112 protein-coding genes, 1 tRNA gene and 1 other RNA gene (2 of these 114 running past the window's edge) are annotated in these 115343 nt (G+C 39.3%); 99 read left to right on the top strand and 15 right to left on the bottom strand.

Annotation, left to right across the window (positions count from 1 at the left end):
- Positions 1–163, top strand: partial view of a single-stranded DNA-binding protein gene (gene ssb / locus LZP85_RS18375; protein WP_025908776.1) — the 3' portion only. The gene continues 182 nt to the left of window position 1, outside the view; only the last 163 of its 345 coding nucleotides appear in the window; the start codon falls outside the window, past its left edge; the stop codon is at positions 161–163.
- Positions 164–342: 179 nt separating this feature from the next.
- Here ssb and LZP85_RS18370 read toward each other — a convergent pair whose 3' ends face one another.
- The 3 genes from LZP85_RS18370 to LZP85_RS18360 form a co-directional block, all read right to left on the bottom strand.
- Positions 343–1410: a C40 family peptidase gene (locus LZP85_RS18370; RefSeq protein ID WP_119543777.1), complete on the bottom strand. Its 1068-nt coding sequence runs from the start codon at positions 1408–1410 to the stop codon at positions 343–345.
- A gap of 165 nt (positions 1411–1575) precedes the next feature.
- Positions 1576–4185, bottom strand: coding sequence for a DEAD/DEAH box helicase (locus LZP85_RS18365; protein ID WP_407681858.1), 2610 nt, complete (start codon positions 4183–4185; stop codon positions 1576–1578).
- Positions 4178–5740: a hypothetical protein gene (locus LZP85_RS18360; protein WP_234561854.1), complete on the bottom strand. Its 1563-nt coding sequence runs from the start codon at positions 5738–5740 to the stop codon at positions 4178–4180. Before LZP85_RS18360 ends, LZP85_RS18365 begins: the two co-directional genes overlap by 8 nt.
- A 118-nt stretch (positions 5741–5858) precedes the next feature.
- On the opposite strand from LZP85_RS18360, the gene galU reads away from it, so the two are divergent.
- The 3 genes from galU (at position 5859) to LZP85_RS18345 (ending at position 9055) form a co-directional block, all read left to right on the top strand.
- Positions 5859–6731, top strand: a complete 873-nt coding sequence (galU, locus tag LZP85_RS18355; protein WP_234561852.1) for a UTP--glucose-1-phosphate uridylyltransferase GalU — start codon at positions 5859–5861, stop codon at positions 6729–6731.
- 238 nt (positions 6732–6969) lie between these two features.
- Positions 6970–8253: a nucleotide sugar dehydrogenase gene (locus LZP85_RS18350; RefSeq protein ID WP_025908781.1), complete on the top strand. Its 1284-nt coding sequence runs from the start codon at positions 6970–6972 to the stop codon at positions 8251–8253.
- A gap of 94 nt (positions 8254–8347) precedes the next feature.
- Complete coding sequence (locus LZP85_RS18345) at positions 8348–9055, top strand: WecB/TagA/CpsF family glycosyltransferase (RefSeq protein WP_025908782.1); 708 nt, start codon at positions 8348–8350, stop codon at positions 9053–9055.
- 41 nt (positions 9056–9096) lie between these two features.
- On the opposite strand, the gene LZP85_RS18340 is transcribed toward LZP85_RS18345, so the two are convergent.
- Both LZP85_RS18340 and LZP85_RS18335 read right to left on the bottom strand, forming a co-directional pair.
- Positions 9097–10608, bottom strand: coding sequence for a flotillin lipid rafts scaffold protein FloT (locus LZP85_RS18340; RefSeq protein WP_242529567.1), 1512 nt, complete (start codon positions 10606–10608; stop codon positions 9097–9099).
- A gap of 17 nt (positions 10609–10625) precedes the next feature.
- The gene (locus LZP85_RS18335; RefSeq protein WP_234561850.1) at positions 10626–11171 is read right to left on the bottom strand and encodes an NfeD family membrane protein; all 546 of its coding nucleotides are present in this window, start codon (positions 11169–11171) and stop codon (positions 10626–10628) included.
- Positions 11172–11626: 455 nt separating this feature from the next.
- Here LZP85_RS18335 and LZP85_RS18330 point away from each other — a divergent pair, with 455 nt between their 5' ends.
- Positions 11627–12676 (top strand): glycosyltransferase family 4 protein, encoded by a 1050-nt coding sequence (locus LZP85_RS18330; protein ID WP_119543768.1) that lies wholly within the window; start codon positions 11627–11629, stop codon positions 12674–12676.
- Positions 12677–12709: 33 nt separating this feature from the next.
- Here the strand turns inward: LZP85_RS18330 and LZP85_RS18325 are convergent, their stop codons facing one another.
- The gene (locus LZP85_RS18325) at positions 12710–13702 is read right to left on the bottom strand and encodes an LCP family protein (RefSeq protein ID WP_206782901.1); all 993 of its coding nucleotides are present in this window, start codon (positions 13700–13702) and stop codon (positions 12710–12712) included.
- Between the two features lie 180 nt (positions 13703–13882).
- Positions 13883–14515 carry a YigZ family protein gene (locus tag LZP85_RS18320; protein ID WP_025908787.1) on the bottom strand — a complete coding sequence of 211 codons (633 nt, stop codon included), beginning with the start codon at positions 14513–14515 and terminating at the stop codon, positions 13883–13885.
- Positions 14516–15082: 567 nt separating this feature from the next.
- On the opposite strand from LZP85_RS18320, the gene LZP85_RS18315 reads away from it, so the two are divergent.
- The 22 genes from LZP85_RS18315 to LZP85_RS18210 all read left to right on the top strand — a co-directional run bounded on the left by LZP85_RS18315 (position 15083) and on the right by LZP85_RS18210 (position 32079).
- The gene (locus tag LZP85_RS18315) at positions 15083–16231 is read left to right on the top strand and encodes a sensor histidine kinase (RefSeq protein ID WP_061786282.1); all 1149 of its coding nucleotides are present in this window, start codon (positions 15083–15085) and stop codon (positions 16229–16231) included.
- Between the two features lie 69 nt (positions 16232–16300).
- Positions 16301–16984 carry a response regulator gene (locus LZP85_RS18310; RefSeq protein WP_025908789.1) on the top strand — a complete coding sequence of 228 codons (684 nt, stop codon included), beginning with the start codon at positions 16301–16303 and terminating at the stop codon, positions 16982–16984.
- Positions 16985–17115: 131 nt separating this feature from the next.
- A complete protein-coding gene (locus tag LZP85_RS18305) occupies positions 17116–19443 on the top strand; it encodes a hypothetical protein (protein ID WP_234561848.1) in 2328 nt (775 codons plus the stop codon).
- On the top strand, positions 19440–19745 hold the full coding sequence (locus LZP85_RS18300; protein ID WP_025909618.1) for an EscU/YscU/HrcU family type III secretion system export apparatus switch protein: 306 nt from the start codon (positions 19440–19442) through the stop codon (positions 19743–19745). The genes LZP85_RS18305 and LZP85_RS18300 overlap by 4 nt, the downstream gene beginning before the upstream one ends.
- 47 nt (positions 19746–19792) lie before the next feature.
- Positions 19793–20218 (top strand): flagellar export chaperone FliS, encoded by a 426-nt coding sequence (locus tag LZP85_RS18295; RefSeq protein ID WP_025909619.1) that lies wholly within the window; start codon positions 19793–19795, stop codon positions 20216–20218.
- Positions 20219–20234: 16 nt separating this feature from the next.
- A complete protein-coding gene (locus LZP85_RS18290) occupies positions 20235–21056 on the top strand; it encodes a flagellin N-terminal helical domain-containing protein (protein WP_025909620.1) in 822 nt (273 codons plus the stop codon).
- 81 nt (positions 21057–21137) lie between these two features.
- Positions 21138–21575, top strand: coding sequence for a YaaR family protein (locus tag LZP85_RS18285; RefSeq protein ID WP_061786279.1), 438 nt, complete (start codon positions 21138–21140; stop codon positions 21573–21575).
- A gap of 116 nt (positions 21576–21691) precedes the next feature.
- On the top strand, positions 21692–22537 hold the full coding sequence (locus tag LZP85_RS18280) for a DegV family protein (protein ID WP_062686858.1): 846 nt from the start codon (positions 21692–21694) through the stop codon (positions 22535–22537).
- Positions 22538–22622: 85 nt separating this feature from the next.
- Positions 22623–24110 (top strand): ATP-dependent helicase ComFA, encoded by a 1488-nt coding sequence (locus tag LZP85_RS18275; RefSeq protein WP_277627763.1) that lies wholly within the window; start codon positions 22623–22625, stop codon positions 24108–24110.
- Positions 24107–24802, top strand: a complete 696-nt coding sequence (locus LZP85_RS18270; protein WP_234561845.1) for a ComFC family protein — start codon at positions 24107–24109, stop codon at positions 24800–24802. Before LZP85_RS18275 ends, LZP85_RS18270 begins: the two co-directional genes overlap by 4 nt.
- A gap of 57 nt (positions 24803–24859) precedes the next feature.
- Positions 24860–25261 carry a TIGR03826 family flagellar region protein gene (locus LZP85_RS18265; RefSeq protein WP_234561843.1) on the top strand — a complete coding sequence of 134 codons (402 nt, stop codon included), beginning with the start codon at positions 24860–24862 and terminating at the stop codon, positions 25259–25261.
- Between the two features lie 212 nt (positions 25262–25473).
- Positions 25474–25731, top strand: a complete 258-nt coding sequence (gene flgM / locus LZP85_RS18260) for a flagellar biosynthesis anti-sigma factor FlgM (protein ID WP_025909626.1) — start codon at positions 25474–25476, stop codon at positions 25729–25731.
- Positions 25732–25746: 15 nt separating this feature from the next.
- Positions 25747–26187: a flagellar protein FlgN gene (locus tag LZP85_RS18255; RefSeq protein ID WP_025909627.1), complete on the top strand. Its 441-nt coding sequence runs from the start codon at positions 25747–25749 to the stop codon at positions 26185–26187.
- Positions 26188–26207: 20 nt separating this feature from the next.
- Positions 26208–27722, top strand: coding sequence for a flagellar hook-associated protein FlgK (flgK, locus tag LZP85_RS18250; RefSeq protein WP_206833363.1), 1515 nt, complete (start codon positions 26208–26210; stop codon positions 27720–27722).
- Positions 27723–27724: 2 nt separating this feature from the next.
- A complete protein-coding gene (gene flgL, locus LZP85_RS18245; protein WP_119542654.1) occupies positions 27725–28606 on the top strand; it encodes a flagellar hook-associated protein FlgL in 882 nt (293 codons plus the stop codon).
- Positions 28607–28650: 44 nt separating this feature from the next.
- Positions 28651–29067: a DUF6470 family protein gene (locus tag LZP85_RS18240; RefSeq protein ID WP_119542655.1), complete on the top strand. Its 417-nt coding sequence runs from the start codon at positions 28651–28653 to the stop codon at positions 29065–29067.
- A 3-nt stretch (positions 29068–29070) separates the two neighbouring features.
- Entirely contained in the window at positions 29071–29499 is a 429-nt protein-coding gene (gene fliW, locus LZP85_RS18235; protein WP_100346606.1) for a flagellar assembly protein FliW, read from the top strand.
- Between the two features lie 13 nt (positions 29500–29512).
- Positions 29513–29752: a carbon storage regulator CsrA gene (gene csrA / locus LZP85_RS18230; RefSeq protein WP_234561841.1), complete on the top strand. Its 240-nt coding sequence runs from the start codon at positions 29513–29515 to the stop codon at positions 29750–29752.
- 165 nt (positions 29753–29917) lie between these two features.
- The gene (locus LZP85_RS18225) at positions 29918–30649 is read left to right on the top strand and encodes a flagellin N-terminal helical domain-containing protein (RefSeq protein WP_277627762.1); all 732 of its coding nucleotides are present in this window, start codon (positions 29918–29920) and stop codon (positions 30647–30649) included.
- Between the two features lie 246 nt (positions 30650–30895).
- Positions 30896–31108 (top strand): flagellin, encoded by a 213-nt coding sequence (locus tag LZP85_RS20835; protein WP_326490222.1) that lies wholly within the window; start codon positions 30896–30898, stop codon positions 31106–31108.
- A 218-nt stretch (positions 31109–31326) separates the two neighbouring features.
- Positions 31327–31512: a hypothetical protein gene (locus tag LZP85_RS18215; RefSeq protein WP_234561839.1), complete on the top strand. Its 186-nt coding sequence runs from the start codon at positions 31327–31329 to the stop codon at positions 31510–31512.
- A 366-nt stretch (positions 31513–31878) separates the two neighbouring features.
- The gene (locus tag LZP85_RS18210; protein WP_167556098.1) at positions 31879–32079 is read left to right on the top strand and encodes a YjfB family protein; all 201 of its coding nucleotides are present in this window, start codon (positions 31879–31881) and stop codon (positions 32077–32079) included.
- A 439-nt stretch (positions 32080–32518) separates the two neighbouring features.
- On the opposite strand, the gene LZP85_RS18205 is transcribed toward LZP85_RS18210, so the two are convergent.
- The gene (locus tag LZP85_RS18205; protein WP_206782917.1) at positions 32519–32866 is read right to left on the bottom strand and encodes a hypothetical protein; all 348 of its coding nucleotides are present in this window, start codon (positions 32864–32866) and stop codon (positions 32519–32521) included.
- A gap of 284 nt (positions 32867–33150) precedes the next feature.
- Between LZP85_RS18205 and LZP85_RS18200 the strand changes: the two genes are divergently transcribed.
- The 21 genes from LZP85_RS18200 to putP all read left to right on the top strand — a co-directional run bounded on the left by LZP85_RS18200 (position 33151) and on the right by putP (position 56168).
- The gene (locus LZP85_RS18200) at positions 33151–33504 is read left to right on the top strand and encodes a flagellar protein FlaG (RefSeq protein WP_206782918.1); all 354 of its coding nucleotides are present in this window, start codon (positions 33151–33153) and stop codon (positions 33502–33504) included.
- Between the two features lie 14 nt (positions 33505–33518).
- Entirely contained in the window at positions 33519–35315 is a 1797-nt protein-coding gene (gene fliD, locus LZP85_RS18195; RefSeq protein WP_206782919.1) for a flagellar filament capping protein FliD, read from the top strand.
- 45 nt (positions 35316–35360) lie between these two features.
- Positions 35361–35759: a flagellar export chaperone FliS gene (gene fliS, locus LZP85_RS18190; RefSeq protein ID WP_025907032.1), complete on the top strand. Its 399-nt coding sequence runs from the start codon at positions 35361–35363 to the stop codon at positions 35757–35759.
- Positions 35756–36106 carry a flagellar protein FliT gene (locus LZP85_RS18185; protein WP_025907030.1) on the top strand — a complete coding sequence of 117 codons (351 nt, stop codon included), beginning with the start codon at positions 35756–35758 and terminating at the stop codon, positions 36104–36106. The genes fliS and LZP85_RS18185 overlap by 4 nt, the downstream gene beginning before the upstream one ends.
- 139 nt (positions 36107–36245) lie before the next feature.
- A protein-coding gene (locus tag LZP85_RS18180; protein ID WP_163071374.1) for an IS3 family transposase occupies positions 36246–37396 on the top strand; the annotation gives its coding sequence in 2 pieces (ribosomal slippage) (positions 36246–36519 and positions 36519–37396; 1152 coding nt in all).
- Between the two features lie 199 nt (positions 37397–37595).
- On the top strand, positions 37596–38153 hold the full coding sequence (hpf, locus tag LZP85_RS18175) for a ribosome hibernation-promoting factor, HPF/YfiA family (RefSeq protein WP_119542635.1): 558 nt from the start codon (positions 37596–37598) through the stop codon (positions 38151–38153).
- 232 nt (positions 38154–38385) lie between these two features.
- Entirely contained in the window at positions 38386–40902 is a 2517-nt protein-coding gene (gene secA, locus LZP85_RS18170) for a preprotein translocase subunit SecA (RefSeq protein WP_119542634.1), read from the top strand.
- Between the two features lie 131 nt (positions 40903–41033).
- Positions 41034–42132 (top strand): peptide chain release factor 2 gene (gene prfB / locus LZP85_RS18165; RefSeq protein WP_138116421.1). Its coding sequence is split into 2 segments (ribosomal slippage): positions 41034–41096 and positions 41098–42132, totalling 1098 coding nucleotides; the frame shifts between segments, so codons are not numbered across the junction.
- A 181-nt stretch (positions 42133–42313) separates the two neighbouring features.
- Positions 42314–43111: a YitT family protein gene (locus LZP85_RS18160; RefSeq protein WP_407681857.1), complete on the top strand. Its 798-nt coding sequence runs from the start codon at positions 42314–42316 to the stop codon at positions 43109–43111.
- A 68-nt stretch (positions 43112–43179) separates the two neighbouring features.
- Positions 43180–43488 carry a cytochrome c551 gene (gene cccB / locus LZP85_RS18155; protein ID WP_025907023.1) on the top strand — a complete coding sequence of 103 codons (309 nt, stop codon included), beginning with the start codon at positions 43180–43182 and terminating at the stop codon, positions 43486–43488.
- 303 nt (positions 43489–43791) lie between these two features.
- Positions 43792–44478 carry a cell division ATP-binding protein FtsE gene (ftsE, locus tag LZP85_RS18150; RefSeq protein WP_061786090.1) on the top strand — a complete coding sequence of 229 codons (687 nt, stop codon included), beginning with the start codon at positions 43792–43794 and terminating at the stop codon, positions 44476–44478.
- Positions 44468–45358 carry a permease-like cell division protein FtsX gene (gene ftsX, locus LZP85_RS18145; RefSeq protein ID WP_119542632.1) on the top strand — a complete coding sequence of 297 codons (891 nt, stop codon included), beginning with the start codon at positions 44468–44470 and terminating at the stop codon, positions 45356–45358. Before ftsE ends, ftsX begins: the two co-directional genes overlap by 11 nt.
- A 111-nt stretch (positions 45359–45469) precedes the next feature.
- Positions 45470–46795, top strand: a complete 1326-nt coding sequence (locus tag LZP85_RS18140) for a murein hydrolase activator EnvC family protein (protein WP_206782921.1) — start codon at positions 45470–45472, stop codon at positions 46793–46795.
- A gap of 173 nt (positions 46796–46968) precedes the next feature.
- The gene (locus LZP85_RS18135; protein ID WP_119542630.1) at positions 46969–48411 is read left to right on the top strand and encodes a S41 family peptidase; all 1443 of its coding nucleotides are present in this window, start codon (positions 46969–46971) and stop codon (positions 48409–48411) included.
- Between the two features lie 145 nt (positions 48412–48556).
- Complete coding sequence (locus LZP85_RS18130) at positions 48557–48874, top strand: winged helix-turn-helix transcriptional regulator (RefSeq protein ID WP_025907017.1); 318 nt, start codon at positions 48557–48559, stop codon at positions 48872–48874.
- 44 nt (positions 48875–48918) lie between these two features.
- Positions 48919–49554: an FMN-dependent NADH-azoreductase gene (locus LZP85_RS18125; protein WP_119542629.1), complete on the top strand. Its 636-nt coding sequence runs from the start codon at positions 48919–48921 to the stop codon at positions 49552–49554.
- Between the two features lie 153 nt (positions 49555–49707).
- Complete coding sequence (locus LZP85_RS18120; protein WP_061786086.1) at positions 49708–50343, top strand: FMN-dependent NADH-azoreductase; 636 nt, start codon at positions 49708–49710, stop codon at positions 50341–50343.
- Between the two features lie 268 nt (positions 50344–50611).
- A complete protein-coding gene (locus tag LZP85_RS18115; RefSeq protein ID WP_025907012.1) occupies positions 50612–51802 on the top strand; it encodes a PDZ domain-containing protein in 1191 nt (396 codons plus the stop codon).
- Between the two features lie 273 nt (positions 51803–52075).
- The gene (locus LZP85_RS18110; RefSeq protein WP_119542628.1) at positions 52076–52990 is read left to right on the top strand and encodes a proline dehydrogenase family protein; all 915 of its coding nucleotides are present in this window, start codon (positions 52076–52078) and stop codon (positions 52988–52990) included.
- A gap of 24 nt (positions 52991–53014) precedes the next feature.
- Positions 53015–54583, top strand: a complete 1569-nt coding sequence (gene pruA / locus LZP85_RS18105) for an L-glutamate gamma-semialdehyde dehydrogenase (RefSeq protein WP_076512312.1) — start codon at positions 53015–53017, stop codon at positions 54581–54583.
- Between the two features lie 121 nt (positions 54584–54704).
- On the top strand, positions 54705–56168 hold the full coding sequence (gene putP / locus LZP85_RS18100; protein WP_061786616.1) for a sodium/proline symporter PutP: 1464 nt from the start codon (positions 54705–54707) through the stop codon (positions 56166–56168).
- A gap of 329 nt (positions 56169–56497) precedes the next feature.
- Here putP and LZP85_RS18095 read toward each other — a convergent pair whose 3' ends face one another.
- Entirely contained in the window at positions 56498–58147 is a 1650-nt protein-coding gene (locus tag LZP85_RS18095) for a sigma-54 interaction domain-containing protein (protein WP_025907404.1), read from the bottom strand.
- Between the two features lie 290 nt (positions 58148–58437).
- On the opposite strand from LZP85_RS18095, the gene uvrB reads away from it, so the two are divergent.
- The 25 genes from uvrB to LZP85_RS17970 all read left to right on the top strand — a co-directional run bounded on the left by uvrB (position 58438) and on the right by LZP85_RS17970 (position 82458).
- A complete protein-coding gene (gene uvrB / locus LZP85_RS18090; RefSeq protein ID WP_078989104.1) occupies positions 58438–60417 on the top strand; it encodes an excinuclease ABC subunit UvrB in 1980 nt (659 codons plus the stop codon).
- 7 nt (positions 60418–60424) lie between these two features.
- Positions 60425–63304 (top strand): excinuclease ABC subunit UvrA, encoded by a 2880-nt coding sequence (gene uvrA / locus LZP85_RS18085; protein ID WP_234561837.1) that lies wholly within the window; start codon positions 60425–60427, stop codon positions 63302–63304.
- Positions 63305–63478: 174 nt separating this feature from the next.
- Positions 63479–64564: a DUF4097 family beta strand repeat-containing protein gene (locus tag LZP85_RS18080; RefSeq protein WP_025907409.1), complete on the top strand. Its 1086-nt coding sequence runs from the start codon at positions 63479–63481 to the stop codon at positions 64562–64564.
- 63 nt (positions 64565–64627) lie between these two features.
- On the top strand, positions 64628–64822 hold the full coding sequence (locus LZP85_RS18075) for a PspC domain-containing protein (RefSeq protein ID WP_025907411.1): 195 nt from the start codon (positions 64628–64630) through the stop codon (positions 64820–64822).
- Positions 64823–64827: 5 nt separating this feature from the next.
- Complete coding sequence (locus LZP85_RS18070; RefSeq protein WP_025907413.1) at positions 64828–65190, top strand: phage holin family protein; 363 nt, start codon at positions 64828–64830, stop codon at positions 65188–65190.
- A gap of 147 nt (positions 65191–65337) precedes the next feature.
- Positions 65338–66273, top strand: a complete 936-nt coding sequence (gene hprK, locus LZP85_RS18065) for an HPr(Ser) kinase/phosphatase (RefSeq protein WP_119542626.1) — start codon at positions 65338–65340, stop codon at positions 66271–66273.
- A 14-nt stretch (positions 66274–66287) separates the two neighbouring features.
- Positions 66288–67112, top strand: a complete 825-nt coding sequence (gene lgt, locus LZP85_RS18060) for a prolipoprotein diacylglyceryl transferase (protein WP_025907417.1) — start codon at positions 66288–66290, stop codon at positions 67110–67112.
- A gap of 4 nt (positions 67113–67116) precedes the next feature.
- Positions 67117–68061, top strand: coding sequence for a nucleoside recognition domain-containing protein (locus LZP85_RS18055; protein WP_025907418.1), 945 nt, complete (start codon positions 67117–67119; stop codon positions 68059–68061).
- Positions 68051–68698 (top strand): pyrophosphatase PpaX, encoded by a 648-nt coding sequence (ppaX, locus tag LZP85_RS18050; RefSeq protein ID WP_025907421.1) that lies wholly within the window; start codon positions 68051–68053, stop codon positions 68696–68698. Before LZP85_RS18055 ends, ppaX begins: the two co-directional genes overlap by 11 nt.
- Positions 68695–69228, top strand: a complete 534-nt coding sequence (locus LZP85_RS18045; protein WP_025907423.1) for an acyltransferase — start codon at positions 68695–68697, stop codon at positions 69226–69228. Before ppaX ends, LZP85_RS18045 begins: the two co-directional genes overlap by 4 nt.
- Before the next feature lie 195 nt (positions 69229–69423).
- Positions 69424–70605, top strand: coding sequence for an ATP phosphoribosyltransferase regulatory subunit (locus LZP85_RS18040; protein WP_025907424.1), 1182 nt, complete (start codon positions 69424–69426; stop codon positions 70603–70605).
- Positions 70605–71237 (top strand): ATP phosphoribosyltransferase, encoded by a 633-nt coding sequence (gene hisG, locus LZP85_RS18035; protein ID WP_119542624.1) that lies wholly within the window; start codon positions 70605–70607, stop codon positions 71235–71237. Before LZP85_RS18040 ends, hisG begins: the two co-directional genes overlap by 1 nt.
- Positions 71238–71251: 14 nt before the next feature.
- Complete coding sequence (gene hisD, locus LZP85_RS18030; protein ID WP_119542623.1) at positions 71252–72520, top strand: histidinol dehydrogenase; 1269 nt, start codon at positions 71252–71254, stop codon at positions 72518–72520.
- A gap of 17 nt (positions 72521–72537) precedes the next feature.
- On the top strand, positions 72538–73125 hold the full coding sequence (gene hisB / locus LZP85_RS18025) for an imidazoleglycerol-phosphate dehydratase HisB (protein WP_025907430.1): 588 nt from the start codon (positions 72538–72540) through the stop codon (positions 73123–73125).
- On the top strand, positions 73126–73755 hold the full coding sequence (gene hisH / locus LZP85_RS18020; protein WP_025907432.1) for an imidazole glycerol phosphate synthase subunit HisH: 630 nt from the start codon (positions 73126–73128) through the stop codon (positions 73753–73755).
- Positions 73756–73759: 4 nt separating this feature from the next.
- Entirely contained in the window at positions 73760–74494 is a 735-nt protein-coding gene (gene hisA / locus LZP85_RS18015) for a 1-(5-phosphoribosyl)-5-[(5-phosphoribosylamino)methylideneamino]imidazole-4-carboxamide isomerase (RefSeq protein ID WP_025907434.1), read from the top strand.
- Complete coding sequence (gene hisF / locus LZP85_RS18010; RefSeq protein ID WP_025907436.1) at positions 74491–75249, top strand: imidazole glycerol phosphate synthase subunit HisF; 759 nt, start codon at positions 74491–74493, stop codon at positions 75247–75249. The genes hisA and hisF overlap by 4 nt, the downstream gene beginning before the upstream one ends.
- Positions 75246–75875, top strand: coding sequence for a bifunctional phosphoribosyl-AMP cyclohydrolase/phosphoribosyl-ATP diphosphatase HisIE (hisIE, locus tag LZP85_RS18005; RefSeq protein ID WP_025907439.1), 630 nt, complete (start codon positions 75246–75248; stop codon positions 75873–75875). Before hisF ends, hisIE begins: the two co-directional genes overlap by 4 nt.
- Before the next feature lie 138 nt (positions 75876–76013).
- Positions 76014–77501 (top strand): tetratricopeptide repeat protein, encoded by a 1488-nt coding sequence (locus LZP85_RS18000; RefSeq protein WP_206782923.1) that lies wholly within the window; start codon positions 76014–76016, stop codon positions 77499–77501.
- Between the two features lie 88 nt (positions 77502–77589).
- Positions 77590–78540, top strand: coding sequence for a thioredoxin-disulfide reductase (gene trxB / locus LZP85_RS17995; RefSeq protein WP_119542621.1), 951 nt, complete (start codon positions 77590–77592; stop codon positions 78538–78540).
- 285 nt (positions 78541–78825) lie between these two features.
- Positions 78826–79284 (top strand): 8-oxo-dGTP diphosphatase, encoded by a 459-nt coding sequence (locus LZP85_RS17990; protein ID WP_025907442.1) that lies wholly within the window; start codon positions 78826–78828, stop codon positions 79282–79284.
- A gap of 53 nt (positions 79285–79337) precedes the next feature.
- The gene (gene rapZ, locus LZP85_RS17985) at positions 79338–80231 is read left to right on the top strand and encodes an RNase adapter RapZ (RefSeq protein WP_025907443.1); all 894 of its coding nucleotides are present in this window, start codon (positions 79338–79340) and stop codon (positions 80229–80231) included.
- Entirely contained in the window at positions 80228–81184 is a 957-nt protein-coding gene (locus tag LZP85_RS17980; RefSeq protein ID WP_119542620.1) for a gluconeogenesis factor YvcK family protein, read from the top strand. Before rapZ ends, LZP85_RS17980 begins: the two co-directional genes overlap by 4 nt.
- 48 nt (positions 81185–81232) lie before the next feature.
- Complete coding sequence (gene whiA / locus LZP85_RS17975) at positions 81233–82177, top strand: DNA-binding protein WhiA (protein WP_025907447.1); 945 nt, start codon at positions 81233–81235, stop codon at positions 82175–82177.
- Between the two features lie 23 nt (positions 82178–82200).
- Positions 82201–82458: an HPr family phosphocarrier protein gene (locus tag LZP85_RS17970; RefSeq protein ID WP_025907448.1), complete on the top strand. Its 258-nt coding sequence runs from the start codon at positions 82201–82203 to the stop codon at positions 82456–82458.
- A gap of 32 nt (positions 82459–82490) precedes the next feature.
- Here the strand turns inward: LZP85_RS17970 and clpP are convergent, their stop codons facing one another.
- On the bottom strand, positions 82491–83078 hold the full coding sequence (gene clpP, locus LZP85_RS17965) for an ATP-dependent Clp endopeptidase proteolytic subunit ClpP (protein ID WP_025907449.1): 588 nt from the start codon (positions 83076–83078) through the stop codon (positions 82491–82493).
- A gap of 238 nt (positions 83079–83316) precedes the next feature.
- Between clpP and LZP85_RS17960 the strand changes: the two genes are divergently transcribed.
- The 17 genes from LZP85_RS17960 to LZP85_RS17880 all read left to right on the top strand — a co-directional run bounded on the left by LZP85_RS17960 (position 83317) and on the right by LZP85_RS17880 (position 100269).
- Positions 83317–83388: transfer RNA gene (locus LZP85_RS17960), tRNA-Arg, on the top strand.
- 174 nt (positions 83389–83562) lie between these two features.
- On the top strand, positions 83563–84366 hold the full coding sequence (locus LZP85_RS17955; RefSeq protein WP_119542619.1) for a hypothetical protein: 804 nt from the start codon (positions 83563–83565) through the stop codon (positions 84364–84366).
- Between the two features lie 117 nt (positions 84367–84483).
- Positions 84484–85791: an RNA polymerase factor sigma-54 gene (gene rpoN, locus LZP85_RS17950; RefSeq protein ID WP_119542618.1), complete on the top strand. Its 1308-nt coding sequence runs from the start codon at positions 84484–84486 to the stop codon at positions 85789–85791.
- A gap of 25 nt (positions 85792–85816) precedes the next feature.
- Positions 85817–86065, top strand: a complete 249-nt coding sequence (locus LZP85_RS17945) for a glutaredoxin family protein (RefSeq protein ID WP_119542617.1) — start codon at positions 85817–85819, stop codon at positions 86063–86065.
- Positions 86066–86196: 131 nt separating this feature from the next.
- Entirely contained in the window at positions 86197–87225 is a 1029-nt protein-coding gene (locus tag LZP85_RS17940; protein WP_119542616.1) for a sugar-binding transcriptional regulator, read from the top strand.
- Between the two features lie 46 nt (positions 87226–87271).
- A complete protein-coding gene (gene gap, locus LZP85_RS17935) occupies positions 87272–88279 on the top strand; it encodes a type I glyceraldehyde-3-phosphate dehydrogenase (protein ID WP_025907458.1) in 1008 nt (335 codons plus the stop codon).
- Positions 88280–88585: 306 nt separating this feature from the next.
- The gene (locus tag LZP85_RS17930) at positions 88586–89770 is read left to right on the top strand and encodes a phosphoglycerate kinase (RefSeq protein WP_025907460.1); all 1185 of its coding nucleotides are present in this window, start codon (positions 88586–88588) and stop codon (positions 89768–89770) included.
- A gap of 187 nt (positions 89771–89957) precedes the next feature.
- The gene (tpiA, locus tag LZP85_RS17925) at positions 89958–90713 is read left to right on the top strand and encodes a triose-phosphate isomerase (RefSeq protein WP_234561835.1); all 756 of its coding nucleotides are present in this window, start codon (positions 89958–89960) and stop codon (positions 90711–90713) included.
- On the top strand, positions 90713–92245 hold the full coding sequence (gene gpmI, locus LZP85_RS17920; protein ID WP_119542615.1) for a 2,3-bisphosphoglycerate-independent phosphoglycerate mutase: 1533 nt from the start codon (positions 90713–90715) through the stop codon (positions 92243–92245). Before tpiA ends, gpmI begins: the two co-directional genes overlap by 1 nt.
- Positions 92246–92270: 25 nt before the next feature.
- Positions 92271–93566, top strand: a complete 1296-nt coding sequence (gene eno / locus LZP85_RS17915; protein WP_025907465.1) for a phosphopyruvate hydratase — start codon at positions 92271–92273, stop codon at positions 93564–93566.
- A 177-nt stretch (positions 93567–93743) separates the two neighbouring features.
- On the top strand, positions 93744–93977 hold the full coding sequence (gene secG, locus LZP85_RS17910) for a preprotein translocase subunit SecG (protein WP_025907467.1): 234 nt from the start codon (positions 93744–93746) through the stop codon (positions 93975–93977).
- 274 nt (positions 93978–94251) lie between these two features.
- Complete coding sequence (locus LZP85_RS17905; RefSeq protein WP_025907469.1) at positions 94252–94992, top strand: alpha/beta hydrolase; 741 nt, start codon at positions 94252–94254, stop codon at positions 94990–94992.
- Between the two features lie 115 nt (positions 94993–95107).
- A complete protein-coding gene (gene rnr / locus LZP85_RS17900; RefSeq protein ID WP_119542614.1) occupies positions 95108–97462 on the top strand; it encodes a ribonuclease R in 2355 nt (784 codons plus the stop codon).
- A 64-nt stretch (positions 97463–97526) separates the two neighbouring features.
- Entirely contained in the window at positions 97527–97994 is a 468-nt protein-coding gene (gene smpB, locus LZP85_RS17895; protein WP_076512327.1) for an SsrA-binding protein SmpB, read from the top strand.
- A gap of 137 nt (positions 97995–98131) precedes the next feature.
- Positions 98132–98493: a transfer-messenger RNA gene (gene ssrA, locus LZP85_RS17890) on the top strand.
- A 263-nt stretch (positions 98494–98756) separates the two neighbouring features.
- Entirely contained in the window at positions 98757–99587 is an 831-nt protein-coding gene (locus LZP85_RS17885) for an AraC family ligand binding domain-containing protein (RefSeq protein WP_206782926.1), read from the top strand.
- A gap of 49 nt (positions 99588–99636) precedes the next feature.
- Complete coding sequence (locus LZP85_RS17880; RefSeq protein ID WP_234561833.1) at positions 99637–100269, top strand: LysE family translocator; 633 nt, start codon at positions 99637–99639, stop codon at positions 100267–100269.
- Positions 100270–100358: 89 nt separating this feature from the next.
- Here the strand turns inward: LZP85_RS17880 and LZP85_RS17875 are convergent, their stop codons facing one another.
- On the bottom strand, positions 100359–103529 hold the full coding sequence (locus LZP85_RS17875; protein ID WP_234561831.1) for a bifunctional cytochrome P450/NADPH--P450 reductase: 3171 nt from the start codon (positions 103527–103529) through the stop codon (positions 100359–100361).
- A gap of 325 nt (positions 103530–103854) precedes the next feature.
- Here LZP85_RS17875 and LZP85_RS17870 point away from each other — a divergent pair, with 325 nt between their 5' ends.
- Entirely contained in the window at positions 103855–104574 is a 720-nt protein-coding gene (locus tag LZP85_RS17870) for a YebC/PmpR family DNA-binding transcriptional regulator (protein ID WP_035319819.1), read from the top strand.
- Between the two features lie 37 nt (positions 104575–104611).
- Here LZP85_RS17870 and LZP85_RS17865 read toward each other — a convergent pair whose 3' ends face one another.
- From LZP85_RS17865 to LZP85_RS17855, 3 genes are all read right to left on the bottom strand, one after another.
- Positions 104612–105814, bottom strand: coding sequence for an MFS transporter (locus tag LZP85_RS17865; RefSeq protein WP_119543965.1), 1203 nt, complete (start codon positions 105812–105814; stop codon positions 104612–104614).
- Between the two features lie 144 nt (positions 105815–105958).
- Complete coding sequence (locus LZP85_RS17860) at positions 105959–106138, bottom strand: YozQ family protein (protein WP_025907485.1); 180 nt, start codon at positions 106136–106138, stop codon at positions 105959–105961.
- Between the two features lie 108 nt (positions 106139–106246).
- Positions 106247–107221: an ABC transporter substrate-binding protein gene (locus LZP85_RS17855; protein ID WP_119543964.1), complete on the bottom strand. Its 975-nt coding sequence runs from the start codon at positions 107219–107221 to the stop codon at positions 106247–106249.
- 183 nt (positions 107222–107404) lie between these two features.
- Here LZP85_RS17855 and LZP85_RS17850 point away from each other — a divergent pair, with 183 nt between their 5' ends.
- The 6 genes from LZP85_RS17850 (at position 107405) to LZP85_RS17825 (ending at position 112561) form a co-directional block, all read left to right on the top strand.
- On the top strand, positions 107405–108406 hold the full coding sequence (locus tag LZP85_RS17850) for a FecCD family ABC transporter permease (RefSeq protein WP_234561829.1): 1002 nt from the start codon (positions 107405–107407) through the stop codon (positions 108404–108406).
- A complete protein-coding gene (locus LZP85_RS17845; protein ID WP_234561827.1) occupies positions 108403–109452 on the top strand; it encodes a FecCD family ABC transporter permease in 1050 nt (349 codons plus the stop codon). Before LZP85_RS17850 ends, LZP85_RS17845 begins: the two co-directional genes overlap by 4 nt.
- 32 nt (positions 109453–109484) lie before the next feature.
- Complete coding sequence (locus tag LZP85_RS17840; protein WP_119543962.1) at positions 109485–110309, top strand: ABC transporter ATP-binding protein; 825 nt, start codon at positions 109485–109487, stop codon at positions 110307–110309.
- On the top strand, positions 110302–111039 hold the full coding sequence (locus tag LZP85_RS17835) for an IucA/IucC family C-terminal-domain containing protein (RefSeq protein WP_119543968.1): 738 nt from the start codon (positions 110302–110304) through the stop codon (positions 111037–111039). The genes LZP85_RS17840 and LZP85_RS17835 overlap by 8 nt, the downstream gene beginning before the upstream one ends.
- Positions 111032–111280 carry a DUF2573 family protein gene (locus LZP85_RS17830; RefSeq protein ID WP_025909449.1) on the top strand — a complete coding sequence of 83 codons (249 nt, stop codon included), beginning with the start codon at positions 111032–111034 and terminating at the stop codon, positions 111278–111280. The genes LZP85_RS17835 and LZP85_RS17830 overlap by 8 nt, the downstream gene beginning before the upstream one ends.
- Positions 111281–111643: 363 nt before the next feature.
- A complete protein-coding gene (locus tag LZP85_RS17825; protein WP_076512330.1) occupies positions 111644–112561 on the top strand; it encodes a proline dehydrogenase family protein in 918 nt (305 codons plus the stop codon).
- A 51-nt stretch (positions 112562–112612) separates the two neighbouring features.
- Here LZP85_RS17825 and LZP85_RS17820 read toward each other — a convergent pair whose 3' ends face one another.
- Entirely contained in the window at positions 112613–112762 is a 150-nt protein-coding gene (locus LZP85_RS17820) for a YuzL family protein (RefSeq protein WP_076512331.1), read from the bottom strand.
- Positions 112763–112943: 181 nt separating this feature from the next.
- On the opposite strand from LZP85_RS17820, the gene LZP85_RS17815 reads away from it, so the two are divergent.
- Positions 112944–115328 carry a 3-hydroxyacyl-CoA dehydrogenase/enoyl-CoA hydratase family protein gene (locus LZP85_RS17815; protein ID WP_234561825.1) on the top strand — a complete coding sequence of 795 codons (2385 nt, stop codon included), beginning with the start codon at positions 112944–112946 and terminating at the stop codon, positions 115326–115328.
- Positions 115329–115340: 12 nt separating this feature from the next.
- Positions 115341–115343: the 5' end (the start) of an acetyl-CoA C-acetyltransferase gene (locus LZP85_RS17810; RefSeq protein ID WP_061785066.1), read on the top strand. 1176 nt of this gene lie beyond the right edge of the window; the window shows 3 of its 1179 coding nt (coding positions 1–3); it begins with the start codon at positions 115341–115343; the stop codon falls past the right edge of the window.

Genomic DNA, 115343 nt, shown 5'->3' with positions numbered 1-115343 from the left:
GACGAAATACTGCGATAAGGGATCGATTATAGGAGTCGTAGGACGTGTGCAAACGCGTACGTTTGAAAACAATTTGCAGCAGCGTGTTTATGTGACAGATATTATCGCAGAATACGTTCGGTTTTTAAGCGGTAAGCCTTCCTCACCTGAAAATCAGCCATGATGCTTTTCGGTAATATACGCTAAGAGTAATTGTTTCATCATCTCTTTTACCTTAGATCAGAAAAATTTACTTTCCTCTCTTTATTATAATCCCCACTTTACCATTGAACTCCCATCAATGGTTCTTTTTTGTGAAAAACCCCCTCTAGCTGCATATAACAGATAGAGGGGGTTTGACTTTTATTTTGAGAAACGCTTCGCTCCTAGATAACGCTTGCTCCAATAGCTATTATCTAAGCTCGAAATAGTTACTCCTGTTGAAGAACCAGCATGAATGAACTGGCGATTTCCTAAGTAAATTCCTAGATGTGAAGGTCCCGGCGCATATGTAGTAAAGAACACCAAATCTCCAGGCTGTGGCTGACTCACAGACTTTGAAGCATTCCAAAAGCCCATTGTTGTATAGCGAGGCATTGACACTTGTTGTTTCATTACATAGTAAATAAATCCACTGCAGTCAAAGCCAGATGGTGTTGTACCACCCCATTTATAAGGAACACCCATATATTTTTTCGCATCAGTAATCATTTTAGAAATGTTTAGCTGTCCATTAGTTGGCGTTGTAGTTGGAGGAGTTCCAGCATTTGGTGTAGATGGTGCTGCCCCAGATGTAGTTACTTTTAAGACCTGATTTACATAAATAATATCAGATTTTAAGTTATTTGCTGTTTTAAGAGCAGAGACGCTCATCTTAAACTGAGCTGCAATCTTAGAAAGCGTGTCACCTTGCTGAACTTTGTATGTACCATTTGTTGAAACCGTAGGTGTTTGTGGCTTCGTCACTTCCGGTTTAGGGTTGGAAGGTGTAGCTTGTCCACTCACCTTTAATTTTTGGTTGACATAAATAACGTTTGATGAAAGTGAGTTCAAACGTTTTAAATCTGAAACACTCATTTTAAATTTAGCTGCAATTTTATAAAGCGTATCACCACTTTGTACTGTGTAAGTAGAAGCAGTGTTTGGCGTAGCAGGTGTTGGCTTTGCTGTGTCAACAGGCTTCGCAGGCTCTGCTGGTTTTGATGCACTAGACGAAATCACGAGTGTTTGTCCTACATGAATAACATCTGATTTTAGGTTGTTTTGAGTCTTTAAGTTTTGTACACTTGTTTGATATTTAGTAGCTATCGACCACAAAGTATCCCCTGTCTTTACCTGAACAGAAGTAGAAGCAGCGTCAGCAGATGTGTGGAAGAGTGCAATTCCTCCTAATATTGTTCCTAGAGACAGGACGATTTGCTTTTTTTTCACCAATAAGTCCCCCTTAATATATGAATCTTTTAGACTATTTTCGACTTGCTTTTATCATAATCTAAAAAAAAAGAAGAAGTAAAGGGTATTTTGTCACACAAAACACCTTTTTTTCTTCTTCAAGCCTTGAATTTAATACGGAGATAGCTTTTTCTTTATTTCTTATTAATTGTATTGAAGCAATTCTTGGAGTTCTTGCTGTGACAATTCTGTGATCCACTTGTCGTTTTGAACCAACTGTTCACTTAGCGCGTATTTTTTCGTCATCATATCATCAATTTTTTCTTCAATTGTCCCTAAGGAAAGGAGCTTATGGATATGGACAAATTTTTGTTGGCCAATTCGATATACGCGATCCGTCGCTTGATTTTCGACTGCTGGGTTCCACCAACGGTCAAAGTGAATAACGTGATTTGCAGCCGTTAGGTTCAAACCAACTCCACCTGACCGTAATGATAGGATGAAAATGGAATGTTGACCAGATTGAAAGGATGCTACCATGTCGTCACGCTCTGCTTTTGATAAGCCACCGTGTAAGAATAATACGTCTTCTTTTAAAGCTCTTTTCAAGGTGCGTTTTAGCATGTTACCTGTTTCAAGGTATTGAGTAAATATTAAGCAGCTTTCGTTTTGTAGTTTAATTTGCTTCAGTAGCTCAACTGTCTTTTCAAGCTTAGGTGATCGAGTAATCGTTTGTTTATTAATGGGCTCTTTTAGCAACAAAGCAGGGTGGTTACAAAGTAGTTTGAGCTTTGTTAGAAGTTGAAGCACTTGACCGCTTCGCTCAATCCCTTTTTGTTCTTTAAGGCTGTTAAGAGTCGAATGAACAAGCTCTTCGTACAGCACTTTTTGTTCAGCTGTCAACTCAATATGCACTTTCTCTTCTTGTTTATCAGGTAGGTCTAAAGCAATTTTTTTATCTAATTTAGTACGCCTTAATAAAATGGGAGAAAGCAGTGCTTTTAGCTGCTCTGCTTTTTTTAGATTTTGTTCTTTTTCAATTGGAATAACAAATTCTTTCTTGAACCTGTCTAAGCTATCTAAATAACCAGGATTCAGGAAGTCAACAATAGACCACAGCTCTGTTAATCGATTTTCAATTGGTGTACCTGTCAGAGCGAATCGATGAGTTGTATTCAGTTTCTTAACTGCTTTTGCCTGTTTGGTATGAGGGTTTTTAATATGTTGAGCTTCGTCTAAACATATCGTATCCCACGCTCTCGTTTGAAAAAGCTCAGGTTCTTGAGCAACCAGTTGATAAGTTGTAATGATTAGATCATAAGCACTTGCTTCATCTGGGCTTGTTGTATTTTCTGCCGATAGTCGATTTCTACCATAGTGAGTATACACTTTTAGATAAGGTGCAAATTTATCGAGTTCTTTCTCCCAATTCCCAATCAGTGAGGTTGGACAAATAAGTAAAAATGGTTTTTGTGCAGAGCTTAGTTCATTTGCCTTTGTAAAATAACTAATTAATTGAATCGTCTTACCAAGCCCCATGTCGTCTGCTAGTAAGCCGCCTAGTCCTATTTTACGCAGGTGTAATAGCCAGTTTAATCCTACCTGCTGATACTGGCGCAGTCTTCCGTTAAATGCAGAAGAAAGCCTTATAGATGGAAGCGTGTGAGCTTGTTTTAATTGACTTACAATTGATTGAGAGTATGAATTTAAATGATATTCAATAGAAACGTTATTGCAATCACTATCAAATGAAAATGGCTGGTTTAGGTGAGCGCGTAATACTTGATATATACTAACGCCTCGCTGCTGCGCTTCTTTTAACAGTTTTTTCGCTTTCTTGATGAGCATACTGTCTACATGTATCCATTGCCCATCTAATTTTAGCAGCTGTTTTTTCTTTTTAATTAGCTCGTTTAGTTCTTTTTCCGTTAACGTATGTGAATCGATGGAAACAGACCATTTAAAGTTTGTTAGAGCTTCAATGCCAAATGCGGAAGTTTGATTATCTTCATGGACAGCTTGCACTTGAATTTGGCCTTTTTTAATTTCTTTCCACCAGCTAGGTAGCTGCATATGTACACCTTTTTGAAGTAATTCATTGCTTTCCTTGGTTAAAAAGTTCCATAGCTCTTCATCAGATAACGTAGGTAACTTTCCTGATAAAGCATTTCGTAAAGTAGGTGATAAGTGCTTAATTCGTTGAACCTCATATAAAATTGTTTTTCCATTTTTATATTCATGGATCATTTCATCTCGAATAAGAAAAGGGTCTTGATCGCTATCTGTCGGAATTGCTACTAGCTGAATTTCCCAAACAGACCCTTCAGATAATGGCTCTTCAAATCGTACGGATACGGTATAGTCACTTTGAGGATAAGGGATATTAGCTTCCTCGAGCAGCTGGTAAGTATGATTGAGAAAGAGAAATTCAAGCACGTTTTTTTCCCAAGTTGAATCGTTATTTTCTAATAAAGATTGTTTTAATGTATCGACTGTTAGTAGATTCTCTTTTAGCTTTAAAGCTTTATCAAGGTATTCCCGCGCTTCTTTTGAAAACGTTGGCTTTAATAAGTGTCCTTTGTCAATGGACAAAAAGAATGTGAAACCATCCCATGCTGACAATAAAATACCACTCTTGCTGTCCAGCTCAAAAGGAGATAGAGTTGTACCGTAATAAGAAGAAGAATGCCATAAAAACAATGAATTTTTCCATTTAGTTGGCTGTAGGAGCTTTTGGTTTCTGTCGGTGCAGTATACAAACAGCTTATCTTCGTATTCTTCAATATGGAGTGTTAGTTCAAATAAATCAAACATCAGCATGAAGCCCTCTTTCTTTTAGTAGCTTTTGAAATAAGGATAGTGATTTTGTTTCACCATGTAAATAGTGCATATAACGATGAAACAGCTCTTCTTTACTTGTTTTTATGTGAATTTCTTTTAGCTTTAGTAAATAATCGCATGCAAGTGCGTAGCTCGTTTTTTTACGTTCTAAAATAAAGTGACGAATAATTTGATGTAGGATTGGAATCGCATAATCTGCACGCTGTTGAATAACATATTCAGCTATTTCGCTTGCTTGTTCGGCGTCATCAAAGTCTAACAGTACTTGAAGCTCCATCCATTCTTTTAAATGCCCCTTGTTATGTAGGTACTGGCTATATTCAATAAAGCTATACGGTAGTAACAGCTGAAGGCACTTGATATAAGGGCCCTCCTCTTTAATGAGCAGTGCATATTGTTTAAACAGGTTAACTAAGATTGAAACCATGTTTCGACTTCCTTGATAAGTAGACGGAACGGTTCGTACGTATTCACCCATCATAGCTGAAAGGTAGTTTATCCATATTGATAAGCGCTTTGTATCTTTTTGAGAAAGAAGCTCCTTTATCCACGATATAAAGTAAGGAAGCTTTGCTAAATCATCTGGCTTTAGAGCAGAAATCGCTTCTTCATCTTTCTTTTTTAAAAATAATAAATAGCTGCGAGCGATTGCTGTATGAACAGAGGTAACAGATTCAAGAGCCCTTAATTCTTTTCCAATCCATTCTTCATCATTTAATACATTTGCCCATACCACTTCATATAACTTCATCAGCTCATATTGTAATGAGTCACTTTCATCTAATAATAAGCGAATAAACGGTAAGCTACTTTCAATAAGGGCCTTCGTAGTAGGAGGAATGGAACTTAGCACCTTGATTTTAGCTAATTCACTTACTTTATTGGTTAGCTTATAAAGGTGGACATATAAAAAGGATTCTTTCGTATTAGCTGAGAGCTGAATTTGCTTTAGCTCATTATTAAATTGTAAGATAGCATATAGACCGCCATATAAAAGAAAAAGATTTCGTAAGGTCGGTTCAGCTGGAGCTATTTTTGGTAATGATATAAAAAATTCATCGTATAGATTTTGAAAAATAGACAGGTTCTTGGTGGATTGTGCTTGCGAAAATTGCTCGTATGCTGTATCAAGTTGATCGATCCACGCTTTAAAAGAATAGTGGTTAGAAAGAGAAGAACGCTTTTTTTGCTGGATAAATAAGTTTTTTGCCTCTGCGCTTCTCCATTCTTCAAATAGCGTTGTTAGCGGCTCATATTGGGCATAGAGAAAGAAAACCAAAGCAAATTGATGTTGGCAAAAATCAGCGTCATTGCATGTACACGAGCTGTTGAGTAAGTTATTTTTATCAATTGTTGTGGTAAATCCATCTACGCGGTTAGAGATGGTCTCTGCGTCTTGCTTTAGGTCATCGATTGAAATCTGTCTATATAATTGGAGCCCATCAGCAGCTTTTGCTTTATAGATTGAATTGTTGTAGGGAAGAGTAGAAATAAAATTTGATTTTAATTTATAAATAAATTCGGTCATTTGACTCGTCCTTTCAAAATGGAAGCGATGTAGAATTTCGTGACAGTTATAATAAGGTTATTATAAAATACATTTATATGAATTGTAACAACCATGGATTTAATGGGAGGTAAATGAAATGACAGTACGTAAAGCAATCATACCAGCTGCGGGATTAGGAACACGATTTTTACCTGCAACGAAAGCGCAACCAAAAGAAATGTTACCGATTGTTGATAAGCCAACGATTCAATATATCATTGAAGAAGCAGTAGCTTCTGGTATTGAAGATATTTTAATTATTAGCGGTCGCGGCAAACGTGCAATTGAAGATCACTTTGATAAATCATATGAGCTAGAAGAAACGTTAGCGGCTAAAGAAAAATGGGATATGCTTAAAGAAATCCAAGAGATTTCAAGCCTAGCCAATATTCATTACATTCGCCAAAAGGAACCAAAGGGGTTAGGGCACGCGATTAACTGTGCAAGAAGCTTTATAGGTAATGAACCTTTTGCTGTTTTACTGGGTGATGATATTGTACAATCAGACAAGCCTTGCTTAAAGCAGCTTATGGATGTTTATGAAGAGCACCAGTGTACGGTAGTAGGTGTGCAGGAAGTGCCTCGTCAAGAAACGAATAAATATGGAATTATTGGGATTGAAGAGTCAATACAGGACGATGTATTTGAAGTGAATACGTTAGTAGAAAAGCCAAATCCGGCTGATGCACCTTCTACGTACGCAATTATGGGAAGATACATTTTAACACCTGAAATCTTTGATATTTTAAGTCAAGAAAAAATTGGTGCTGGCGGAGAAGTACAGTTGACAGATGCGATTTTACAACTAAACGAATCTCAACGTGTATTAGCTCACTATTTCCAAGGTAACCGCTATGATGTAGGAGATAAGTTTGGCTTTATTAAGGCTACAGTGGACTTTGGTTTACAAAGAGATGAGCTGAAAGAAAAACTAATGGACTACTTTCAAATAATTGTAAAAGATAAATAATTATAGTAGAAGAACTAGCGCACTGTAACTAGTGCGTTAGTTCTTTTGGTTTAGAAAAAAACTGAAAAAGATAAATCGTTTGTTCGGTGATGAACAAAACAAAACTGATGCATAATATAAATAAGAAGACAATTTGAATGGTGTTTTTATATAAAAGCTATCATGATGCAACAATTTTCGATATAATATCATGTAGGTTTCATTTATAAAGTATGTCATATAAAGGAGATTTTCTGTAATGGCAAAAAAATTATGTGTAGTTGGCTTAGGGTATATTGGTTTACCGACAGCCGTTATGTTTGCAAATCATGGTTTACAAGTTCACGGCGTTGACGTAAACGAGCATGCAGTCAACTTAATTAAAAATAAACAGCTTCATATAGAAGAGAATGGACTACAAGAGCGCTTAGAAGAAGCAGTCGATAAAGGTCTATTCACAGTTAGTACAACACCTGAAGAAGCGGATGTATTCATTATTGCAGTGCCTTCGCCAATTAATAATGATAAAACAGCTAATTTAAACTATGTAAGAGAAGCAACAAAGTCAATCGTTCCTTATGTTCGTAAAGGGAATCTTGTTATTTTAGAATCAACGGTTCCTCCTCGTACAGTGGAGGACGTGATGCTACCCGTTTTAAAAGAAACAGGACTAGCGTTTGGAACAGAATTATTCGTGTCTCATTCACCTGAGCGCGTTATTCCAGGTAAAGTATTTGAAGAACTGGTAAATAACGATCGTATTGTGGGTGGAATTAACGAAGAATCAAGTCGTTTAACAGTAGAATTATATAAAGTATTCGTAAAAGGAAATATTCACGTAACGGATGCTACAACGGCTGAAATGGTCAAGGTTATCGAAAACACGTACCGTGATGTGAACATTGCTTTCGCAAATGAGTTAGCTAAAATTAGTGAAAAGCTCGGTGTCAATGCTTGGGAAGCGATTAAGTTAGCGAACTATCATCCACGTGTAAATATCCATTTACCAGGGCCAGGTGTAGGAGGACACTGTATCGCAGTTGATCCATGGTTCTTAACAGAGCTACAGCCTGAGCTGGCGAAAATTATCTCTCTTTCTCGTCAAACAAATGATTCAATGCCAGAATACACGGCGCTAAAAGCAAAAAGTATTCTTGATGCAAAAGGCATTCAGCACGGTCGCGTTGCGGTATTAGGTCTAGCGTTTAAAGGAAACATTGATGATATGCGTGAAAGTCCATCAACGGATGTATTAGCACATTTAGATAAGCTAAATGTTGATTACACAGCGTTCGATCCACATATTAAAGAAAATAAAATTGAAAAGCAAACACAGGACTTAGAAGAAGCTGTAACTCATGCAGACTTAATCTTAATCCTAACAGACCACAACGAATTTAAAGAAATGCTTCCATCTGCAGTTGAAGACAAAATGCGTACCAAAGCTATCTTTGATACAAAAAATTGTATTCAACGTGATGCATGGAAAAAAGCAGGATTTGACGTTGTGTTATTAGGTGATTCTAAAGTTTCTACGATATAAGTATAATAAGGGTAATGATAATGAAAGACGGGCTGTAGCCTGTCTTTCATTACGAACGAACACAAAATTTTAGTATCTTTAAATAGGTGATTTGATGAAAGAAAATATCTTAGGTGTAGATGTATGTCACGACACGTATGATGAATTAGCAGCAAAGCTAATGGAAGATATTAATCAACGGAACACTTCGTTTATTGTAGCCATTAATCCAGAAAAAATTATGAAAGCTCAAGAAGACGAGGAGCTACGTACGTTGTTAAATAAAGCAACATACCAAATTCCAGACGGTATCGGTGTTATTTTGGCTTCTAAGCTTCGTAAAGGCAAAATACGCGAGCGTGTAACGGGAATTGATATGATGATGAAGCTTTGTGAAACAGCTACTGTAGAAGGGAAGCGAATCTTCTTGTATGGTGCCAAGCCAGGCATAGCCAGAGAGGCGAAAGTCAAGTTAGAAGAGAAGTTTCCTGGTATTCAAATTGTTGGCGTGCTTGATGGATATGAAAAAGACAAGCAGGTAATTGAAACAACTATTAATGAATCAAAAGCAGATATCGTTTTTGTTGCATTAGGAAGTCCAGCTCAAGAAAACTGGATTCTAGCGAACAAAGATCATCTATACCCTTCAGTGTACCAAGGAGTAGGAGGATCGTTTGATGTGATTTCTGGTCGTTTAAACCGTGCTCCAGAAGTTTTTCAACGATTTGGGTTAGAATGGTTGTATCGTTTAATAAAAGAGCCATGGCGTTTGAAAAGACAACTAGCACTACCAAAGTTCTTACTTAAAGCGCTAAAAGGATAACAAAAAGGAGAGCCCCCTGCAACGGGAGGCTCTCCTTTTTGTTACGCTTCTTTTTTATCTTTGATTTCTTCTGTTAACTGATCTAAGCTGTGACGAACGTTTCCTTTACCAGAAAAGTTTTCAATCAGTTCTTTAACATCTAAACCGGATGAAGCTTTTAATGATTCCTGTAAAGTAGACATTAGGTTGGTAGCATAGCCAGTTACTTTATTGGCGCCTCCACTTTCACCCGAGCTACCTGTATCGACAACTGTAATCTTATCAATATTAGATAAAGGTGCAGCAACTTGCTTCGCATATTCTGGAAGCATTTTGATAATCATATCCAAGATAGCTGCTTGACCGAACTGTTCAAATGCTTCTGCTACTTTTTGTTTTGCTTCCGCTTCTGCAAGACCTTTTAAGCGAATGATTTCAGCTTCTGATTCACCCTGAGCACGCTCAGCATCGGCTTTTGCAAGACCATCAACACGAACGCGTTCTGCTTCTGCTTTAGCCATTGTTTCAACACGATACTTATTTGCATCCGCTTCTGCAAGCTGTTTGGCTTTTTCAGCAGCAGCAGCCTGCTCAACTGCGTAGCGGTCCGCGTCGGCTTTCTTTTTAACTTCAGAATCGTATTGGCGTTCACGACGAAGAATTTCTTTTTCTTCTAATTCAATTTGTTTTTGACGCTCAATAATACGAATTTGCATTTCATGTTCTGTTACTTCTTGTTTTGCACGAGCTGTTTCTAAGTCGTATGCTTGGTCAGCACGAGCTTTTGCAATATCTTGTTCACGGCGGTATTCAGCCGTTTTTAATTGGTTCGCTTTTTCCGCTTCCGCAATTTCGGTATTTCTCTCTAGCTCAGCTTTTTGAGCATCCTTATGTGCTTCTGCGCGCTTGATTCTCGTTTCTTTTTCAGCCTCGGCAGTAGCGATGTCAGCATCACGTTTTACCTGAGCAATACGAGGCTTACCAAGCGACTCTAAGTATCCGTTTTTATCACGTACATCTTTGATTGTAAACGAGACGATAATAAGCCCCATTTTCGCTAAGTCTTGAGACGCAACGCGCTGTACTTCTTGTGAAAATTTCTCGCGGTTTTTATAAATTTCTTCTACAGTCATTGATCCCAAAATCGAGCGTAAATGTCCTTCAAGCACTTCACGTGCTTCCGTTTCACGATCTTCTTTGGCTTTACCTAAAAACTGTTCAGCTGCTGTAGCGATTTCTGATATAGAACCGCCTATTTTAATAATAGATACACCATCGGCCATCACGGGTACACCTTGTTCTGTATATACTTCAGGTGTTGATACTTCTAATTTACTTGATAATAAGCTTAATGGTTCAGCTTGTTGAAATACGGGTAATACGAATGTACCGCCACCTCGCACAATTTTAATTTTGTTTCCAGATTCGTCAACGTGAACATTTTTCGATCCTAAATAGCTACCTGTGACAATCAGTGCCTCATCAGGACCTGCAGTGCGATATTTGGTAATAAATACTCCAATTAATACAATTAATAAAAAGGCAACGATTCCAGCAATAATAAAAATGGACATAAATATCCTCCTCTTGGTTATGAATTTGACAGTGTATAGCTTGGGGGTTCGTAAGTAACAACAACCGCATTTCCGTTTTGAATCTCAACAATCAATACTTTGGTACCTGACAAAATTTCTTGATTTTTTAAGCTAATAGCTGGCTTTGAAATAGTACCACTTACATCTTTTATGACGACTTCACCGTATCCATCAATGGGAATAGGAATGATGAGCTCCCCAATTCGTCCTTGAAGAGATGACTCTGTAAAAGCAATTGATTCTTCAGCAGATGATAAAGGAATAAGAACAAAGATATTGAGTAGTGTTACGAGTAATAGAGCAATAATTGCAGATACAATCAGATTTAAAATACTGGAAAAAAGCTGTAGTTGTTCCAAGATATAACCGCTTGCACTGAAGACTGTAAAAAAGGAAAAAATGAGCGTAGGATTTAATCCAGGGATACCTTCAAATAATGCATCCAGTACGTCACCGAATAGAATGTATAAAAAGGTAAGGGTACCAAAACCAATTAGTGTGTAAAGATAAATTGTCTGAATAGGCACCGAGAGCAGTTCCAATTTGAAAACCTCCCTTCATTTGATTCTTATAAAAGGTAATACGCTCAGAAAATGGAAAAGTTTCATTTTTTATAAAAATAATAATATTTTTTCATCTTTTATCTTTAGATGCTGCAGTAAATAAGCAGTTGATTAATTCATCCATTCGAATGTTCGTATATTTGCAAAGACTGTTAAATACAATAGGTAGGGTGTTGGTTAGTAAGAGAAAGATAGAAGAAAAACATAAGAGTTTAGGTGTGTATTAAATGATAGATACATAGAGAGAGTTAGTTTAAGGTTTATGAAGACAAATTCTTATTTAAGTAGTAAAATCAATATGGTATAATCCAGTTTAGGAGAAAACTAGTCAAAAAATTTTGTCCAATAGCTCGCTCATATGTAATATTATCCAAATCTAAATAACAGTAACATTTACTGCGATTTTGGTTAACATAAACCTGAGGAGGGTCTACATGTTATATTTGACCTTGTTTATTTGTTTTATTTCGTCTATTTTAGTCACTCCGCTTGTTAAAAAATTAGCATTTAAAATAGGTGCAACAGATAAGCCAAATCAACGAAAAGTTCATCAAAAAATTATGCCTCGTCTTGGAGGATTAGCAATATTTATTAGTTTTTTAATCGGTTATTTTCTTTTACAACCAACTAGCCCTTACGCTTTAGCAATTATCATCGGAAGTTTCATTATCATTATTACGGGTGTGTTAGATGATATGATGGAGCTTTCAGCAAAAATTAAGCTAGGCGGTCAATTGCTTGCAGCGTTAATTGTGGTGGTATATGGCGGTGTACAAGTTCAGTATATCAACCTTCCTTTTAACGGTAGTCTTGAACTTGGCGTTTTGAGTATTCCTCTTACAATTATTTGGATTGTGGGGATCACAAATGCCATCAACTTAATTGACGGATTAGATGGTCTTGCAGCAGGAGTTTCCTCAATTGTATTAATTACAATTTCAGGAATGGCCATTATGATGAACGACGTGTTCGTAACGAGTATGGGCTTTATCCTGTTAGGAAGTACGCTTGGGTTCTTGCTTTATAATTTTCATCCAGCCAAAATCTTTATGGGAGATACAGGAGCACTTTTCTTAGGGTACATGATTTCGGTTTTATCTCTGTTAGGATTTAAAAATGTTACGTTAATTTCATTAATCGTTCCGGTTATTATCCTCGGTGTACCAATTTCAGATACGTTCTTTGCAATTATTCGCCGTATCGTTAAAAATCAGCCGCTTTCGGCTCCTGACAAGTCGCATCTGCATCACTGCCTGTTGCGCTTAGGATACAGCCATCGCCAAACTGTGCTAATTATTTACGGTATGAGTGCAATTTTTGGTTTAGCAGCCGTTATCTTTTCTCAGGTACAAACCATGTGGGGTTCGTTCCTAGTTCTCGCCATTTTAATTTTTGCAATTGAAATCATTGTGGAGAAAATTGGTCTGGTAGATAAAACATATCGACCACTACTCAATATGTTTCAAGCGCTACGATATAAATAAAAAAGCCTGTCGGCTCGAGCCGACAGGCTTTTTCTACTCCGTGCTTTCTTCGTCTAGACCTAAATGTTCGTGTAGCGTATCGCTTACTTCTTGAACGGCTATATCATCCAATTCATAATAATAAACGCCGTTAATTGTATCATCTGTCCCAGCAAGATTTAATGTTTCAATATCAATATTCTTCGAAGCGTAATCATAGAACGAAAGCATTTCGCCAAACATTAAGTTTGTTTTCATGTTGTCACCAACAGCTTCGATTAAGTTACCATACTTTGTCATAGAGCCAATTGACGATGCTTCCTTAGCGATGGCTTGCATAAGCTGCTGCTGTCGCTTACCTCGTTCAATGTCACTATCTTGTTTTCTTGTCCGTGCAATTGCTAGTGCTTCTTCACCGTTTAAGTGTTGTTTACCAGCTTTTAGTACAATGCCTTCATGATGATCACTAGAATCTTTTTCTTTTAAGTCGTAAGGTACATCAAATTCGATGCCTCCTAAAGAGTCAACAATCTCAGTGAAAGCTTGGAAATTAAGCTTTACATAGTAGTCTACGGGAACATCGAATAGCTCTTCAACCGTTTCGACCGTGGCTTTCGGTCCACCATATGCATGAGCATGCGTAATTTTATCTTTTTTGCTGACTTCTGGAATATATACGCGAGAGTCACGAGGGATACTCACAAGCTTCACCGTTTTCTCTTTTTCGTTTAGCGTCGCTAAAATTAGTGCATCTGTACGAGCAGATTTCCCGAAATTTCGCGATTCGCTGTCATCAACACCCATAAATAAAATGGAGATGTTATCTTTCTTAGGATCGATTTTTCGATCGCGCATCGGTGAAGAGTCACGATCTCCTAAGCTTTGAAATGAATCAGATGCAACGCTTTTTGCTTTAGCGAACAAATAAGAGCCGTACGCCGTAGCGGATAATCCAATGATTAAGATTGGCAGAAGAAAAAAAGAAAGCAATCTTCTTTTCCGCTTTTTTCGATTTACTCGTTTTTCAAAACGCCTATGCTGAGCCATATACGTTCTCCTTTAGTTTAGTAAGTTTTTACATATTTTTATTGTTTGTTGTTAGAATTCAAATTAAACGGAATGCGTTCAATATTACCTTATATTTTAGTAAGGAAAAGAACGACGCACTGTGGCATCAGTGCGCTGTCTTTTATTTTACAATGTTTTTAATTCACAGTAAATAATTCATTATATCTCTTCTTCTAAATAGGTCACTTCGCCTGCTGAAATGTCTGCTTGGCCGTTTGTAAGTTCCGTCATCCAAGCTGTAAACGCATCTTTTTGACTCTCTTCCACAAACGTATCCACGATTACGTTATCTGCATAATGAATTTCTTTCAAGACGTAAGGTGAATTGCGTAATTCATTTTCCAGCTTGCCAAGCCACGTATAATCAACTTTTGTATGCATGATTTGCATAAGTGTACGCTTTACGATACCAATGTTTGTGAGCCCTTCAGATACTGAGTTGCTATATGCACGAACGAGTCCGCCAGCCCCAAGCTTAATACCGCCGAAATAACGCGTTACTACCACAACAGTATCCTTTAGTTCTTTTCGCTTCAGCACTTCAAGCATTGGTACACCGGCAGTACCGCTAGGTTCACCATCATCATTGGCTTTTTGAAACTGATCGCGCTCTCCAATTAAATAAGCAGAACAGTTGTGGTTTGCGCTCCAATGTTCTTTCTTTATCTTTTGAATAAAGTCCTGTGCTTCTTTTTCTGTTGTTGCACGCTTTGCATGACAGATAAAGCGTGATTTTTGAATCACAATTTCATGTGCACCAGACTGTTTTACAGTATAATATTGAGGTAACAATGTAATAAAATGCCTCCTGTTTATATGATTTTATGTGTTTATTTTAAAAAAGTGGGTAATAGGTAATTAAAATTAAGAATAAAAGCAATTTTTTCTTATCTCACTTATTATAAAGCTTCAAAACTGATACATCAATTTGGAGCCTTGAATTGTTACAGTGTTGTAAAGTATTTATCAATGATAATGGACAAGCTAACTAAACCAAAAGTTTTAAAAAAATAATCACATAAATGTTACGAATGACATGTAATTGTTAAACGAAACAGGATGTTTGTCCCTGTTAATGGTGAGATAGAAATGGTAGTCTTTTGGAGTAGAGTGTATATCATGCATGAGAAAAGTAGTGAGCAAAGATGTACACCAAAAGAACTTATCCTATTCTAATATAAGAAAAACAAGAAGGTATCTCATATGTTTTTCTATAGCCATGCTGTCTCTATAGATGCTGTCTTAATCATGTAAACTGGAGCAGATCCAGATTTCCTCGCAATTCAAGTAAGTCGTACGAGAAAGCGTAATAACGTATTGGCATTTCTTCGAATGTGAGTGTAAGCTTGAGGTGAATAAATGTCAAAACATAAATTAACAAGTAAAATGTTAGATGAAATATTAGACAAAATCATTGGCACAGTTGGAAATAGTAAAGATGAAGTATATCGCTTATCTGAAAGTGCACGACAGGAATACGAAGAGATAAAAGAAGAATTAGAAGGTTTAAAAGCCAAAGTTTTGCAGGTTATTGAGCAAGGAGATCGCCTAGAGGCTCAGGCGCGTTTAGCACGAAAGCGCTTAGCTGAGGTAAGCAAGCATTTTCAAATTTATTCTGAGCCAGAGGTAAAAGATGCCTACGAAAAAGCTCATGAATTACAGACAAAACTTTTAATGAATCAGCAGTCAGAACATCAGCTTAGAAGCAGGCGAGATGAACTTGAACGTCGATTGATGTCGTTGGAAGAAACCATCAAGCGAGCAGATCATCTGGTGGGGCAGATTTCAGTGGTGTTAAACTATTTAACCAGCGATTTGAAGCAGGTTGGAGAAATTGTCGAAGATGCTATTCAAAAAGAATATTTTGGTTTTCGGATTATTGAAGCGCAAGAGGAAGAGCGTAAAAGGTTATCCCGTGAAATTCATGATGGTCCAGCGCAAATGCTAGCTAACGTGATGATGAGGTCGGAATTAATTGAACGTATTTACCGAGAGCGCAGTGCTCAGGAAGCGATGGATGAAATTCGAGATTTGCGCAAAATGGTGCGTTCAGCACTCTATGAAGTGCGAAGAATTATTTACGACTTAAGACCAATGGCATTGGATGATTTAGGATTAATTCCAACGCTTCGAAAATATTTAGATACAATTGAAGACTATAATGACGGTAAACCACGCATTACCTTCATTTCGATTGGACAAGAAAAACGTACTGCGTCAAAGCTGGAAGTAGCGCTATTTCGACTTGTACAAGAAGCTGTTACGAATGCCTTAAAGCATGCGGATGCCTCGGAAGTTCAAGTGAAAATTGAGTTTAATAATGAACAAGCAGTTTTACTTGTAAAAGATGATGGCTGTGGCTTTGATCAAAATCAAAAAAAAGAAAACTCATTTGGTTTAATTGGAATGAGAGAAAGAGTAGATTTGTTGGGTGGAAGCATTTCTGTTCATTCAAAATTAAACCAAGGTACGCTTGTTATGATTAAAGTACCGATTCTAAATAAATAATAAGAATACAATAACATCGAATTAATATAGTAAAAACTATTCATTGTTGGATTTGGGGAGGAACCAGATATGCAAACACGAATTGTCATCATTGATGACCATCAATTATTCCGTGAAGGAGTAAAACGTATTTTAGATTTTGAAAAAGATTTTGAAGTAGTAGCAGAAGGTGACGATGGTAACGAAGCGATTGGTCTTGTTGAAGAACATCAGCCTGACGTTGTAATCATGGATATCAACATGCCAGCTGTAAATGGTGTCGAAGCAACAAAGCAGCTAGTAGAGATGAACCCAGATACGAAAGTTATCATCTTATCGATTCATGATGATGAAACATATGTCACTCATGCACTTCAAACAGGAGCACGAGGCTACTTGTTAAAAGAAATGGATGCAGATGCATTAATTGAAGCTGTTAAAGTAGTAGCAGAGGGTGGATCTTACTTACATCCGAAGGTAACGCATAGCCTAGTAAAAGAATACCGTCGACTTGCAGCTCAAGGTCAATCATCTTCATATCCACATGAGCCAATTGAGATTCGCCGCCCGCTTCACTTACTAACTCGCCGCGAGTGTGAAGTACTGCAACTTTTAGCTGATGGAAAGAGTAACCGTGGAATTGGTGAAGCTCTATATATTAGTGAAAAAACAGTTAAAAACCACGTAAGTAATATTTTACAAAAGATGAACGTAAACGACCGTACGCAAGCAGTTGTTGTAGCAATTAAAAACGGCTGGGTAGAGGTACGATAACAAAGAAAGCTCCGCATACATTTGTATGCGGAGCTTTTTTAGGTGAAAAGACATATGAAAAGCACAAAAAAGTAGCCGATACATACGGTAGAAAAGATATGTCGTAAAGCGACTTAATGGAGCGTGAATCTATGAAAATTCAGCAGTCATCCCATTCGTTGCATCACGCGAGTGCGCCTTCGGCAACTACAATTGCAACAGAAGATACGCTGCAAGGAATAGTTAAGGAAGTAATGAATGAAAAAGAAGTGCTTATGCAGGTAAAGGGACGTGAAGTACCCGTTCGCCTAGACCAGCCAGTGCATGAAAATGATCATATCAAAATAAAAGTAACGCATGTAAAAGAAGGTTATATAGAAGGACAAGTTTTATCGAAAATACCAACAGAAAATTTTGAGGAACGAGTCAAAAGGCCAATTATGCCAGCTGCTTCAGAGCAAGTACAACAAGCTGCTCAAAGGCTTAAAAATGCTGGATATCGTGTAACAGAATCTTCGATGATGGCGCTAGAACGTTTTTTTACTATAACAAATCGCTCAGCTTCACAAACAGATGAAACGATTTCTGCTCTTGTGAATAAAAAGCTAGAAGTGACGGTAAATCACCTTACTGCAATTGATGAAGCTCTTCATGGTGATGGATTAAAAGAGCTTTTTAAAGAAGCGGTTGCTAATCGACCGACTTTGCCATCAGAGCTACAGATCAAGGTTGAGGGAGCCTTAAAAAGTGTGGAAGCATCGACTAAATCCCCCTTTAGCCAAGAGGAAATCAACGTACTGCTTCAGCGTCTAAAAACAGGTGATAGCGTAGGAGATATTCTTCAACAATTAAAAGAAGTTAAAGAAATACCTAAGAGTATTGTAGAGCAATTACAGCGGATTTTTCGAACGAGTCAAGACGTCACAGCGAGCGGCCTTAAAGAGTTGAATCGAGATGACTTGCTGAAAAATATCCCTCTAACTAAACAAGAAGTGCAGACTTTACTTCTTGAATTAAAGAGTAACGGTGTACCGCAAGAGGTCCAGCAAAAGCTACTAGAAGGCTCAAAGCTGCAAGAACTTGTTCTTCAGCGGATCAGTGATTTGTTAATGGCGCTACATTCAAAACAAGCAGATGCAAAAAGTGTTCAAGAAGCGCTTCATTTGGCTGTACGTACGTTTAGTCGTGAACCGAATATAAAAGTTGCTCTTGAGCACCTTTCGAATCAGGTGTTACCAGCTTTACAGTCTCATCCAGCACATGCTGAAAAAGTAAGCCAAGCTCTTGGTAAGGCAAGTGAATTGGCAAATCAGCATAAAGAAATGGCTGCTAGAAAGCAAATAAATGAGGTGCTAGTGGCTATTAGCGAGAGTTTTGAACAACCATCAGCAAAAGAACTACCTCTTCATGTTGCTACAAAAGATGTGGTTGTAACGGTTGTGACAGAAAAACTGGCGTATATCACAAAAGAATTTCAAAATGTACAGCAGCAGGTAAATCGTCAGCTTCTCTATGTTGCAGATTTGCTTCAAGAATCAGCACCTTCAGCAAAAATGAAGGCGTCACAGCTATTAGAAGCAACCGTTAAGCAGCTTGATAAAGCCATTTTACAAAGTGATTTCATGCTATATGCAGATATGAAATCTGAAAAAGAAATGTTAAAGGCTAGTCAGCTTCTTCAAGAAGCGAAAAGTCTATTAGCACAGGGAGATCGCTCTCAAGCTCATAGCTTAGTTATGCAAATCAAAGAAATGATTAAAGGAATGGATTATAAGCCTTCTCACCAAAAGATGATGCATTTTGTTCAAGATGAGTTGTTTTCAAAACTTGCTTTACCAGGGGTTAGCGTTGCTGATGAGCCAGAAATAGGAGCCAGAGATATCTATGAAACCGTAAAGAGATTGGGGTTTCAGCGCGAAAAAGAGGCATTACATGTGCTACAAGGACACCAGCAAGCATCCACAGCTGATGTGAAAAGTGGCCTGTTAAAAGGAGAATATGCGAGCATGGCAGCTCAAACAGCTGATTCAGCTCTTCAACATATCACAGGTCAGCAGCTTTTAAACAAGCATGATTCTTCATCAGCGCAGCAGCTTTATATGCAGCTACCTTTTACGCTAAAAGGTGAAGTAGGAACGATGAAAGTATTTATTCAGTCAAATAAAAAGCGTGAGAAAATTGACTGGGAAAATACAAGCTTATACTTTCTATTTGAGACGAAGCAGCTCGGTGAGATTGGCGTGATGTTAAAAGCATCGGATCGCAATCTATCCATTTCATTTGAAACGAACAGCGATGCGTTTGCATCCAACGCTGATACGGTTGTTGATGAATTAAAGGGTAAAATTGAAGCAATTGGTTACGCGATTACGGGAGTCTCCTATGCAGAGCTACGAAATGGAAGAGAAGACGAAGTGAAAGCACCAATTAAGAAACAAATCCCAATGCTTTCAATGAAAGGGTTTGATTATTCAATATGAACTACCAATATATTAATACAGCGAATCGGAGGCAAAAGCGAGGTCCTTCTGCAACGGTCATTCGCTATGAGCAAGGAGAGGGAGCACCAAAAGTTGTTGCGCAAGGGTCAGGTTCGACGGCGAATCGAATTCTCAACCTTGCAAAGCAGCATGATATTCCACTGCAAGAAGACGAAACGCTTCTGACGAATTTGATGGATATTGAGCTAGGAGATCAAATCCCCCCGCAGCTGTACGGAGTTATTGCCGAAATTCTTTTATTTGTAAAAAAAGTCGAGGATATGAATGAAAATGGCTACTAGACGTGCCGATAAGTAAAAAAAGGAATACACAAGGGAGATAAGATGAATTGGACTTTTTAACGGAAGAGCTTCTTTATCAAAAAACATCGCAGCAGCTAACGGCTATGCTGTATGAAAAAGCGATTTTAAATATTGAAGAAAGCATTGAACATATTCATAACAAAGATTTCTATACAGCAAATGAAAATTTAAAAAATACAAGTGATATCCTTCATCGCCTAGGCGTCGGCTTGAAATATGAAGCAGGTGTTATTGCGGAGCAGCTTGATACGATTTATAACTATGTAGCAGAACGAGTGGTAGAAGGGAATATGAAGAAGGATATTACGATTTTACAAGACGCTCATCGCGTTCTAACTGAAATTTCAGCTGCTTGGAATAAGGTAATGAGTGAAGAAGTAGCCCAAAAGCGACCGAGCGTTCATAGAAAACTATCGTCTTATGAGAGACAAATTAGCACAACGACATTATAAAAAAGGAGCTTATTCAATGAGAATCAATCACAATATTCAAGCGTTAAATGCTTATAAAAACTTATCTACGAATCAAATGAATACGTCGAAAAGCTTAGAGAAACTATCATCTGGACTTCGTATTAACCGCGCAGCGGACGATGCAGCGGGATTAGCTATTTCAGAGAAAATGCGTTCTCAAATTCGCGCTTTAGATATGGCAGAACGCAATGCATTAGACGGAATTTCACTCATTCAAACAGCAGAAGGCGGCATGCAGGAAGTGCACAGCATGCTTCAGCGTATGCGTGAACTAGCCGTCCAGTCTTCAAATGGCACGTACCAAGACACGGAAGACCGTGCGTATTTAGATGCTGAAGTGCAGCAGTTAAAGCAGGAAATCGACCGTATCGCACAAACAACACAATTTAACGGTACAAATTTATTAGATGGGAAAACAACGAATATTCAATTTCAAATTTCACCAGAGGCTCCGAGCTTAGCGTTAAAGTTAGCTAAAATTGGTGACGTTACGACGGCAACTTTAGGTCTTACGACAACTTCTATTACAACCGCAACAAATGCAACAACTGCTATTACTCAGCTTGATAAAGCGATTGCTGCTGTGTCAAAAGATCGCTCAACGCTTGGTGCTGCACAAAACCGCCTTGAGCATGCGATGAGCAATATCAGTACAATGAGTGAAAACTTAACGGCTTCTGAATCGCGAATTCGTGACGTGGATATGGCACAGGAGATGACGGAGTTTACGAAAAACAACATTTTAAACCAAGCTGCGCAAGCGATGCTTGCACAGGCTAACCAGCTTCCACAAGGAATTTTACAGCTGTTAAAATAATGGATTATGAAAACGAGAGAAAAGCACGATGCTTTTCTCTTTTTCCTGTATAATACAAGTAAAAATGAAAGAGGAATAGAAATGGATGTTCAGCGAATTAACGGACTGACAAATCAACCAAACGTTTCTAAAGCGAAAGAGGTTCAAGAATCAATTACGTTCACGGACGTTATGGCTAAAAAGCAGCGTGACCTCACCCATGAGCGTTTATCACAACTGGTGACAAAAATCGATGAACAAGGTCGTCATCTAGCCAAGAATCAGACGGTTGATGTGCTTCGAAAGTACAAAGCCCTGGTGAAAGAGTTTATGGATGATGCAGTTAAAAATGGCTTTGAACTGCATGAACAGAGAGGCTTTAACAGAAGAGGAACGACAAAGGTATATAAGCTTGTAAAAGAAGTCGATCGTAAGCTTGTTGATCTAACAAACGACGTGCTAAATAAATCAACGAATGAGCTTCAGCTCTTAGCAAGAGTAGGTGAAATCCAAGGTTTATTGGTCAACATCTATACGTGAAAAGAGGGAAGGTTAAAAGGGCTTTCTTTGTTTTTGTAAACATGCATTTTAAATTGAAATGTTGTAAAATAGAGTGAACTTATTTTTAAATAATAAAAAAGGATGGACCCTTTCAAATGAAAACGGCAATTATTACTGATAGTACAGCGTATATATCAGAAGAAGTGCGCGCTCAACATGACATACATATGGTACCGCTTAGCGTTATTTTTGGTAATGAAACTTATCGTGAAGAAATAGACGTAACGGCGGAAGAATATTTTCATAAAATTAAAGATGCCAAAACATTGCCAACAACCTCTCAGCCTCCAATTGGTGAGTTTGTTGAACTGTATGAGCAGCTACAGCGTGATGGTTATGAGTCAGCGGTCGTTGTGACGCTCTCAAGTGGGATTAGCGGAACCTATCAAGGGGCACTTTCAGCAAGCGAAATGGTTTCAGGTTTTGACGTACAAGTATATGATTCTGAAATTAGCTGCATGGTGCAAGGCTTTTATGTTCTTGAAGGAGCTAAAATGGCGGAAGCTGGTCGTACGCCAGCAGAGATTGTGAATCGTTTTGATGAAATGAAAACGTCTATACGCGCTTACTTTATGGCAGACGATTTGTCACATTTGCAGCGTGGAGGGCGCTTAAATGCAGCTCAAGCGATTATTGGAAGTTTGTTGCAAGTTAAGCCACTGCTTCACTTTGTTGACAAGAAAATTGTTCCTTATGAAAAAATTCGTACGAGAAAGCGCGCGTTAAAACGTATCGTAGAGCTACTGGATGAGGATGCACGTGAGCTTGCGCCAATGAAAGGTGTAGTGATTCATGCGAATCGTCCTTCAGAAGCAGCAGAATTTAAAGCAGAACTGCAAGAAAAGTACCCTCACATTGAGTGGAGTCTTTCATATTTTGGACCTGTTATTGGTACCCATCTTGGAGAAGGTGCCATCGGTGTTGGTTGGTATAAAGAATAAAGCCAAACTAACTTTTTGTTAGTTTGGTTTTTTTATTGCAGGAATTTAGTCAGTTCATCTCGTACTAGTTAGGATGAAAGGAGCGATGTTTTTGCGATTTATCCTACATGACAATCAGTTAGTACCGAATGGTTCACAGGAAGCGCAGGCCATTTCACGGCTTCCTAAATGGCATACACCCGCTGTTAACCCTACATTTTCATTTAATGCAAGCCTCCAGCAATTCCTCGTTGGCAAGCAACTACTCCCTGATGAACTAGCTTCATTTTCTTTTTCTACTCTTCATGAGCATTACGAACAAGGCTATATCCACTATCAAAAGTCAATTGTGAAAAAAGACGTGATGACCTGCATGCGCTGTGGAAATCAGCAGCAGCACTTATTTGCTTCGTTTCACTGTGGTCGCTGTTACAGCACATGTACGTATTGCCGTGCCTGCATTGGGATGGGGCGGGTATCGGAATGTACGCCTCTTATCGCGTGGAAAGGGCCTCCTTTACGTGAGGTTTCTTCACCAACTCTTACGTGGAAAGGAAAGCTCTCTCCTGCTCAGCAAACGGCTTCTAGCCAAATGGTAGAAGCCGTACATTCAAAGCAAGAGCTGCTCGTGTGGGCCGTTTGTGGAGCTGGAAAAACGGAAGTTCTCTTTGAAGGTATTTCAAAAGCGCTTGCTTTGGGTAAATCGGTATGCGTCGCCACGCCGAGAACGGACGTAGTCCTGGAGCTTCATCCAAGGCTTCAACAAGCGTTTCAAGAGTTGGAAGTAGTGGCTCTTTACGGCGGAAGTGCTGATAAAGGGAAGCATTCTTCTCTGATCCTCACAACCACGCATCAGCTTTTGCGTTACTATGAAGCATTTGACGTCATGATCATTGACGAAGTAGACGCATTTCCTTATTCAGCAGAACCAATGTTGCAATATGCTGCCCACAAAGCTCGTAAAGCAGAATCAACCCTTATTTACTTAACAGCAACTCCCAGTGAAAATCTTAAGCAACAGGTTAAAGAAAATAAGCTAGCAGCTGTCAAAATACCGGCTCGCTATCACCGCTATCCCATTCCGATACCTCGTTTTGTATGGTGTGGCAACTGGCAAAAGAAGCTTGTTAAAAAGAAGTTGCCTTTTACCGTACTGAACTGGATTAAGCAACGAGTTTGCGATGATAAGCAGTGCTTTGTGTTTGTACCAAAAGTTAAATGGGTTCAGCCCGTTGTAGAGCTCATCCAACAGCTAACGCCAAGGGTGGCTGGGGTGCACGCAGAAGATAAGGAGCGAAAAGAAAAGGTAAAAGCATTTCGTGAGCAGCAGTATATCATTTTGGTTACGACAACGATTTTAGAACGAGGGGTGACTGTCCCCAATATTGATGTCGCTGTAGTAGGTGCTGAAGATGAAATTTTCACTGAAAGCGCGCTCGTTCAAATTTCAGGCCGAGTGGGTAGAAGCGCAAACTTTCCAACGGGAGATGTGGTCTTTTTTCACTATGGACAAACGGTCGAAATGAAAAAAGCCAAAAAGCATATGGTTGATATGAATGATATGGCAAAAGAACAAGGTCTGATCGAAACATGACATGGTGTCTGCTATGTCATGAGTCAATTCAATCTGCTCATAGCTTCTCATCTCTTATTTCTCCACATCAAAAAAAGATGCTGTGTGAAACGTGTCAATCATCTTTTAAAGAGCTTTCTGTCCCACTTTGTAAACGCTGTGGAAGAATGCTTCGGGAACTTTCTACATCTTATTATGAAGATGAATATTGCATTGACTGCGTCCAATGGAAGAAGAAGAAATCACCGTTGATTCGGAATTATTCATTATATAAATATAATAACTTTTCAAAAGAGCTAATGGCGTTGTTTAAATATAGAGGCGATTACGAACTTCATAAAGCATTTACGGTCGATTTCGCTCGGCTTTATAAGCTGTATAGTCCGGAAAATCCCGTACTGGTTCCGATTCCTTTAAGCGACGAGCGAATGTATGAGCGTGGGTTTAATCAAGCGGAAGCATTGGCATCTTTACTTCCTGCAGAAGTGGTTCATCCTCTTACTCGTAGACATACTGAGAAACAAGCGAAGAAAACGAGAGAAGAAAGGCTACAAAACCATAGGGTGTTCGAGCTTGTGGATCCAGAGCTGGTTACAAACAGAAACGTCATTTTAATCGATGATTTGTACACAACAGGTGTTACGCTACACGAAGCAGCGCTTTGTCTAAAAGATGTGGCAGCAGCAATCTATTCTTTTACAATTTACCGTTGAAAAAGTAAGCGAGTCAGCCGATACAAAAGGAAATGAGGAAAGAAAGGGAAAAGGAGTATGTTAACGAATTGTTTACGTTGTGGAAGCTTATTTGTTCAAAGCGGAGCGCGCAACATTTGCCCGAGTTGTTATCAGGAGGAAGAAGACCAGTATGAGCGCGTGGTTACCTTTTTACGAAAGCGAGAAAACCGAACTGCAACCATGTATGAAGTCGTTAAAAAAACGAACGTACCCGACCTGTGCATTCAGCAGTTCATTCAGCAGGGAAGGTTGCTGATAGCTAAATTTCCAAACCTAGGCTACCCTTGCCTAGAATGTGGTCAAAGTATTAGAGAGGGAAAGCTTTGTCATAATTGCGCTCAGCAGTTGAAAAATGACCTAGCAAAGCACGAAATAGAAACAAAACGTCAAAATGAACGACAGGATCGATTATCAACTTATCGTTTGAAAGATAAATAATCTAGATATAAAGAACTGGTTATCTTTTTTGGTGAAGGTAATGGTTCTTAAGACCTTTTTAGTTTGGGTACAAAATCGTACTTATTTTGAAGCTTTTTAGCGTGTTTGTGCATTTAGTCTCAACTTTGAGCGAGTTGCTAAATGTTTAATTCAAAGCTCCGATATAATGAGTAGATAGATAGCGGATACAAACTTTAAAGAGGTGACCAAAGATGAAGATAAATTCAACTCATTCTAGCAGAATAAATCCATATCAAAAGGCAGCTGAAAAAATGGAAAAAGCTCAGCAAACAGGAAAACGAGATGATGTGCAAATTTCAAAAGAAGCGAAAGAGCTTCAGCAAATGAGTACAAATGCCACAGAGCGCTCAGCAAAGATTGAACAGTTAAAGCAGCAGATTGAAAATGGGGCATATAAAGTTAACGCAGAAGAAGTGGCGAAAGGGCTTATCAACTTTTATAAAAAATAAAGGGAATGACAAAAATTGAATAGCGGGAAACTGACTGAAATTTTAACGAAGCAAATCGCATTGCATAAGAGCTTATTAGCTTTAACAGACAAGAAAAAGGCAATTATCATCAGCCAAAATATCAAAGAGTTAACCCATGTGCTTAAAGATGAGCAGACGCACGTTGCGGCGATAGAAGCTTTGGAAAAACAGCGCATGTTGCTCATGGAAAATATCGCACAGATTGAACAGGCCATTACCCTTCAACCACTTCAAAGCCAGCTCATTGAACTTATTGAAAGCATTCAGAGGAAAAATGAGTTAAATCAACAACTGCTAACACAATCTCTGCAGCTCATTAATCTTGAGCTTGACTTATTAACCTCATCTCAACAAGCAGATTCATATAATTATACAAAAGCAGAAAACGATGTACCATCACTTACACAAGCATCTACCTTTCAGTCAAAAGCGTAGAGAATGAAGGAGAGAATGTAATGATTTCAACTTTTCATGGGCTGCAGGTTGCAAAGCGAGGCATGGATGCGCAGCAGTCAGCACTATACACAGTGGGGCAAAATATCGCCAATGCTAACACGCCGGGCTATACTCGTCAGCGCGTTACGTTTGAAGCGAGTACGCCTTACCCAACACCGGGAATGAACCGTCCAGGAGTGACGGGTCAACTTGGTACGGGAGTGGATGCCAAAACGATTGAGCGTGTGCGCGATCAGTTCCTTGATGTACAGTACAGAGGAGAAACAGTTAAGGTAGGCTATTGGAATGCCAAATCGGCAGCCATTGACAAAATGGAAGAGATTCTAAATGAGCCATCTGAAGACGGATTGTCAGCAACATTTGATCAATTTTTCGAAGCACTTCAAGACGTTGCTGCAAATCCATCAAATGCCGGTGCTCGCTCTGTTGCACGTGAGAGAGCAAATGCGATTGCCGATACATTTACGTATCTATCCACATCGCTCGAAGTCATTCAAGGTGATTTACAATCTGAAATTGATGTAACCGTCAAGCAAATGAACTCGGTTCTTGAGCAAATCAATAACGTTAATAAACAAATTAATGATATTGAAGTGCACGGCTATTTGCCAAATGATTTATATGATGAGCGTGACCGCTTACTAGACGAACTTTCACAGTTTGTAGAATTTGACGTACAGTATGATCAAACAAGCGGTAACAGCCTGCCCGTAGCTGAAGGAACCGTGACGGTTACGATGCAAACCGCAAACGGTCCTGTTACGTTAGTAAATGGCCAAACTCGTCAAGCTGCAGCGTTTACGATAAACGATACGGACGGAAGCGTAACGGATGTTCGTGTAGGTGGCCAAACGCTTTCGCCAGCCAACCTTTCACAAGGTAAGCTTAAAGGATTGATTGAATCAGCAGGTTACGTAGACGAAAATGGCCAAACAAAAGGTGTATATTCTGACATGCTAGCGTCTCTTGATAAAATGGCCTTTGAGTTTGTGAATTGGTTTAACGGCCAGCACGAACAAGGCGTAACGTTAGATGGCCAAACGGGTGTATCTTTCTTTAATCCAATTACGGAGGGAAAAGGCGCTGCGAAAAGCATTACGCTATCAAATGAAATTATTCAAAGTACCAACAACATAGCTGCTGCTTCTCAGTCACAAATAGAAGGAGATCGTAAAGGAGATGGAAGCAATGCGCTAGCGCTCGCTAACTTCCGTGATAGCGTTCTTATTCAGCTTACTGACGATCAAACTGTATCCATGAAAGAATATTACCAGTCTCTTATTGGCCAAATGGCGGTTAACGGCCAGCAGGCAAACCGCTTAAAAGGAAACTCAGAAACGCTTCAACAAGCCGTGGAGCAACGAAAACAATCGACGAGCTCCGTTTCAATCGATGAAGAAATGAGCAATATGATTCAATTCCAGCACGCTTATAATGCAAGTGCCCGCATGGTGACAATGATTGATGAGATGTTAGATCGCATTATTAACGGATTAGGAACGGGTGGTAGATAACGATGCGAATTACACAAAGCATGCTAGCGGCCAACTCATTACGACATATTAACAGTAGCTATACTCAGCTCCAAACCTTGCAAAATCAGCTATCAACGGGTAAAAAAATTACGCGTCCATCGGATGACCCCGTTATCGCTACAAAGGGGATGGCATACAGGTCTAACCTATCTGAAATTGATCAATACAAGCGAAACTTAACCGAGGCCTATTCGTGGTTTGATAACTCTGAAGCAGGGATCGAACAGGTTAACTCCATTTTTCAACGTGCCAAAGAGCTTATGGTTCAAGGAACAAACGGCACAAACGACGGACAAGATCGCCAAGCAATTGCCCGTGAAATTGAACAGCTGAAGCTTGATTTTATGCAGGTAGCCAATACGCAAGTAGCGGGAAGATATATCTTTAACGGCGTGAACGTAGGAAACGCGCCCGTTACTCAAAATGCGGATGGCTCGATTGCGTCCGAAATTAATGCCGATCCGTTTTCAGTTGAAGTATCAAAAGGCGTCAGCCTACGCGTCAATATTAATGCTGACCGTATCTTTTCGCAAGAATCGTTTGATTTCATCGATAGTATTCAAGCGGGTTTTGAAAACAACGATGTTGAATCGCTTCAACAATTATCAACACAAGTTGATGACTATTTATCAACTCTATCAGCAGAGCGCTCAGAGCTCGGTGCGAGAAACAATCGCCTGGAGCTCATTGAAAATCGCATTGCTTCTCAAGAAATTACTGCTAGCCGCATGATTTCAGATAACGAAGATGCTGATATTGAGAAAGTTATTACGGACTTAACCATTCAAGAAAGCGTGCACCGTGCTTCCTTATCGGTTGGTGCCAAACTAATTCAGCCAACGCTTCTTGACTTTTTACGCTAAACCAAAACTCCTTCTTTGAAGGGGTTTTTTTAGGAGGAATACTGATGCAAGTTAGTGCCATACAGGCCTCTTACGCCATGCCACCCATCATTCAGCCGCAGCCAGTCGACGTTTCGACAGAAAAAATCCAGGTCATTGTCGAAAAGACACCGTCGCGGCTTACCATTGATCAAACTAAGGCATGGGAAGAAATGAACCTACAATCAATTTTAAAAAGCATGGACGAAGAAGCGAATGAAGGTAAACAAGCGGTGATGGAATCTATCACAAAAGCAGTCCAAGAAGGAAAAGAGTTAATGAAAATTGAACAAGGTGGTAACCCACTCGCTAATCAAGCCAAGCGCAACAGCGAAAAGCCCATCTATCCAAGCAACATAACCTTTATTCCAAGTCCGTTTAGTGTCAAAATAAACTATGTACCTGAAACACTATCAATCTCAACAATTAAACAAGAGGTGTAGCTCATGCTTAAAACAGCTTATCACGGTGATGTTCAAATTGAACAACCCTCATTAACATTTGAAAAAGGTCTTCCTGGGTTTCCACACGAAACGCAATTTGTGGTCTTGCCACTTCCAAACGCTGATATGTTCCACGTGTTACAGTCTACGAACACGCAGGAAGTTGCGTTCGTGATGACCGAGCCGTTTCAATTCTTCCCAGATTATGACTTTAAATTAGATGAGACAACAGTCAAGCAGCTTCAGCTGGAAAGCGGAAGTGACGCTGCTGTATACGTTATTTTAACAATGCATGACGACGTTACTAAAATTACGGCAAATCTGCAGGCGCCAATTGTTATTAATACAAAAAACAATCAAGCCAAGCAGGTTATCTTAAACAACGAAGCCTACCAAACCAAGCACGCGCTGTTTCAGCCCGTAAACAACTAAGGAGGGAACGACCATGCTAGTCCTAACGCGTAAAACGAACGAAACAATCAAAATCGGTGAAGACATTGAAGTGACCGTTCTCTCTATTAGCGGTGACCAAGTCAAGCTCGGCATCAAGGCCCCGCGTGACGTCGAAGTCCATCGCCAAGAAATCTATGAAGAAATCCAGTTAGAAAATCACCAGGCATCCAAGCCGGTAGCCAATATGATGGACATCTTACAAACAATAAATGACACCAAACCAAGACTCTAAACCGTCTTGGTTTTTCTTTTGAAAAAAGTAAAGAAACCGCTAAACAATCTAAAAAAAAAGACGATATCATTCTTGTAAAGACAAACTGCCAGGCGGCCGATTGGCAGGGAGTTAAAACAAGCTCACACGGACGTGGGCAAAAACATATTCAAGGAGGAAATGAAAATGAGAATTAATCATAATATTGCGGCGTTGAATACTTATCGTCAGTTAGGTAATGCAAACAATGCACAACAAAGTTCAATGGAGAAATTATCTTCAGGACTTCGTATTAACCGTGCTGGAGATGATGCAGCAGGTCTTTCAATTTCTGAAAAAATGCGTGGGCAAATTCGTGGTCTAGACCAAGCATCTAAAAATGCACAAGATGGTATCTCTTTGATTCAAACTGCTGAAGGAGCACTTAATGAAACACATGCTATTTTACAACGTCAGCGTGAATTAGTTGTTCAAGCGGGAAATGCTGGTACACTTGAAGCTGATGACCTAAAAGCTATTCAAGATGAAATTACTCAACTGAATAGTGAATTAGATGGGATTGCTGACCGTACAGAGTTTAACGGTAAAAAATTACTAGACGGAAGTTATTCTGCTGATTTACAAATTGGAGCAAATATTGGACAACAACATACTATAACAATTGATTCAGGAGTAGCTAGTGAGGGATTTGATTCTACTTCGTTAACAGTTAATGGTATAACTGCAGATGGTACTTCTTTTGATGCTGATGTCGCATTGGTAGATGCAGCAATCGCAAAAGTTTCTGCAGCACGTTCTAACCTTGGGGCAAACCAAAATCGCCTTGACCATACCATTAACAACCTAAGTACATCTTCTGAAAACCTAACTGCTGCGGAATCTCGTATTCGTGACGTAGATTATGCTTTAGCTGCATAATGCAGTAACAAGCACAGTCGTCCTAGCTGGTAACGGCTAGAGATTATCATCGGGTGAATTGCTGGAAAACCCTTAGAGCTTTTCTTACCACAACGTAGTTGGAAACGACAAGCGCGATGGTTTGAAAAAAGAAAAGATTGGGAAATCAGCAGCCAAGCTCCTGTTCCGAAAGGATGGAGAAGGTTCAACGACTAGGATAGACCATCTAAGGCAAATGCTATGATGATGAAATCCGTAGGTGAAACAATGTCCATCAGCATTGTGAATCCGAAGTGCCCGACCCTTACTAGATTGCTAGAAGGTGAAGATATAGTCTGGTCATTTGTGAAAGCAAATGTTCGCACGATGGCGAAAGAAATGATGGAACAAACTAAGAACTCAATCTTAGCACAAGCATCACAAGCAATGTTGGCTCAATCAAATCAACTGCCTCAAGGTGTGTTACAACTCTTGAGATAATGATTAGAAGGGCGTCTAGCTTGGTAACGAGCTAGAGGATAACTGGGTGAATTGCTGGAACTTCCTAAAGCCTCATCAACCACAACGTAACTGGAAACGGTAAGCGTGAAGGTCTGAAAATGATGAGGATGAACCGATGGATAATCAGCAGCCAAGCTCCTGTGAGGAAACTCTGGAGAAGGTTCAACGACTAGAGAACACGGTCTAAGGTGCAAGCTATGACTATGAATCTCGTAGGGCAGCAAAAGCTGTTCGAAGTGCCCAGCTCCATGAAAAACATGGATGAAGATATAGTCTATTCTGTAATCGAAAGATACAGTCGCAAAGCAAGCGAACCAACAACCACAAGGAGTTCTACAACTTCTTCGTTAATTTTAGATTATTTAAAAGAGACTGAGACATAAGTAGTTCAGCCTCTACTATACCTGAACGATTGAGAGTTCATAACTTTTAATCGTTCAGGTTTTTTGGTTGATTGTGAAAACAATGTTGGAAACAGGGTGGAATGGAGCGTAGGACACTCGACTCCTGCGGGAAAGAGAGGGAAAACTGAGATCCCGCAGCGCAATGGAACGAACGTGTTGAGACAAATCAAAGAGATGGGAACAGCTATTGTTCGTCTTTTAGAAGCCATCATTTTGTTATGTCCCAAACTCTTTTACTTTTGATATAGGTCATGGTGTTAATGATTTGGCACTACTGACGCTAATTTAGGTAATCAAAAGTCTGATTGATACTAGAGTCTTTTTTATGATGAAAGGAGCATTCCAGTGGACGTAGCAAAACTTTCAATGGCCCTAAGCAAATCTAATACTCAGCATCAAGCTTCTCTGTCCGTAATGAAAATGGCGATGGGTAACGCAGAACAGCAGGGTGAAACCATTCAAGAGCTTTTAAGCTCAGCTGATGTAAAAGTCATTCAGCATGCTGCTCAGCCTCATCTTGGTGGAAACATTGATCTTAGAAAATAAATTTATATTTTCATATGTAGAGTATAAACAATACGAATTCAGCCCATACTAGTACCAAGGTATTCCCCTATCCCCTTTTTTATTGACCTTCTCCCGTGAGAAGGTCTTTTTTTATGAAAGAGGCTGAGACATAAGTAATTCAGCCAATAATAAACCTGAGCGATTGAGAGTTCACAACTCTTAGTTGTTCAGGCTTTTTGTTGATTGTGAAAAACGAGTTTGGAAACAGGGTGGAATGGAGCGTAGGATACTCGACTCCTGCGGGAAAGAGAGGGAAAACGGAGATCCCGCAGCGCAGCGAGGAAGCTCAGGTTCCTCCCCGCGGAAAGCGAGTGGCCGTAGGGCAATGGAACGAACGTGTTCAAGCAAACCAAAGAGATGGGAGCGGCTATTGTTTGTCTCTTAGAAGCAGTCAGTTTGTTATATCCCAAACTCTTGCTTATGCATAAATAGACGATAAAGCCGGCCTGTCTCCGATTTGAGCGGGGTCTTGAGTAGAGATGTATTCAATCTTATAGCGGTTCAAGTAGTTTTTTTGCAGAATGGCACAGCCAATTTGCTTATCGGTTGTGGTGAACAAAATGATGCGCTTTTCTCCGTTGATGGTTTCGTCTTTTTGTATTTCTTGAATGGACAAGCTTGGTTCTTCTTTTTTTGCATAGGTTTCGATTTTTGCTTGAATGGTAGAATACGAGTCGGTTTCTTTAATTGCTTTTTCGTTTGTATGAATAACGGTAAAGGCTGTGAGCATCCCGGCAAGTAGAAAAGGAATGATCGTTTTTTTCATGGCTGAGTAGCTCCTTTATAGAGGATCTTGGCAATGTGGAATTTTAACAGCATTGTAGCACGAAAAGCCCCCAATAAAGGCCTAGATTTAAAGAAATAGGAAAATAAAACAGATTAATGGATAACAAAGGTAGCGCTCGTGACCTTCATCCCTGTTAAGAAAGCAAGCCTTATCTCATGTGAAATCATGTTTTTAAAGAGGAAAAGTACTGCGAACTACCTATAAACAATAAATAAATGTTTCCGATAACAATAAAAAAGAGTGTTTTTTAAGGGGTGGCTGTGATGGAGGGGACATCAATTTCAGCTAAAACGCTTCATTCAAGTGCGTTAAGCTATGCTAGCGTTCAGCAATCAAAAGAAAAAAATCAGCTAGAAACAGAGTCAAAAGTGCCGGAAAGCAGTAATGAAGTAATCATTGCACAGCTTGAAAAAGCGGTGGAAGAGATTAATCAAAAGCTCGCACCTACGTTTGTTTCGGTACGTTTTCAACTTCATGAAAAGTCTCATACGTATTTCGCTCAGGTTGTAAATGCGGATACGAATGAGGTGATTCGAGAGGTACCTCCCGAAAAGCTTTTAGATATGCATGCCGAGATGGAGCGGCTGACGGGATTAATCGTTGATCAAAAAATGTAATTGGCGGTGAAAGAATGGTTCGTATTGGTGGATTAGCAAGTGGAATGGATATTGACCAAATCGTAAGTGATTTAATGAAAGCGGAGCGTATGCCGCTGGATAAAATAAAGCAAAAAAAGCAAACAACAGAATGGCAGCGTGACCAGTATCGCGAAATGAACCGATTGCTAACGGAATTTCGTGATTCGGCTTTTAACATGACGCTCCAGTCAACATATATGGTGAAAAGCTCATCTTCAGCAGATGAATCGAAAGTAACGGCTACTGCAACAACGTCAGCAGGTAACGCGTCGTATACGTTATCAAACGTAACGATGGCGACGGCTGCTAAAAATATTAGCGGGGCAGTTTCAGGAACAACGAAAATTGATCCATCAAAAAGCTTATGGTCTCAGCAAAGTGCGTTTTCAGGTGGGCTAACGTGGCAGACTAAAACTATCAATCAAAGCGCGATTACGGTAGCCAGCGACACGACGAAGGTTTCGTTAGGAAAAGGAGCAATTGAAGCTTCAACCTTACCAGGACAAATTGTTGTAAAAGATAAAGACGGAAATGAAACGTCTTATAGTGTGCGCACAGACAACGCGACAGGGTTAGGAACAGACCAGGTATTTGTCGATCCAGCAACCGGTGAAATGACGTTTGGTACGCAGCTTACAAAAGATAGCACGGTACAAGGGTTTGATTATGACCAAAACTACGTGTCATTTGCCATTACAACGCATGATGAAAATGGAAAAGCGATTGAAGATGATCAGAAGAACGGGAAAATGAACTTCGAGTTTGATGGTACGAAGTCATTAAATGACGTTATTTCTACGATTAACAATTCCAAGGTCGGGATTTCTGCATTTTACGATTCGGGCACAGATAAAATTATGTTCACGCGTAAAGATACCGGGAGTTTAACAGATGCAAGCGGTACGGGTCCACAAATGAAATTGGAAGGTACTTTTTTAACGCAGACGCTAAAGTTGGATCAAACGAATGAACAAAGCGGAACTGACGCAACGTTTGAAATCAACGGCTTACAAACAACGAGAAAGTCCAATACGTTCACAGTCAGCGGCGTGAGCTTTACGCTTCAAGATAACTTTACGGCCCCTGTGCGCGTAAATGTTAGCAACAACACAGATAAAGCGGTTGAATCGATTAAAGATTTTGTGACGAAGTACAATGAACTCATCGCTACACTCAATGGCAAAACTACGGAAGAGCGTTACCGCGATTACAGTCCTTTGACCGATGCTCAGCGTGAAAGCTTAACAGATAAACAAGCGGAGCAGTGGGAAGAAAAAGCAAAGAGCGGATTGTTAAAAAACGATTCAATTCTTTCAAGTGGACTAAATCAAATGCGTTCTAACTGGTATTCAGCTGTTTCAGGCATCACCGGTGAATTCAAGCAGCTAACGGATATTGGAATTACGACTAGTACGAACTATATGGACCGTGGAAAGCTTGTTATTAACGAGACAAAGTTAAAAGAAGCGCTTGAGAAAGATCCGCAGTCCGTGATGGATTTATTTTCAAAAAATGGCGAAACGACAAGTGAAAAAGGGATTGTCCGCAGACTTCGTGAATCCGTTGCGGATACGGTATCTAAAATTGAGCAGCGTGCAGGCCGCTCAACGTGGACGAATACGCAGTTTGTGCTCGGTCGTAATTTACGTGACATGGATGATCAAATTAGTCGATTTGAAAGTCGTCTTGTGCAGGTAGAAGACCGCTATTGGCGCCAATTTACAGCAATGGAAAAAGCTATTCAAAACTCAAACGCACAAAGCATGCAGCTATCGCAATATTTCGCTTAAACATAGCAATACAATGAAGAAAGAGTACGAGAAGGAGTGAAGGAAATGGCAGCAAATCCTTATCAAGCGTATCAGCAAGGGGCAGTTCAAACCGCTTCACCTGGTGAACTTACGCTGATGCTTTACAACGGATGCATTAAATTTATTAAAATGGCCCGTATTGGGTTTGAACAACACAATATTGAAGCGAAAAACGAAAACTTACTTAAAGCACAAAAGATTATTCAAGAGCTAATGGTTACTTTAGATACAAGCGCTGCTGTTGGAAAAGAAATGATGGCGATGTATGACTATATGAATCAGCGCTTAATTGAAGCCAATGTTCAAAATCGCGTAGAACTCCTCGACGAAGTAGAGGGATATGCCGTTGAGTTTCGCGATACGTGGAAGCAGGTTATTCAAATGAATCGTAAGCAAACCCATGGTTCAGGTGGACAAGCGTGACACCTCTCGACTCCGTATATGAACTGACGGCTGAGCTCTATGGCCTTGTCCAAAAGCCGCTTCTTGCAGAAGAACGTGAGAATATGATTGCGAAAGTGGAAGGCTTGCTTCAAGAGCGCAGTCAGTATATTGACGAGCTTGTTCAGTCGAAAGAAAGCAAGAATGATTCGAGAGGGAACATCATCGTTAGCATGAATGCCATCATTGATTCAACATTGTTAAAATGGAAAAAAAGTGTTGAAGAGGACCTTCAAAAAACAAAGGCCAAAAAACAGCATGTTAATCGTTATGTTAACCCGTATGGAAATGAAACATTCGATGGGAGTTTTTACGATAAGCGAAACTGAATAGAAGACGTAAAAATTCGAAAAAAAAAAGACCTTCTTCTCTTTGGGACTGACCCCATAAAGTGAGACAAATAAAAAACACCTTTAAGTTGAAAACTGGGTATGTAGTACCTAACAATCACTTGGAGGTGTTTTTTCTATGGGAACAAGAGTCAGTTATCCAGTCGAAATAAAGTTAAAAGCGATTGAAATGAGGTTAGCCGGTGTACCTGTAAAAGAAGTATTATCACAACTAAACATTCGGAATCCTACTCAATTAAAAACATGGATGAAGTGGTATCAAAATGGGGATGTACACCGGTTGGAACAGCCAGTAGGCAAGCAATATGCCTATGGAAAAGGTCCTGATTTTGAAAACGAGACAGCTAAGTTAAAGACTGAGAACCGACAATTAAAGCAACAAATCGAGATTTTAAAAAAGTACAAGGAATTGGAAAGGAAGTGGTACCAGAAATCGCAGTGAACCTAGTGGAAGAGTTAAAAGAACAAATCCCTATTTATCAAATCTGTTTCCATCTTGGTATTCCTCGGTCCACTTACTACCGTTGGAAGCAGCATAGTCAACAGGATACACGAAAGAAATGGATGGAACAGCAAGTGGGTGAACAATGTCGTGCACACAAGTTTCGATATGGCTATCGGAAGATCACAGCTGTACTCAAGCGAACCATGAAGATTAACCACAAGTTTGTGCAGCGTACCATGCAGAAATACGGTTGGCAATGTCGCGTTAAACGGAAGAAACGGCAGCGAACAGGGCAACCTTATCAGGTTGCAGAGAATGTATTAAAACGTGACTTTCGAGCTGAACGCCCTCTTCAAAAGCTCGTGACTGATATTACGTACTTGCCTTTTGGGCCGAAACCATTGTATCTTTCAAGTATTCAAGATTTATTTAACGGAGAGATTATTGCGTATTCCATAGGTGATTGTCAAAATGTCGCGTTTGTTTTAGACACGCTTAACCAACTCCCTTCTCTACCGGAAGGGTGCACGTTGCATAGTGATCAAGGCTCTGTGTACACATCGTATGCTTATCAACAAACAATTAAAGAGAAAGGCATTATCATGAGTATGTCCCGAAAAGGGACGCCTGCAGATAATGCCTCAATTGAATCGTTTCATTCCTCACTAAAGTCTGAAACGTTCTACCTTGACGAGTTGACATACACTACGACTACCATCATAGAGCAAACCGTCAAAAGCTATATTACGTATTATAACCATGCCCGTATTCAAACAAAATTAAACAACCAGTCTCCTGTACAATACAGAAAACGGGTTGTTTAAAAGGTGTTTTGATTCCTGTCTCAAAAACAGGGGTCAGTCCCCTTTGAAGAAGGTCTTTTTTTTTAGTTCTAACATACACTTTCTTAAATTTGAAAATTTATTCGCTGAATTTTCAAAAAAAATATAGGTTTAGGAAGGGAAAGTGTCGGGTATTGTAGAAATATAGAGGTATAGCAATGATTAAAGGAGGAGTTCGAATATGATGTACAACATTCGTGGCGAAAACATTGAGGTAACTCCAGCAATCAGGGAATATGTAGAGAAAAAGCTCAGCAAGTTAGAGCGCTATTTCGATGGTACACCTAATGCTGATGTAAATGTAAACTTAAAAGTATACAACAACGACCAAAAAATAGAAGTTACAATTCCAATGACTGATCTTGTATTACGTGCTGAAGAGACGCATACAGATTTATATGCCGCAGTCGACCTTGTCCTTGATAAACTTGAGCGCCAAATTCGCAAGCATAAAACGAAAGTGAACCGTAAAATGCGTGAAAAAGGTGCTGAAAAATACCTATTCGCTGCGTTAGAAGGTGACTCAAGCGTTGCCGTTGCAGCTGAAACGGATGAAGAAGAGCTAGAGCTTGTCCGTACAAAACGATTTAACTTAAAACCAATGGATAGTGAAGAAGCAATTTTACAGATGAATATGCTTGGTCATAGCTTCTTTGTCTTCACAAATGCCGACACAAATACAACCAATGTCGTTTATCGTCGAAAAGATGGGCGATATGGCCTGATTGAGCCAAACTAAATACAGTAACTTCTAAGGCAGCGAGCTTTACTCGCTGTCTTTTTTAATGATGTCTAGTTTACGTTGCTTATCCCGTTCGTTCTAGGCAGTATTTATCAAATCATCAGTTGAGTAATAATGGGTATAAGTTGCTACTTGTCTAGCCCCGATGTTACAATTTTATTCAGAATGTTTTATAATAAGGAAATAACAAGTACAAGATGTATTGATTATAAATAGAGGAGCGTTTAATATGCTTGGATTATTTAAAAAAGTGTTTGACGGAAATCAACGCCAAATCGGTCGTTTAGAACGAATGGCTGAACAGATTGATGCGTTGGGTCCTGATATCGCATCGCTGACAGATGATCAGCTTCGTGAGAAAACAGTAGACTTTAAAGAACGTTATCAAAATGGTGAATCTGTAGACGATATGCTGACAGAAGCTTTTGCAGTTGTACGTGAAGCGGCAAAGCGTGTGTTAGGCATGTATCCTTATAAAGTGCAGCTAATGGGTGGTATCTCCTTACATGAGGGGAATATCTCTGAGATGAAAACAGGGGAAGGTAAAACGTTAACTGCAACTATGCCTGTTTATTTAAATGCCATTACTGGAAAAGGCGTGCACGTTGTAACGGTCAATGAATATTTAGCAAGCCGTGATGCAACTGAAATGGGGCGTCTTTATGAGTTTTTAGGCTTAACGGTTGGCTTGAATTTAAACAGCTTAACAAAGGATGAAAAGCAGGAAGCGTACGCTGCTGACATTACGTATACAACAAATAACGAGCTAGGATTCGATTATTTACGTGATAACATGGTGCTTTATAAAGAACAAATGGTACAACGTCCCCTTCATTTTGCTGTAATCGATGAAGTTGACTCCATTTTGATTGACGAAGCGCGTACACCGTTGATTATCTCTGGAACTGCTCAAAAGTCAACGGCTCTTTATATTCAAGCTAATGCATTCGTTCGCACGCTTGATAAAGAAACGGACTATACGTTTGATGTGAAGACCAAAAGTGTTCAGTTAACTGAGGACGGAATGTCTAAGGCTGAAAAAGCGTTTGGTATTGAAAACCTGTTCGATATCTCGCATGTAGCCTTAAACCACCATATTAACCAAGCGTTAAAAGCACACGTAACGATGCAAAATGACGTTGACTATGTGGTAGAAGACGGGAAAGTCGTAATCGTCGATCAGTTTACAGGTCGTTTAATGAAAGGTCGTCGCTTTAGCGATGGGCTTCACCAAGCAATTGAAGCAAAAGAAAATGTCGACATTCAAAACGAAAGCATGACGCTTGCAACAATCACGTTTCAAAACTACTTCCGTATGTATGAAAAGCTAGCGGGTATGACGGGGACAGCGAAAACGGAAGAAGAAGAATTCCGAAACATCTATAACATGCAGGTAGTTGTAATTCCAACGAATAAAGACATTGCTCGTGATGACAAAGCAGACTTAATTTATAAAACGATGGAAGGCAAGTTCAAAGCCGTTGTCGAAGATATCGCTGAGCGCAATGCGAATGGACAGCCTGTGCTTGTTGGTACAGTAGCGATTGAAACGTCTGAACTATTGTCTTCATTATTAAAGAAAAAAGGTATCAAGCACCACGTTTTAAATGCAAAGCAGCATGAGCGTGAAGCTGATATTATCGAAAACGCTGGCCAAAAAGGCGCGGTGACAATCGCAACAAACATGGCTGGACGTGGAACAGATATTAAGTTAGGCGAAGGTGTTATTGAAGCAGGCGGTTTAGCCGTAATCGGTACAGAACGTCATGAATCACGCCGTATCGATAACCAGCTGCGTGGTCGTGCTGGTCGTCAAGGAGACCCGGGGGTTTCTCAATTTTATCTTTCAATGGAAGATGAGCTGATGCGTCGCTTTGGCTCTGATAACATGATGTCCATGATGGATCGCCTTGGTATGGACGATTCACAGCCAATTCAAAGTAAAATCGTGACAAGAGCCGTTGAATCTGCGCAAAAACGAGTAGAAGGTAACAACTTCGATGCGCGTAAACAATTGCTTCAATATGATGATGTATTACGTCAGCAGCGTGAAGTAATCTACAAGCAGCGCTTTGAAGTGTTGGATTCAGAAAATCTGCGTGATATTGTAGAGCGCATGATCCAATCAACGGTTGAAAGAGTTGTCGCTACGTACACGCCAAGCGATGAGTTAGAAGAAGATTGGAATTTACAAGGTATTGTTGATTATGTAAATGCTAATATTCTAGATGAAGGGCAAATCACGGAAGAAATGTTGCGCCGTAAAGAGCCTGAAGAAATTGTAGAAATACTTGTTGATTATGCAAAAGCGCGCTACAACGAAAAAGAAGACCAGCTTGAGCCAGAACAAATGCGTGAGTTTGAAAAAGTTGTTGTTCTTCGCGCGGTTGATTCAAAATGGATGGACCATATCGATGCGATGGATCAGCTACGTCAAGGTATTCACCTTCGTGCATACGGTCAAACAGACCCACTTCGCGAGTATCAAATGGAAGGCTTTGCGATGTTTGAAAACATGATTGCCACAATTGAAGAAGAAGTGACGAAGTATATGATGAAAGCAGAGATTAACAACAACCTTGAACGTCAAGAAGTAGCGAAAGGACAAGCTGCTGTGCATCCAAAAGAAGGGGATGCACCTGCGAAAAAAAAGCCAAAAGTCAACGCAGTTGATGTAGGTCGTAACGATACATGCATTTGCGGAAGCGGTAAGAAGTATAAAAACTGCTGCGGAAAAGAAGCATAAAAGTAAGGAAGCATTATTGGTTTAGCGACAAACTGTGTTACAATCACATACAGATAGCAACCGTCAGGAAGGAAATGGGCAGCCCCCATTTCCTTCCTGTGTGTCAAAAATAAGATAGAGGTGTTTGAACGATGGATTTAGTAGAAATTAAGCAAGAGTTAGAGAAAACAGCTAAGCGATTAGCGGACTTTAGGGGGTCTCTTTGACCTCGATAACAAGCAAGCTCGTATCGATGAGCTAGATGAAAGAATGGCTGATCCAAGCTTTTGGGATGATCAGCAAGCAGCACAAACAGTTATCAATGAAGCAAACGGCTTAAAGGATGCTGTAAATCAGTTTAATCACTTAGATGAAACGTATGAAAATTTACAAGTATCGTATGAGCTTGTAAAAGAAGAATACGATGAAGATTTAGCTACCGAGCTAGTTGACGAATTAAAACAGTTAACGTCAGGTATGAATGAATTTGAGCTACAGCTCTTATTAAGTGAGCCTTACGATAAGAACAACGCCATTCTAGAGCTTCACCCGGGTGCAGGCGGAACGGAATCTCAAGACTGGGGCTCAATGCTACTGCGTATGTACACGCGCTGGGCAGAGAAAAAAGGCTTTAAGGTTGAGACGTTAGACTATCTTCCTGGAGACGAAGCTGGAATTAAGAGCGTTACGTTACTAATTAAAGGTCATAATGCATATGGCTATTTAAAAGCAGAAAAGGGCGTACACCGTCTTGTACGTATTTCGCCGTTTGATTCATCTGGTCGTCGTCATACATCGTTCGTATCATGTGATGTCATGCCTGAGTTTAACGATGAAATCAATATTGATATTCGTACAGAGGATTTAAAAGTAGATACGTACCGTGCAAGTGGTGCGGGTGGTCAGCATATTAATACGACCGATTCAGCTGTTCGTATTACCCATCTACCAACTAACGTAGTTGTTTCTTGTCAAACAGAGCGTTCACAGATCAAAAACCGTGAGCAAGCGATGAAAATGTTAAAATCGAAGCTTTATCAGCTAGAGATTGAAAAGCAGCAAGAACAGCTAGCCGAAATTCGCGGTGAGCAAAAGGATATCGGTTGGGGAAGTCAGATTCGTTCTTATGTATTCCACCCATATTCTCTTGTAAAAGACCACCGTACAAATACTGAAATCGGAAATACACAAAGCGTAATGGACGGAGACATTGATTTATTTATTGATGCCTACTTACGTTCACATATTTAAGAGTGATAGCTACCCCTGGATTTTCGCGCAAGCGTGGAACCAGGGTTTTTTTCTGACAGCATGAGTTGCTTAAAAGTTACATACGCTATGGTAAAAGTCGTTAACTGAGGTGACTATCATGAAAAGATTGAAACGAGACGTATTTTCTGTATCCGACCGACTGCTGCAAATTGTTTATGTCATGGTTGGAGCAAGTATCGTCGCGATAGCCTTTAATATATTCCTACTTCCTAACCGTATTGCATCTGGTGGTATAAGCGGTATCAGCACGATTTTAAATGCATTATTTAATTGGTCTCCAGCCTATGTTCAGTGGGCTTTTAACGTACCGCTTTTTCTTTTAGGAGCGTTGCTACTTGGTTGGCAATTTGGAGCCAAAACCTTAATTGGTACGGTTTTTTTACCGTTTGTTGTCTTATTAACAAGCGATATTGAGCCAGCTACAACTGATCCGCTTCTTGGAGCGTTGTTTGGTGGAATTGGTGTGGGTGTTGGGTTAGGTCTGGTGTTTCGAGGACACGCATCCACTGGAGGCACGGATTTAGCTGCGCAAATTATTCACAAGTATACATCGTTATCGCTCGGTATTTGTGTAGCTTTAATTGATGGGCTCATTGTGATTGCGGCTGCTTTCGTATTTGATCTAGAACGAGGGCTATATGCGCTAATCGGCCTTTATGTCACAAGTAAAACCATTGACCTTGTCCAAGTAGGCGTCGGGCGCTCAAAAATGGCGCTCATCATTACCAATAAAGAAAAAGAAGTGCGCCACGAAATTTTACATACAATTGACCGGGGGGTGACGCGTTTGTCAGCCTACGGGGGGTATACGGATGAAGAGCGACCAATTTTAATGGTTGTAGTTGAACAAACAGAATTCACAAAATTGAAACAAACGGTTAAAGCAATTGACCCATCTGCATTTGTCATTGTTGCAGACGCTTCAGAGGTACTAGGAGAGGGTTTTAAACGTTCATAAGTAGGTTATAATAGAGTGAAAAACTTCACAAAATGGTTAATTTTATTATGGAATGAGGAGGAATAGCCATGAAGAAATTAGCATTAGCAATCATTGCAGGAGCATCTTTTACATTGGCAGCGTGCGGTGGAGGGAATGAGTCTTCTGAAACAGCTTCTGAAGCAAGTGGGGAAGAGCTTTACCAACAAAACTGTTCGGGCTGTCATGGGCAAAACCTTGAAGGTGCAAGAGGACCAAACCTTGAGAAGACTGGTGCGAAATATTCACAAGAAGAAATTGAAGACATTATCAATAATGGGAAAGGAAGCATGCCAAAAGGCTTGGTGAACGAAGAGGAAGCGAGCAAAATTGCCGAGTGGTTAGCCGAAAAGAAATGATGCAAAACGAGGAGCAAAAAAGCTTCTCGTTTTATTTTTTTACAAAATATAGACGAGGATAGTCCTGCTGTTTTTCTAAATTTCTTTGAGAGCAGACTCCTTTTTAGGGGGATATAGGAAAGTGTATGAATCCGACTAATGTCATATTTGAAATAAAAATGTAATATTTTTAGGGCTTAAATTCTCGAAAAGTGATGTTATAATGAGAAAGCAACTGAAATGAGTCGTTTTTTTTGATTTTTTTTGTAATTCTTTGTCGAAAGACGGGGAATGAAAATAACACACTTGATTAGGTGATAACTGATGATTGAAATGCAAAATGTTTATAAAACGTATCCGAACGGTGTGAAAGCAATCAATGGGATTAGCATCAAGATTAATCAAGGTGAGTTTGCTTATATCGTAGGACCAAGCGGAGCGGGTAAATCCACATTTATTAAAATGATGTATCGCGAGGAGAAACCTTCTACGGGCGATATCATTGTCAATGGCTCAAACGTAGCCAAAATTAAAAGTCACAAGGTACCAATTTTCCGTCGTAATATTGGGGTAGTCTTCCAAGACTTTAAGCTTCTACCAAAGCTAACGGTATATGAAAATGTGGCGTTTGCTTTAGAAGTGATTGAGCAGCACCCAGAGGAAATTAAAAAGCGCGTAATGGAAGTGCTTGATCTTGTAAAGCTGAAAAATAAAATGCGAGCGTTCCCCGATGAACTATCTGGTGGAGAGCAGCAGCGTGTATCAATCGCGCGTTCTATTGTGAATAAACCAAAAGTGGTCATTGCAGATGAGCCGACAGGGAACCTAGACCCTGAAACTTCTTGGGAAATCATGGACATTTTTGAAGAAATTAATAAAAGTGGCACAACGATTTTAATGGCAACTCACAATCGTGAAATTGTAAATGCAATTCGTAAACGAGTAATTGCTATTGAAAATGGAAAAGTTGTGCGTGACGAAGTAAGAGGTGATTACGGATATGAAGGCTAGAACATTCGGTCGCCACTTACGAGAAGGAGCAAAAAGTCTTAGTCGAAACGGGTGGATGACTTTTGCATCAGCTAGTGCGGTAACAGTTACCTTACTACTAGTTGGTGTCTTTTTAACGCTTATGCTTAACCTAAATCACGTAGCCAATTTAATTGAAAACGACGTTGAAATTCGAGTACACGTCGATCCAGCAGCTACAGATGAAGAGCAGTCAGCTATTGAAGAGAAGTTAAAAGCAATTAGCCGTGTTGATACGGTGTCATTTTCTTCTAAAGACAAAGAGCTCAAGAGCTTAATTGATAGTATGGGTGAAGAAGGGAAAGCATTTGAGCCTTTTGAACAGCAAAACCCATTAAATGACGTATTTATTGTCAAAACAAAAACACCAAACGATGTAGCTAAGGTTGCTACAGAAGTTGAAAAATACTCGAATGTTACAAATGTGCAATACGGACAAGGTGAAGTTGAAAAACTGTTTAACGTCCTAGAAGTTGCCCGTAACATTGGAATTGCTTTAATTATCGGTTTGCTTTTCACAGCAATGTTCTTAATTTCTAATACAATTAAGATTACCATCGTTGCTCGTCGTGAAGAAATTGAGATTATGAGATTAGTAGGAGCAACAAACCTATTTATTCGCTGGCCATTCTTCATTGAAGGCTTGCTGCTTGGATTATTAGGTTCAGTTGTACCAATCGGTGTCTTAATTGGTGTATACACGTTTGTATTCAACCAATCTGAGCCAAAATTCAACGGATATTTTGAGCTTTTACCAACGTTCCCATTCACGCTTCAAATTGCGCTATTACTTGCTGTAGTCGGTGGATTTATCGGCGTTTGGGGAAGTATGCTATCAGTTCGAAAATTCTTAAAAAAATAAGTTGTATTATTCAGTACCACGACAAATCTAGCCTAAACGTTAGATTTGTCTTCTTACATATAAAGATGATAAGCACATAAAAAAACACGTACAAATGAGGAGAACAGACAAATGAAACGCAAAGTATTAACGGTTACAGCAGCGGCTTTTGTCGGGCTAAGCGGTGTATGGTTAAGTTCGGGGAATATCGCTTATGCAAACGGAGACATTGATAAAAAGATTAGCGATTTAAATGAAAAAAGTTCAAATGTAAACAAAAACATTAATGAAGGTAAAGAAGAAATTAAATCTTTACAAGAGCAACAGAAAAAAACAGAAGCCGAAATGAAGCGTTTAGACGAGAAGATCGGTGAGACAAACGAGAAAATCCGAAATCGCGAGTCTGAAATATCAGAAACAAAGAAAGAAATTGAAAAATTAAAAAAAGATATTGAAGAAGTAAAAGAACGTATTGAAAAGCGAAATGAACTGTTAAAAGATCGAGCTGTAGCGTTACAGGAAAGCGGTGGCTCAGTGGATTACATGCAAGTTCTACTAGGCTCACAAAGCTTTGGTGACTTTATCGGCCGTGTTAGTGCAGTATCTACAATTGTAGAAGCAGACCGTGAGTTATTAATTCAACATGAGCAAGACAAAAAAGAACTTCAAACAAAAGAAACAGCTGTTCAAACAAAACTAGAGTCACTTGAAAAAGCGCTAAAAGACCTTGAAACATTGTCAGCAGATCTTGAGAAGCAAGTCGATGAAAAAGATAAATTAATTGCTACGTTACAATCGCAAGAGCAATCAGCAAACGATGAAATTGTTGGCTTAGAAGAAGAAGCGGCTCTACTAGCAGATCAAAAGAAAGCAGCAGAAGGTGAAAAGGCAGCTTGGGAACAAGAGCAGCGTGAAAAAGCGAAGGCTGCAGCGGAGGCAAAGGCAAAAGCTGAAGCAGAAGCGAAGGCAAGCCAGTCACAGCCAGCAGCAAAATCGGCACCAAGCGCAGCGCCAGCTCAAAAAGCAGAAGCTGCACCAGCACCAGCTATAACAAGCGGTTCGTTCATGCGTCCAGCTAACGGACCAGTCACATCTCGATATGGTTACCGTGAAAAATTTGGTCGCATGCATTACGGAATTGATATTGGAAAACGTGGTAGTAGTGTACCAATTGTATCCGTAGCGGATGGCACAGTTATTCGAGCGTATTACTCATCATCATTCGGGAATGTTGTATTTGTACGCCATAACGTCAATGGCCAAACTTGGGTATCTGTTTATGCTCACTTAGAAAGTTATAATGTGTCTAGCGGTCAGTCAATCGGAAAAGGTCAACAGCTAGGCTACATGGGTAATACTGGTCGTTCATTCGGTGCACACTTGCACTTTGAACTTCACAAAGGAGACTGGCAAGGAAGCAGCTCTGCTGTAAACCCTGAAAATTATATTAACTTCTAATTTTGTGCATATGTTGTACAAGCTTATCATAAAATCTTAACAAAAAGGCATCACACTTGATTTGTGTGGTGCCTTTTGCTACAAATAACACATGCATCCTTTTTATTACATAGTTTCAAGGCTATCTATTATAATAAAAAGAGATGGGTCAGGGTTGAGGAGGATGAAAGAGCTTGAATCGGAAAATAGTGGCATTATTGATGGTGCTCTCTCTTGTAGTTGGAGCAGCAGGTACTTATTTTGGATTACAATATGCAAGCGCTGGAAGCGTTGGTTTATCAAGTCTCTCGTCAGCTACAGGGACAAGTAATGTAGATGTAAATGGTGAATTTGACAAGATTAAGCAAGCCTATGACCTTATATCATCCCAATATTATAAGGATGTAGACGAAAAAAAATTACTAGAAGGTGCTATTCAAGGAATGGTACAGACGCTTGATGATCCCCATTCATCCTATATGAATAAGGAAACAGCAAAGCAATTTGAACAATCACTTGACTCATCCTTTGAAGGAATTGGTGCAGAAGTTAGCATGGTAGATGGTAAAGTCACAATCGTAGCACCATTTAAAGAATCACCAGCTGAGAAAGCTGGTTTAAAGCCCAACGATCAAATTTTAAAAATTGATGGTAAAAGCATTGAAGGATTAGAGCTTTATGATGCTGTGTTAAAAATTCGTGGTGAAAAAGGATCAACAGTTAAATTAGATATTCAGCGTCCCGGTGTAAAAGACATGATGAAAGTTGATGTGGTACGTGATGAAATTCCAATTGAAACTGTTTATTCATCTGTGAAGAAAGTAAATGACAAATCAATTGGCTACATGGAGATTACGTCATTTTCTGAATCTACCCAAGATGAATTTAAAAAGCAGCTAAAGGAACTTGAAAAGAAAAATATTGAAGGACTTGTCCTTGATGTGCGTGGAAATCCAGGTGGTTATCTCCAAAGCGTGGAGAAAATGTTAGAAGAACTTGTAACAGGTGACAAGCCGTATGTACAAATTGAAGAGCGTGACGGTGATCGTCAAACGGTTAAGTCTTCTTTAAAAGAACCAAAAGATTATCCAATTGTAGGACTGATCGATGGTGGTAGTGCATCTGCTTCAGAAATCTTAGCTGGTGCATTAAAAGAAGCTGGCGGATATGACATCGTTGGTGAAAAATCATATGGTAAAGGAACAGTTCAGCAAGCAGTGCCAATGGAAGACGGCAGTAACTTAAAGCTGACGTTCTACAAATGGTTAACGCCAGATGGCAATTGGATTAATGAAAAAGGAATTAAGCCAACTGTTGAAGTAAAACAGCCTGACTATTACTACACAAATCCAATTCAAGTTACTAAAACATTAAAATTTGATATGACAGATGATCAAATCAAAAATGCACAGCAAATGTTAAAGGGATTAGGGTTTGAACCTGGCCGTACCGATGGATATTTCGGTAAAGAAACAGAAACGGCTGTAAAAGCGTTTCAAAAAACAAATGATCAAAAAGTGACGGGAGAAATTGACGAAGATACAGCAGCATTACTTCAGACAAAGCTGCTCGAAAAAATCAAGTCAAAAGAAGATGACCGTCAATTAGAAACAGCTCTAAAGCTTGCGAGCGAATAATGAATGAATAGAAAAACCCCCTCTCTGTAGGCTTGCAGAGAGGGGGTTTTTGTAGAAATAGTGAGCATGTTTATTCTCTTTTTCTGTTACAATAAGTGAACAAGTTGGTTTTTCATCCATATTAATAAAGGAGGAGCTCACTAATATGGAAGAACAAAAAGAATTACAGCCAAAGGTAGAGAAGAGCTTTGAACTAATCGGTAAAAAATGGACAGGATTAATCATTTATGTACTGATGAGTGGTCCAAAGCGCTTTAGCGAGCTCAATGAGGCGATTCCGGCTTTAAGCAGAAGGTTACTAACTGAGCGAGTTAAAGAGTTAGAAGAGCATGGTATTGTGCTACGCACTGTTATACCGGAGCGTCCGATTCGCACAGAATATACGCTGACTCAAAAAGGAAAAGAATTAGGGCAAATTTTAGGTCCGATTACGCAATGGGCAGAAAGTTGGATCAAAGACTAACAAGTACAGAAGCAGAAGACTAGCTACAGAAAGGAATGTCAAAGATGGTAAACGTTCTTTATGTTACTGCACATCCACTAAGTGAAGATGAATCATTAAGCATGGCGGTAGGTAAGCAATTTATTGAAACCTATCAAGAAACAAATCGAAATGATGAAGTCGTTCATTTAGACTTATATACGGCTGACATACCATTTCTAGATAAAGATGTGTTTAACGGCTGGAAGAAGCTGCGTGAAACAGGTTCTTTAGAAGAGTTATCATCAGATGAACGAATGAAAGTAGGACGCCTAGCAGAACTAGGTGCACAATTTTTACTAGCAGATAAATACGTGTTTGTTACACCGATGTGGAATTTTTCGGTACCTGCCATTATGAAGGCTTATATTGACGCAATTGCTGTATCAGGCAAGACGTTTACATATACAAAAGAAGGCGCTGAAGGTTTGTTAAAAGGAAAGAAAGCACTTCATATTCAAGCGCGAGGTGATGTTTATTCAGAAGGACCAGAAGTGAACCGTGAAATGGGACATCGCTATTTGGAAGTAATGATGGACTTTTTTGGGATTGAATCCTTTGAAAGCATTATTATTGAAGGTCAGGTAAAGTTTCCAACTAAAGCACAAGAAATTAAAGAAAAAGCAATGAATCAAGCGTTGACTATTGCTACAACTTTTTAAAAAGACTTTTACCAGTCTTTTTTTTTGTTTAAAAGGCATACTAACAAACAGGGTAATCATTTAAATGAGAATAAAATAGTTGACTAAAAAGATTACCTAAGTTACTATTAGTAACATAGTTATTAAAAAGTGAAAGAAAGGTGCGAATTCAACATGGCAAAAGTATTGTATATTACAGCACATCCGCATGACCATCAAACTTCATTTAGTATGGCTGCAGGAAAAGCATTTATTGACACATATAAAGAAGAAAATCCAAACGATGAGGTTGTACACATTGACCTTTATAAAGAGGATATCCCACAATTAGATGCAGATATCTTTGGTGGATGGGGCAAATTAGGAGCAGGTGAAGCATTTGATAAGCTATCAGCTGACCAGCAGCGTAAAATTGCTCGTTTAAATGAACTGAGCGATCAATTTGCAAATGCTGATAAATATGTATTTGTAAATCCAATGTGGAACTTCTCATTCCCACCCGTTATGAAAGCATACTTAGATTCTGTTGCTGTAGCAGGAAAAGCATTCCGCTATACAGAGCAAGGAGCAGTTGGGTTATTAACAGATAAAAAAGCATTTCATATCCAAGCAAACGGCGGTATTTATTCAGAAGGTCCAGCAGCAGATGTGGAGATGGGACATCGCTACATTGGTATTATGATGAACTTCTTTGGAGTTCCATCATTTGAAGGATTATTTGTAGAAGGTCATAATGCAATGCCTGCAAAAGCAGAAGAAATTAAAGCAAGCGGCATTGAAAAAGCGAAAGAAGCAGCGCGTAAATTTTAATAAAGAAGTAAGAAAAAGGGCATCTACACAGTAGATGCCCTTTTTTTGGGTAAATAGAATTGAACACATATGTGTATAACGGACAGTTAACATACAAATATGAATGATTTGTTCCTTTTCTCATAGTACTTGGAGGACTGTTTTTTAGAAAAAAACAACATTGGCGGTTGTTATCATACTTTGTTAAAATGAAATTACTGGTTATACATATAAATCTGCGGTGATAAATAAAAAATAAGAAGTTGAGGGAGTAGTAGGCGGTGGAAAGATGGAAGTTGTAATAGAAATCCTAAAAGGAGCGGGAAAGCTTTTTATACATCCGCTCACCTATTTATTTTTACTGGTTTCATTCTTTGTTGGTCTGGCACGCGTTAAGCGTGAACGAAAAAACTTTCATGTTCGGGTATTTGATTTTATCTTAGAAGCGAAGTATTTATTTTTTCCAGGCATTATTATTGGCGTGATCCTTTCAATTTGCACTGTTTTAGTAGGGACATACGTAACGATTGGAACACTTGTGTTTGTTGCTTTGATTACGTTTCTTTTGAGTGGGCCGTGGACATTTCGGTGGTTATCGCCCGCTTATGTATTGGGCGTAACCATTTTTGCTACGCTAGTTATTCCAAATGTGGGAATTGGAGATGGGATTGTTCATACATGGTCACTTGAATTAAAGGATGCAAATTTACCATCGTTAACGTTTTTGTTAGCGCTACTAGTAGTAGCAGAAGGATATTTGATTTGGAAGTTTGGCGTAAAAGGAACCTCTCCTGCTATCATTAAGAGCAAAAGAGGCCAAGAGATTGGTGCTCACTTTTCTCAAAAGCTTTGGGTTGTTCCTGTGTTTTTATTAGTTCCTGGTGATGCAATTACATCTACCTTCAGCTGGTGGCCAGTGCTTACAGTAGGTCAAACGTCATTTAGCTTATTTTTTGTTCCATTTGCTATAGGTTTTAGCCAGCGCATTCAAAGTATGTTGCCAAGCGCATCGATTTCATTTACTGGAAAAAGAGTGTTGTTTTTAGGTGTTGGTTTGGTCTTAGTGGCGCTTGTGACATTAGTTGTTCCGCTATTTTCATTTGTTGTGGCGGCTCTCGCCATTGTGGTTAGACAGTGGATTAGTACGAAGCAACGTCTAGCAGATGAGAATGCTGCACCATTTTTCACAAAAAAATCAGAAGGTGTTATCATATTGGGTATTATTCCAGGATCGCCCGCTGAAAAAATGGGCTTACAAGTTGGAGAGTTAATTACGAAAGTAAACGGTGTTCCTGTATCAGAAGTTGCTAAATTTTATGCAGCGCTTCAGGTTAATAATCGTGCTTTCTGTAAATTAGAGGTGCTTGATTATTCTGGCGAGGTTCGCTTTGCTCAGCGCGCTTTGTATGATAATGAACATCACGAGCTAGGTATTTTATTCGTTCATAACTACAAGCAGCTAACATCGGAAGCTGTTTAAGTGACAAACCCTATTTCTTTATTAAAAGAAGTAGGGTTTTTTTTGTAAAAAAAGTATGGCAGATGTCTTAACAATTTTCTAGTATATTCCTATTGTGTTAGATATAATCAAGTTACGAATTGAACAAAAGTGTATATTTTATAAAAAATAAACAAATTTGTTCAAAAAATATATAGAAAGCGTTTACAAAATTGTAGAAAGGAGAGTATACTGAACATATAGTAAGTTAAGAATCTTTTTAAATCTTAATGTAATGAAGGAGGCTTGGTATTGATGGAGGTTTTAATGAGAACGATGTTTCAATCGTTAGGCAAAAATCACTCAATGAATAAATTAGCAAAAAGGTATGGTCTACGAATGGGTGCGGCAAGATTTGTGGCAGGTGATTCAATTGAATCTGCTATTAACACTTGTAGAGAGCTGAACGCTGCAGGTAAGGTTGCAACGTTAGATCACCTTGGAGAATTTGTGTATACCAAAGAGGAAGCAGCTGAATCTACCGATATGTGTGTGCAAACATTACATGCGATTGCTCATTCAAATGTTAATTCGAATTTATCATTGAAGATGACATCTCTTGGTTTAGATATTAGCAAAGAGCTCTGCATGGATAATATGCGCAAAATTCTTGAGGTTGCCAAAATGCATGGGATTTTTGTTCGAATTGATATGGAAGATTATGCTCATTGTCAGCAGTCACTAGATATATATAAAGAGCTGCGAAAAGACTATGATAACGTTGGAATTGTGATTCAAGCATATCTATATCGTACGCAGCAAGACATTAAAGACCTAAATCAATATCAAGCAAACTTACGCTTAGTAAAAGGGGCATATAAAGAGTCACCTGAAGTAGCATTTCCAGCAAAAAAAGATGTGGATGAAAACTTTAAAGAAATTATTAAAATGCATTTAGAAAACGGCAACTACACAGCCGTGGCAAGCCATGATGAAGCAATGATTGACTATACGAAAGAGTTGGTTAAAAAACTGAATATTCCAAAGGATCAATTTGAATTTCAGATGCTGTACGGTATTTGTGTTGATTTACAAGATAAGCTTATTAAAGAAGGTTACAAGGTGCGCGTATACGTACCGTACGGTGTAGATTGGTTTGGGTACTTTATGCGCCGTTTAGCTGAGCGCCCGGCGAATGTATGGTTTGTATTAAAGAATTTTGTAAAATAATTTCACATAAAGGGGTAGATGAATATGACAATTACAACAAAACCATCTGTATTTAAAAATGAACCTTTCACTGATTTTACAGTTGAAGCAAATAAAGTAGCGATGGAAAAAGCCTTAGAAAAAGTAAAGGGTAAGCTAGGGGGAACCTACCCAATTTCAATTGGTAGCGAAACAATTGATACAGGAGATTATATTGTGTCAATCAATCCTGGAAGTAAAGATGACGTCATTGGGCGCGTGAGCAAAGGAACAACGGCTTTAGCGGAGCAAGCAATGCAACAAGCGTTAACAACGTTTGAAATGTGGAAGAACGTTTCACCGGCTGAGCGTGCGGACTATTTATTTAAAGCAGCGGATTTGATGCGTCAACGTAAGCATGAATTCTCTGCGATGCTCGTTTATGAAGTAGGGAAAAATTGGGCTGAGGCAGATGCAGATACAGCAGAAGCAATTGATTTTATGGAGTTTTATGCAAGAGAAATGCTTCGCCTTAGCGAGACGCACATTAATCAGCCATTAACGCCTGTAGATGGTGAAAAGACGCGAATGGCGTATATTCCACTTGGAGTAGGGGTAATCATCTCACCATTTAATTTCCCACTCGCAATTATGGCAGGAACGACCGTAGCGGCAATTGTATCGGGGAACACAGTTATTTTAAAACCAGCTGATTCAGCTCCGGTTATTGCGGCTAAATTTGTGGAGCTCATGAAAGAAGTAGGCTTACCGGAAGGAGTCTTAAACTTTGTGCCAGGAGACGGTATTGAAGTAGGCGAATACTTGGTTGAGCACCCAAAAACACGCTTTGTTTCCTTCACGGGTTCACGTGAAGTTGGTTGTCGTATTTACGAAAGGGCGTCTAAAGTACAGTCTGGACAGATTTGGTTAAAGCGTGTTATTGCTGAAATGGGCGGTAAAGATGGAATTGTAGTAGATGAAACAGCTGATTTAGATGCAGCTGCTGATGGAATTGTGGCAGCAGCATTCGGCTTCCAAGGACAAAAGTGTTCAGCAGGTTCTCGTGCAATTATCGTGGAATCTGTTTATGATGAAGTGGTAGAAAAGGTCGTAGAACGTACGAAAAAGCTTAGCATTGGACTGCCGGAAGAAAATCATGCAGTGGGTCCAGTAATTGATCAAAAAGCATACAATAAAATCTTGTCGTATATTGAGACTGGAAAAGGTGAAGGAACGCTTCTAACAGGCGGTGGTCCGGCTGAAGGGAATGGCTTCTATATCGAACCAACTGTATTTGGAGATGTGAGTCCGCAGGCACGCATCATGAAAGAAGAAATCTTTGGGCCTGTTCTTGCGATGGCAAAAGCAGCTGACTGGAAAGAAGCAATTGAGATTTATAACGATACAGATTACGGGTTAACGGGCGGATTCTTCTCTCGCGATGAGAATCGTATTTCGACTGCTCTAAATGAAATGCACTGCGGAAACTTGTACATTAACAAAAAATGTACGGGTGCGTTGGTAGGAGTACATCCTTTTGGTGGTTTCAATATGTCAGGAACGGACTCTAAAGCGGGTGGCTATGACTATCTACTTCTATTTACACAAGGGAAAATGACAGCTAGAAAGATTTAAATGGATTTAATCAGAGGGGCACTGTGCCCTTTCTGATTATTTTTTTATCATAAAATTTTTGGTTACTTCTGAATTAAAATCTAGTATATTATTTCTATGCAAATTTGAGAGGAGAGATTTGATGGAGATTCAGCTGTTAAGTTCCATTGTGGTATACATGATCGGTATGTTGTTAATTGGTTATTATGCGTACCGAAGGACTTCTAATCTATCAGACTATGTATTGGGAGGACGCTCGCTAGGCCCAGGCGTAACGGCTTTAAGTGCAGGAGCTTCAGATATGAGTGGATGGTTGATGATGGGGTTGCCTGGTGCTATGTTTGTTCAGGGGGTAAGCGCTTCGTGGATTGTAATTGGGCTTACGTTAGGTGCATATGCTAACTGGCTGTTTGTTGCACCTCGTCTTCGTAAGTATACAGAAGTGGCTAATAATTCAATGACCATTCCAGCGTTTTTAGAAAATCGCTTTAACGATGATTCCAAAATGCTACGTATGATTTCGGCTATTGTTATTATTCTATTTTTTACTTTTTACGTTTCATCAGGAATCGTATCAGGAGGCGTTCTTTTTGAAACAACGCTGAATCTAGACTACGAGATAGGCTTATGGGTTGTAGCTGGAGTAGTCGTAGCTTATACATTGTTTGGTGGCTTTTTAGCCGTTAGTTGGACCGATTTCGTTCAAGGAATTATAATGTTTGTTGCTTTAATCCTTGTGCCAGTTGTAGTTCTTACACAGATGGGTGGATTTGGTCCGGCAATGAGTGAGGTTCGAAACATTGATACGGACTTATTCAATATTTTTAGTGGCACAAGCTTCTTAGGTATCATCTCGCTGTTTGCCTGGGGGTTAGGTTATTTTGGCCAACCACATATTATCGTGCGATTTATGGCTATCTCATCTGTAAAAGAAATCAAGCCTGCTCGTCGTATTGGAATGAGCTGGATGCTTGTTTCAGTCGTTGGAGCCATGCTGACAGGGTTTGTCGGTTTAGCTTATTACACGAATCAAGGTCTAGAAATTGCTGACCCGGAAACAGTATTTATCGGGTTAAGCACAATTTTATTCCACCCAATTATTACAGGGTTCTTATTAGCAGCATTATTAGCAGCCGTAATGAGTACCATTTCATCACAACTTCTTGTAACTTCGAGCTCATTGACAGAAGATTTGTACAAAACATTTTTCCGCCGATCAGCAAGTGATAAAGAACTAATGTTGATTGGACGTGGATTTGTACTTCTTGTATCCATCATTGGTGTCATGATTGCATTTAATAAAAGTGGTACAATCTTATCGTTAGTCGGCTATGCATGGGCTGGATTTGGAGCTGCTTTTGGCCCTGTTATCTTATTGAGCCTTTATTGGAAGCGAATGAACAAATGGGGAGCGCTAGCAGGTATGGTGCTTGGTGCCGTGACGGTTGTTGTATGGACAAAAATCCCTGGATTATCGGATTTATTATACGAAATGATTCCGGGTTTCTTAATTAGCTTAGTTGGAATTGTAGTAGTAAGCTTATTAACACCTGCTCCGAACGAGAAAACGCAAAGTGAGTTTGAAGAATATAATCAATCAGCGTAACGAAAAAGAGACTGAGACATAAGTAGTTCAGTCCTTACTATACCTGAACGATTGAGAGTTCATAACTTTTAATCGCTCAGGTTTTTTGTTGATTGTGAAAACAATGTTGGAAACAGGGTGGAATGGAGCGTAGGACACTCGACTCCTGCGGGAAAGAGAGGGAAAACGGAGATCCCGCAGCGCAGCGAGGAAGCTCAGGTTCCTCCCCGCGGAAAGCGAGTGGCCGTAGCGCAATGGAACGAACGTGTTGAGACAAACTAAAGAGATGGGAACATCTATTGTTCGTCTTTTAGAAGCAATCATTTTGTTATGTCCCAAACTCTTTTTCGTTACAAACCATATTCTTTAATTTTGTTATACAATGTTCCTCTTGAAATCCCTAATAAATCAGCTGCGGCGCTCTTATTACCATAGGTTCTTTTTAGCGTATCTTGAATGAGCTGCTTTTCAGATGAGGTTTCATTCAAGGGTTCATGAAGAGTGATTTGGCGTTTTAACTCAGCTGGTAAGTGCTGTGCCGTAATAGTTGGCAAATCGTTAAGTAAAATTAACCGTTCAATGGTATTTCGAAGTTCTCTTACATTACCAGGCCAATCGTGATGACAAAGCGTTTCAACCACTTCTTCATCAAGAGTTGGTTTTACCTTTTCGTGCTTTGTGCTGAATTCTTCAATAAATTGTGTAATGAGCGTTGGAATTTCATTCTGACGCTCTTTTAACGGTGGAATATGAATATTAATGACCGTTAGTTGATAATAGAGACCTTCATAAAACTCTCCTTGTTCAATTAAGCTCTCTAACAGTACAGAGGTTGAAGCCATAATTCTTGTATTAACCTGAACTTGCTCATTACTTCCCGTCATGTAATAAGCGGCGTTTTCGAGATAGTCACACAGTTTAATTTGAACGTCTAAAGGCATCTTGTGAACGTCTTGAATAAATAAGGTGCCGTTTGCTGCTTGCTCTAATTTCCCAGGCCTTTTATCGGTTGTAGGCTGTGAAAACACGCCTTGTTGATATCCAAATAACTCCATATCAATGAGGCCGGGAGGAATGGTTGCGCAGTTTAGCGTAATAAAGGGTTCGTTTCGCCTTGTGCTATCATAATGAATAGCTTGAGCAAGAAGCTCTTTTCCAGATCCTACTTCACCCGTTAATAAAATAGGAATATTTGTAGACGAAACTTTTTTAGCCATTTCAATTTCTTCTTCAAGGGTAGAGTTCTCGCCAATAATAGAAGAAAATAAGCTCTTATCTCCTATCAGTGGGTCTTGTTCCACTTCTTCGTGCAGTCGAATAATATTGGTAATATCATGCTCAGTTGCCACTGCACCAATAACTTTATGGCCTTTTACAATAGGAGAAGCATTCACTAACACGTGCGTTTCTTTATTTGGCTTATGGTAAGCTCCCCGAATCGGTCGACCTTCGTTTAAGATTTTATGTAGCACAATGGACTCATCATCGAAATACGTATTGATGAACTCGCCAACAATTGCTTGTTTTGCAATTTTGTAAGTGTTTTCAGCGGCGGTATTCCATAGCACTACTTTCCCTTTATCGTCAACAACGGTTACGGCGTCGTTAATCGTCTCTCCTAATGTTTCAAAATAAGAGAAAACATCTTCATTTTCAGCTTGTAGATAGTGAATCCAGTCAGAAGGGTGAAGTACACCGTGAATAGAATTAGTTTCATATGCTTGAATAAGAACTGGGCGCTCCCAGTTAACCTTTGATGTTTTGAGGTCAAGCCAAGTAGAGATAGTAGAAGGAGACCAGTTGGTTTTGTGAATCCAATCAATAATAGGCATGCTCATCGAAGCACTCTGGAGGGCAAACTGTTCTTTTGTATGAAAGATATAATAATGCTTATCAAAAACGATGACATATTCAAAGTTAGAAAGTTCCGATTTTATTTGGGATATGGATGTAGATGGACTGGTTAAAATAAAGGAGTCGTTTATTTTAATTGAGCTCATTGGATTGTACTAAACCCCTTTCATATTCTTACTTTTAATTAAATGTATCACACTTTTTATAAGGTCGCAAAGCGCTTCTTTTGTCCGATTTTCCAGCTAATTCGCAATGGGATTATATATTTGCTCAGACTGGGTATACAAAGGAGAGATGAAGAAATAAGGAAAATTTGAACAGTCCAATACTATTCAGTTCCATTATATAAAAAGAAATGATAAAATACGAATATAAGTTCGTGTTTTTAGGGATTACAGTGCTATAATTTTAACACTAATGAAATGGAGGCCTCTCTGTGGCAGATCAATTTAAGCTAGTATCCTCATATGAACCTCAAGGGGATCAGCCTAAGGCAATTGAAAAAATTGTCAAAGGTATTCATGAAGGAAAACAGCAGCAGGTGTTATTAGGTGCAACAGGAACAGGTAAGACATTTACGATTTCTAATGTAATTAAGGAGGTTAATAAGCCTACCTTAATTATTGCTCATAATAAAACGTTGGCTGGGCAGCTATATAGCGAGTTTAAAGAGTTCTTTCCAGATAACGCAGTGGAATACTTTGTGAGCTATTACGACTACTATCAGCCTGAAGCTTATGTTCCACAAACCGATACGTTTATTGAAAAAGATGCAAGCATTAATGACGAAATCGATAAGCTACGTCACTCTGCAACGTCTTCGTTGTTTGAGAGAAACGACGTTATCATTATTGCCAGCGTATCTTGTATTTATGGATTAGGTTCACCGGAAGAATATAAAGAAATGGTTGTTTCGCTTCGTGTCGGCATGGAAAAGGAGCGAAATCAGCTACTTCGAGATCTTGTGGACGTGCAGTATGAACGCAATGACATCGACTTTAAACGCGGGACATTTCGCGTGCGTGGAGATGTGGTGGAGATTTTCCCAGCATCAAGAGATGAGCGCTGCATTCGCATTGAGTTCTTCGGAGATGAAATTGATCGTATTCGAGAAGTTGATGCTTTAACCGGAGAAGTCCTTAGCGATAGAGAACACGTGGCCATCTTCCCGGCGTCTCACTTCGTCACTCGAGAAGAAAAGATGAAAGTAGCGATTAAAAATATTGAAAAAGAGCTTCAAGAACAGCTTGAAAAGATGCGAGAAGCAGGCAAATTATTAGAAGCTCAGCGCCTTGAACAGCGCACAAACTATGATTTAGAAATGATGAGAGAGATGGGTTTCTGTTCCGGAATTGAAAACTACTCTCGTCATTTAACGCTACGTCCACCAGGATCAACACCATACACGCTGCTAGATTTCTTCCCAGAAGACTTTCTTCTTGTAGTCGATGAATCACATGTGACTATTCCACAAATTCGCGGAATGTATAACGGGGACCAAGCGCGAAAACAAGTGCTTGTTGACCATGGTTTTCGTCTTCCTTCAGCGCTTGATAATCGTCCGTTGAAATTCGATGAATTTGAAGATCATATCCATCAAATTGTTCACGTTTCGGCAACGCCAGGGCCTTATGAACTTGAAAAAGCGCCTGATGTTATTGAACAAATCATTCGACCAACGGGATTATTGGATCCAAATATTGAAGTGAGACCAATTGAAGGGCAGATTGATGATTTAATTGGAGAGCTTCAAGATCGAATTGCGAAAAACGAGCGCGTTCTCATTACAACGCTAACGAAAAAAATGTCAGAGGACTTAACGAATTATTTAAAAGAAATCGGCATTAAAGTACAGTATTTGCATTCTGAAATTAAAACGCTTGAGCGAATTGAAATTATTCGTGATTTGCGTCTTGGTAAATTTGACGTTTTAGTTGGAATTAACCTTCTAAGGGAAGGACTCGACATTCCTGAAGTGTCACTTGTCACGATATTAGATGCAGATAAAGAAGGATTTCTACGATCAGAGCGTTCACTTATCCAAACAATTGGTCGAGCGGCTCGTAACGCTAATGGTCACGTTATTATGTACGCAAATCGCATCACTAACTCGATGGAAATTGCGATTAGTGAAACGAATCGTCGTCGCAGCATTCAAGAAGCATACAATGAAAAACACGGCATTACGCCGCAGACAATTCAAAAAGAAGTTCGAGGTGCAATCCGAGCAACAATTGTAGCTGAGGATACTGAAAGCTACGATCAAGCACCTGCGTTTGATAAAATGACTGGAAAAGAAAAGCAAAAAGTAATTCAAGAAATGGAAGAAGAAATGAAGGAAGCAGCAAAAGCTCTTAACTTTGAACGAGCAGCTGAGCTTCGTGATCTTCTTTTAGAATTAAAAGCAGAAGGGTGATAGCAAGATGGCCATGGAGAAAATCGTAATAAAGGGAGCGCGCGCTCATAATTTAAAAAATATCGATATTGAAATTCCACGTGATAAGCTGGTCGTACTAACGGGCTTATCAGGTTCTGGTAAATCATCGCTTGCTTTTGATACGATTTATGCAGAAGGTCAGAGACGTTACGTGGAGTCATTATCAGCGTATGCTCGGCAGTTCCTTGGTCAGATGGACAAGCCGGACGTGGATTCCATTGAAGGTTTGTCCCCGGCTATCTCAATCGATCAAAAAACAACGAGCCGCAACCCTCGTTCAACTGTAGGAACCGTTACGGAAATTTATGATTATTTACGCTTGCTGTTTGCGCGTGTAGGGAGACCGACTTGTCCAAACCACGGGATTGAAATTACATCTCAGACCATTGAGCAGATGGTGGACCGTATTTTAGAGTACAAAGAGCGTACAAAATTACAAGTGCTGGCTCCCGTTGTGTCTGGGCGAAAAGGTGCGCATGTAAAAGCCTTAGAAGATATTAAAAAGCAAGGATACGTGCGTGTGCGCGTAGATGGAGAAATGCGCGAAGTAACAGAGGAAATTGAGCTAGACAAAAATAAAAAACATTCGATTGAAGTGGTTATCGATCGAATCGTGGTAAAAGAAGGCGTACAGTCTCGTTTATCTGACTCCCTAGAAACGGCTCTAAAACTCGGTGATGGAAAGGTTATTATCGACATCATTGGTGAAGAAGAGCTTTTATTTAGTGAGCATCATGCATGTCCAAAATGTGGTTTTTCAATTGGAGAGCTTGAACCGAGAATGTTTTCATTCAACAGTCCTTATGGTGCTTGTACAGCATGTGATGGACTAGGAATGAAGCTTAAAGTTGACCATGAACTGGTGATTCCGGATGATACGTTAACATTACGAGAAAATGCTATTGCTCCATGGGCTCCAACAAGTTCTCAGTACTATCCGCAAATGCTAGAAGCAGTTTGCGCTCATTATAGCATCGATATGGACGTGCCGGTAAAAGACTTACCTAAGCATTTATTAGATAAAATCTTGCATGGAAGCGATGGCGAAAAAATATACTTCCGCTATGAAAATGACTTTGGACAAGTGCGTGAAAATGAAATCTTGTTCGAAGGTGTAATTCCAAACGTAGAGCGTCGTTATCATGAGACCAGCTCTGATTATATTCGTGAGCAAATGGAAAAATATATGGCCGAACAGCCTTGTCCAACGTGTAAGGGCCACCGCTTAAAGAAAGAAGCGCTTGCTGTTTTAATTGATTCTAAGCATATCGGTAACGTGACGCGTTTTTCTGTACAAGAAGCGTACAATTTCTTTAGCAGCCTGCAGCTTTCTGATAAAGAAATGAAAATTGCAGACATGATTTTAAGAGAAATTAAAGAACGCCTCAGTTTCTTAGTGAATGTCGGCTTAGATTACCTCACAATTAATCGTTCAGCTGGAACGTTATCTGGTGGAGAAGCACAGCGTATTCGACTAGCAACGCAAATTGGCTCACGTTTAACAGGGGTTCTTTACATTTTAGATGAACCGTCCATTGGTCTCCATCAGCGTGATAATGATCGCCTTATTCGAACGATGCAAGATATGAGAGACATTGGGAATACATTAATTGTTGTTGAGCACGATGAAGATACGATGCTTGCTGCCGATTATTTAATTGATATTGGTCCTGGTGCCGGTGTGCATGGAGGAGCGGTTGTGTCACAGGGAACACCAAAAGAAGTGATGGCAGATCCAAATTCATTAACAGGTCAGTATCTATCGGGAGAGCGTTTTATTCCGCTGCCAACAGAGCGCCGCGCAATTGATAAGAGCCGAATGATTGACATTGTAGGTGCAAAAGAAAACAATTTAAAAAATGTGAAGGTAAGTATTCCACTTGGAACGTTTACAGCAGTAACAGGCGTATCAGGTTCAGGGAAAAGTACGCTGGTAAATGATATTTTACACAAAACGCTTGCTCAAAAGCTTCATAAAGCCAAAAGTAGGGCTGGAGAGCATAAAGAAATCAAAGGAATTGAGCACTTAGATAAAGTGATTGATATTGATCAATCTCCAATTGGACGTACACCACGCTCTAATCCAGCTACGTATACGGGTGTTTTTGATGATATTCGTGACGTATTTGCCCAAACGAACGAAGCAAAAGTACGTGGTTATAAAAAAGGTCGTTTTAGCTTTAACGTAAAGGGAGGTCGCTGTGAAGCGTGTCGTGGAGACGGAATCATTAAAATTGAAATGCACTTTTTGCCGGACGTATATGTACCTTGTGAAGTATGTCATGGCAAGCGCTACAACCGCGAAACGTTAGAAGTTAAATATAAAGACCATAATATTTCAGACGTGCTGGATATGACGGTCGAGGATGCTCTGCATTTCTTTGAAAACATACCGAAAATCAAGCGTAAGCTACAAACAATCTATGACGTAGGACTTGGATATATTACGCTTGGGCAGCCTGCTACAACCCTATCAGGAGGGGAAGCGCAGCGTGTAAAGCTAGCTTCTGAGCTGCATCGCCGATCAACGGGCCGAACGCTTTACATTTTAGATGAGCCAACAACAGGTCTGCATATTGACGATATTGCACGACTTCTAAAAGTATTGCAACGACTCGTTGAAAATGGTGACACGGTTCTCGTTATTGAACACAATCTTGATATTATTAAAGCAGCAGATTATTTAATTGATTTAGGACCTGAAGGCGGAGATCAAGGTGGTCAAATTGTTGGTACAGGTACACCAGAAGAAGTCGCTGAAGTGAAAGGTTCCTATACAGGTAAGTATTTAAAGCCAATTTTAGAACGTGATCGAAAGCGTATGGATGAGAAGATAAAGGAAGTTCAAACAGTTGGCAAAGCATAAAATAGAAAAAAAGGCGCTAAAGGTAGCGCTTTTTTCTATTTTATGTATATTGAAACTTTTTGTAGCATAAACCGTATTACATAATAGCCTGCTTTTTCTTTAATAAAAAGGCAGTGAAAGTATGAAATAACGAGCTAAGATAGATGAAATTATAAACCAAAAGGGGAGAGTCACATGCTAGAAAAGCGCAAGCAGATTTTACAGATGGTAGAAGAGGGGAAGTTGACGGTAGATGAAGCATTAACGCTTTTAAATTCACTTGAAGCAAACCCTGAGCCAACTGTAAAAGTGAATGCATCATCGGAGTTGACGCCTTATGTTGGTAAATCGAGCAGCAGTTCTTCCACTTTTAAACCTTCGTCTGCATCCTTTAAAGAAAAGCTATTTAGCTTTGTCGATCAGACAGTCAAAAAAGTAAAGGACGTTGATTTAGACTTTAACTTTGGTCCCTCGGTTAAAGTTCAGCATATTTTCCAACAAACAGAAGCTTATATTCAGGCAATTGATATCGATATTGCAAACGGAAGTGTGAAGGTAAAACCATGGGGAAGTCCGGATGTGCGAATCGAGTGCGAATCAGATGTTTATAAGGTAGAGGGGCAAGAGCAAGCGCGACAAGCGTTTTTAAAAGATGTCTTATTTTCAATTGAGAACGGGAAGCTAAAATTTAATGTGCAAAAAAAACATATGAAGGTGAAGGCGACTGTTTATATACCTGAAACCGAGTATGAGAGAGTGAATGTACGTGTGTTTAATGGACCTATTGAAGGGGAAAGATTAAATGTAAGAGAATTAAAGGCCAAAACAGCCAACGGTTTAATTCGCTTTTATGAAGTGAATAGTGGACAGCTTGAAGCGGAAACATCTAATGGTCACATTGAGCTCTCACGCGTTTTCTCATCAAAATGTGAGATGGAGACGATTAACGGCTCTATAAAATTTGATGGGGATTATAAAAAAATCGATGCGCAAACTTTTAATGGAGATATTGAAGGGTACCTGAAAGGAGAGCGTGTTGAGTTAGCATTTTTAAAAACGACTACGGGACATATCGAGCTTTATACGCCGTCTCATCTTGGCATCGAAGGAGATTTGAAATCAAATCTAGGTAAATTCGTATGTAACTTACCTCAAATGGAGGTAATTGAAGAGAAAAAAGAGACGGTCATGAAGCAGATGCGCTTCCGAGCATATCTTGAAACAGCTAAATCGTATAAATTATTAGCAGAGTCTAAAGCTGGTTCAATCACAATTAAGTAAAACGTTGGCATATAAAGAAGCCTTTTGTAATCAGAATGATTAGGAAAAGGAGAAGATTGATAAATGAAAAAGTTATATAGATCACGCAGAAATAGAAAATTAGCTGGAATTATCGGCGGAATTTCTGAGTATACAGGGATTAGTGCTACGATTCTTCGACTGATTTTTGCATTGAGCGTTCTATTCGTTATTGGAACACCACTGGTAGTTATCTACTTCATTTTAATCTTTGTATTGCCAAATGAAGAAGGAGCCTAATAAGCATGCTTGTGAGAGGGATTATTAGCATTTTAATTAATGCTCTTGTACTTGTAGTAATTGCAGGTTATATCGATGCATTTCAACTATCGTCGATTGGTGCTGCAATTATTGCCAGCATCATTTTATCCATTTTAAATATTATCGTGAAACCCATTTTAATTCTTTTGACGTTACCAGTGACATTTCTAACACTTGGACTGTTTTTATTCGTCATAAACGCAGCGACGTTAATGATTACGCAAGGTATTATGGGTGATTCGTTTGTTATTGATGGATTTGGTACAGCTATTTTAGCTGCTATTGTTATGTCTATTCTGAACCTATTGATTCAAAAGGTTATTATTGATCCGTTGCGATCCAAATAAAGTAGCGCTAGCTTCAACGAAGCTAGCGCTACTTTATTTTCTCTTCTCTTGCTTTTAATGATAAAATAGAGTGAACCTTTAATGGTAAATACTATCATAGACAAAAAGCTAATGGGTACATGGTTTTAAACTAAAGGAGGATTTCAGGTGGTAACAGTTCGTACTAAAGATTTAATTGAAAAGTTTAATTTAGAGTTAATCAGTGGAGAAGAAGGAATTGACCGTCCGATTGCAACAAGTGATATTTCACGTCCAGGGATTGAAATGGCCGGTTATTTTACATATTATCCAGCAGAGCGCATACAGCTATTAGGGAAAACGGAATTATCATTTTTTGATCGTTTAGATGATGAAGAAAAGAAAGTCCGAATGGAAAAAATGTGTACAGATATTACGCCAGCCATTATTATTTCCCGTGATATGTCTGTGCCGAAAGAATTGATTGAAGCTTCTGAACGCGAAGCAGTTCCTGTACTACGATCGCCTTCTAAAACGACAAGACTTTCAAGTCATTTAACGAACTTTTTAGAAAGTCGTTTAGCACCGTCTACAGCTCTTCACGGAGTGCTTGTAGATATTTATGGAATCGGTGTCTTAATCATGGGGAAAAGTGGCGTTGGTAAAAGTGAAACCGCGCTTGAACTTGTGAAACGTGGACATCGTCTAGTAGCGGATGACTGTGTAGAAATTCGTCAAGAAGATCAAGATACGCTGGTCGGTAATGCTCCGGGGTTAATTGAACACTTACTTGAAATTCGCGGCCTTGGTATTATTAACGTGATGACGCTATTTGGTGCAGGTTCAGTACGTAGCTATAAGCGTATTTCATTAGTTATTCAGCTTGAGACATGGGACCAAAATAAACATTATGATCGTTTAGGCCTTGAAGAAGATAAAATGAAGATTATTGACACCGATGTGACAAAAATCACGTTACCTGTTCGTCCAGGGCGTAACTTAGCTGTTATTATTGAGGTAGCCGCAATGAACTTCCGCTTGAAACGCATGGGAATTAATGCAGCTGAGCAGTTCTCAAATCGCTTAACGGATGTAATTGAAGACGGTGACAGAGAAGATATTTAAGAAAGGGTGGTTTGATGGAAGCAAATATTCAGCCGCTTGATCGTGTGTTTTTAGAGCTAGGCCCACTGACAATCTATTGGTATGGCGTCATTATTGGAGCCGGTGTGCTGCTTGCTCTGTATATTGCTACAAAAGAAAGCACGAAGCGTGGGTTGCCTAAAGACACGTTTATCGATTTAGTGCTATTTGCAGTACCAATTGCTATTATTTGTGCGCGCATATACTATGTTGCGTTTGAATGGGATTATTACTCACAGCATTTGAATGAGATACCTCAAATCTGGAACGGTGGAATTGCTATTCATGGTGGATTGATTGGAGCAATTTTAACTGGGATTGTTTTTTCACGTGTGAAAAAGATTTCATTTTGGAAACTAGCGGACATTGCGGCACCGAGTATTATTCTTGGTCAGGCAATCGGACGCTGGGGGAATTTTATGAATCAGGAAGCGCACGGTGGAGAAGTATCACGTGCTTTTCTAGAAGGTTTGCACCTGCCAGAATTTATTATTAATCAAATGTATATTAACGGTACATATTACCACCCTACGTTTTTATATGAATCGCTTTGGAATTTAGCCGGATTTGCTCTGTTAATTGCGCTAAGACGCGTCAATTTGCGTAGAGGTGAACTGTTCTTAACGTACGTTATTTGGTATTCAATTGGGCGATACTTTATTGAAGGAATGCGTACAGACAGCTTGATGTTGACGGATACGCTGCGCATCGCACAAGTCATTTCGCTTGTCTTAATTGCGGTAGCAGTCATTATTATTGCTATTCGTCGAAAAACAAATAAGGAAACGTATTTGGAAACAAGTAAAAAGAAACAGGGGTGAGGAAATGCTTAGGTCGATACAAAAGGGGATTATGGGAGGACTCAAAACAACGCTGACACTAGGAAAAGTCATTTTTCCAGTAACGCTAATTGTTTCACTCCTTCAATACACGCCAGTGCTGGATTGGTTTGCTACGTTAATTTCACCTTTAATGAAGTTATTTGGGCTATCGGGAGATGCAGCCATTCCACTTGTGCTGGGGAACTTGTTAAATTTATATGCGGGAATTGCAGGGATTTTATCACTGGATTTAACGGTGAAAGAAGTATTTATTCTAGCCGTTATGCTGTCTTTCTCTCATAATTTATTAATTGAAACGAGCGTAGCTTTAAAAGTTGGTGTGAAGCTATGGGTTATTTTATCGGTTCGTATCGGGCTCGCTGTGATCTCAGCCATTATCATTAACTTAGTATGGAATGGCGGAGGCGAACAGGCACAGTACGGTTTTTTAGCAACGAAGCACGAGGAAGTAAGCGGATGGGGAGCAATCATCTGGCAATCGATTGAAAAAGCAGGTTTTGGAATTCTACAGCTGGCTCTTATTGTTATTCCAGTTATGGTGGGAATTCAAATCCTGAAAGATATTGGGTGGCTCGATAAGCTTTCCTCAATGCTTGGTCCGTTTACACGCTTATTAGGGATGAAAGAAAATACGTCTACAACGCTTGTGACAGGTCTCTTACTAGGGTTGGCATATGGAGCTGGCGTCATGATTCAAGCTGTACAAGAAGAGGGAGTTAGTAAGCGTGACGCAACGCTTGCGTTCATCTTTTTAGTCGCTTGTCATGCTGTAGTAGAAGATACGTTAATTTTTATTCCGCTAGGTATTCCTGTACTGCCGCTGCTCATTATTCGGGTAGTTGTTGCACTTGTGTTAACCATTGTGATTTCACGGATGTGGAAAGAAAATGAAGTAAGGCATAGAAAGGAAGTTTCATATGAGCATTAACACCGTTCTATTTGATTTAGATGGAACGCTAATTGATACAAATGAATTAATTATTTCATCTTTTATGCACACATTAAATCATTATTATCCCGAGCAATATAAACGTGAAGATGTCTTGGCATTTATGGGGCCACCTCTTTATGACACTTTTGTACAGATGGATAAAGAGCGAGTACACGAAATGATTGACACGTACCGTACTCATAACTTAAGTCATCATGATGAACTTGTAACAGAGTTTGCAGGCGTATTTGAAACGGTGAAATGGTTACATGATCAGAAGTATAAGTTGGCTATCGTTACAACAAAGCAGATTAATACGGTCATGCTGGGGCTAAAACTTACGAAGTTGGATCAATTTTTTGATGTAATTGTTGCAATTGACGACGTGCAGCATGCAAAACCTCACCCAGAGCCAGTCGAAAAAGCATTAGTACTTTTAAATGCACAGCCAGAAGAAGCTGTTATGGTAGGAGATAACCATCATGACATCCTATCTGGTAAAAATGCAGGTACGAAAACAGCTGGTGTGGCTTGGAGTGCAAAAGGAAGAGAACACATTGCTTCTTATGAGCCAGATGTTATCTTAGAAGAGATGAAAGACTTGATTCCATGGCTTGGAGGAAAAGAGCAGTGAGAAAGACGAAGCGATTTCCTGTCGAAGGACCTAACTCGCTCTGGCACGTCTATAAAACCGTTCCATTTTGGAAGGTAATGCGTAACTTTATTGTCATTCAGCTTGCTCGCTATTCTCCTTTTTTATCATTTAAAAACTGGCTTTACCGGACGTTCTTACAGATGGAGGTAGGGCCTCAAACTTCTTTTGGACTGATGGTTATGCTTGATATTATGTTTCCAGAGAAGATAACGGTTGGAAAAAACTCGGTAATTGGATATAACACAACGATTCTCGCCCATGAATATTTAATTAAAGAATATCGACTTGGAGATGTAATCATTGGTGATGAGGTAATGATTGGAGCTAATAGTACAATCTTACCTGGAGTAGTGATTGGTAACGGAGCAATTGTTGCTGCGGGAACAGTCGTACATAGAAACATAGAGCCTGGCTCTTTTGTTGGAGGAAATCCAATGAGGGTCATTTATACAAAAGAAGAAATGCAAAAGCGCACAGAAGAAAACGAATCAGCCACGACCTATCAATAAGGAGTGGCTTTTTTTGTAAGAAAATAGCGCTATATGAGTTGACGATTACCTATAAGGGGTGTAAACTACTAATAACTTTAATTTGTTATTTCGCTAATACATTAGTGTGATAAAGTGAAAAGTGGTCTTCTATGATGAAAATTAGTTGTTTATATAGAAATAGATGCAACCAAGTTGAGAAAAGGAAGTGTCATAATGTCAAAGCTGTTTATGTTTGAAAAACCTTTAGGTATGCGGGATACATTACCATCTCTTTTTGAAAAGAAAAAGCAAGTTCGAAATCAGTTAGCAGAAGAAATTAGTAGCTGGGGCTATCAATATATGGCTACTCCTACTCTTGAATACTTTGAAACGGTTGGAAGCGCATCGGCCATTTTAGATCAACAATTATTTAAATTATTAGATAAAGAAGGTCATACGCTTGTTTTACGACCTGATATGACGACGCCTTTTGCGCGCGTGGCAGCATCAAAACTTTTAAATAACTCACCGCTTCGCCTTGCGTATGAAGCGAATGTCTTTCGAGCTCAGCAGCGTGAAGGTGGTCGACCGGCTGAGTTTGAGCAAATTGGTGTTGAGTTAATTGGTGATGCAACAATGAGCAGCGATGCAGAAGTGATTGCGTTGATGATTAGTGCATTAAAGCGTGCTGGGCTAAAATCATTTAAAGTAGCCATTGGCCACATTGGATTCGTTAACTCATTGTTCTTAGAGATTGTCGGAAACGAAGAGCGTGCCAATGTTTTACGCCGCTTTTTATATGAGAAAAATTATGTTGGTTATCGTAATCACGTGAAGAGCTTAAACCTTTCCTCCATTGATAAACAGCGTCTTTTACAGCTTTTAAACTTACGTGGTGGAGAAGAAAAAATCCAAGAAGCTATTGAGCTTGTTGAAAATAAAGAAGGTAAAAAGCTTGCTGAGGATCTTCAAAGCCTTTGGAACATGCTGGACGCTTATGGCGTAACGGAAGAAATTAAAATTGACTTCAACCTTGTAAGTCACATGAGCTATTACACTGGCATTTTATTTGAAGTCTTTGCTGAGCACGTAGGCTTTCATATTGGGAACGGTGGACGTTACGATCAATTATTAGAACAATTTTCAACGAAAACACCGGCAACTGGATTTGGTATTCAGCTTGACCGTTTAATTGAAGCGCTAGATGAAGAAGCATACGAAGAAGTGCCTGTTTACGGCGTTTTATATAGCCAGGAGCGGTTATCAGAAGCAATAGCGCTTGCGGCTGAACAAAGACGTGCAGGTAAACGTGTCGTTGTTCAAGATATTGTAGGCGTTGATGATGTCGACGTATTTACAGCTGGCCTTGAAGAAGTATCGTTTCTTATTGGTAAACGTGGCAAGGGGGGACAATAATGACTGAACTACTAACAATTGCGATGCCAAAAGGAAGAATATTTGAAGAAGCTGCTCAGCTTTTGCGTCAAGCAGGCTTTCAGCTTCCTCCAGAGTTTGATGACTCGCGTAAATTAATTGTTGATATTCCAGAAGAAAACATGCGCTTTATTTTAGCAAAGCCAATGGACGTAACGACTTACGTAGAGTATGGCGTAGCTGATTTAGGTATTGCAGGAAAAGATGTGATGCTTGAAGAAGAAAGAGATGTCTATGAACTATTAGATTTGCAGATTAGCAAATGTCATCTTGCAGTGGCGGGCCTTCCCAATACGAAAAAATCAGAGATTGCGCAAAAAGTAGCGACAAAATATCCGAACGTCGCGTCCACTTATTTTCGAGAACAAGGAGAACAGGTGGAAATTATTAAGCTAAATGGATCGATTGAGTTAGCGCCGCTTATCGGCTTAGCAGATCGTATTGTTGATATCGTTTCGACGGGCAGAACGCTACAGGAAAATGGTCTGGTTGAACTAGAGCATATCGGTGATATTACGTCTCGATTAATTGTAAACCCAGTTAGCTACCGGTTAAAAGATGAACGCATTGATGATTTAGTTAACCGATTATCAAAAGTTGTCGAAGCATCATGAATGAGGTGAATTTGATGAAGATTACACGTGTGACGGAAGACGTTAGCTTAAAACGTACGATTGATCAAGGCACGGGAGCACAGCGTGAAGCGGTGCTTAACATTCTTCAAGACGTTAAGGATAAAGGAGATCAAGCCCTATTTTCATATACGGAAAAGTTTGACGGTGTGTTATTAAAAGCGCTGAAAGTGTCGGATGCAGAGCGGAAGAACGCATATGAAGCCATCGATGATGAAACTATTCAGATTATTAACGAGGCTGCTGCTAATATCCGTGACTACCATGAGCGCATGATTACGCAATCTTGGATGGTGACAAAAGAAGATGGCACGATCCTTGGGCAGAAGGTGACACCTTTAGATGCAGTTGGCGTCTATGTCCCAGGCGGTTTAGCTGCGTATCCATCATCCGTGTTGATGAACGTAATTCCTGCTCAGGTAGCTGGCGTTAAGCGTATTGTAATGGTATCACCTGTGCAAAAAGACGGTTCGTTACCAGCTGGTGTTCTCGTTGCAGCTACTGAGCTAGGTGTGGAAGAGATTTATAAAGTTGGAGGAGCACAAGCGATCGGAGCATTGGCATATGGAACAGAAACAATTGAAGCGGTCGACAAAATTGTGGGTCCAGGAAACATTTATGTTGCCTTAGCAAAGAGAGAAGTATACGGCTTAGTTGATATTGATTCGATTGCTGGACCGAGTGAAATCGTTGTATTAGCAGATGATACAGCAAGACCAAATGAAGTGGCAGCTGACCTGTTATCACAAGCAGAACATGACCAGTTGGCATCTAGCGTTTTGGTAACAGCGTCTTTAAATCTAGCAGCAGCCGTAGCACAAGAGGTTCAAAAACAGCTTGAAACGCTACCTCGAAAAGTGATTGCTGAAGCATCTATTCAAGAGTATGGTGCAATTTATGTCACAGAAGAGCTTGAAGAAGCGATTGACGTAGTTAATAAATTGGCTCCAGAACATCTTGAAATTATGACGGATGAACCGATGACTATACTCGGGAAAATTCGTCACGCTGGAGCTATTTTTTTAGGTAGATATAGCTCAGAGCCAGTAGGAGATTATTTTGCTGGCCCAAACCATGTATTACCAACGAACGGAACGGCCAAGTTTTCAAGTCCGTTATCTGTTGATTCATTTGTAAAAAAATCAAGCATCATTTCATATAGCGAGCAGGCGCTTAAAGCTAATAGTTCGAAAATTGCCGCTTTTGCAAGGCTAGAAGGATTAGAAGCACACGCTCGAGCAGTTGAAGAACGATTCAAAAAATAAAGTAAAGAGAGGGTTACATGATGAGAGAAGCTAGCATCAAACGTACAACAAATGAGACGGATATTTCACTTGCAATAGCCATTGATGGAGAAGGAAAAGCGGGAATTGACACAGGTGTCCCGTTTTTAAACCACATGCTTGATTTATTTACGAAGCACGGTCAGTTCAATTTAGATGTAAAAGCTATTGGAGACATTGAGATCGATGATCACCACACAACAGAAGACATTGGTATCTGCTTAGGGCATGCATTTAAAGAAGCGCTTGGTGATAAGAAAGGCATTAAGCGCTACGGCAATGCATTTGTTCCAATGGATGATGCGTTGGCACAAGTGGTAGTTGATTTAAGTAATCGACCTCATTTTGAATTTAAAGGCGATATTCCAGCATCACGTGTGGGTACTTTTGATACGGAGCTTGTATACGAATTTTTATGGAAATTTGCGCTTGAATCACGTATGAATCTTCATGTTATCGTTCACTATGGTCAAAATACACACCACATCATCGAAGCGGTATTCAAAGCCTTGGCGAGAGCATTAGATGAAGCAACAACGGTTGATCCTCGCGTCAAAGGAGTACCATCAACGAAGGGGATGTTGTAAATGATTGGTATTATTGACTATGGCATGGGGAATTTGTATAGCGTAAGCAAAGCGCTTGAACGTTTAGACTATGACTATTTTATTTCATCTGAGCCAAGCGAACTGCGTAAGGCAAAAGGCTATATTCTACCTGGGGTTGGCTCATTTAAAGATGCGATGGAACAGCTGAATGAAACCAATCTTACAGCTTTTATAAAAGAAGAAGTGGAAAGCGGTAAGCCACTTTTAGGAATCTGCTTAGGAATGCAGCTTTTGTTTGAGGAAAGTGATGAGAATGGTAAGACGACGGGCCTTGGGTTTTTAAAAGGACGTGTTGAACTGCTGCCTGGAGTGACGCCAGAAGGTGAAGCTTATAAAGTGCCTCATATGGGTTGGAACTCGTTACATATGCATGTAAACTCACCTCTGTTAGCGGGCATTGAAGAAGGCCACGTATACTTCGTGCACTCTTATTACGTAAAGACAGATGATCAAGATGTGCTTCTAGCAACAAGCTCATATGATGTTGCCGTTCCAGCAGTTGTAGGGAAGGAAAATGTATTTGGTACGCAGTTCCACCCGGAAAAAAGCAGTGAAATTGGCATGAAGATTTTACAAAACTACGCAAACTTTGTAGAAGGAAGAGGTTGAACTCATGAGTAATTTTTCAATTTATCCAGCAATCGATATGCGCGGCGGAAAATGCGTTCGCCTTTTGCAAGGAGACTATGATAAAGAAACGGTATACGGAGATTCACCAGTCGATATGGCAGCACAATTTGCTGGTGAAGGTGCGAAGTGGATTCACATGGTGGACTTAGACGGTGCCAAAGCAGCAAAGCGAGTAAATAATGAGTTTGTTCTTGAAGTTAAGAAAAAGCTTGGGGTCAATGTACAAATTGGTGGCGGAATTCGTTCAGAAGAAGACGTAGCGTATTACTTAGAAAACGGAATTGACCGAGTGATCTTAGGAAGCGCAGCGATTTCTAATCCTGAATTTGTCAAAAAGATGCTTCGTCAATACGGTGAAAAAATTGCGATTGGTATTGACGCGCGCGATGGCTACGTAGCAACGGAAGGCTGGCTTGAAACGTCAACAGTAAAAGCAACGGAGCTTGGAAAAGAGCTTGCCGAAGCAGGTGCTGAAACGTTTATCTTCACGGACATTTCAACGGATGGTATGCTTTCAGGACCAAATGTTGAAGGTATTGTCAGCATGGCAAAAGCAACAGGTAAAAGCGTCATCGCATCGGGCGGCGTAAGTAAATTAGCTGATTTAAAAGCACTACAGGCGTATGAAAAAGACGGCGTGATTGGTGCGATTGTTGGAAAAGCACTCTACACAAATCAATTTACGGTAAGCCAGGCGCTTGAAGAGGTGACATCATGATTACGAAGCGTATTATTCCTTGCTTAGACGTAAAGGAAGGGCGCGTTGTAAAAGGTGTTCAGTTTGTGGAGCTAAAAGACGCTGGTGATCCTGTAGAATTAGCGAAATTTTATGATGAAGAAGGCGCAGATGAGCTTGTTTTCTTAGATATTTCAGCATCTCATGAAGGTCGTAAAACCATGGTTCACGTAGTAGAAGAAGTGGCAGCACAGCTGGCTATTCCGTTTACAGTAGGTGGAGGAATCAATGCGGTTGAGGATATGAAACGAATGCTGCGAGCAGGTGCAGATAAAGTGTCGTTAAACACAGCTGCTGTCTTAAATCCAGATCTTATTACGGAAGGGTCAAACTTCTTTGGAGCACAGTGCATTGTGGTAGCTATTGATGCAAAATATGATGAAGAATTAGGCTCTTGGCGCGTATACACGCACGGTGGACGCAACGCAACAGGATGGGAAGTTGTTGCTTGGGCGCAAGAAGTTGTCAAACGCGGTGCCGGTGAGATCTTGTTAACAAGTATGGATCAAGACGGTGCCAAGTCCGGCTTTAACCTAGCATTAACAAAAGCCGTAAGTGAAGCGGTAAGTATCCCTGTTATTGCTTCAGGAGGCGCAGGAAATGGTCAAGACTTTGTGGATGTATTTACGGAAGGAAAAGCAGACGCAGGCTTAGCGGCATCTATTTTTCACTATAAAGAAACGTCTGTTAAAGAAATTAAAACCTATGCAAAACAACGAGGAGTGAGCATTCGATGAAGATCGAAAACGTTAAATTCAATGAAGACGGATTAGTTCCAGCAATTGTGCAGGACGCGGTTAGTAAAGAAGTGCTGACTCTAGCCTATATGAATGAAGAATCGTTAAAAAAGTCAGTTGAAACAAAAGAAACGTGGTTTTTTAGCCGCTCTCGCCAAGAGCTTTGGCACAAGGGAGCTACATCTGGAAATACACAGCGAATTGTCGCAATGACGTATGATTGCGATGCGGATTCTATTGTTGTAAAAGTAAATCCAAACGGACCTGCTTGTCATACAGGTGCATACAGCTGCTTTAATGAAAACTTGCTAGAGGATGAAAGTGCATCTCCTCAATCAGGGCGTTTTGATATTATTAATGAATTGGAATCAGTAATTGCTAAGCGCGAAGCAGAAATGCCAGAAGGAGCGTACACAACCTACTTATTTGACAAAGGTGTCGATAAAATCCTAAAAAAAGTCGGTGAGGAAGCAGGCGAAGTTATTATTGCTGCCAAAAACCGTGATCATGAAGAATTAAAATGGGAAGTAGCGGATTTGTTCTATCACGTATTGGTACTTCTTCGTGAGCAAAAGCTTCCGCTTGACGATGTCTTAGCGGTATTAAAAGAAAGACATTCGAAGTAATAAACAAAAGCTGGCCTTTGCGGTCAGTTTTTTTATTGACCAATATTTCTTTGGGTTCAGTAAAATACAGGTGTTACCGTAAGCTTTAAACTATGATATACTACCAACGTTGAAATCATGGACTTATCGGAGGACTTAATGAGAAAAAACTCAAAAGTGCACGAGAAGAAAGCAAAGGTAATTCCGTTTTTTAAAACGGGAGAAGAATATTTTGAAAAAGCACTTAAAGCCTATCAATATAAAGATTTATATAAAGCAAAACGATATCTTCAGAGAGCGTCAGAGTTAGACCGGGATGAGCCGTTAATTTTATATCAGTTAGCGACTATTTTAAATGATTTAGGTGAATATAAAGAATCAAACGAGCTGTTGCTTCATATTATCAACGATTTAGATTCTACAATGGTCAATTGTTATTATGTGATTGCTAATAATTTTGCGCATCTTGGATTATTTCAAGAAGCGTATAAATACGTTCAATGTTATTTGGAAGAAGATGAAACTGGCGAGTTGTTAGAGGAAGCGGAAGAGCTGGAAGACCTGCTTTCCATTGATTTAGAATCAGACGAAGAATATGAGGAAGATGCGCTGATTTTAAAGCAAGAACAGGCAAAACAGTTGCTGCAAGATGCACAGTTTGAAAAAGCGATTCAGCTATTAGAAGAAATCATTCGAGACTATCCTGAATTTTGGTCAGCGTACAATAATTTAGCGTTAGCTCATTTTTATCTTAATGAAACACATAAAGCAATTGGTTTATTAGATGAAGTGTTAGAAAAAAATCCTGGGAACTTACATGCTTTGTGTAATCAATTAGTGTTTCACTATTACGGGCATAACCAGAACGTCGTGAATTATTTGATTCAACAGCTAAGCTGCGTATATCCTTTATCTCTGGAGCATCAATATAAATTAGGATCAACGTTTGCTCTTGTCGGGGAATACAAGTTAGCATATGGGTGGTTAAAGAGTTTATATAAAAAAGGATTTCAAGCAGACTCGTCTTTTCATTATTGGCTTTCTTATGCTGCTTATCATGTGGGGTTTGAGCAGTTTGCTAAAGATATATGGAAAAACGTTGGTGATTCGGGTTCGATGGTGAAGTTAGAAGCTCCTTGGCAATTTAATGAGAAGAACAATCGTCGTTTCTATTCTGAAATCGATGTTGTCGCTCAAGAAAAATGTGAAAGCACACATATTCATGATCAGCTGTATAGCCTGTATATGGCTAAGAAGCTTCCTGATAAAGAACGGTTGCTTCTATTAGAAAAAATTAAGCCATCCATACATACAAGTTCATTACTTGATGAAGTATATACGTATGTATGGCAGAATAAGCAGCACATCATGTTTGAAATTGCAGATTTAATCCAAGCTGAAATTGAAGCTGAAGTAGAGGCAGCCGGTATCATTCAGTTTTGGTTTAACATATATGTAGAGTTGAATAACATACAGGCTGCCGAATGGCACCATGTCAACGTAAATGGATGGGCATCTGCAGCGACTTACTGCTACCAGAAGCAAAAGCAACAAGCTGTTTCTCAGGAAAAGGTAGCTCAACTGTATAGTATTTCTTTATCAACGGTACGCAAATACGTCAAAATTGTAAATAACCTGCTGAAGTGAGCAAAAAAATAGACGATAGTGTCGTTAGCGTATTAGGATAAAATTAATTAAAAATATATGAATAGATTCCTAAAAGGAGTGTTACTCAATGACAGAAGAAAAAATTTATGATGTCATTATTATCGGAGCCGGCCCAGCAGGAATGACTGCTGCTGTATATACGTCTCGTGCGGATTTATCAACATTAATGATTGAGCGCGGAATCCCTGGTGGCCAAATGGCAAATACGGAAGACGTAGAAAATTACCCTGGCTATGACCATATTCTAGGTCCAGATCTTTCAAATAAAATGTTTGAACATGCGAAGAAATTCGGTGCTGAGTATGCATATGGGGACATTAAAGAAATTATTGAAGGCGAAGAGTATAAGACTGTTGTAGCTGGTAAAAAAGAATATAAAGCGCGTGCTATTATTATTGCAACAGGTGCAGAGTATAAAAAACTAGGTGCTCCTGGTGAAAAAGAATTAGGAGGACGCGGCGTTTCTTACTGTGCAGTATGTGACGGAGCTTTCTTTAAAGGAAAAGAGCTTGTTGTTGTTGGTGGAGGGGACTCTGCTGTTGAAGAGGGTGTGTACTTAACGCGCTTTGCAACAAAAGTAACGATTGTTCACCGTCGTGAGGAACTTCGTGCTCAAAAAATCTTACAACAGCGTGCATTTGATAATGAGAAAGTAGACTTTATCTGGAATCACACTGTAAAAGAAGTGAATGAAAAAGACGGTAAAGTAGGTAGCGTAACGCTTGTTAATACACAAACTGGTGAAGAACAGGAATTCGGAGCAGATGGCGTGTTCATTTATATTGGTATGGTTCCTTTAACAAAGCCGTTTGAAGGCTTAAACATCACCAATGCAGAAGGCTATATTGAAACGAATGAACAAATGGAAACACGTGTCCCAGGAATCTTTGCTGCTGGTGACGTTCGTGAAAAAGCACTTCGTCAAATCGTTACAGCAACGGGAGATGGAAGTATTGCTGCTCAAGCAGCTCAACACTATATTGAAGAACTGAAAGAAAAGTTAAAAGCCGTTAACTAATTTGTTACGTATATCTTTACAAAAAGTTATTCTGTTTTAAAGTTTTTGTAACGTACGTGCAATGTTTATGGGGTACTATATAAGTAGTAATTGACCCCCTTTTATAAAATAGTAACTTTGACGGGCGTAGGACTTGTTCCTAGGCCTTTTTTTTTGGACTATTTTTTGTACCATCGACATATATTTTCAGAAAATTTAGTATTAAGTAAGTATCTTCGTTGTGAGGGCTGTTTGTTTCGTAGTATAATGATAGACAGAAAAGTGAAGAGAAGAAGAGGTGGAAAGATGCAACGAGTTACGAATTGTGTATTAGTGAAAGACGGAAAAGTACTATTACTTCAAAAGCCAAGGCGAAATTGGTGGGTAGCTCCCGGTGGGAAAATGGAACAAGGAGAATCGGTAAAGGATTCCGTTGTTCGAGAATTTCGTGAAGAAACAGGCATCTACCTGAAGAATCCAACGGTAAAAGGTATTTTTACGTTTACAATGAAAGAAAATGATAAAATTGCGTCAGAGTGGATGATGTTTACTTTTTTTGCTACCGACTTTGATGGAACAAATGTGCTAGAATCAGAAGAAGGAAAGCTTGGTTGGCATAACTTAAATGATGTTAGTGAATTACCAATGGCACCAGGAGACCATCATATTATTGATTATGTGGCAAAAGGTTCTGGTGTAATCTACGGTAATTTTACATACACGACTGACTTTGAGTTATTGTCTTATCGAATCGATCCTTGCTAACTATTTGGTTAGATAAACAATGAAAAAATTCGGTTTTAATAGGGGGTAAACAAATGAGTACTGGATCTGTAAGCGATATTCAATTGGTTATTATTACTGGAATGTCAGGTGCAGGAAAAACGGTGGCAATTCAAAGTTTTGAAGATTTAGGTTTTTTTTGTGTGGACAATCTTCCCCCAACGCTATTGCCTAAGTTCCTTGAACTTATGAAAGAATCTGGAAATAAAATGAACAAAGTAGCGCTTGTTATGGATTTGCGAGGGCGAGAATTCTTTGATAGCTTATTTGAAGCCTTAGATAATATGAGTGAAACGACATGGGTTATGCCTCAAATTCTCTTTTTGGATGCAAAAGACTCTGTGCTCGTAACAAGATATAAAGAAACAAGGCGTTCACATCCTCTTGCTCCTTCTGGATTACCTTTAGAAGGTATTAGTATGGAACGTGAGCTATTAGAGGAATTAAAAGGACGTGCCCAGTTAATTTATGAAACATCTGACTTAAAACCAAGAGAGCTACGTGAGAAAATTCTTACGCAGTTTGCTTCACATGCTTCACCTGTTTTTACAGTGAACGTTATGTCATTTGGGTTTAAGTATGGGGTGCCAATCGATGCTGATCTTGTTTTTGATGTTCGCTTCTTGCCAAACCCGCACTACATTGATCATATGAGGCCGAAAACAGGTCTTGAAGAAGAAGTTTCTTCCTACGTGTTGAAATGGACCGAAACGCAGAAGTTTGTTGAAAAGGTGCTTGATCTTTTAACATTTATGCTGCCGCAGTATAAGCGTGAAGGGAAAAGTCAGCTTGTCATTGCGATTGGTTGTACGGGTGGTCAACATCGCTCAGTCACTTTGGCTGAACATATCGGCCATCATTTTGAAAAAGACTATAAAACACATATTTCTCATCGAGACATCGAGAAGAGGAAGGAAAAATATAGATGAATAGTGAACAGCTTGCAAAAGTCGTTGTCATTGGAGGAGGAACAGGATTACCTGTATTATTAAGAGGGTTGAAAGAATATCCTCTTGATATTACAGCAATTGTAACGGTTGCTGACGACGGCGGAAGTTCTGGGAGGCTTCGAGATGAGCTAGAGATTCCGGCTCCTGGTGATATTCGAAATGTGTTAGCCGCATTATCTGATGTTGAACCGTTGGTAGAAGAGCTGTTTCAACATCGCTTTGAAACTGGAAATGAATTGATTGGTCACTCACTGGGGAATTTGCTTTTAGCCGCAATGACATCTATTACAGGTGATTTTGTGCATGCGATTCGTGAGATGAGCAAAGTGTTAAATGTTCGTGGTAAAGTATTACCTTCTGCTAATCGTAGCGTAGTGCTACATGCAGAAATGGAAGACGGAGTAATTGTCACAGGAGAGTCTAAGATTCCAGAGTATGGAAAAAGAATTAAGCGCGTATTTTTATCTCCAGAAGATATTAAGCCTTCTGCTGAAGCGTTAAAAGCAATTCGCAAAGCTGACTTAATTATATTAGGTCCAGGTAGCTTATATACAAGCATCCTGCCTAATTTACTTGTTCCGGATATTCGAGATGAGCTATGTACGACAAAAGCGAGAAAAGTATATGTATGTAATGTGATGACCCAGCAAGGGGAAACATTAGGTTTTAAAGCAAGTGATCACGTAAAGGCTCTGTATGATCATATGCCTTGTGCGTTTTTAGACGCAATTATTGTAAATAATGCGCCAATTCCTGCACCGTTAAAGAAGCGCTATGAGGTTGAACAAGCACAGCCTGTGGAATACGACCGAGAAGTGCTGACTGAATTAGGACTAGAAGTGTTGGAAGAACAGATTATTCAATATGACGGTAGTGTTATTCGTCACGATACGAAAAAAGTGGCACGCCTTATCTTTAATATGTTGGCGTAAACGTCAATTTCCGCAACTTACTACGACAACAGAATGGAGGTGGGAAAGGTGTCGTTTGCTTCAGAAACAAAAAAAGAACTTACTAATTTAGAAGTGAAAGATTGCTGCGCAAAAGCAGAACTTTCAGCTTTAATTCGAATGAACGGGTCGTTGGCATTTTCTAATCGTAACTTAACAGTGGACGTACAAACAGAAAATGCAGCCATCGCCAGAAGAATTTATGTACTTCTAAAGAAATCGTATAACGTAACGGTGGAGCTGTTGGTGCGTAAAAAAATGAGGTTGAAAAAGAACAATGTTTACATTGTTCGTCTGGTGGAAAAAGCTCGTTTTTTACTGGAGGATTTAAAAATTTTAAATGAAGGCTTCACATTTACTCATAACATTTCAGAAGAGCTTGTCAAAAAGAAGTGTTGTAAGCGTTCATATTTGAGGGGAGCTTTCTTAGCTGGAGGATCAATTAATAATCCAGAAACATCCTCTTATCATCTAGAGATTTTTTCTCTCTATAGAGAGCACAATGATGCCCTTTGTGAGTTAATGAATACATTTGGCTTAAACAGTAAAACGCTTGAGCGTAAAAAAGGGTATATCAATTACTTAAAAGAAGCAGAGAAAATCACGGAATTCTTAAGTATTGTTGGAGCACATAGCGCTTTATTACGTTTTGAAGACGTTCGTATTGTACGAGATATGCGAAACTCTGTTAATCGACTCGTCAATTGTGAAACAGCGAACTTAAACAAGACCATCGGTGCAGCGATTCGGCAGGTGGAAAATATTCGTTATATTCAAGAGACAGTTGGGCTCGAAGTATTGCCTGAGAAGCTTCGTGAAATTGCTCGTTTACGAGTAGAATACCAAGACGTAACGCTAAAAGAACTAGGGGAAATGGTATCCGGCGGACAAATTAGCAAGTCTGGAATTAATCATCGTCTACGCAAGATAGATGAAATTGCCGATAAATTGCGTGCTGGACAACCAGTTACGTAAAGCAAGGGACATGGGAGGAGAACATAATGGAAAAACAAGTAGAAATTAAATTGAGAACAGGCCTTCAAGCACGAGTAGCAGCCATGTTTGTTCAAGAAGCTAACCGTTTTACATCGGATGTGTTTTTAAAGAAAGATGAAAAAGTAGTAAACGCTAAGAGCATTATGGGGTTAATGAGCTTAGCGTTAAATCGTGGTACCGTTATCACGCTGATTGCTGAAGGTAGTGACGAAGAAGAAGCTATCCAAGCGCTTTCTTCTTATGTAGAAAATGATGCATAAAAAAACCGTTCCCAATTGGGAACGGCTTCTTATTACTTCGGATCGTTTGTTAAAATTTTATCAATTAATCCGTATTCAAGAGCACGCTCAGCAGTCATGAAGTTATCACGATCTGTATCGCGTTGAAGAACTTCTAGTGGTTGACCAGTGCGCTCAGCTAAAATGTGATTTAATTTCTCACGTAAGAAAAGAATGCGTTTAGCAGCAATCTCAATCTCTGTTGCTTGACCTTGCGCTCCACCTAAAGGTTGGTGAATCATTACTTCACTATTTGGTAACGCAAAACGTTTGCCTTTTTCACCTGCAGCAAGTAAGAAAGCACCCATTGAAGCAGCCATTCCGATACAAATTGTTGATACTTTTGGCTTGATAAACTGCATTGTATCGTAAATCGCCATACCTGCTGTAATTGATCCACCAGGACTGTTAATATAAAGTGAAATATCTTTTTCTGGGTCTTCTGCTGCTAAAAATAGAAGTTGTGATACAATTGAGTTTGCAACGTTATCATCAATTGCACTTCCAAGCATAATGATACGGTCTTTTAACAGCCGTGAATAAATGTCGTATGCACGCTCACCGCGGTTTGTTTGTTCAATAACTGTAGGAATTAGATTCATATAAAATTCCTCCTTAACAAGAATAATTTGTTATGTACCTTATAATACATGTAAGGTCAATAAAGGTCAAACAAAAGAACTGCTCTTTACACATATTCGCTTTTTCTGGTATGTATTCCTTTTCTGTACTTTATAAATTTTTCCCGATTGCCCGAAAAATAAACGTTGTATACTTGAAAAGATTGGTTTTCTTTCCTATAATGAAAGCAGTAATCATAGGAATAATGATTTATTTTATGCCCTCGTAGTGTAGTGGATAGCACAAGAGATTCCGGTTCTCTTAGGGTGGGTTCGAATCCTGTCGAGGGCGTCTAAAAGCGTTGCAAACTTGCAGCGCTTTTTTATTTGTTCTGTAAAAACTGTATATTTTATGTGTGGATAGGCCTAATAATTCGTAAGTTAATTCGTTTGTCATGGTTGCCAATTTTGGCAGAATGCTATAAAACAAGTATATAAGGAAAAGTAAAACTAAGGAGGAAAAATTGTGAAATCCCTTAATAAGTTTTTTATTGTAAGTGCATCTCTTGCGTTATTGCTTTCCGCATGTGGATCGAATGAAGAAGCAGCAACACAAGAAAAGTCTCAGCAAGTGCAACAAGAAAATGAAAAAACAGTTTCAGAGGAGCAGTCTGACAGTAAAGAGTCTCAGACGAACAAAGAGTCAGAGGAGACTGAAAGCAATGACGTAGAGTCAAAAGGCGAAGCAACACCAGATAAAGAAGAGCCGGCAGTCGAAGAAAAGACAAGTAAAGAGGCAACGGAAAGGCCTTTAACCGAGTCACCTGAAGATAGAGAACAAGCAGAAGTAACGAAGCCAACAGAAGAACAAAATGATGCTGCATCAAACGAAAAGTCAGCTGAAGAGCAGCCAGAAGAAAATTCTGAAGTTCAGGACAAAGAATTAGTCCAAAGCGATAATCAAGAGTATGCAATTAAAGTACTTGAAGGCTACGAACTAGCTGGGGAAGAGCCTGGTCGTGATACGGTAATGTATAAAGAGGATGGCTCTCAATTTATGCGTATTGAGCTTCTATCAGATGTTTCGGAAAAACAAGCAGTAGAAGTAGTAAAGCAAACAGCAATGGCAGTGGACCCGAACGCTGTACAAAAAGCAAGCGTTCCTGCAGAAGGAAAGATTGCCAATGCAGAGTGGTATGAAGCAGAGTCTAATGATATGAGTGTACAAGTTATTGTAACGAAAGGAACAAAACCTGTTAAGATTACGATTTTTGCTAAATCAGCTGAACAAACAGATAAATTTATTGAAATGGCGAACACGATTCAATAAACCGTTGGAAAGGGCTACGAAACATTCGTAGCCTTTTCTATTTCAATATATTTCTCCTTCTAGTTCGTTGCTAAGTAATAAGGTTCAAAGTAGAATAAACAGTGGGAGGGAGAAACAATGGAGGTAGGTTTATTTCAACAGCAGTCTTTAAAGCTTTCCATGTCGAAAGAGTTATCGCAGGCAATTTCTCTTTTACAATATTCATCGTTGGATATTGCATCATTTATACAAGAGCAAGCGATGCAAAATCCGCTTATCGATTTTGGTGATGCCCCGTTAGTTACAAGTAGGCCTTCAGTTTATAAGCAGAACGCTAATGATGATAAAGACTTACTAAACTCAATTGCTTCTAAGCAAGAAACATTGACAGAGCACTTGCTAGGTCAAATTGTGTTTTTGGAATTAACCACTAAGGAATACGACATCATTTGCTATATGATTGAGAACTTGGATGAGCATGGATATCTGAAGGAGGACTTAATGCTTGTAGCACAAGCATGCAGTTGTAATTTAGAAGAAGTGGAAATGGTGTTAAATTCTCTTCAACAGTTAGATCCTATAGGGGTAGGAGCAAGAAATCTTCAGGAATGTTTACTGATCCAGCTAGAGCAAAGCGGGCAGCTTTCTGATGAGTTAGAAATAATTTTGACAGAATATTTTCAAGAGTTTGCGTATAAAAAGTGGAGTAAAATTTCAAAAGAGTGCGGTATATCACTGGAGCAAGTTCAAAAATACCATGATCAAATTAAGCGTTTGAACCCTCGGCCAGGATTACTATATGCCACTCAAGCAGAGCGCTTTATTATTCCGGACTATATTATAAAGAAAGAGGGCAATGAGCTAGTAGCTTACGCCAATGAAGAGTTAGATTTTCGGTTATCAGTTAACGATGCATATAGACAAAGCTTAATGCTCCAAGATAACCACGCGGTTAAGCCGTATTTGCAGGAAAAGTACCGAGAGTTTCAATGGATTTTAAAAGGGCTTCAGACTCGAAAGCAGACGCTAAACGCAATTGTTCATGGACTACTAGAAAAACAGCAAAGATTCTTTCAACATGGGCCATCTTTTTTACAGCCGTTAACGATGAAAGAACTAGCAGACTATATTAACGTCCACGAGTCAACAGTGAGCCGAGCGACAACTCATAAGTATATTCAAACACCTTTTGGAACATTTTCTATGAAGTCGTTTTTTACAGCAAGTTTAAAGCTGGGTACCACTGAAGAAACGTCCGTTATGACGGTAAAAGAGCTTATTAAACAGTTAGTGGAAAAAGAAGATAAAAAGAAGCCGTTATCTGATCAGCAGCTCACCAACCAGTTATTAACAGAGCATGATGTGAAAATATCAAGAAGAACGGTAGCTAAATACCGGGAACAGCTAAACATTGCTTCATCTAACCAAAGAAAAGTTTACGTATAACTCTATTAAAAAGAAGGTGATGTCGATGCAGGTTGTTTTGTATACAAGAAAAACATGCCCTTTATGTGAAGAGGTTAAAGAAATGTTAACTGCCTTACAGCATGACCTTAACTTTAGTGTGATTGAAAAGGATATTTACTCAGATGAACGTTTATTAGAACAATTTCATCTTATGATTCCGGTTATAGAAATCGATGGTGAGGTTGTTATGTATGGGAAAATTCAAAGAGAAAATATAAGAAAGCGTTTACTTTATAAAAACGCCATCAGATGAGTTGAATAAAGGATTCACTCCTGTTAGAATGAAACATGTAACAGGGTGAATTTTTTTGCGTGGGTGGGACAAAATATGTCTATACGGGACTTATGTTGTCCAATGAGCTTGCACCTTAAGGAGATTTAAACATGCGTTCATTAATAGAAGTACAACGAAAATTATTGCCTGAACTTCTATCTGTTATGCAAAAGCGATATCAAATCTTGCAGTACATACGCTTAATGCAACCGATCGGTAGACGCAACTTAGCTGTTAGCTTAGGGTTAACAGAGCGTGTGTTACGCAGTGAGGTTACATTTCTGAAAGAGCAAGATTTAATTGATGTGCAGACAACTGGAATGACACTTACGACAGAAGGTGAGCTACTGCTACACGATTTAGAAGTCGTAATGAAAGAAGTTTCCGGACTTCGATTATTGGAAACAACATTAAAAGAGGCCTTTTCTTTAGCAGAAGTCGTTGTTGTTTCTGGAGATAGCGATTCTTCACTTTTTGTTAAAAACGAAATGGGTAGAGCTGCTGTGTCGTGCATCAAAGAGCGCCTTGTTGATCCCAAAAAGATTGTTGCTGTTACAGGTGGTACAACGCTTGCCGCTGTTGCCAATATGATGACACCCGATATTAAGCACCCTGATGTTCTATTTGTGCCAGCTCGTGGTGGACTTGGTGAAAATGTTCAAAACCAAGCGAACACTATTTGCGCAAAAATGGCTGAAAAGTCGATGGGTCAGTATCGTCTTCTTCATGTCCCAGACCAGCTAAGTGACGAAGCCTATAAGTCAATTGTAGGGGAACCTTCCATTCGGGAGATGATTCAATTAATTAAGTCAGCAAGTATGGTTGTTCATGGAATAGGAGACGCTATGACAATGGCGGAGCGTCGAAGGACATCTTCTGAAGACTTAGAAAAAGTCAAAAAAGGACATGCTGTTGGTGAAGCTTTTGGATATTACTTCAATCAAAAGGGAGAAGTTGTTCATAAAGTGAAAACAGTTGGCATACAACTCGATGATTTAAAGAACAATAAATGTGTCATCGCGGTAGCAGGTGGTTCTTCGAAGGCAAAGGCAATTCGAGCATTTATGCAACAAGCACATCATTCGATTCTGATTACAGATGAAGGTGCTGCAAAAGAGTTAGTAAGGGATTTTAATTAATCCCTGATTATAAAAAATACTTTTTACATTCAAGGAGGAAATACCCATGGTAGTAAAAATTGGTATTAACGGATTTGGTCGTATCGGCCGTAACGTATTCCGCGCAGCTTTAAAAAACGATAACGTTGAGGTAGTAGCAATTAACGACTTAACTGACGCTAACATGCTTGCTCATCTTTTAAAATATGATTCTGTACACGGTAAATTAGATGCAGAAGTAGTAGTAGATGGCAACAACTTAGTAGTAAACGGTAAAACAATCGAAATCTCTGCTGAGCGTGACCCAGCTCAATTATCTTGGGGCAAACAAGGCGTAGATATCGTTGTTGAATCTACTGGATTCTTCACAAAACGCGCTGACGCTGCAAAACACTTAGAAGCAGGAGCTAAAAAAGTAATCATCTCTGCTCCAGCAAGCGATGAAGACATCACAATCGTAATGGGTGTTAACGAAGACAAATACGATGCAGCTAACCACAACGTAATTTCAAATGCTTCTTGTACAACTAACTGCTTAGCGCCATTCGCTAAAGTGTTAAACGACAAGTTCGGCCTTAAACGTGGAATGATGACAACGGTTCACTCTTACACAAATGACCAACAAATCTTAGACTTACCACATAAAGATTACCGTCGTGCTCGTGCAGCTGCTGAGAACATCATCCCAACTTCAACTGGTGCTGCTAAAGCTGTATCTCTAGTATTACCTGAATTAAAAGGTAAATTAAACGGTGGAGCTATGCGTGTTCCAACTCCAAACGTTTCTCTAGTAGACTTAGTTGCTGAGCTTGATAAAGAAGTAACTGTTGAAGATGTAAACAACGCTCTTAAAGAAGCTGCTGAAGGCGATCTTAAAGGGATCCTTGGCTATAGCGAAGAGCCATTAGTATCTGGTGACTACAACGGTAACATCAACTCTTCTACAATCGACGCATTATCTACAATGGTAATGGAAGGTAACATGGTAAAAGTTATCTCTTGGTACGATAACGAGAGCGGATACTCTAACCGTGTAGTAGACTTAGCTCAATACATCGCTGCTAAAGGACTATAAGAACAGCGAAATCGACTCTTTAGTCATAGCTAGATAGATATCCCATAGGACACTGCTTTGTTTTTATTGGATATCTCAAATGAGAAATACTATAATAAGACTTGCTAAGGAAGAGAGGGGCCCCCCCCCTCTTCCTTGATTTATGTATCGGCTTCTACAGCATAAACGTCATCTTGTTGCTAGTCGTGGCATTTTTCATATTGTAAGGCGCCAATATATGAAAGGTTACTACAGCTAGCTATATTGTGATTTACATAGAAGCCTAATTGCTTAGTACCCCATAATACTTAAGGAGGCCTTTTGACGATGAATAAAAAAACGTTGAGAGACATCGATGTAAAAGGAAAGCGAGTATTTTGTCGCGTAGACTTTAACGTACCAATGAAAGACGGAAAAGTAACAGATGAAACTCGTATTCGTGCAGCTCTTCCTACTATTCAACACCTAGTAGAACAAGGTGCAAAAGTAATTTTAGCTAGCCACCTTGGACGTCCAAAAGGCGAAGTAGTTGAAGAATTACGTTTAACTGCTGTTGCAGAGCGTTTACAAGCTCTTTTAGGTAAAGACGTAGCAAAAGCTGACGAAGCTTTTGGTGAAAACGTGCAAAAAACAATCGACAGCATGAACGAAGGCGATGTTTTAGTACTTGAAAACGTACGTTTCTACCCAGGTGAAGAGAAAAATGATGCTGAATTAGCAAAAGCATTTGCTGAGTTAGCAGACGTTTACGTAAATGATGCATTTGGTGCAGCTCACCGTGCACATGCTTCAACTGAAGGAATTGCTCACCATATTCCAGCAGTAGCAGGTTTCTTAATGGAAAAAGAACTTGATGTGCTTTCTAAAGCATTATCAAACCCAGACCGTCCATTCACTGCAATTGTTGGTGGAGCAAAAGTTAAAGACAAAATCGATGTAATTGATAATCTGCTTGATAAAGTAGATAACTTAATCATCGGTGGAGGACTTTCTTACACATTTATTAAGGCACTAGGCCATGAAGTAGGTAAATCTCTTCTTGAAGAAGATAAGATTGATCTTGCAAAATCATTCATGGAAAAAGCGAAGAAAAACGGTGTTAACTTCTACATGCCAGTAGACGTGGTAGTAGCAGATGACTTCTCAAATGATGCAAACACTCAGACTGTATCAATTGAGAACATTCCAAGCGATTGGGAAGGCTTAGATGCGGGCCCAAAAACGCGTGAAATCTATGCTGACGTAATTAAAAACTCTAAGCTAGTGATCTGGAATGGACCAATGGGTGTATTTGAATTAGATACATTCGCTAACGGTACAAAAGCAGTAGCGGAAGCTTTAGCTGAAGCAACTGACACATACTCAGTAATCGGTGGAGGAGACTCTGCTGCAGCTGTTGAGAAATTCGGTTTAGCTGATAAAATGAGCCATATTTCTACAGGTGGCGGTGCGTCACTAGAGTTTATGGAAGGTAAAGAACTTCCAGGCGTAGTTGCTCTAAACGATAAGTAAGTTGAACGTAACAGTTCGATGGAGGACCGACCTGAAAACTGATGCTAAGAACGAACATCACAGAGAGTAACGAGTGGGACATGAAAGAGATAAAAAGAGTGTGGACCGACCTCTTTTGAACAGCACCCTCTTTTTAATCCAACGTGAGTGAAGGGAAACCAACAATAAACAAAGGACGGTGTTACACATGCGTAAACCAATCATTGCAGGAAACTGGAAAATGAACAAAGTACTTTCAGAAGCAACAAGCTTTGTAGAAGAATTAAAGGGAGCAGTACCATCTCCTGAGAACGTAGAATCAGTAGTATGTGCTCCAGCATTATTCTTAGACCGCTTAGTGCAAGCAACTAAAGGTACAGACTTAAAAGTTGGTGCACAAAACATGCACTTTGAAGAAAGCGGAGCATTCACTGGAGAAGTAAGCCCAGTTGCACTAGCTGATTTAGGCGTGAACTATGTAATCTTAGGGCACTCTGAGCGTCGCGAAATGTTCGCTGAAACTGACGAAACAGTAAATCAAAAAACAATCGCTTCATTCAAACATGGTTTAACACCCATCGTTTGTTGCGGTGAAACAAATGAAGAGTATGAGCAAGATCAAACAAAAACAGTTGTAGCTAACCAAGTACAAAAAGCGTTAGCAGGTTTAACTGACGAGCAAGCAAAACAAGTTGTTATTGCTTATGAGCCAATCTGGGCAATCGGTACAGGTAAATCTTCAACTGCAGAAGGTGCAAACGAAGTTTGTGCTTATATCCGTAGCGTAGTAGCAGAGCAATTCTCTCAAGACGTAGCAGATGCAGTTCGTATTCAATACGGCGGAAGCGTAAAGCCTGCTAACATCAAAGAATACATGTCTCAATCAGACATCGACGGTGCTTTAGTAGGTGGAGCAAGCTTAGAAGCTTCTTCATTCTTACAGCTTTTGGAGGCTGGTAAGTAATGAGTAAGAAACCAACAGCATTAATCATCTTAGATGGTTTTGCATTACGTGATGAAGAAAAAGGTAATGCAGTTAAACATGCAAAAAAACCAAACTTCGATCGTTACTGGAACGAGTTTCCACATGCGACACTTCAAGCATCAGGTGAAGCTGTAGGTCTACCAGAAGGCCAAATGGGTAACTCTGAAGTAGGACACTTAAATATCGGTGCAGGTCGTATCGTTTATCAAAGCTTAACACGCGTAAATGTAGCAATTCGCGAAGGTGAGTTTGAGAAAAACGAAACGCTTGTAGCTGCTGTGAAGCACGCAAAAGAAAAAGGTACAAGCCTTCATCTTTTCGGACTTTTATCAGACGGTGGTGTTCACAGTCACATCGAGCATTTATATGCTCTGCTTCGCTTAGCGAAAAAAGAAGATCTAGAGAAAGTGTATATTCACGGTTTCTTAGATGGTCGTGACGTAGCACCTCAATCTGCCGAGCAGTATTTAAAAGAATTAAATGAAAAAATTGAAGAGTATGGCGTTGGTGAAATTGCAACACTTTCAGGACGTTACTACTCAATGGACCGTGACAAACGCTGGGAGCGCGTTGAAAAAGCTTATCGCGCAATGGTTTACGGTGATGGTCCATCTTATACAAGCCCTCAAGAGTGCGTAAAAGACTCTTATGAAAACGGCGTATATGACGAATTCGTTTTACCTTCTGTTATTACAAAAGAAGACGGTTCGCCAGTTGCAACGATTAAAGACGAAGATTCAGTTATTTTCTATAACTTCCGTCCTGACCGTGCAATTCAAATTTCAAATACGTTTACAAACGAAGACTTCCGTTCATTTGATCGCGGTGAAAAACATCCAAAAAACTTACATTTTGTATGCTTAACTCACTTTAGTGAAACAGTTGACGGATATGTAGCATTCAAGCCTGTTAACTTGGATAATACGCTTGGTGAAGTATTATCTCAAAACAACTTGAAGCAGCTTCGTATTGCGGAAACAGAAAAATACCCACACGTAACGTTCTTTATGAGCGGTGGACGCGAAGCAGAGTTTCCTGGTGAAAAGCGAATCTTAATCGATTCACCAAAAGTAGCAACATACGACTTAAAACCTGAGATGAGTGCTTATGAAGTGACGGACGCGTTGCTTGCAGAAATCGAAGGAGACAAGCAAGATGCTATTATCTTAAACTTTGCAAACCCAGATATGGTTGGACACTCTGGTATGTTAGAGCCAACAGTTAAAGCAATCGAGACAGTCGATGAGTGCCTAGGTAAAATTGTAGATGCAATTTTAGCTAAAGGCGGTACAGCAATCATCACAGCAGACCATGGTAACTCTGATGAAGTTATAACGCTTGAAGGTAACCCAATGACGGCTCATACAACAAACCCAGTTCCAGTTATCGTAACAAAGCAAGGCGTAGAGCTTCGCGAAGGTGGTATTCTAGGTGACTTAGCTCCTACAATGCTTAACCTTTTAGATGTAGCTCAGCCGAAAGAAATGACAGGTAAAACATTAATTAAATAATTGATTTTTAAAGGAGAGTTTTAAAATGCCAACAATTCTTGACATTTATGCACGCGAAGTATTAGATTCTCGCGGTAACCCAACAGTTGAAGTTGAAGTATACACTGAGTCAGGCGCTTTCGGACGCGCAATCGTACCAAGTGGTGCTTCTACTGGTGAACACGAAGCAGTAGAACTACGTGACGGTGACAAATCTCGTTACCTAGGTAAAGGTGTATTAAAAGCAGTTGAAAACGTAAACGAAATCATCGCTCCTGAATTAGTAGGTATGGACGCAACTGATCAAATCGGTATCGACCGCCTTATGATCGAGTTAGATGGTACTGAAAACAAAGGTAAACTAGGTGCTAACGCTATCCTTGGTGTATCTATGGCAGTAGCTCACGCAGCAGCTGACTTCGTAGGTCTTCCATTATACCGTTACCTTGGTGGATTCAACGCTAAGCAATTACCAACTCCAATGATGAACATCATCAACGGTGGTTCTCATGCTGATAACAACGTTGACTTCCAAGAATTCATGATCTTACCTGTAGGAGCTCCTACATTTAAAGAAGCAATCCGTATGGGTGCTGAAGTATTCCACGCGTTAAAAGCTGTATTATCTGCAAAAGGCTTAAACACAGCTGTAGGTGACGAAGGCGGATTTGCTCCAAACCTTGGTTCTAACCGTGAAGCATTAGAAGTAATCGTTGAAGCAATCGAAAAAGCTGGCTACAAAGCTGGTCAAGACATCCAATTAGGTATGGACGTTGCTTCTTCTGAATTCTTCAACAAAGAAACTGGTAAATATGATTTAGCTGGAGAAGGCCGTAACGGTTTAACTTCTGCTGAAATGGTAGACTTCTACGAAGAACTAGTTAACGAATTCCCAATCGTTTCAATCGAAGACGGTTTAGACGAAAATGACTGGGATGGTCACAAACTTTTAACTGATCGTATCGGTGGTAAAGTACAACTTGTTGGTGATGATTTATTCGTAACAAACACGAAAAAACTTGCTCAAGGTATCGAACAAGGCGTAGGTAACTCTATCCTTATCAAAGTTAACCAAATCGGTACATTAACTGAAACATTTGAAGCAATTGAAATGGCTAAACGTGCTGGTTACACAGCTGTAGTTTCTCACCGTTCTGGTGAAACTGAAGATGCAACAATCGCTGATATCGCTGTTGCAACAAACGCTGGTCAAATCAAAACTGGTTCTATGTCTCGTACAGACCGTATTGCGAAATACAATCAATTACTACGCATCGAAGACGAGCTAGGTGTTCTAGCTGTATACGATGGCGCTAAATCTTTCTATAACTTAAAGAAATAAGTTATATGAGTGATAAAAAAGATGGATGAAAACTTTCATCCATCTTTTTTTTTGTCCTTACTTGTACCAATAGCCATTTTATGATAAATTTACTTTAAAGTAGTCTGATTTTTAGCATATAAAAATAGTTTGTATAGATAGCAACAGTTTATTTTCCTTATCTACAGGAGGTAGCATATGCACACATTTCTAATCACGCTGCTAGTTATTGTTTCGATTGCGCTAATCGTGGTTGTTGTTCTTCAAACAAGCAAATCCACTGGCTTATCTGGAGCAATTTCAGGTGGTGCTGAAACATTATTCGGTAAGCAAAAAGCGCGTGGACTTGATTTAGTACTGCACCGTTTAACGGTTGTATTATCCGTGCTGTTTTTCTTATTAACGATTGCGGTATCATATTTTCAACTGTAAGTTCGTTTGTAAATACCACCTGATGTATACGAATTTGGTATGTGCCAAGTTGTATACATCAGGTGGTATTTTTCATAAGTGTTCAATTCTTTAACTTTAAATTCATGTAATGATATAATGAATGTTTAATGAAAAAGATTCCATTTTGCTTGGGCAAATGGAATTACATAAACAAACACAATGATTAGGTCATGCTGTGTGAGACATATCACATAAAAAAATGACTGATTCCTTCATAGTTGTAGACATTATAGAAAAAAAGGAGTTAATTGAAATGAAAATTGCACAACCAAAACCGTTCACTTTTGAAGGTGGAGATAAAGCCGTATTGTTATTACACGGATTCACAGGTAATTCAGCAGATGTTCGTATGCTCGGACGCTTCTTAGAAAAGAAAGGGTACACGTGTCATGCACCTCATTATAAAGGACATGGCGTAGCACCTGAAGAATTAGTACATACAGGGCCTGAAGATTGGTGGAAAGACGTAATGGATGGCTATCAGCTTTTAAAAGATCGTGGTCATGAAAGCATTGCAGCAGTTGGGCTATCACTTGGTGGCGTATTTTCGCTTAAATTAGGTTACACTGTACCTATAAAGGGTATTGTCCCAATGTGCGCACCTATGTATATCAAAAGTGAAGAAGTGATGTATGAAGGTGTTTTAGAGTACGCTCGCGAATATAAAAAGCGTGAAGGAAAATCTGAAGATCAAATCCAGCAAGAGATGGAAGAATTTAAGAAGACACCGATGAATACGTTGAACGCATTACAAGGACTAATTTCAGAAGTTAGAGACTCTGTTGATATGATTTATGCACCAACATTTGTTGTACAAGCACGTAACGATCATATGATTAATACAGATAGTGCAAATATTATCTACAATAATGTTGAGTCACCTGTAAAAGATATTAAATGGTATGAAGAATCGGGTCATGCTATTACGTTAGATAAGGAAAGAGACCAGCTGCATGAAGATGTTTATCAATTCTTAGAATCATTAGATTGGTAAAAGGCTAATCAAAAAATGAGAGCCTAAAGTTGGCCAAAAAAGTAAATGAGGACGGATGAATGCTATTTTTGATAAATAGTGTTATTGATAAGCACAACGAAAAGGAGGGAAAGACATGGAACAAGAAATTCAACAGTATATTGACCGTTTGTTAACGTTTATGAAAGAAGAAACGTATAAACCTTTAACGGTCCAAGAATTAGAGAAAGAGTTTGGGATTGAAGATTCAGCTGAGTTTAAAGATTTTGTAAAAGCTCTTGTAATCATGGAAGAACAAGGTCTTATAATTCGAGCAAGAAACAATCGATATGGTGTACCTGAACGAATGAATTTCGTTAAAGGAAAAGTAACAGGTCATGCCAAGGGATTTGCATTTGTTGTCCCAGAAGAGCAAGGAGCGGATGATATTTTCATTCCACCCACGGAGACAAACAATGCAATGCATGGCGACATTGTATTAGCTCGCGTACTGTCAGAGTCTTCAGGTAACCGCCGTGAAGGAACCATTGTTAAAATCATTGAGCGTGGTACACAACAAATTGTTGGAACGTACACGGAAAGTAAAAACTTTGGGTTTGTTATTGCGGATGATAAAAAGATCGCAGGAGATATCTTTATTCCTAAAGGTGCACGTAATGGGGCGGCAGAAGGACATAAGGTTGTTGTAGAGTTAACAAGCTATCCAGAAGGGCGCATGAATGCAGAAGGGAAAATTGTACAGATTTTAGGTCATAAAAATGATCCAGGAGTCGACATTATCTCAGTTATTCATAAATATGGACTTCCACAGGAGTTTCCAGGCGATGCTTTAGAGCAAGCGATTAATACACCTGAAACGATTTCAGAAGACGAAATAAAAGGTCGTCGAGATCTACGAGACCAAGTGATTGTTACTATTGATGGGGCAGATGCTAAAGATTTAGATGATGCGGTAACGGTAACAGAGCTTGAAAACGGTAACTATAAGTTAGGTGTTCACATTGCAGATGTTAGTCACTATGTAACGGAAGGTTCACCAATTGATGTAGAAGCGGCAGAACGCGGAACAAGTATCTACTTAGTAGATCGCGTAATTCCTATGATTCCGCATCGACTTTCAAACGGGATTTGTTCCTTAAATCCAAAAGTAAATCGATTAACGCTTTCCTGTGAAATGGAAATTAATTCAGCTGGAGAAGTGGTTAATCATGATATCTTCGAAAGTGTAATCAAAACAACTGAGCGAATGACGTATTCCGATGTTAATAAAATTCTAACAGACAAAGATGAAGCCGTTCGTGCTCGTTATGAAGAGCTGATTCCAATGTTTGAGCGTATGGAAAAACTGGCGGAAATTCTTCGTAAAAAGCGTATGGACCGAGGAGCAATCGACTTTGATTTTAAAGAAGCAAAAGTATTAGTTGATGACGACGGTCATCCAACCGATGTGATACTGCGTGAGCGCTCTGTATCCGAAAGGCTAATTGAAGAATTCATGCTAGCAGCAAATGAAACTGTGGCTGAGCATTTTCACTGGATGAATGTTCCGTTTATGTACCGTATTCATGAAGATCCAAAAGAAGAAAAGCTTAATCGCTTTTTAGAATTTGTGACGAATTTCGGATACGCTGTAAAGGGAACAGGAAATGACATTCATCCTCGTGCGCTACAGGACATTTTAGAAGCAGTAGCGGGAACACCAGAAGAGATGGTCGTTTCTAAAGTAATGCTACGCTCGATGCAGCAAGCCAAATATCAAGCAGATAACCTTGGCCACTTTGGACTATCAGCGGAGTTCTACACACATTTCACGTCTCCAATTCGCCGTTATCCTGATTTAATCGTTCATCGCTTAATTCGTACGTATTTAATTAACAATCAGGTGGATGAAGCAACGCAAGAAAAATGGGGCGAAAAGCTTCCTGAAATTGCTGATCACTCTTCAAGCATGGAAAGAAGATCGGTTGACGCAGAGCGTGAAACGGACGATATGAAAAAAGCGGAGTTTATGGCAGATAAAATTGGTGAAACGTTTGACGGAATTATCAGCTCAGTAACAAACTTTGGAATGTTCGTTGAACTATCAAATACAATTGAAGGTCTTGTACATGTTAGTGATTTAACGGATGATTATTATCGCTATGATGAACGCCATTATGCAATGATTGGTGAGAGAACAGGAAAAGTGTTCCGTATTGGCGATGAAATTGAAATTAAAGTTGCTGATGTGAATAAAGACGAGCGTGCCATTGACTTTGTTATTGTCGGCATGAAGACAAGTCAAAAGCGTTTGTCAAAAGACCGTCCAAAAGTGATTAACATGAAACAAAAGTCACGCAAGGACGATAAAGAAAACCGCAGAGGTCGTCGCAAAGATAAAGCAGGCGATTCAAAAGGTGAATGGACAACACAAAAGCCGAAAAAGAAGAAAAAGAAAAAATTCTTTGAAGGCGCACCAAATCTTAAAAAGAAAAAGAAGAAGCGTAAATAAGTGAATAGAAGCAGCCTTAACGGCTGCTTCTAAAGACGAGCGAATGAAAGGGGAATAAGCAAGTATGCCAAAAGGTGAAGGGAAAGTAGTTGCTCAAAATAAAAAAGCAAGACACGACTATTTTATTGAAGAAACGTACGAAACAGGAATTGTCCTACAAGGAACGGAAATAAAGTCGATTCGTAACGGGCGCGTAAACTTAAAAGACTCATTCGCACGCGTTCAAAACGGTGAGGTATTCTTACATAATATGCACGTTAGTCCATATGAACAAGGAAACCGCTACAACCATGAGCCGCTGCGTACCCGTAAGCTTTTACTTCACAAGCGTGAAATCAATAAATTGATCGGCTATACCAAGGAAACAGGGTATTCACTTGTACCGTTGAAAATCTATTTAAAAAACGGCTTTGCTAAGGTTTTATTAGGTCTTGGTAAGGGTAAAAAGAAATATGACAAGCGCGAAGACTTAAAACGTAAAGAAGCGAAACGCGATATAGAGCGAGCTTTCCGCGATCGTCAAAAAGAATAGTTACATTATTTTACAATTGCAAAATGCTTGTTTTGTGCTATAATAAAAATAGTTATTCGTTAGATGACTTTTGCAAACACAAGTCGCTATCTGCTGTAAGTGAAAAATCTTACGCATTCCGACTCCCTTTTCATAATGGGGACGTTACGGATTCGACAGGGATAGTTCGAGCTTAGGTTGCGAGTCGAGGAGATGGCCTCGTTAAAACATCAACGCCAATAATAACTGGCAAATCTAACAATAACTTCGCTTTAGCTGCCTAATAACAGCTTAGCGGTTCCTCCCTCCATCGCCCATGTGGTAGGGTAAGGGACTCACTTTAAGTGGGCTACGCCGGAGTTCGCCGTCTGAGGACGAAGGAAGAGATTAATCAGACTAGCTCTTTGGGCGCCTGTCAGCAGGCAGATAAATGAGCGAAATGCGAATATGCTGACTACACTCGTAGACGCTTAAGTGGCGATATTTCTGGACGTGGGTTCGACTCCCACCGTCTCCACCAAATACATAATTTTGGTGGCTAACCTTACTTATAATAAGAACCATGAAGCTGCACTAGCTACAGCTTCATGGTTCTTTTTTATTTGAAGTTTATTTATGTTGTTTCAGGTTAGAAGCTGAAACTGTTAAGGATTATGCTATGGCTATGTATTTCATCGCCATTTGAAAGAACGAAATAGTTGCATGAAGCGCAATATCATACAAGAAAAAAGCATACGTACATGTTATCTTAGAACTTTCATTACGTTATGGGAGGATAGCTACATGTCAAATGAGATTCGAACAGCTTATCTTGATCCAGATTTAAATATTGAAGCTTATCAGTTTAAGGGGATTATGCAGAAATTCCCGGCTCACTTTCATGAGTACTATGTCATCGGTTTTATTGAAAAAGGACAGCGCCATCTGGAGTGTAAAGGGAATGAATACATTATTAACCCAGGAGACTTATTATTATTTAATCCTTATGACACACATAGCTGCGAGCAAATAGATCACAAAACGTTGGATTATCGTTGTATTAATGTAAAGCCAGAAGCCATGAGCAAAGCAATGCTCGAGATTACTGGTAGCGAGCGTCTTCCAATCTTTAATCAAAGCGTTTTATGTCAAAGCGAGAGTGTCCACAGTTTAAAAGATTTACACCTGAAGATTCTAGAGGGAGAGACGGAATTTAAAAAAGAAGAATTATTTTTATGTCTGTTGGAAGAACTTGTACAAGCATATTCTGACCTTGAAGTTGTTGCACCTAACCCTGAAGTCTCTCATGAAATTAAAGACGTATGTTACTATTTAGAAGGAAATTATACAAAGGCAATAACTCTTAATGATCTAAGTGAGTTAATAGGTTGGAGCAAATATCATTTACTAAGATCTTTCATTAAACAAAAGAAAATTTCCCCTTATAGATATCTAGAAACCATTCGAGTAAACCATGCAAAGCACATGTTAGAACAAGGCATTAAGCCCATTGAGACTGCTTTTTTAACTGGGTTTAGTGATCAGAGTCATTTAACAAAGTGCTTTAAAAAACTAATTGGCCTTACGCCAAAGCAGTATATGAAAATTTTTAGAAGTAGAGGAGATAATCATTAAGTAATTGCTTTATTAAGATAAACAGTAGTAAAAGTGGTGGAGGAGTAAAATGGATAATTTAGTTGCTTACATCTTAATGGCACTTGTGATGTCTATGATTCCAGGTGCAGATACGCTACTCATTATGAAAAATACGATTAATTACGGAGCAAAAGCTGGCCGCTATACGATATTAGGAATGGCAACAGGGCTTACTTTCTGGACGATTATTGCAGTTTTGGGTCTATCAGTCGTGATTGCTCAGTCAGTGTTTCTATTTAATACAATCAAATATGTAGGAGCCGCATACTTATTTTATTTAGGTGTGAAAGCATTTGTAGACAAAGATATCATTTCGTTAAAATCAGTTGAGGTTGAAAGTGATGCTCAAGTTCATCATTCATTACGCCGTTATTATAAAGAGTCTTATTTGCAAGGAGCACTTAGTAATATTCTTAACCCAAAGACAATTTTAGTCTATATCACATTTATGCCTCAGTTCATTAATATTAATGAAAATGTAAATCAGCAGTTAATAGTTTTAGGCTTAATTCTTACCTTGATAGCAGTAGTGTGGTTTTTAGTTGTCGTTTATATCATAGACCACGTGAAAAGGTGGTTAGAAAAACCTCAAGTTCAAAAGGTATTTCAAAAATCTACAGGATTAATGTTAATAGGTGTAGGAATAAAAACGATTATATGATGTTCATAAACTACCGCTGTTTGAGCAGATGAAAAAGAACCATAAAGTAACTCTATGGTTCTTTTTCGACGTTTTCATGTTTGACCGAATCATGAACCAGCCCAAACATCTTGGTTATAGCGTCCTTTTAGCTGTAGGTTGCTCAGCCATTTTCTAGCATCTGGCTCGCTTACGTTATGAACGCTTTGATAAGCTTCGCAAAGCGTTCGTTCAACGTCAGGAGCCATCTTGCTTCCATCTCCACAAATGTAGAGGTAAGCACCTTGGTCAAGCAATGAAATTAAATAATCTCCATCTTTCTTTATAAGGTCCTGTACATACGTTTTCGGTTGCTTGGCTAATCGAGAGAATGCTGTATGGACGGATACAAGCTGATCTTGTTCAGCTCGTTCTAGCTCTTCTCGGTAAAGATAATCAAGCTCTGGGTGACGGCATCCGAAGTAAAGGTGAGCTTCTCCAAGGTTTGTTCCTTGCTTTTTCAATATGCTACGTTGCTGTAAAAATCCCCTAAATGGTGCAATGCCAGTTCCAGGACCAACCATAATAACAGGCGTTTCTTTGTTTTCTGGCAGTTGGAAATTCGATTGCGGTGTACGAACAAAGCATGTAATTTCGTTTCCTTCCGTACATTCAGCTAAATAAGTTGAAGCAACACCTTTATAGTGGCCGTTACCACTCCAAGCAGGTGAATCAACGACACCGACCGTAATACTAAGCGTATCTTTTTTTACAAGTGGCGAACTTGAAATAGAGTAGTAGCGTGGCTTGAGCGCTGAGAGTTGCTCTAAAAAGCGTTCAAACGGCATTTCGCATGCTTCATACTTCTCTAAAAAGTCCAGCATTGAAACGCGCTTTTCTAATACTTCTTTTTGATAGGTTCCTTCTTCAAGCAGAGCTTCAAGCTCATATTTGTGCGGTGGACAAACAATGAAAGAAGCAAGCTCACGAATTTGTGCACGAGTAGCGACGCTTTGGAGCTCAACACTATAGGTAAGTAAATCTTCTAAGCATACAGGACGATTTACTGGTAAGTGAACCGCAGAGCGTCCAGTAGCTGTTAGCAGTACTTGGTCACTTCCTTTTAGGCGGAACCTTTTTAGTGCACGATCTACGAGAGCTGTGCTGTTTTTGGGTAAAACACCTAGATGGTCGCCTTCTGTATACGTCATTCCATTAGGTAACTGCACTTCAATAGCACGAGTGCTTCGATTACTAGCAGCCGCTTGAAGTTCACGATTTTCTATAACAGTTGCTTGAATCGCTTCGTATGAAGGTGCCAGCGGTGAACTGCTTAGACCATTTATGAACTGTAAGCTGAGAGAAGCCTGTTTTCGCTCTAGATTTTCCTTTACTTTTAACCCAAACGTGTTCAGCACTGATTTCCACATTGCTGATTTCCAAGCGCTAAATTCCTCTTCGAAATCTCCGCTTACATCGCCTTCGCCTCTGTCTGAAAAACGTGTTGCGCCTTTTTTTGCAAGCAGTTCGTCGATTGTTCTTGGAACTGCTTGATAAGTGCTTGCCCAGTTGCGGTCTCCGCAGCCAAATACAGCATAAGTAACGCCTTCAAGTTCATTTACTCCTGCTTCATCTAACCATTTCAAAAACTGAGTTGCATTGCTAGGCGGTTGCCCATTATAAGAAGCAGTGACAATCAAAACAGCGCTTTCTCTTGGTAAAGATCCGGCGTGGTCATTTAAACTCGCTGTTTCCACTTTCACATCGTGAATGCTTGCTTCTGCTGCAAGCTCCTCGGCTACACCTTTGGCTGTGCCCGTATCGGATCCGTAAAGCACAAGTAGAGGTAGGTTATTTGCCCCGATAATTTCTGCTTGTTTTTGTTCTTGCTTCTCTTCTTTTGTGTTTTGTTTGTTGATTGTAGCCGGTTGTAAATTTACTTCTCGCTTTTGTACTCTAATTTTAAAATCATTGGGCTTTAGTGTTAACGATTGTTTAATGTCTAGCTGGTAATTGTTATGGTCAATAAACGTAAATTTCTTTAATAGCATCCCGAGTACGAGCGTGGCTTCATGAAGCGCAAACTGCATACCAATACATGCTCGCTGCCCATTTCCAAAGGGTTTAAAAGCATGATGTGGCACTTTTTTAGGATCTTCAAACCGTTCTGGAATAAACTCTTCTACATTATCTCCCCAAGCACTTTTATCACGATGCAAAGAAGGAAGTAAAACCATAATGCGCTCACCTTCTTTTTGCACAGGGTATTTGCCTCCAATAAGGGCGTCTTCTTTAGCAAAAAGGTTGAAAGCAGGTGCGGTTGGCCATAATCGGAGAGATTCGTTTAACGCCATTTTGATATATTTGAGTTTTACTACTTGGTCATATGAAGGTACATCATCCGTCAAAATAGTATCGACTTCTGTATAAGCTTTTTCCAACTTATCAGGATTATTCATTAAGTAGTAAATGGCAAATGACAGTAATCCACTCGTTGTTTCATGACCTGCAATTAAAAAAGTAATAATTTGATAACGAATGTTTTCATCATCTAGCAGTTCATCTGTCTCAGGATCTTTAACGTTTAGCATGCGCGCCAATAAATCTTTGTCGTTCTGACCATTTTGGTTTTTGCGTTCTGAAATGATACTATCAACCAATGAAAACATCGCTTGGATATCATGTTGAAACTGTTTTTTTGTTCGAACCATTAATTTATCTTGAATATCTAGTCGCTGCATTTGATGCATGGCTTCTTCTAAAGCACGTACCATACTTGTTACAAAAGGGTGATAGTTTTCGCGATAAAAGCTATTGAAGCGATAGTTGAACCCACATAAGCCAATTGTATCTAATGTGAGTCTGGTCATATCCTCTGGAACATCAACTTCTTCATTTGGGTTTAAACGCTCCCACTTTTGAACGAGCTGAACCGCAATATCAGTCATCATAGAATGGTAATCTTTCATTGCTCGTTGACTAAATGTTGGAGCCAAAATATTGTGTGCCTTTTGCCAGTTTGGTTCGTGTGTCCAACTTGTAAAGAGACCATCGCCACCAAAAGCGCGAACTTTAGCTAAAGCACCTTCAGCATTTTTATCAAAACGTGACTGGTCACACACTTCTTTTACAAGCTCATGTCCTGAAAGAACAAGAGAGGAGCCGGTCGGACCTTGTAATCGGAAAATCGGGCCATATTCTTCAGCTAATTTCATTAACGATAGGACGGGTTTATTTTTGTCAAGCAAAGGTACGTTGCCAAGAGGTCCATATGTTTTAGGTTGAGGTATTTCGGTTTTCATAAAAAAATCATCCTTCCTACATGTAATGAGTAAGTGCTATTCAGTTGTCGAAAAAAATTCCTTTCTCGAAAAATATGGTAGATAAATAATTTTATCATTTAATTATTTTCAATCCCAATGATATCCTTTTTGAAGGTAGGGTATCAGACGATTTCTAGCTTAGTATATGAGCTTATTCTTTGTAGTAGTAGCTTTTATTTATCATCATGTAAAGATGAATGATGATGGTGCTGAAAGAATTGCCGAATAAATTAATTGCGGTATAATAGAAGGTGGCAGAGTGATGTTTTAACATTAGATATACATTCGAAAGAGAGTGAAAAATATGGGTCGTAAGTGGAATAATATCAAAGAAAAGAAAGCGTCAAAAGATGCTCAAACAAGTCGAATTTATGCTAAATTTGGCCGTGAAATTTATGTAGTAGCAAAACAAGGTGAGCCGGATCCAGAAGCAAACCAAGCGCTAAAAGTTGTTTTAGAGCGAGCGAAAACGTATAACGTACCAAAAGCTATCATTGACCGTGCAATTGAAAAAGCAAAAGGTGGCGGAGAAGAAAGTTATGACGAGCTTCGTTATGAAGGCTTTGGTCCAAATGGTTCAATGGTTATTGTTGATGCGTTAACAAACAATGTAAACCGCACAGCTTCAGACGTTCGCGCTGCTTTTGGTAAAAACGGCGGTAATATGGGCGTTAGTGGATCTGTTTCTTATATGTTTGATGCAACTGCTGTTATTGGACTGGAAGGCAAATCATCAGACGAAGTTCTTGAAATTTTAATGGAAGCAGACGTTGACGCTCGCGATATTTTAGAAGAAGAAGATGCAGTGATTGTTTACGCTGAGCCAGATCAGTTCCACGCTGTACAAGCTGCTTTTAAAGAAGCTGGTATTACGGAATTTACGGTGGCAGAAATTGTGATGCTAGCTCAGAGCGATGTGACGTTACCTGAGGATGCAAAAGCTCAGTTTGAAAAAATGATTGATGCACTTGAAGACTTAGACGATGTTCAACAGGTCTACCATAACGTTGATCTAAGTGAATAATTTAAAAAAGACGTTCCCATGTGGAACGCCTTTTTTATTAAGCTAATTCTTTTTGTTTTGTTTCAGATCCTAAGAAAATAACCGATGCCACACCAATTAAGATAGCTCCTGCGAAAATAGTAAATATAACGGTCAGAGAAGCGCCTTCAGTTGTTAAATAACCAATAAGCAGTGGGCCTAAAATTCCTCCAATTCTGCCAAAGGAAGCAGCCATTCCTGCACCAGTACCGCGAATAACTGTCGGATATTGCTCCGGTGTATACGCATATAAAGCTCCCCAAGCACCTAAGTTAAAGAACGACAAAAGCATTCCTGATGCTAGCAGTAAGCCGAGAGACTCTGCAGTTCCGAAGAAATATGCGCTTGCAGCCGTTCCAATGAGATAGGTGATTAGTACAAATTTTCGTCCCATTCGTTCAATGAACCAAGCGGCCGTATAATAGCCCGGCAGTTGTGCAAGAGTCATAATGAGTACGTATTCAAAGCTTTTAATTAAGCTGAATCCTTTTATAACCATCACGCTTGGTAACCATAAGAACATACCGTAGTAGGAGAATACAACGCAAAACCAAAGAATCCATAACATGATTGTTGGTTTACGATAGTCTTTGCTCCATACATGCTTAATATTATCTAAAACGGATGGCTTATGTTCTGCAATTGACTGTGTAAACTTCGGTGAATCTGGAAGTTTGATACGCAAATAAAGTGCGTAAAAAGCAGGTAAAGCGGTAATTAATAATGCGATTTGCCACCCGAAGTTTGGGATAACAAAGTATGAAATAAGTGCGGCAGCTAACCAGCCATATGCCCAAAAGCTTTCCAGCAATACAATGATTTTCCCTCGTCTTTCGGGAGCTACGGTCTCTGATACAAGTGTTGAAGCAACAGGAAGCTCTCCGCCTAGTCCCATTCCGATAATAAATCGTAAAATTAAAAACATCCATAAAGTTGTCGATAAAGCAGACAATCCGCTCGCAATTGAAAAGAGTAATAGCGTAATAATGAACACCCATTTTCGACCGATTCGATCCGCAAGCAATCCAAAAACAAGAGCTCCAACAGCCATGCCGATGGAGTTCACACTACCAATCCAGCTCATTTCATTAGGTGTAAGGTTCCATTCTGTATGTAGAGCTGCAATAATAAACGAAAGAATGCCTACGTCCATTGCATCGAATAACCAACCGAGTCCGGCGATGTTTAATAGCTGACGTTCAGACAAATTGTTCTTACTCATAGGGTCCTCCTCTAACAGATGTCTTTACATTAGTCTTAAACAGTTTACAACTGTCTTTACATTTTGTCACTAGTAATTTTGAGTTTGGCAAAAGTGAGAGGGTAGAGAATGGAAAAAAAGACGCTAGTAAGCGTCTTTGTAGCATTAGCGATTTGTGTCTTCAATCGTACCTTCTTGGTAAGTGTCGCTCATTTGTTCATGCGTTTCAGAAAGGCCTTGTGATACTTCATCTGAATTTTTGTAGTCTGCAGCTTTAAATTGACGTCCTGCTAAATCATTTGTATTGACGGGTTTAATTTGTTTTTGGTTTTCATTTTTATTCATATTGTATCTTCCTTTCCTTAGTGAAATAAACTTCTTCCTCAGTTTGTGTGAGTAGGGAAAGATATATACAAAAAAAAGACAGCCTTTCTGTAAAGGCTGTCCTGTTGTTTATTTTTCAGATAAAAATACTTTTTCAATATCATCTAGCATGATATTCGCAGCTAATACACCACCAGCAGTATTCCAAATTGCATCTTCTACAGGATACACGCTATCTGTTTTTGATACGTTCAAGTTTTTAAACAATGGATCGTTTGTCCACTCTTCAGCTACCTTTGTAGCTTCTCCATCACCAGTTTCGTATGAGAAGTAGAATAATTTATCTCCATCCATCGCTGGAATACGCTCTTTTGTTGCGTTCATTTCAGCTAAGTCGTTCTGCTGTTGTGATTCAGGACGAGCAAAGCCAAGTTGATCTAGAATTACACCAGAAAATGAATCTTTATGATAAATACGTACATCGCCAGCTGTAAAGCGTACAACTGAAATTTCTTCTTTCTTTTGGTCTCCAAGCTTCTCTTTTAAATCAGCCACTCGGTTATCAAAGTCAGCTAATACTTTTTTACCTTCATCTTCTTTATTTACTGCTTTTGAGTAAAGCTTGAAGTTTTCTTTCCAGTCGCCTCTTAGTTCTTCAGCAAAAACAGTTGGTGCGATTTGGCTTAATTGATCATACACTTTTTCTTGACGCATTTTGTTACCAATAATTAAGTCTGGCTTTAAAGATGCAATCGTTTCAAGACTAGGTTCGCTTTCAGTACCTACGCTTTTAACACCTTCCATTTGGTCTTTAATATGGTCATACCAAGGATTTCCTAACCAAGACTCTACTGCTCCGACTGGCTTAACACCCATAGCTAATAGTGCTTCCGTACCTTCATTTGTTAAAATAACAACACGTTTTGGCGTTCCGTCAATTTTTGTTTCACCCATTGCGTGTTTAATTGTATAAGACTGATCTTTTGCTGCGCTGTCGCTGTTTTCTGTTTCACCTTCAGATGATGAATTACCGCAAGCTGCTAAGAAAACAAGAACCATTACAGCCATCAGTGAGAATAAATATTTCACTTTAGACGCTTTCATTTAATGAACCCCCTATGTATGATTGATAATGATTTTCAATTACAACTATGATAATATTGCAAAAATTAAAGGCTGTCAATAAAAAGTTGAAAATGATTCTCAAAGTCATTGACACTCATTTTAATGTTCCCTAAACTAAAAGAAAGTAATAGTTAAATAGGCTACCTTAGAGGAGCAATGAAGATGATTTTGCAAAATAGAAAAATGAGAGTAACTGGTTTAATTTTAAGTATAATCTTTCTACTAATTTGTATTGGTTTAAGCATTGTCTTAGGCTATACAGATACAAGCATAAAAACAGCTATAAATGCGTTCCAGTCGTTCGATGGTTCAAACGAACATTTAGTTATACAAAATGTTCGATTACCACGTGCTCTAATAGGTGCTGTTGTAGGTGCTTGTCTTGGGATTGCAGGCGCAATGATGCAAGCGTTAACGAAAAATCCGCTTGCTTCCCCTGATATTCTTGGTGTGAATGCTGGAGCAGGTTTTTTTATCGTGGTTGCCATCATGATTTTTTCAGTAAACTCTCTGCAAGCCTTTACGTGGATTGCATTTGTTGGAGCGGCTTTAACCGTAGTAGCAGTGTATTTGTTAGGCTCGATTGGTAAAGAAGGACTAACGCCTATAAAAATGACGCTTGCTGGAGCAGCAATTGCTGCGTTTTTTTCTTCTTTAACACAAGGTTTACTCGTATTGGATGAAACAGCACTCGATCAAGTACTGTATTGGCTAGCAGGTTCAGTACAAGGGCGTAAACTAGAAGTGTTGTATGGCGTACTACCTTATATTGCTGTCGCAATTATCGTGTCATTTATTATGGCAGGGAAAATAAATATTTTAAATATGGGTGAAGATGTGGCGAGAAGTTTAGGGCAGCGAACCATTGCTGTCAAACTAACAGCAGGTATACTCATTGCCATCTTGGCAGGAGGAGCCGTTGCCATTGCAGGCCCTATTAGCTTTGTAGGTATTATCATTCCTCATATCGTAAGAGCGTTTGTGGGCCACGACTATCGTTGGATTTTCCCTTATAGCGCAGTAGCAGGGGGGATTTTGCTGTTAATTGCAGATATTGCAGCTCGCTATGTTATTATGCCGGAAGAGATTCCTGTTGGCGTTATGACTGCTTTTATTGGAACCCCATTCTTTATTTATTTAGCAAGAAAGGGCGCTAAAGCATGAAGAAATATCAACCGATTCGTTTGAAAAATCTCTCTTTTTTACTAAATATAAAAGCTACAATTATTATTTCAGTTTGTACATTGTTACTTTTTGCACTCTTTGTATTAAGTGCTGGTATGGGTGAATTGTTCATTGGTCCATTTAAAATTATCGGAATTTTATTTGGGCAGGGCCTTGAGTTTGAAAAATTAGTGGTCACGTCATTTCGGTTACCTCGTATTCTTGTCGCTATTTGTGCAGGCATTTGCTTAGCGGCAGCAGGAGCCATTCTTCAAGGTCTTGTTCGTAATCCTTTGGCATCACCAGACTTAATTGGTTTAACGGGAGGAGCTTCTGTTGGAGTCGTTTTATTTTTAGCATTATTTAGCGACGAGAAAAACTCCCTAACAGTTAGCATTCAATGGCTGCCGCTTAGCGCATTTTTAGGCGCTTTAATTGTAGCAATCTTGCTTTATATTTTCGCTTGGCGAAACGGAGTATCACCGATTACCTTAGTACTGATTGGCATCGGCTTAACCGCTTTGACCAAGGCAATGACAACCTTATTTATGATTATGGGTCCAATTTATCAAGCGAGCCAAGTGAATATTTGGATTACTGGTAGCGTATATGGATCAAACTGGACAAATGTATATACGATTGCGCCAATTACTGTTATTTTAATCATTATTGCATTGGTTATGGTTCATAACCTGAATATTCAAGAGCTGGGTGAAGAAGTTGCTATTAATGTGGGAAGTCATGTTCAAAAAAACCGCTTAATGCTGCTTGTAATGAGTACGGCACTAACGGGTACCGCCGTCGCGTTTGCTGGAGGTATTAGCTTTGTTGGGCTATTAGCACCTCATATTGCTCGCCGCCTCGTTGGCTCGTCGTTTGGAGTATTGCTTCCATTATCGGCACTGATTGGTGCAATTTTAATTGTGGCTGCAGATTTAGTAGGAAGAACGTTCTTTTTACCGCTTGAAATACCAGCAGGTGTTTTCACAGCAGCAATTGGAGCACCATATTTTATCTACTTGTTATATAAGCAGCGTAACGTCTAAACTTAATCTTTTCAAAAAAAGGAGTGAAAGTCATGCATTCATTAGAAACAAAGTCGTTAAGCTTGTCGTATGGAGAAACAATGATTATCAATGAATTAGATTTGAAGATTCCTAAAGGGGAGATTACGGTTTTTATCGGAAGTAACGGCTGTGGGAAGTCAACGCTGTTACGCTCACTTGCTCGGCTTTTAAAGCCGCAAACAGGTTCGGTTCTGTTAGAAGGATCTAAAATATCATCTTTGCCAACAAAAGAAATTGCTAAGCAATTAGCTATCCTACCCCAAGGACCGGTAGCACCTGAGGGTCTTACTGTTTTACAGCTTGTGAAGCAGGGGCGTTACCCTTATCAAAATTGGTTTCGCCAATGGTCGAAAGAAGACGAAGAAAAGGTTCAAAAAGCGCTAGAATCGACAGGGCTAAGTGATTTAGCTGATCGTCAGGTAGACTCTTTATCTGGAGGGCAAAGGCAGCGTGCTTGGATTGCTATGACTCTTGCTCAAGATACGGATATTATCTTACTTGACGAACCAACAACGTATTTGGATATGACTCATCAAATTGAAATCCTTGATTTGCTGTTTGAACTAAATGAAAAAGAACAGCGAACAATCGTAATGGTTTTACATGATTTAAATTTAGCATGTCGTTATGCTCACCATATTGTAGCACTTCAGGACAAACAAATTTATGCGCAGGGAAAACCTGAAGAAGTGATTACGTGTCAGCTGGTTCGTAATGTGTTTAATATGAATTGTGAAGTAACAGTTGACCCGCTTTTTGGGACACCGCTTTGTATTCCGCACGGCAGAGGAAGATGTGTGGTTCAAAAGGTTGGAGCTGGACTCCAGCATGCTTAATAAAAAAGAACAGCAAGCGTTAGCAGAGAAGTTTAGAGCTACTTTTATACAAACGTCAGCCTATGAGATGAAGATAGCAGATCTTGCTGATGAGCGGAAGATGGAGAATGCTCTCTCTTTTATTCAAGACAAGATAGAAGCGCCCAACTTAAGAGTGGTCGCTTCTATTTTTGCAAAAAGATTAGGGTTTGTAGCAGCGGGCTGCTTATATGCCTTTTCAGTATGTCAAAAAAGAGTCGACGTGCAGCGCCTTTCTTTACAAGCAGAGTGTGAAGATGATGGGTTATGGTTACCTCAAGTCTATTACCCGGAACAAGCCATTACTCAAGTTGACGTAGCGAATCGAAACGAAGAACGAAAAGAAATAGTGACTGAACTCTTGTCTGAAGGATTTGAGTCAATCTGGAATCCACTTAATCAATATACAGGTATTTCAAAAAGGGTGCTGTGGGAAAACATTGCCGTGTACCTACTTTGGCTATATGACCAATTAAAAGAAGATAATAACGTCAATCAGCTTCAGTTAGAAGATGACTTTACTTATCTTTTCTATGAAGCAGCGGGTAATCAGTTTGGTCAATATGAAGTCAACCCTTTAAGGTGCTATACAAGAGCAAAAAGTCGTCAAACGTGCTGTCTATCCTATCAGCTGGCTGGAAAGAAGAAGTATTGTAAAAGCTGTCCCATTTTATGTCGAGCACAAGACAAGGAGGCGTCAATTTATGGATAAAGAATTTAACGAGAAGTTTGATGCACTTCTAGAAAAATATACGGAGCTCATGGTGGGAGAAACAAATCCAGATTTAAAGGATAAGATTGAGAAGTGGGCTTTGTATACATATATTTCAAAGTCAATGCCACCGTTAATTAAGCATTGGAATCATCAATATCCTGAGGCTAAGCAAGAGATGGTCGAACTAATTAAAGAAATAAAAAGCTTAAACGAAGAGCTTCGTGAAAGCAAAAGCTAAAAGAGGCTGGGACATAAGTAATTCAGTCAATGATAAACCTAAACGATTGAGAGTTCCTCATTTTTAATCGTTTAGGTTTTTTGTTGATTGTGAAAACAATGTTGGAAACAGAGTGGAATGGAGCGTTCTTCTTTTGGGAAATTTGTTTTGTTATGTCCCATCCTCTTTTTGTCTAAATAAATTGCAGAACCGGACAAAAATAGGGTACATATACTAGTAAAGAAAAGACGACAAGTTGCTAGTTGAATGTATCTCTATTTTCAAAAAAATGTTAAAGTGTATAATAACTGCTATATTAAATGGCTCGGTGAAGGATGGAAGCTTTAATATAAGCTCAGAAGATAAAAAATCGGGGGAAATGCTATGGAACAAACGATGCGCAACTTTTTTTTATTTTTATCTCAAAATAAAATGTTAACAAAGTTAGCGAAGCATTATGGCTTACGCTTTGGAGCCGCGCGTTTTGTAGCAGGTGAGACAATTGACGGAGCAGTAGACGTAGTGCGTGAACTAAATGACCAAGGGCTGGATGTTACAATTGATCACCTGGGTGAATTTGTTACAACGGAAGAAGAGGCTGGTTATATGACGGAACATTGTATCCAAGCAATTCGACGCATTCACCAAGAGAAGCTTAGCTCTCAGCTTTCATTAAAGTTAACGTCAATGGGCTTAGATATTTCCACAGAGTTAGTGATGAAAAACATGGAATACATCTTGAAGGAAGCAAAACAATATAATGTATTCATTACAATTGATATGGAAGATTACCAGCGCTGCGGAAAGACCATTAATATTTTTAAAGAACTTAAAAAGCGCTACGATAATGTTGGTACGGTGCTTCAAGCATACTTATATCGAACAGAGCAGGATATTAAAACCCTGAGTGGATACGCTCCAAACCTAAGACTAGTAAAAGGAGCATATAAGGAATCAGCGGCCGTTGCCTTTCCAGATAAAATTGATGTAGATGATAGCTTTAAGAATCTCATTAAATTACACTTGCTTAATGGTCACTATACAGCAATTGCAACGCATGATGATCAAATTATTGAGTATACAAAGAAGTTAGCAGTCATTCATGATATTCCGCGTGATCAATTTGAGTTTCAAATGTTGTTTGGTATTCGACCCGAGCGTCAAAAGCAGTTAAGGAAAGAAGGATATACGATGCGTGTATATGTACCGTACGGGAAGGATTGGTACGGATATTTTATGAGAAGGCTAGCTGAGCGTCCAGCGAATGTAGCTTTTATTTTAAAGGGCATTGTGAAAAAATAATATTCATGAAAAAAATCGAACAAGACGATACCTCCTTGTTCGATCTATAGCTTAATTATCCTGCATATTTTGTTTTCCATATTGTTGATTTTGAGATGTTTTTTTACCGTGATTATGCACTTCTTGTGTTGGGCCAGCATTTCCTTTAACGCTAGCTGCGCTTACACCTGCTGATGAAGGATCTTTTTTTAAGCGTGACATGGTATCACCTCCTGGGTTTAATATAACCAAAGAAATAAAAAATAGTTGTAAATAATGATGTTCGTATATTGCGAAAATTTAAAAAATGTTTTATAGTAATATCAGAGATTAAAAGTAGCTCTCTTTTTTTTAATTATAAAATGAATGACTATTCATTCAATGTATAGAGGGGGATGTAAGAATGAGCTTTAAAATTAAGAAGGCAGCTGTAATTGGCTCAGGGGTAATGGGATCTGGCATTGCAGCACACTTAGCAAACGTGGGAATCGAAACCTTGCTATTGGATATTGTGCCCAGTGAATTAAATGCGGAAGAAACTAAAAGTGGACTGACGCTAGAAAGTCCACAGGTACGTAATCGAATGAGCTTAACGGCATTAAAAAATTTAGCTAAGCAGAAGCCTGCTCCTTTAATGGCCAAATCACGAGTGGCTTTCATTCAGGCAGGAAATTTAGAAGATGACCTTGAAAAGCTGAGCGATTGTGACTGGATCATTGAAGTGGTGGTTGAACGATTAGATGTAAAACAACAGCTCTTTGAAAAAGTTGATGCGGTAAGGAAGCCAGGAACTATTATAAGTTCAAACACTTCAGGTATTTCAATTGAAGCAATGGCAAGCGGTCGATCTGATGATTTTAAAACGCACTTCTTAGGAACACATTTCTTTAATCCACCGCGTTATTTAAAGTTATTAGAAGTTATTCCTACTGAAGATACAAAAGAAGAAGTTGTTCAATATATAAAGGATTTTGGTGAAAACATTCTTGGAAAAGGCGTTGTCCTTGCAAAAGATACGCCTAATTTTATTGCAAATCGAATTGGAACCTATGGTTTGCTGGTAACAGTTCAAGAAATGCTTAAAGGTGGCTATAGCGTTGGTGAAGTTGACTCCATTACGGGACCACTCATTGGAAGACCTAAAAGCGCTACATTCCGAACGCTTGACGTTGTAGGACTTGATACGTTTATTCATGTGGCTAATAACGTCTACGATAAAGTGGATGGAAAAGAAAAAGAGGTTTTTAACATTCCTGCATTTATGAAAATAATGCAGCAAAACGGCTGGCTGGGAAGTAAGTCTGGTCAAGGATTCTTCTTGAAAAAAGGCAAAGAAATTCTAGAGTTAAATCCAGATACTTTACAGTATGAAGAGCGTAAAAAACTTAGAACAGCGTCTGTTGAATTAAGTAAACAAACAAAAGGATTCTCCAATAAAATGAAAGCGCTTCTATATTCGGATGACCGTGCTGGGTCCTTCTTATGGAAAATCATTAGCCCAGTCTTACTTTATTCAGCCCAGTTAAAAGATGAAATTGCAGATGATATTGTGGCTATTGATCAAGCGATGAAGTGGGGATTTGGCTGGGATTATGGTCCATTTGAAACATGGGATGCAATTGGATTCACCTCTGCGATTGAAAAAATGGAGACCGAAGGGTTAGAAATACCTGACTGGATCAAGGAAATGAAGGAAAGCGGATTTTCTGCATTTTATAAAGAGCTAGATGGACAGAAAATTTATTATGATCGAAACGAATATAAACCAGTTGTGGAAAACAAAAAAATTGTCCATCTATCAGCATTAAAAGCGCAAGATAAAGTCATTAAAAAGAATAGTGGTGCGAGTTTAATTGATTTAGGAGATGATGTGGCGTGCTTGCAGTTCACATCACCAAACAATGCTATTGGTCTAGATATTATTCAGCTGCTAAATGAATCATTAGAGGAAGTGAATCGGAATTACAGAGGTCTAGTGATTGGAAATCAAGGTAAAAACTTCTGCGTGGGTGCGAATCTAGCCATGATTTTAATGGAAGCTCAAGACGATAATTTCTTTGAAATTGAATTTGTTATTCGTCAGTTCCAACAGGCGATGATGAAAGTAAAATATAATGAAAAACCTGTCGTTGCAGCACCGTTTGCGATGACGCTTGGCGGAGGAACAGAGATTTGTTTACCAACTGCTAAAGTTCAGGCATCTGCTGAAACATATATGGGGTTAGTTGAAGTCGGAGTTGGCTTAATTCCAGGTGGAGGTGGAAACAAAGAGCTTTACTTAAAGCAGTTAAAAGGTCTTCCAAATGATGTGACCTTAGATTTGCAGCAAATTGCAAATAAAACGTTTGAAACGATTGCCACAGCTAAAGTCTCTAGTTCTGCTCTTCATGCAAGAGAGCTAAATTTCTTAAATCACCAAGATGGCATCACCTCAAACCAAGACCATTTGCTTCATGAAGCAAAGCAGTCTGTTCTGTCATTATCTCAGGCCGGTTATAAGCCACCGATTCGTGAAAAAGTGCCGGTCGTTGGTGAAACGGGATATGCAACTTTATTGTTAGGAGCTCAATCAATGAAGTATTCAGGCTTCATTTCTGATCATGATTATGAAATTGCGAAGAAATTAGCGTTTGTTATTGCTGGCGGACGCGTACCTTATGGAACAAAAGTAGACGAAGATTATTTACTAGATTTAGAGAGAGAAGCATTCTTGAGCTTAGTGGGAGAGATGAAGTCTCAACAACGTATGCAACATATGCTAGTAAAAGGGAAACCATTGCGTAACTAAGGGGGAGAAGGAATG

The organism is Priestia flexa (assembly GCF_021441905.1).
GTDB lineage: Bacteria > Bacillota > Bacilli > Bacillales > Bacillaceae_H > Priestia > Priestia flexa.
Note: the sequence above shows the minus strand (reverse complement) of the source record. Positions and strands in the feature narration are given on the sequence as shown.

Bases quoted from the DNA above. Each gene is read 5' to 3' on its own strand.
- LZP85_RS18365 (WP_407681858.1), bottom strand. From the start codon at position 4,185: ATGTTTGATTTATTTGAACTAACACTCCATATTGAAGAATACGAAGAT.
- LZP85_RS18360 (WP_234561854.1), bottom strand. From the start codon at position 5,740: ATGACCGAATTTATTTATAAATTAAAATCAAATTTTATTTCTACTCTT.
- galU (WP_234561852.1), top strand. From the start codon at position 5,859: ATGACAGTACGTAAAGCAATCATACCAGCTGCGGGATTAGGAACACGA.
- LZP85_RS18350 (WP_025908781.1), top strand. From the start codon at position 6,970: ATGGCAAAAAAATTATGTGTAGTTGGCTTAGGGTATATTGGTTTACCG.
- LZP85_RS18345 (WP_025908782.1), top strand. From the start codon at position 8,348: ATGAAAGAAAATATCTTAGGTGTAGATGTATGTCACGACACGTATGAT.
- LZP85_RS18340 (WP_242529567.1), bottom strand. From the start codon at position 10,608: ATGTCCATTTTTATTATTGCTGGAATCGTTGCCTTTTTATTAATTGTA.
- LZP85_RS18330 (WP_119543768.1), top strand. From the start codon at position 11,627: ATGTTATATTTGACCTTGTTTATTTGTTTTATTTCGTCTATTTTAGTC.
- LZP85_RS18325 (WP_206782901.1), bottom strand. From the start codon at position 13,702: ATGGCTCAGCATAGGCGTTTTGAAAAACGAGTAAATCGAAAAAAGCGG.
- LZP85_RS18315 (WP_061786282.1), top strand. From the start codon at position 15,083: ATGTCAAAACATAAATTAACAAGTAAAATGTTAGATGAAATATTAGAC.
- LZP85_RS18310 (WP_025908789.1), top strand. From the start codon at position 16,301: ATGCAAACACGAATTGTCATCATTGATGACCATCAATTATTCCGTGAA.
- LZP85_RS18305 (WP_234561848.1), top strand. From the start codon at position 17,116: ATGAAAATTCAGCAGTCATCCCATTCGTTGCATCACGCGAGTGCGCCT.
- LZP85_RS18300 (WP_025909618.1), top strand. From the start codon at position 19,440: ATGAACTACCAATATATTAATACAGCGAATCGGAGGCAAAAGCGAGGT.
- LZP85_RS18290 (WP_025909620.1), top strand. From the start codon at position 20,235: ATGAGAATCAATCACAATATTCAAGCGTTAAATGCTTATAAAAACTTA.
- LZP85_RS18285 (WP_061786279.1), top strand. From the start codon at position 21,138: ATGGATGTTCAGCGAATTAACGGACTGACAAATCAACCAAACGTTTCT.
- LZP85_RS18280 (WP_062686858.1), top strand. From the start codon at position 21,692: ATGAAAACGGCAATTATTACTGATAGTACAGCGTATATATCAGAAGAA.
- LZP85_RS18275 (WP_277627763.1), top strand. From the start codon at position 22,623: ATGTTTTTGCGATTTATCCTACATGACAATCAGTTAGTACCGAATGGT.
- LZP85_RS18270 (WP_234561845.1), top strand. From the start codon at position 24,107: ATGACATGGTGTCTGCTATGTCATGAGTCAATTCAATCTGCTCATAGC.
- LZP85_RS18265 (WP_234561843.1), top strand. From the start codon at position 24,860: ATGTTAACGAATTGTTTACGTTGTGGAAGCTTATTTGTTCAAAGCGGA.
- flgM (WP_025909626.1), top strand. From the start codon at position 25,474: ATGAAGATAAATTCAACTCATTCTAGCAGAATAAATCCATATCAAAAG.
- flgK (WP_206833363.1), top strand. From the start codon at position 26,208: ATGATTTCAACTTTTCATGGGCTGCAGGTTGCAAAGCGAGGCATGGAT.
- flgL (WP_119542654.1), top strand. From the start codon at position 27,725: ATGCGAATTACACAAAGCATGCTAGCGGCCAACTCATTACGACATATT.
- LZP85_RS18240 (WP_119542655.1), top strand. From the start codon at position 28,651: ATGCAAGTTAGTGCCATACAGGCCTCTTACGCCATGCCACCCATCATT.
- fliW (WP_100346606.1), top strand. From the start codon at position 29,071: ATGCTTAAAACAGCTTATCACGGTGATGTTCAAATTGAACAACCCTCA.
- csrA (WP_234561841.1), top strand. From the start codon at position 29,513: ATGCTAGTCCTAACGCGTAAAACGAACGAAACAATCAAAATCGGTGAA.
- LZP85_RS18225 (WP_277627762.1), top strand. From the start codon at position 29,918: ATGAGAATTAATCATAATATTGCGGCGTTGAATACTTATCGTCAGTTA.
- LZP85_RS20835 (WP_326490222.1), top strand. From the start codon at position 30,896: ATGTCCATCAGCATTGTGAATCCGAAGTGCCCGACCCTTACTAGATTG.
- LZP85_RS18215 (WP_234561839.1), top strand. From the start codon at position 31,327: ATGACTATGAATCTCGTAGGGCAGCAAAAGCTGTTCGAAGTGCCCAGC.
- LZP85_RS18205 (WP_206782917.1), bottom strand. From the start codon at position 32,866: ATGAAAAAAACGATCATTCCTTTTCTACTTGCCGGGATGCTCACAGCC.
- LZP85_RS18200 (WP_206782918.1), top strand. From the start codon at position 33,151: ATGGAGGGGACATCAATTTCAGCTAAAACGCTTCATTCAAGTGCGTTA.
- fliD (WP_206782919.1), top strand. From the start codon at position 33,519: ATGGTTCGTATTGGTGGATTAGCAAGTGGAATGGATATTGACCAAATC.
- fliS (WP_025907032.1), top strand. From the start codon at position 35,361: ATGGCAGCAAATCCTTATCAAGCGTATCAGCAAGGGGCAGTTCAAACC.
- hpf (WP_119542635.1), top strand. From the start codon at position 37,596: ATGATGTACAACATTCGTGGCGAAAACATTGAGGTAACTCCAGCAATC.
- secA (WP_119542634.1), top strand. From the start codon at position 38,386: ATGCTTGGATTATTTAAAAAAGTGTTTGACGGAAATCAACGCCAAATC.
- LZP85_RS18160 (WP_407681857.1), top strand. From the start codon at position 42,314: ATGGTTGGAGCAAGTATCGTCGCGATAGCCTTTAATATATTCCTACTT.
- cccB (WP_025907023.1), top strand. From the start codon at position 43,180: ATGAAGAAATTAGCATTAGCAATCATTGCAGGAGCATCTTTTACATTG.
- ftsE (WP_061786090.1), top strand. From the start codon at position 43,792: ATGATTGAAATGCAAAATGTTTATAAAACGTATCCGAACGGTGTGAAA.
- ftsX (WP_119542632.1), top strand. From the start codon at position 44,468: ATGAAGGCTAGAACATTCGGTCGCCACTTACGAGAAGGAGCAAAAAGT.
- LZP85_RS18140 (WP_206782921.1), top strand. From the start codon at position 45,470: ATGAAACGCAAAGTATTAACGGTTACAGCAGCGGCTTTTGTCGGGCTA.
- LZP85_RS18130 (WP_025907017.1), top strand. From the start codon at position 48,557: ATGGAAGAACAAAAAGAATTACAGCCAAAGGTAGAGAAGAGCTTTGAA.
- LZP85_RS18125 (WP_119542629.1), top strand. From the start codon at position 48,919: ATGGTAAACGTTCTTTATGTTACTGCACATCCACTAAGTGAAGATGAA.
- LZP85_RS18120 (WP_061786086.1), top strand. From the start codon at position 49,708: ATGGCAAAAGTATTGTATATTACAGCACATCCGCATGACCATCAAACT.
- LZP85_RS18115 (WP_025907012.1), top strand. From the start codon at position 50,612: ATGGAAGTTGTAATAGAAATCCTAAAAGGAGCGGGAAAGCTTTTTATA.
- LZP85_RS18110 (WP_119542628.1), top strand. From the start codon at position 52,076: ATGGAGGTTTTAATGAGAACGATGTTTCAATCGTTAGGCAAAAATCAC.
- pruA (WP_076512312.1), top strand. From the start codon at position 53,015: ATGACAATTACAACAAAACCATCTGTATTTAAAAATGAACCTTTCACT.
- putP (WP_061786616.1), top strand. From the start codon at position 54,705: ATGGAGATTCAGCTGTTAAGTTCCATTGTGGTATACATGATCGGTATG.
- LZP85_RS18095 (WP_025907404.1), bottom strand. From the start codon at position 58,147: ATGAGCTCAATTAAAATAAACGACTCCTTTATTTTAACCAGTCCATCT.
- uvrA (WP_234561837.1), top strand. From the start codon at position 60,425: ATGGCCATGGAGAAAATCGTAATAAAGGGAGCGCGCGCTCATAATTTA.
- LZP85_RS18080 (WP_025907409.1), top strand. From the start codon at position 63,479: ATGCTAGAAAAGCGCAAGCAGATTTTACAGATGGTAGAAGAGGGGAAG.
- LZP85_RS18075 (WP_025907411.1), top strand. From the start codon at position 64,628: ATGAAAAAGTTATATAGATCACGCAGAAATAGAAAATTAGCTGGAATT.
- LZP85_RS18070 (WP_025907413.1), top strand. From the start codon at position 64,828: ATGCTTGTGAGAGGGATTATTAGCATTTTAATTAATGCTCTTGTACTT.
- lgt (WP_025907417.1), top strand. From the start codon at position 66,288: ATGGAAGCAAATATTCAGCCGCTTGATCGTGTGTTTTTAGAGCTAGGC.
- LZP85_RS18055 (WP_025907418.1), top strand. From the start codon at position 67,117: ATGCTTAGGTCGATACAAAAGGGGATTATGGGAGGACTCAAAACAACG.
- ppaX (WP_025907421.1), top strand. From the start codon at position 68,051: ATGAGCATTAACACCGTTCTATTTGATTTAGATGGAACGCTAATTGAT.
- LZP85_RS18040 (WP_025907424.1), top strand. From the start codon at position 69,424: ATGTCAAAGCTGTTTATGTTTGAAAAACCTTTAGGTATGCGGGATACA.
- hisG (WP_119542624.1), top strand. From the start codon at position 70,605: ATGACTGAACTACTAACAATTGCGATGCCAAAAGGAAGAATATTTGAA.
- hisD (WP_119542623.1), top strand. From the start codon at position 71,252: ATGAAGATTACACGTGTGACGGAAGACGTTAGCTTAAAACGTACGATT.
- hisB (WP_025907430.1), top strand. From the start codon at position 72,538: ATGATGAGAGAAGCTAGCATCAAACGTACAACAAATGAGACGGATATT.
- hisH (WP_025907432.1), top strand. From the start codon at position 73,126: ATGATTGGTATTATTGACTATGGCATGGGGAATTTGTATAGCGTAAGC.
- hisA (WP_025907434.1), top strand. From the start codon at position 73,760: ATGAGTAATTTTTCAATTTATCCAGCAATCGATATGCGCGGCGGAAAA.
- hisF (WP_025907436.1), top strand. From the start codon at position 74,491: ATGATTACGAAGCGTATTATTCCTTGCTTAGACGTAAAGGAAGGGCGC.
- hisIE (WP_025907439.1), top strand. From the start codon at position 75,246: ATGAAGATCGAAAACGTTAAATTCAATGAAGACGGATTAGTTCCAGCA.
- LZP85_RS18000 (WP_206782923.1), top strand. From the start codon at position 76,014: ATGAGAAAAAACTCAAAAGTGCACGAGAAGAAAGCAAAGGTAATTCCG.
- trxB (WP_119542621.1), top strand. From the start codon at position 77,590: ATGACAGAAGAAAAAATTTATGATGTCATTATTATCGGAGCCGGCCCA.
- LZP85_RS17990 (WP_025907442.1), top strand. From the start codon at position 78,826: ATGCAACGAGTTACGAATTGTGTATTAGTGAAAGACGGAAAAGTACTA.
- rapZ (WP_025907443.1), top strand. From the start codon at position 79,338: ATGAGTACTGGATCTGTAAGCGATATTCAATTGGTTATTATTACTGGA.
- LZP85_RS17980 (WP_119542620.1), top strand. From the start codon at position 80,228: ATGAATAGTGAACAGCTTGCAAAAGTCGTTGTCATTGGAGGAGGAACA.
- clpP (WP_025907449.1), bottom strand. From the start codon at position 83,078: ATGAATCTAATTCCTACAGTTATTGAACAAACAAACCGCGGTGAGCGT.
- rpoN (WP_119542618.1), top strand. From the start codon at position 84,484: ATGGAGGTAGGTTTATTTCAACAGCAGTCTTTAAAGCTTTCCATGTCG.
- LZP85_RS17945 (WP_119542617.1), top strand. From the start codon at position 85,817: ATGCAGGTTGTTTTGTATACAAGAAAAACATGCCCTTTATGTGAAGAG.
- LZP85_RS17940 (WP_119542616.1), top strand. From the start codon at position 86,197: ATGCGTTCATTAATAGAAGTACAACGAAAATTATTGCCTGAACTTCTA.
- gap (WP_025907458.1), top strand. From the start codon at position 87,272: ATGGTAGTAAAAATTGGTATTAACGGATTTGGTCGTATCGGCCGTAAC.
- LZP85_RS17930 (WP_025907460.1), top strand. From the start codon at position 88,586: ATGAATAAAAAAACGTTGAGAGACATCGATGTAAAAGGAAAGCGAGTA.
- tpiA (WP_234561835.1), top strand. From the start codon at position 89,958: ATGCGTAAACCAATCATTGCAGGAAACTGGAAAATGAACAAAGTACTT.
- gpmI (WP_119542615.1), top strand. From the start codon at position 90,713: ATGAGTAAGAAACCAACAGCATTAATCATCTTAGATGGTTTTGCATTA.
- eno (WP_025907465.1), top strand. From the start codon at position 92,271: ATGCCAACAATTCTTGACATTTATGCACGCGAAGTATTAGATTCTCGC.
- secG (WP_025907467.1), top strand. From the start codon at position 93,744: ATGCACACATTTCTAATCACGCTGCTAGTTATTGTTTCGATTGCGCTA.
- LZP85_RS17905 (WP_025907469.1), top strand. From the start codon at position 94,252: ATGAAAATTGCACAACCAAAACCGTTCACTTTTGAAGGTGGAGATAAA.
- rnr (WP_119542614.1), top strand. From the start codon at position 95,108: ATGGAACAAGAAATTCAACAGTATATTGACCGTTTGTTAACGTTTATG.
- smpB (WP_076512327.1), top strand. From the start codon at position 97,527: ATGCCAAAAGGTGAAGGGAAAGTAGTTGCTCAAAATAAAAAAGCAAGA.
- LZP85_RS17885 (WP_206782926.1), top strand. From the start codon at position 98,757: ATGTCAAATGAGATTCGAACAGCTTATCTTGATCCAGATTTAAATATT.
- LZP85_RS17880 (WP_234561833.1), top strand. From the start codon at position 99,637: ATGGATAATTTAGTTGCTTACATCTTAATGGCACTTGTGATGTCTATG.
- LZP85_RS17875 (WP_234561831.1), bottom strand. From the start codon at position 103,529: ATGAAAACCGAAATACCTCAACCTAAAACATATGGACCTCTTGGCAAC.
- LZP85_RS17870 (WP_035319819.1), top strand. From the start codon at position 103,855: ATGGGTCGTAAGTGGAATAATATCAAAGAAAAGAAAGCGTCAAAAGAT.
- LZP85_RS17865 (WP_119543965.1), bottom strand. From the start codon at position 105,814: ATGAGTAAGAACAATTTGTCTGAACGTCAGCTATTAAACATCGCCGGA.
- LZP85_RS17860 (WP_025907485.1), bottom strand. From the start codon at position 106,138: ATGAATAAAAATGAAAACCAAAAACAAATTAAACCCGTCAATACAAAT.
- LZP85_RS17855 (WP_119543964.1), bottom strand. From the start codon at position 107,221: ATGAAAGCGTCTAAAGTGAAATATTTATTCTCACTGATGGCTGTAATG.
- LZP85_RS17850 (WP_234561829.1), top strand. From the start codon at position 107,405: ATGATTTTGCAAAATAGAAAAATGAGAGTAACTGGTTTAATTTTAAGT.
- LZP85_RS17845 (WP_234561827.1), top strand. From the start codon at position 108,403: ATGAAGAAATATCAACCGATTCGTTTGAAAAATCTCTCTTTTTTACTA.
- LZP85_RS17840 (WP_119543962.1), top strand. From the start codon at position 109,485: ATGCATTCATTAGAAACAAAGTCGTTAAGCTTGTCGTATGGAGAAACA.
- LZP85_RS17835 (WP_119543968.1), top strand. From the start codon at position 110,302: ATGCTTAATAAAAAAGAACAGCAAGCGTTAGCAGAGAAGTTTAGAGCT.
- LZP85_RS17830 (WP_025909449.1), top strand. From the start codon at position 111,032: ATGGATAAAGAATTTAACGAGAAGTTTGATGCACTTCTAGAAAAATAT.
- LZP85_RS17825 (WP_076512330.1), top strand. From the start codon at position 111,644: ATGGAACAAACGATGCGCAACTTTTTTTTATTTTTATCTCAAAATAAA.
- LZP85_RS17820 (WP_076512331.1), bottom strand. From the start codon at position 112,762: ATGTCACGCTTAAAAAAAGATCCTTCATCAGCAGGTGTAAGCGCAGCT.
- LZP85_RS17815 (WP_234561825.1), top strand. From the start codon at position 112,944: ATGAGCTTTAAAATTAAGAAGGCAGCTGTAATTGGCTCAGGGGTAATG.